Raw genomic sequence first — 112602 nt, 5'->3', positions numbered from 1 at the left:
CTTGTCTTCAATGCTTGCTTGAATCCGTTCCAATGGGTGGAGCCACCTGCGATACAGTAGGCGTCATCAGCCCGGCTGTACAAATGGTAACCGCTCACCAAGTAGCAGAAGCTCTAAAAATCCTTGTCGATGACAAAGAAGCTTTAATCGGCAAGTTCGTCATGTTTGATTTATGGAACCACCACTATACTACGATGAAGGTGGATCGTGCTAAACGTGAGACCTGCCCTTCATGTGGAGTACATGCTACCTATCCTTATTTATCACCGGAATACCAAACGAAAACGGCAGTATTATGTGGACGAGACACCGTTCAGATTCGCCCGCCGTCTAAAATGGTGAGAGATTTAGATGAGGTAAGGATGTCTTTAGTAGACGGCGAGGTCGAACAAAACCCGTTTTTATTATCTTATAAAAAAGGAGACCATCGAATGATTTTCTTTAAAGACGGACGAGTGCTGATTCATGGCACCAAAGATGTAACAGAAGCCAGGAACTTGTACCACAAAATTATCGGGTAATGGCAGGAGTGTTTTAGAAATGGGGGAGAAGGGAAACCTACCTTTAACAAACCATTTCGGGTAGGAGGTAACTACAATGGGAAGATTAATCAAACGTGCGATTAAATATGGACCTATGATCTATCCGGTGATTAGGAAGTTCATGAGAAGTCGCAAGTCTAAAAGATATTAAACGAAACGTGCCTTAAATCGGGCACGTTTTTTTTACGCTGTGGTAAAATGGAGAAATAAGTAGGGAGGGAAAGCTATGGATAAATGGGAATCTTCACCTTTGATTCGTTTTTTTGGAGGACGAAATTTACTTTACATATTAGCAATTCTTTTATTTATTGGATTGAATTTTCTTGTTTATACCCAAGTTTCATTTATATTTCATCCCATTGTTATTTTCCTTGAAACGATTGCTTTGCCCGTCCTGTTCACCGTGGTCGTCTATTATTTATTACGGCCATTTATTGGATTATTAGAACGGATTGGTATAAAAAGGGTATGGGGCATATTAATCACCATAGCTATTGTAGCTGGTTTAATTACATTGCTTGTATTTCTAATTATTCCTTTCTTAGAACGTCAGTTTATGAGTCTTGCCAAGGAACTGCCTGAATACTTAATGGAAATGGCGGGAGCGATCGATGACTGGTTAAGAAACTCGATGTTTGCCAATTACTATAATAACTTATTTGAAGACTTAGAAGGAACTCTTGGCCAAGTGTCAGATAACTTTTCATCGTATGCAGGAAATACAGTAGAAGGCATTACCAGCTTTATTTCTACAATAACGAATGTGATCATTGCCATTGTTACTTTGCCTTTTATTCTTTTCTATTTATTAAAGGATGGAGAGAAATTTCCGAATATGATTTTAAAGGTATTTCCTCCTAAAGTAAGACCTGAGCTATCTAGTGTATTTAAAGGAATTGATCACCAGCTGAGTGCTTATATTCAGGGACAGCTCCTAGTCAGCTTCTGCATAGGGGTCATGATGTACATTGGCTTTTTAATTATCGGATTAGATTATGCCCTGCTGCTTGCAGCCATTGCGAGTGTAACAAGTGTCGTTCCTTATCTTGGCCCTATGATTGCCATTATTCCAGCGCTTATCATTGCAATTGTAACTTCACCCTTTATGCTGCTTAAACTAGCTTTGGTATGGACAGTGGTTCAGTTATTAGAAGGAAAGTTTATTTCACCGCAAATTATGGGGAAAAGACTTCATGTTCATCCAGTGACAATTATCTTCGTCCTGTTAACAGCGGGGCATTTGTTTGGGGTTATCGGTGTTATTGTCGCCATTCCAGGCTATGCGATCATTAAAGTCATTGTGACGCATCTATTTTATTGGTTCCAACGCAGATTCAATAAATATGCAGATTCAGATAATCAATATGGAATTTCTAAATAGAAGCTTTAGACAGCAACAGATCAAGAGTATGAATCGAGGAGAGTCATACTCTTTTTTCATGGTAAATGACTTAAGACAAAAAGAGAGTATAAGGAAATTTATGTTAAAATAAATAAAGAGAATAGATTGAAAATTTATAACTTTACTTAAAGGAGGGAGGTAAATACATGATGGTTGGAGGACCGCTTCTTGTGGCAATGGTCCCTGGAGTGCTTGTAATAATTTTAACGTGGTGGCTAAGAAAATCAGCATTTCCTTTTATCGTACGTTTGATCCCTAGTCTATTAACTGCGGTTGCAGCTTTGATTTTGTTTTACATAGGATTCGTTCAAATAAGAGGTTTTGAAGGAGGCGCATATGCGCTATTAGCTTTTTTTCTTCTAGGATTTGCTTTCGTTTCGCTTATTATTGGAACCCAAAAAGCACGGTTACATGAATAGAGGTGGCTGATTGGAAACTTTTGATTGTCATATAGAAACAGAAAGGTTAATCATAAGGCCTTTACAAAAGTCAGATTACTCAAATTGGTTAAAAGAATTTAATAGACGCAATCCTTCCCGGCACAAATACGATAAAGGGAAAATAGATATGAGTGAATGCACGAACGAATGGTTCTGCCAACTCGTTGACAAGCATCAAGAATTAGCTTTTAACGATGAAGCTCATGTGTTCGGTGTCTTTAGAAAAATAGACGGCACACACTTAGGCATGGTAGATTTTTCGACGCTGGCAAGAAACACCTTCCAGTGGGGAAGGGTCGGTTATACGATACATAATCAATACTGGCAAAGAGGGTACGGGAAAGAAGCTGTGCAAGCCTCATTAACGATAGCTTTTAACGAACTACATTTTCATCGAATTGAGGCGCACATTAATGTTGATAATATTTCTTCTACTCGTTTAGCGGAAAAGGTTGGATTAAAGTATGAGTGTACAAGAAAAGAATTTATTTATGAAAACGAAAAATGGACAGATCAGCTCATTTATTATTGTAACTTTGAATGACGGGGTTTATTAAAAAAACTGACCAAGCCTAAAAAGCTAGCTCAGACAGCTGTATATCTTTAATCGTATCGTAAAGCCTTGGAATCTCTTTGGAATGAATGATTTCAGCTTCGATTTCATAAGCAGGTCTCTGAACAGAAAGAATAACTTGTGCTCTACGTGCGTCTTGATGGTTAAGTATCACAATCAAGGGACCACCTCTTTAGAAGTATGTCATTTTCAAATCATGAAAAATGTTACGATACTTAACAAGATCGACGTAACGATCACTGCTGCAATTGGTTTTAAGGCACGATCTCTTACATCACGCAGACTTACATTCAAGCCCAGACCAACCATAGCCATCGTAAGGATGAATGAGGTGGCAGTAGAAACGCCGTCTAAGAATTGTGTGGATACTTGGATATAAGAACCTAAAACGAAGCTTCCGATCACACTCGTGACTAGAAAGCCAACTAAAAACCAAGGGAATGGCAGGGATTGATTAGAGCTAGTTTGATATTTTCGCTTCATAGCCGCCATTAATATAAGGCAGAGCGGTACAAGTAGAAATACACGTCCAAGTTTACCGAGAAGGGCCATCGCTAATCCTTCTTCTCCTGCCGGTGCCCCTGCTAAGACAACGTGAGCGACTTCGTGCAAACTAAGTCCAGCCCACATCCCATAACTTTCAGCATCTATAGGTAGAAATGGACGAAGAATGACATAACTAATAGCAAACACGGTGCCGATTAAAGAAATAATGCCAGCACTGAGTGCCGTATCTTCTTCCTTCGCTTTTAATATAGGAGAAACAGCAGCGATGGCAGATGCTCCACAAACTCCAGTTCCTATTCCGAGCAGCAAAGAGAGAGAATGATCTGCTTTTATCATTTTCGCGAGAAGCATCATAAATCCGATGCTAAACAGGATCACTAACGAATCGCGAAGAAGTAAAGGAATGCCTTCTTCGATAATGACATGTATATTTAACTTTAAACCAAATAGTATGATCGCCAACCTTAATAATTGTTTTGCAGAAAATTGAATCCCTTTCTTTAAAGAAAGGGGAAAACCGAAAAAGTGACGATAGATCACTGCGAGTAAAATGGCCACGGATAAGGGTCCGATTTGCCGGAATACGGGTAGAAAAGCCAGTAAAAAACCAATCCCTGCAATTGAGAAAGTAAAGGCGATCCCAAATAATAAGGATTGGTGTGATTTATTTATAAAAGACATAACATCCTACCTTTTCGTTCTTGTATAAAAACCACTATACGAGCGGTGTGGTGATTAGTAAAATAAAACTTTATAATGGTAATCATTAATAATTTTAATGAATGGACTGAAACGATGGATATAGAGTCTTTGCAAACTTTCGTAAAGGTTATTGAACTAGAGAGTTTTACTAAGGCTTCACGACAGCTGAACCTGTCTCAGCCTACAGTAAGCTTTCATATTAAAAGTTTGGAAGAGCACTTTCAAACGACCTTAATTGATCGCACACCGAAACGATTTCAAATTACGTATACAGGAGATATTGTTTATCAGAGAGCCAAACAAATCCTTGGTCTGCTGGATAAAGCGCGCACCGAAGTTTATGAATTTCACCATCAGCTGAGAGGGGAAATTCGTATAGGGGCGAGCTATACAGTAGGAGAATATGTTTTACCTTCATTGCTGAAAACCTTTGATGATTTATACCCGGATGTAGAACTACGTGTAGCGATTAAAAACACGGAACACATCAATCAGGAAGTTCAGCTGCATGAATTAGATATTGGATTAGTAGAGGGACAAGTGAAGCAAAATGATTTATCCTCCCATCCTTTTATGGAAGATGAGATGGTGGTTGTTGTACCTGCAGACCATCCGTTACGTCATAGAAAAGATGGGAACTTTAAGGAGCTTCAAGATCAAACGTGGATATGTAGAGAGCATGGATCGGGTACGAGGGATGTCATGGAGTCTTTATGGGATAGCTACAATATCCGCCCGGGTAAATTAATTACGATTGGAAGCAATCACGGGGTGATTCAAGGAGTGAAGCAAGGACTGGGGCTATCTATTATTTCAAAGACAGTCGCTGAGCATTCTGATGCTAAAGAGCTTATCTATCCTCTGCCATTTATTAAGTCAGCAACCCGCTTCTTTTCGTATGTCATTCCTAGTGATGAGAAAGAAATCTCCAAAAATGTTTCTGTATTCATTGAGCTAGTAAAGGAACGATACCCTTTTAACGATAAAATGTAAAAAAACTGTGTAAATATGCTTGAAATTGAATACAAAAATGAAATCTGGGGTATGGTTAGATTAGAGAAAATGAAACAAAGTAAGTAAGTCATTCGTAGATAAGCCATAGCGAGTTTTTAAGTCATCCTAACATTACATTGAGGTGAAATTATGAAAAGCCTAGACCAGATCGTCGATTATCTGAAGACACTGGGAGTTGAGGTTGAAAAGGTTTATAAGACACCTAAGGAAGAAGCGAGATAAGATAGGAAAACGAGGCTTAGCGGTATCTTTATACATGAAAACAACAAGGTATGTTACAAACATACCTTGTTGTCATGCGGTTTTTGAAGTTATTTCAATGAACCGCGGGTGTTTAGATTGAAACCAGGACCATATCAGTCCGAACGCTACGGGAATCAGCAGGAGCAGAAAAACGAAGTTAGCACCATTTTCATTGGCTATCCATCCAAATAGAGGTCCAGTAATAACCACGGAAGTCTGATTACATAACATTCGAAAGCTTGCCATTCTTCCATGAAACTCACGGTCCGTAGCTATTTGCTGAACCGATTGTAATAGAGCTCGAACAATGGACGTCCCGGCACCGATTAAAAGAATGCCAGTAAACGCCACTCCTATGTTTTGAAAAAAACCCAACATCCCTAACCCCACTGCCATTGTGAGCAAGGCATAAATAGCGATATGATTTTGCATTCTTCTCCACCACCAGGCGCCAAGAATGCCTGCTGCTATTCCTCCAATAGAAAAAGTGACGTCTAATGAACCATAGACTAAAGCAGATTTCTGTAAATAATCACGCGTATAAACGGATAGAAATCCAAGAGTAGTATGAAAGGTTAACTGCCCGAGCATCATCATGACGAACAAACCGTAGAGCATGCGGTGCGCATGTAAATATTTAAAGCCTGACTGAATTTCTTTGAAAAAGTCCGAATGCTTCGTATCCTTCCGTTCAAAAAGAGGCTCATAATTTAGGAGATAAATCATTAGAGATGCTCCTTGATAGAAAATGATAACGATGAACAGGGCGAGAGAAATAGGGAGAAAGCTTGAAAAAACCCCACCCAGCCCCGCTCCTGCTAAACTGCCAGAGATAGTCGCTGATCCCGAAAGTGAAAAGATTCTTGGAAGGTCGTCTGGTTTGAATACTTCCCCCACGAACGCTTGTAATGATGGCCGGAAAAGTGAACCCGCAGTCTGCAGGACCATATGAGTAACGATTACACCCCACGGGTTTATCCAATCCATTAAAAAGGCTGCCCACAACATAATAAGAACGATGATACTGAGGACCCCTGCGAGACTAGCTAATGTTTTACGGTTATAACGATCAACTAGTACACCGAAAATGACATTTGAAAATAAACCGGGGATAAAACCAAAGCTGACAAACAGCCCCGTATACAGGGCGTTTTCTGTCCATTGAAATAGAAACCATGTCACGAGGACAAAATACATGGCCCTCCCACATTCATAAGCAAAGTACCCCACTAATAATTTACGAGTGTTGCTGTGATTCATAGGCTCACCTCAATCTCACGTTATCTTTATCATACTCTTCATCCTGTGATAAAAATAATATTGGTTTATAATTAGAATTGATAAGTAAATCTAATCGGAGGTAAGGTATGAAACTAGAAGACTACCAGCTGCTCGTTCACTTGCACCATTATAAAACCATTCGGGCGACGGCGAGAAATGTCTTAATTTCTCAGCCGGCCGTCACGCAGCGTTTAAAATATATAGAAGAATATTTAGGAGCGGAAGTTTTTATCCGTACCTCCAAAGGATTGGTCCTCACGCCAGAGGGGGAGGTTGTGCTGGAGCATGCCTGCGCTTTGCTCGCTTCTGAAACACAGTTATATAATCAATTGCTGCGCAAGAAAGAGACGGTGAGTGGTACGCTGTCTTTAGGTGTATCCTCACTCGTTAGTCAGCACTATTTGCCACACATCTTACAAAGGTACACGACCACTTATCCAGACGTTAAAATTGATCTTGTCACAGGAGCAAGTGCGGAGATTAAATATACAGCAAGGGACTATCACGTCACCATCGTTAGAGGGGAACCTTTGAAAGGATACAAATGCCATGGGTTGTTTGATGATCCTTTATATCTATTTGATACCGTAAAATTAGATGGAAGATCTGAGCGTCCCTTTATAGAATTTAAAACAGATGCCGATTATCAAAAGCTTGTAGAAGAGTGGATGCTGCAGCAAAATAAGATTAAATACCGACGTACGATGAAGGTTGATCAGTTTGAAACGGCTAAACAGTTAATGGTGACAGGCCTTGGCATGACTGTATTGCCAAAGAGTATCGTAGCAGACGAGCTATGGGATCTGCCCCATCTGCCCTTATACATAAATGGTCAGCCAATGAATCGAAAAACATGGGTATGTTTTTATGAAGAAACGAGCGATCTTCCACAAGTAAAAGCTTTTATTCATTTACTTACGAGTGATTCGTGGAGAGGAGGCAATGATGCTTAACTCAAGATTAGCAAACATAGTGAGACGTACTGACTTTCTACAAGAGGTTTTTCAGAAAGCTGAGGAAGAGTTTAGCCACTATTACATAGGCGCCGGTTGTATTACGCAAACGGTATGGAATGAATTAAGCGGGAGTCCTCAAGGATATGGAATTGGCGATATTGATATTGTCTATCATGACTCTTCCGATCTTAGTGGGGAAAAAGAGAAGGCTTGTGAGTTAAAGTTGAGAGAAGCTTTACACGACCTTCCTTTTTCTATAGATGTCACGAATGAAGCACGTGTCCACTTGTGGTATGAGGAGAAGTTTGGAAAAGAAATAAAACCTTATCAAACGGTAGAGCATGCCATTGATACGTGGCCTACTACGGCATCAGCTGTAGGGGTGAAAAGGATCAGCGGGCAGTATACCATATACGCTCCTTATGGATTACAAGATCTATTTGATATGGTGGTACAGCCTAATAAAAAACTGATTACTAGACAAGTCTACGAGAGTAAAGCTCTGAAGTGGAGGCAGCGCTGGCCGATGCTTACGATCGTCACTTGGTAAAGTGATTTATACGTTTGATTGGAAATTTTCGTTTGTTCATTTTATTATGATAGTAATTATATTTCTATAGAGGGGGTTGGACATATGCTTTATCATTCGCTAGATAAATTAGAAGACATTCAACAAAATGAATTTATAAAAGCGGCCATTGATCATGTGGGCGCGGGGGTCGTTATTTCTGATCCAGAGCAGGAAGATAACCCTATCATTTATGTGAATAGAGGGTTTGAAGAGCTTGCGGGGTACAAGAGTGAAGAAATATTAGGGCATAACTGTCGATTCTTGCAAGGAAAAGATACTGACCCTAAGTCTATAGACAAGATTCGTGAAGGCTTAGCAAATTCGCAATTTGTACAAGTCGAGATTTTAAACTATAAAAAAGACGGTACTCCTTTTTGGAATGAGCTACAAATTTACCCAGTACATATTAAACAAGTGGATCAAATATTTTTTGTTGGGGTTCAACAGGATGTTACCCAAAGGCGTGAGGCCGAAAATCTCGTTGATCACTATTTATCAGAAGTGAAACGATTATCGACTCCTATTGTTCCTATAGAAGACAGTATTTCTATACTGCCGTTAATAGGTACAGTGGATGAAGAGCGTTTACAACAAATGCTTGAAACAGTGAGTCATCATGTGCAAGAAATGAAGGAAGACTATTTGATTTTAGATCTGTCGGCTGTATTTACGTTCAATGAAGATATACATTTAGGCATCTATCAATTAAATCAGCTTCTTGACTTAATGGGGACCACCCTTTTACTTACAGGGGTGAAACCGAATTTTGCTATGCAAAGTGCTCCTTATGCTGACTTTAAAGAAATGTCTTTAAAAAGCTATGCTTCCGTTAAACAGGCATTAGAGGATATTAGGTAGCTGAAAAGGTGCAGTGATGCACCTTTTCAGCTTGTAGAGAAACTTTTTCTACAAACATGATTAAAGTTTGTAAAAATAAATTCCATTCCTTTAGGAATAGTAAAGGTTTTTTGGAAACGACTCCCTTTCCGTGGGCGAATGGTGTGCCTCCTCGGGCTGTCGCCCTCTGGGGTCACACCTTATTCGTATCTCCCACAGGAGTCTCGCCGTTTCCAAAAAAACCTTTTTCGATAAAGATCACTAAAAAAGCAAGGAAAAATCTTCACTTATAAAATTTAGGGATTTTAGCAAAGTATCTAAAAATACACCGGTTACGAGAGACTAGCTTTATAAAAAGGAACGGAAAAAGAGCAGGCTTTCCTTCATCCTCCACACAAAGCGACTCTTTTTCTCCAGACAAAAAAGTTCAGTACTGCACTTTTTTTGTTATCCGTTGCAGATCATGATGATGTTTCGATCGGGATCATATAAATTGAAAAAAGATAAATCTTCAAACTCAGTGACGGGGGCTGCTATGCGTAACCCCTTTTCACGTGCAAATGAATAAGCTCTTTTAACGTCTCTCGTGTAAATGTTAAAGAGAGGGTAAGGGAGCGGTTCGACAGTTTTTGGTTCAGTGTCAGAAGGTCCGGCATCCAGGGTTAAGCTTGTGTGTTGAGATAAAGAGAAGGTATAGACGGGGCTCCTTACGTCTTCATCTTTCACGCTGCGATCAAGCAATTGACTGTACCATCGAACGGAGCGGGACAAATCTGTCACATGAACAAAAACCGTGTTCATCTTCGGTTGGATCGGGTGGCTCATAAAGCGTTCCTCCTTTTATGAGTTCATCACCTTACTAGTTCTACTTCGGAAAGAGAATTCCTTTAATAAAATGGCTTTTAGTATTGAGGGTCACACAGTTCCGTTCTTCTTCTAATTATGAAAGGGTTAGGGAAACGAGGAGGCTCAACATATACCCACAGAAAGCGAGAAGTTTTCCCTACCCATATCTCTATCCAAGACAACGGAACCCTTTTATCAAAATTGAAATTTAACAAAGCCAATAGAATAAGGATAAAAGCCGCGCTTTTATGTAAATGATAATTCTAACGACCATAATAAGAATGAAAGGGGAAAGCATATACGAAAGACGGATGATTCGCATTATTACGATCGCTTTTGTATGATTTGGATAAAGTGTTCGAAAGGGAGTGAGAAGATGAGTGATCTTATACGTTCGTGGTTAAGAAACGAGAGGCACGAGCGTCTTTATGAAAAAGCAGCGAATATTGCTGAAGAAGCTCGTTCCCACTTAGAGGAAACGGATCTAGAGGCGAAGTTTTCTCATCAAACGTTAAAAGTAATTAAACAAGAAGGTTATCCTTCCTTAAGTTTACCTCTTCGCCTGGGAGGAGAGGGGATATCGTTATATGAATTCTTATTTTTACAAGAAAAAATTGCTGAAGGTGATGGATCGGTTGCTCTATCTATAGGGTGGCACGTCGGCGTGCTGATGGAGTTAAGCGAAGACAGAAATTGGTCGAAGGATCACTTTATGGAACTAGCCCGGCAAGTGATTGAAAATCAAGCGGTTGTTAATCGAGCAGCCACAGAGCCAGCGACGGGGAGTCCGACTAGAGGAGGGATCCCTGAGACAAAGGCTGTGAAACAAGCTGATCATTACATTTTAAATGGACGTAAGACGTTTACTTCAATGGCTGATCATCTTGATTATTACATTGTGTCTGCCTACGTAGAAGATTTGAAAGATATCGGCTGGTTTATCATTGATCGTCATCAGCCTGGGGTTAAGGTGGAGAAGACGTGGGATACGTTAGGGATGCGAGGGACAGCAAGTGATGATTTAGTCTTGGAGAATGTAGAACTAAACGTTGACCATTTGGTGGAAGTGAAAAGTAAGGGGAAGCCATCTCCCAAAGGCTGGCTGCTTCATATTCCTGCATGTTATTTAGGGATTGCCGTTGCTGCTCGTAATGATGCGATTACTTTTGCAAAAAATTTTCAGCCTAATAGTCTCGATACCCCGATCTCTGACGTCAGTCATATTCAGGATAAGATTGGTGAGATGGAATGGAAGCTTATGCAGGCCCACAGTTTTATGTATTCGACAGCTAGAAAGTGGGACGAAGAGCCTGAACAGCGTGAACACATGGGGCCGGAGTTGGCAGCAGTAAAATTGGCTGTTACGAATGCGGCAGTGGAAGTTGTTGACCTTGCGATGCGCATTGCAGGGGGGAGAGGATTATCGAAAGATCAGCCTTTTGAAAAATATTATCGTGACGTAAGAGCCGGCTTGCATAACCCGCCTATGGATGATGCCGTCCTTCGAATGCTGGCAGGTAAAGCATTAAACGAATAAACAAGTTTAAAAAATCACGCCTTCAAAAAGAAGGCGTGATTTTCAGCTTGTAGAGAAACCTTAAAGAGTGTAAAATTCCTTGCGTTAGAGAGTGTAAAGGGTTTGAGGAAACGACTCCCTTTCCGCGGGCGAATGGTGTGCCTCCTCGGGCTTTATCAGCCCTCCGGGGTCACACCTTATTCACATTTCCCACAGGAGTCTCGCCGTTTCCTCAAACCCTTTTTCGAAATAGATCACTGGCAAAATCATTTACTCAAGCTGTGCCCTTATGAAAACAGCGTTTGCAAAAGGGCATTCACATTACGAAGGTTTCAAGATCCCATTTTGGTTAAAGGAACGGAAAAAGTGCCGACTCCTGCGGGACGAGCAGACAGGAGAAGCCCCGCAGGTCGCAGACCGAGGAGATTTTCCGTCTTGCCCCGCGGAAAGCGGCGCTTTTTCCTGTTCCTTTCTCCATACTTATATGAAGTACATCTTAGCTTTTTCAACAGACTGAAAATCACGTCTTCTTTTTGAAGACGTGATTTTTTTATTTGGCTAATAAATCAGCAAAAGCTTTGGCGTAAGGCGGAAGGTCAGGTGGACGACGAGCTGAAACAATGTGTTCATCGACTACTACTGCTTCATCAAACCATTCAGCACCCGCATTTTTCATATCATCTTTAATACCAGGCGTGCTGGTTACTTTTCGACCTTCTAAAATATTGGCGGAGATCAGTACCCAGCCTGCATGGCAAATTTGGCCAATTGGTTTTTTGTTTTCATCCATATGACGAACCATTTCAAGCACATGGTCATAGCGGCGAAGCTTGTCCGGAGACCAGCCGCCTGGGACGAGAATGCCATCATAATCAGCAGGATTGATATCCTCAAAGGCATAATCAGCGGTAGCAGGAACGCCATATTTACCAGGATATTCAGCCCCTGCATTTTCACCTACAAGGTGAACGGTTGCTCCTTCTTCTTGCAAGCGAAGAACCGGATACCATAACTCTAAATCTTCAAAGTCTTTACTTACGAGTGCAATGACTTTCTTGTTTTCTAACCTCACGAATAAGCCTCCTTCATTTTCAATCTATTTGTAGTGTATCAAATAAAGGGTGATCCAGGATACTATTTCGAAGCAGCAAGCACCCACCAGATCAATAAAGGTTGAAAAAGGGGACGCAGCCATAACACAATAAGATTGGTATCTTCAGACCACGGAGCCGGGGCACCAATAATGGCTGCATAGATATTGGCAGGTAAGACAGCTATTAGAAAGATAGCTGTAGCAATACCGGCTGCTCGTCTTGTCTGAGGAAAGATGAGAAAAAGAGAGAGCATCCATTCCATGATTCCTGTTACGTACACCAGTTCAAGTTTATATGGGACAAAGTCTGGAATCATAACAGCAAAGCCTTCATCATATACAAAATGGGTGACCCCCGCTAAGAACAAACCAATAGCGAATATATATAGGGACAATGTCTTAAATATAGTCATCATGTCACTCCTTTTGAAACCTTATACACGGTCAAAACGTAAAAATAGAAGCGGGAAAATAATCCAAAAAAGTAGGTGCCAAATACAAGAAAATAAGTATAATAAAAGTTAAGTTTAGCATAATCGTAAATAAGTTTGAATCTATAAACTAAGGGGACGAACATAATGAAAAATCATATCGGCTTGTTTTTGTTGTCGTTCATATTGATGTTTACTTCTTTTCTTCCGCAAGGCGTACAAGCTTCCACAGGCAATGAAGGGATTAATGAGAAGTTAGGACTGCCTATCGTTGTTTATGGAGAAGCTTTATCCGATGCACAAAAAAGCGAAGTCACTGATTTACTGGAAGTGGATCAGCATGACGAAGTAGATGAATTCACTGTCACAGGTCAAGATATTGCAAATTACATCGGAGGTAATCCGAATTCCAATATGTATTCTTCGGTAAAAATTATCCATCAAGATAATGGAGAAGGAATCGATATTGAGATCGCTACGCCAGATAACATTACCGAAGTAACGAAAGAAATGTATCACAATGCTCTGTTAACGGCGGGAGTCGAAAATGCTGATGTGCTCGTAGCCTCTTCCGTTCAAGTAAGTGGTCACTCTGCTCTTACAGGCATCTATAAAGCTTATGATGCTAAGGGAGTGTCTTTAGATGAAGATCGAATGAAAGTGGCGAATGAAGAACTCGACGTAGCCACTTCTCTTGCGGACGAAGAGGGTGTTGATGAAGCTGAGGTTAGTGAGTTATTAACAGAAATTAAAAAAGCTATAGCTGAACAAAACCCAGCCACGAAGGAAGAAATTGAACAAATCGTAGAAGAACAGCTTAGTAATTTAAATATCGAACTCAGTGAAGAAGATCGTCAGCGCTTAATTGATTTATTCGATCAAATGCGCAACTTAAATATTAACTTTGATGATGTGAGAAATCAGCTCGATGAATTAACAGGCGGCCTCCAAGATATCATTAATGATGAAGGGTTTTGGGATAACTTATCAAATGCGATTCAAGAGTTTTTTGAAGCACTCACTGACTTTTTTCGGTCTGTTTTTAATTAAGGATGAACAGAAGTGATTAAGCATATCTGAAGCTTTGATAAAGTACGGGCATCCGGTGCGCCTTTAGAAATACAGTGACGGCAGAGTTCATAAACCACAATACACAAAAGTAACGGAACCGTGTGCCCTTGGTTCGCAAAATATCAACACTAACGTTTAACACGACCTAATCTCCCTTTCCGTCAACAATATCGTGTAAACAGAGCTTAATTAAAAGAACCGCCTCAGTACCTGTAGAGTGAAACAGGGACTGAGGTGTTTTTTTACAGCATGCAAATAATTTAGTAAGGTATGGCTGCTGAACTTTCTAACAAGACTGTGTCCGTTTAATATGTGAAAGGTAGCAGTCGGCCGCTCGTTTGTATTTGCCTGATTCATATAAATGATCACCAAGCTTTAAATACAAGGTTTCTAAAGGTTCATGATCCGCATCCTCTTCAAAGAAGTCAATGCACTCTTCTAAACTCTTTTGGTACATTTCACCTTGTTTTGTTTTTTTATAATATTCGAGAAAAGCTTCCAGAAGGTAATAGTAGTCCGATGTCTTACTCACTTCAGATTTAGCTTTTTCAAAAATCTCATAAGCGTCTTCTAATCGATCTAAATTAAGATAGGCTTTACACAATGAATGATAAGAAATTTGTTTATTAGCTTTCAGCCCTTCAGCTTCTTTTAATGCTAAAGCTTCCTCTAGAAATTCACACGCCTCATGATTAGCCCCATCTTTTCTCATAACTACCCCTTTATTATGAAGCACTTGGGTTAACAACCGTAAATTTTTGAAATCCTGAGCGAGTTGTTGAGCTTGAGATAGATACTCCATGGACTTATTAAATTCTTCTTTATTTAAGTAGATGACTCCAATTAAGTTATATACCATAGCCACTTGTTGGCGCTGCTCCAAGTTTTCGTAATAACGCAAAGCTTCATAACTAAAAGTGATCGCTTGACGATAATCCCCTACAGCATTTGATAAGACGGCTATGTTATAAGTAAGAGCTGCTTTTACACTTAGTGGCTGTTTCTCAAGTCGAAAGTTCTTGTAATGAGCAAGGCTTGATTGAAAATCGGACTTCTGGTAGTGACGAATGCCTTCACAATAATGATAAGCATTTTGCACGTATATAGGCGCTTTATCAATAATGTCTTCGTCAATAAAAGGTTGGACATATGTAACATATACTTCTTTAGCCTTCGTATAATCTTTCGTTTTACAGTAAAAAGCACATTTTAGCAGCAAGAAGTAGATTTCTTGATGAACATTCGATAGGTAGTCGTAATAGTTTTCAACGATTGTTTCTACAAGAGGCGTAGCTTTTTCAAATTGAGTAATAATAAATTGCTCCAGTTGAGTGAGAACATGATGGACTTCAGGATCTTCCTCCTCAAAGTTTTCAAAGAAGGCAAAGGGGAGGTTTAAGGAATTTGATATTTTTTGTAACGTTGATTCTCCAGGGCGTCGATATCCATTTTCAATCTTACTAAGGTGCGCTGTGGAAATCGTTTCCCCAGATAAATCATGTAATGTCATTTGGTTTAATTTGCGATAGATGTTTATCCGTCGTCCAATATTCATCAGTCTGCACTCCTCTCTTATCTGATTCCTATTTCATTGTAAAATAGGAGAAAGATTCTGTCGCTTTTTTATTAGGTATAAAGAGCTAGTAATATCGATTTCCTGTAAAAATAAAGAAAGAATGTAACGGTTTAAGCAACATTTATGGAAAAATTGCTAAATTGTTTAAGGATAATAGTACAAAAACAAGATTTCTATTTGATAGGAATATTGTACGATAAAAAAAGGAAATATTGAAATATTATTGGAGTGGACAAGGTGATGGGCATGAATCCAGAGCAGCATCTCAATGAAATCGTCGAAAATCATTATGGGGCCTTGCTGCGAACAGCAAGATGCTATGTAAAAGAACAGATGGCAGCTGAAGACATGGTTCAGGAAGCATTACTAAAGGCTTACGAAAGATTTGATCTGTTTAAGAAAGGCAATAATCTAAAAGCTTGGGTGTTCCGAATTATGATCAATCATTGCAAAGACTATCTGAGAAGCTACACAAAACGCAACGTAACTCCGTGGGAAGATCAATGGCTGTATTGTAAAGAAGCTGAGGAGAGTAACCCTTTAGATATAATCGTTGAAAGGGAAGAGTACCACCAAATTCACGAAGCTATTGACCATTTGAAGCCGGATTATCATAAAGCTGTTTACTTGTATTATTTTGGCGATTTATCTGTAAAACAAATGTCCCATGTTCTCCACTTAAATGAGAACACTTTAAAAACGCGAATGAAACGGGCAAGAGACCACTTAGGTGGAGAGATAAAAGAATTGGCAGCTGCCCATAGCTAAATTGGTATTAAAAGCTGCTCGTTTCAGGCTGTTGAAAAAGCTCAGACATATAATAGGGTGCGATCATTCCATTTAGCCTGAAGAAAAGGAACAAGAAAAAGTGCCGCTTTCCGCGGGGCAAGACAGAAAGTCTCCTCGGCCTGCGACTTCAGGGCCTCTCCCGTCTGCTCGTCCCGCCACGATGAGCGTTCGGGGGTGACGCCTGCGGGAACAGCGCGAGCCGAAGATCCACTTGGTCAAGTGATCTTCTTGACCAAGTTAGCTGAGGCCGTGCCCGCGGCAAGCAGCCACCGACAAGCGATTCGTTTCCTAGAACCCTTTATTCTATCGAACGATAGAAATTTTTCATGCATAAAAAAATGTAGAGAAAACCAAGGTTTCTCTACAAACTGAAACGAGCATAAGTTGCTCGTTTTTTTATTATTCAGCTAAGATTTCAGTATCTTCAATAATGTCTTCATAAGGGACATCTGTATCCCCTTTATAATGCTTCATCACTTGGTTGTTTTGATCGACCAGGAAAAAGGAAGACCCATGTGATACTTGCTCGGCTCCTTCTGGTTTTTGGGCAATTGTACGAAAGCTTTCTTGGGCAAATTCTTCAATTTCTTCCTGAGAGTAACCGGTAATAAAGGACCAGTTAGAGAAGTCAGCATCTTGTGCAGAGGCAAATTCCTCAAGCATTTCAGGGGTGTCGATTTCAGGGTCCACGCTAAACGAAACAATTTCTGCATCAATTCCTTCTTCTTCTAGCTGATCTTGAACCTTCGACATATTACGAGTCATGGGAGGGCAAACGGTATCACACGATGTAAAAATGAAGTTCGCGAGCCATACGTCACCTTCCATATCATCGATAGAAAAATCTTCACCAGATTGCGTCGTTCCACTTATGTTATCAATTTCCCACTCTAAAGGGTCCTCGAGTTCTTTTTCACCACATGCAGACAGCAGAATGGCCAGGGTTATAAAAAACAAAGGGATAAGAAAACGTTGATACTTCATAGGAAACTCCTCTCACTTCTATGTACCTTCTTATAGTTTACGACTGCTTGAATCAAGGTGTCAATTGACTAATCGAGAAGAGAAAGGGGTCGAGTAAATGTTCATTTAGTTTTCACATACGGTGAATGCCTTAAGGAGAAAAGGAAACACTAGACATCATGTAATTACGAAAAAGTAGGGGATGTCTATGGGATATTACATCAATGAAGACGGACAGCGTATTTTCTATGAAGATCAAGGGGTTGGCCATGCCATTATATGTATTCATCCACCGGGAATGGGAAGGAAAGTGTTTGCGTATCAACAAGAGCTCAGTATGCATTTTCGTTTGATTTTGCCTGATTTAAGCGGGCACGGGGAGTCAGATACATTCATTAGAGACCCTGGGATTGAGGATTATGCGAAAGAATTATTGGGATTAGTGAATCATTTGAAATTAGACCAAGTGTTTTTGTTTGGGTACTCCGCAGGGGGGTCTGTCGCACAGGAATTTGCGATTCAGTTTCCTGAGAGGGTGAAAGGATTAATTTTGTCCGGGGCTTTTCCGAAAGTGAATACGAGTCTTTTAAAACTTGAGTTTTTAGCTGGAATGAAATGGCTGAAGCGTAATCCGGTATCGCTGGCTAAACTATTGAGTCGATCTCATTTTAAAAATCATGAAACTAAAGTTGAGCAATTTTATCATATTCTAAAGTCTGATGTTGACGTATGGCATTCATTTTATCGCTGTTCTTTAACGTACGACTGCACTCGTCATCTATACAAACTTACTATGCCTTTATTATTATTGTACGGAACACGAGCAGAATGGATCAATCACCAAGCCCCGTTTTACAGATCATGTCCTAAAGCTAATTTAGTGGTGGTAGATAAAGCTTATCATCAGCTGCCAGCGACTCATAGCGAAGTTGTTAATCAAGCTGTCTTAGACTTCTTTAAGCGATCCTATGTACACAAAAACTAAGCAAGGGGAGAGAAAAGGTGTAAGACATCTGTGGAGAACGAGCCGTTTCCCTGATCCCTTCCTCCTTTTAACTTTGTGATTTGAGTCGCTTAGTCTATCTTGATTTCTTCTGAGAAATCGATCTTTTGAGAAATGGGTGATTTCTTAAAATGTAATCGTAACTTTTCGGATCCTTTGAGATAGTGACTATTCACGTCTAAGACTGAGTTCTGGCCGTCATATCCCATCCCTGGCTGGGGGTTAAGCTTTTCTCCGTCTATCGTTACGATAAAATCATCTTCATGATTAATAGATGAGCCAAAATGGGCAGGTTGCGAACTTAAATAAAAAGGCTCATTGGTTTCTTTCGGCTCAAATGAAAATCGAAATTGCGAGGTCATTGAGGTATCATAAATTTTCTCCTCTAAAATGATGTCAGTATTTAGATGTTCATCTATTTTTTCTTCTATTAGAATTGTTGCGCGATCATCTTCTTCGACGGTTTTGTCATAATCACTTACATCAATTTCTAGAGAGTACTCCTCGTCATGAACCATTGTCACTGTGTCTAAATCAAGCTCTAAGGATTCTGGAATATCTGATGCAGGGGGAACCCGGGATTCAAAGGTTTGAGAATTTTCGTCGGGCTTCCAAATATGACTTAATGAAAAACTTTGATCATCCATATGTAAGGTGCCGCCTAAGTTTGTAATTGGATAGTCTTTATGCTTAATATCAAACGTTATTTTGTTGCCCATAATACCAAACTCGATTTTCTTTGGCGTAACGGTTAAACCATCTTTTTTATACGTTTGGTGGAATTCTTCTGTATGTAAAATTTCTTGTCCTGGTTCATATGTATAGCTGATCGGCTGTTCTTCCGTTTTATGAAAGCCATCTTCCATTTCTAATCGAAACGTTGTAGGGGCGGCTTCATTTAAGGAAGCATCTTGGTCATTTTGAATAGAGTAATGTTCTAAACCTTCTTGTTCTAAACGATCTAAATGAGCTAAACCATACAATTTGCCCTCATAAATCTTATAGTGCGAATAATTTGAGTTGTTGTTAAAAATGGGTCGTGTTTGAGTGGGCAGGTCTCCTTCTTTTGCTATGTTAACTCTAGAGATGTCAAAGAAGGGGCCTGAAGGCGTATACTCTTTATCTTCAAAAACCTTCAAATCAACGCTGTAGTACATAAAAACTTGATGCTGGGTGTACCATAGCTCATCGATTGTGAGAGTGCCTTCGTGTTCGGGAATATCAAAAGATTGGTCAGGAAATTGAATGATATTAAGATCTTTTGCTTTTTTGTATCCCTGTATCTGATCCTCATAAAATTGATCAATGTCCTCGCGGTTCTCTACTTCTTCAATGGCATTTGGAAGATCGAGTTCATCCGGACTGGGATTTTGAAATACTTTTAGCTTTTCTGTGGCATTGTCCTCATCACTCATGCTCCATTGAACGGCTATAGCAAAACCAACTAGGAGCATAGCAAAAGTGATCCATTTCGCTTTGTGATTCATTTATCAACGTCCTTTCTAAGTAAATGGGTTTCTCTTCCATATATGATAGCAGATTTTGAAGGATTAAGAAGCAATAAAAAAACGCCCAGCCTAAATGCTGCGCGTTTACTTTTTCTCTTGATCGAGATAGTGGTCAAGTAAAGCATCTGATTCTGATTCTTCGTTGTCTTCTTTATATGGATGGGTGAAAGCTTGACTAAGTTTGGAGGGATGGGCAAAGAGTTCAGCTGCTTCGTTCGAAGTGTCTTCTTTATTTACACGATTATTTTTCTTGTTCATTTTCATAAGACCTCCTCTTTTTTTTAGTTTTCCTAAAGGGTAGAAATTTAAACGATTTTCCTCGCATTTTGTCGTTCTATGGTAGACTAATTAATATATATAAAATGGCGAGGAGAAATAGTGAACGTATGGGAGAAATTTTAAAAATTTTCAGCGATTGGTTAACGCCCATAGGTGAAAAAGATAGAGATGAAGTTCACCGCGACGGAGATTGGCATGAAAGCTTCCACTGCTGGTTTTATAGCCATGAAAAGAATCAGACGATGATCTATTTTCAAAAGCGATCGAGTGTAAAGAAGGATTTCCCCAATTTGTATGACATTACAGCCGCAGGCCATATTGGGATTGATGAAACTCGTATAGAAGGTGGGCTAAGGGAAATCCACGAAGAGTTAGGTTTGCAATTAGAAGAAGAAAAAATCAGCTACACCGGTTTTTATAAAGAAGAACTTAAGATGAAGAAGTTCAATGATCGAGAAATTTGTCACATTTACTTATTTCCTTTTGATGAAGCATTACCCCTCTTGATGAATGAAGAAGTAACCGATGTAGTGAAGATCGATCTTGAAGACTTCTTAAGTATGATTTCGAAAAATCGACCATTTTTGTTAGCAAAATCGGTTATGAATGGTGAAAATAAAACGTTGCTGCCTCACCATTTTTGTCCTCATGACTTTAATTATTATCAGCATGTTATTCAAGAAATTTTACAGACGCGAAAGATATAATTTTTTGACAATAGGTGATAGGAATAAGATATACTGTTGTGAAGAACCCAGTGAAGGAGATGGATCATATGGCGAATCAATTATTTAGTACACGTGTTGTACATAATAAATTGAATCAAAACACCGCATTGAACAGTAAAGCGACACCGATTTATCAGACGTCAGCTTTTACATTTCGTGATTTGGAGCACTTAGAAAGCTACTATTCTGGGGACACCCCTTATTTATATACAAGAGAAAATAATCCGAACACCGATGAATTAGGACAAGCTGTGGCCAACCTCGAAGAAGCAGAGGCAGGAGCTGCCGCTTCTTCTGGAATTTCGGCAATCATGGCTGGAATCCTTTCCATAGCTGAAGCTGGTGATCATATTGTGACAGCTGAAGACATCTACGGTGGTACACATCAATTGATTACGAAGCAGCTGGCAAGTTTTGGCATTGAATTTACGATGGTTTCTTTTGCAGATCCCGAGGCTATACGATCAGCCATTAAGCCGAATACGAAACTGCTTTATACGGAATCTATTACGAATCCTTTCTTACGCGTGGAAGATATCGAGCTCCTCGTAGAAATCGCCAAAGAGCATGATTTAAAAACGATGGTGGACAATACATTCGCTACACCATATTTACTACAGCCTTACACGCAAGGTGTAGATTTAGTAGCTCACAGTGCTACGAAATATATAGGCGGGCACAGTGATGTAACGTCAGGCATAGTGGTAGGGCACAGAGATCTAATTGCAAAAGCTAAGCAAAGAATTATTGGATTAGGAACGAGTCTGAGTCCATTTGAAGCTTGGCTGACTCAGCGTGGGTCCAAAACACTTGCTTTGCGTATGAAGCAGCAGTCTCAAAATGCGAAGCACGTCGCTCATGTGTTGAAAGAAGATCAAGGGGTGGCACGTGTTTATTATCCTGAGTATGTATCTGAGCGAGGCAATGGAGCGATTATTACGATTGAATTAGCTGAGCAAGTCGATTTTGAAGCCTTTTTTAAATCGCTGGGCTGGATCAAACTAGCCCCTACATTGGCAGGAGTAGAAACCACAGTTTCTTATCCAATCCGCACATCTCACCGGGCGTTGACGGGGGAAGAGCAAGAAAGATTAGGAATTTCTGATTATACAATCCGATTGTCAATTGGAATTGAAGAAGCAGAAGATATTGCTGCTCAATTTCAACAAGCTATTCGCGAGTCAATTAAATAAATATTCGAAAAATTATTGACTTTCCTTTGTGTAGTGCTTATAATTCATTAACATAACCAAGTTAACTAAATACACACTCTTATCAAGAGCGGCAGAGGGACTAGGCCCTGCGAAGCCCGGCAACCTTCAAACATCGGTTTGAAAAGGTGCCAATTCCTACAGATCATGGATCTGAGAGATAAGAGGAGGACCTGAATTTATAACCCCTCTTCTTATCGAAGAGGGGTTTTTGCAATTTCTAAAAAGAAAATTTCAAGGAGGAAGTAACAATGACAAACTCATTTGAAAGCTATGATTTAGATACAGTAGCTCTGCACGGAGGTCAATCACCAGATCCCACCACAGGTTCAAGAGCTGTTCCTATTTATCAAACGACATCTTACGTGTTCCACGATACCGACCATGCTCAAAGTTTATTTGCATTAGATGAGCCAGGTAACATCTATTCACGAATTATGAATCCGACGGTAGATGTTTTTGAAAAGAGAATGGCTCTACTTGAAAATGGAGTGGCTTCTGTAGCTACAGCTTCCGGAATGTCTGCAATTTCCTTAGCGATTTTAAACCTTGCGGGTTCAGGGGACGAAATTGTGGCAGCAGCAAACTTGTACGGTGGCACTTATAATTTATTTGCTAATACTTTGCCAAGATACGGCATTAAAGTGGTATTTGTTGATCCAGAAGATCCAGAGAATTTCCGTAAAGCGATTACCGATAAAACGAAAGCTGTATTTGCGGAAACGGTCGGAAACCCAAGCCTTCACGTGCTGGATTTTGAAAAAGTAGCTGAAGTTGCTCATGAAAATGATGTGCCGTTAATCGTAGATAACACGTTTGCTACACCATATTCTTGCAAGCCTATTGATTGGGGAGCAGACATTGTTGTTCACTCAGCAACAAAATGGATCGGCGGACATGGGACGACGATCGGCGGTGTTGTCGTAGACGGAGGGCGCTTTGATTGGAGTAACGGGAAGTTCCCGGTATTTACAGAGCCTGATGAAAGCTATAATGGCATCCGCTATGCAGCAGACTTCGGAACGCTTGCATTTAGCACAAAGCTGCGCGTTCAGTTACTTAGAGATTTAGGAGCATGCCTAAGTCCACAAAACGCTTTCCAGCTTCTCCAAGGCCTTGAAACGCTGCATTTAAGAGTTGAACGTCATAATGATAATGCGCTTGAACTAGCTCAATATTTAAAAGGCCATCCTGACGTGGAATGGGTTTCCTATCCTGGACTAAGCGACCACCCTGCCCATGACTTAGCTAAAAAATATCTGGAAGTAGGTTACGGCTCCATCGTCAACTTTGGTATTAAAGGCGGTCGAGAAGCTGGACGTCAAGTTATTAATAACATTTCTCTATGGTCACACGTTGCGAACGTAGGAGATGCGAAATCCCTAATTATCCACCCTGCTTCCACGACACACCAGCAGCTATCTGTAGAAGATTTAGCGGCGAGTGGTGTTACGGAGGAGTTAATTCGTTTATCTGTTGGTTTAGAATCAGCAAAAGATTTAATTAATGATTTAAATCGTGCGATCGGTAAAGCGACAGGACGTGAGGTCGCTTCAACGATTACAGAAAATGACGAAGGAGTTATTAAGTGGGCACTAAGTTCCCCGCAAGTGAAAGAAGAAGAAGACGGCAAAGAAGTCACCCGTCCGAAGCGCCTTGCGGTTGTAGGGTTAAGCGGGAAACCTTCAAGACCTAGTCACCGTCTGGCTCGCAAAATGCAGCGGCTGGGCTATCAAATCATCCCTGTTAACCCGCGTGAAGATGAAGTCCTAGGCGAAAAAGCGTATCCTGACTTGAGCTCAATCCCGTTTAAGGTGGATGTCGCTCAAATTTTCAGAAGTCCAGAAGCAGCAGTTGAAATTGCTAAAGAAGCTGCTAAGGTAAAACCTGAGGTCTTCTGGCTGCAGGAAGGCGTTATTGCCCCAGAAGCAGCAAAGATTGCCAGCGACGCAGGTTTGCAAGTGATCCATAACCGCTGCACTTACAAAGAAGCCCAACGTTTAAGAGGGAGCATTGACACATACGCGTGTGAAATTTAATCCTTAGGGTGAACCCTCTAATGGATCTGTCTGGGATAGTACACTGGCTTTTCCTCACTGACTTGAAGAGCTGCTAATGAAGCAACTCACAGGTAAGGTACTGAAAAAAGAATTTAAGAAGCGAGATACTGAAAAAGCAGGATAGCCATAGGGCTCCCTGCTTTTTTGGGTTTTTGCGCCTGTTTTTTGATTTTCGCTGGCATTTCAAAAAAACGCAGCTATTCTGTTCCGTACAGATCCAACCGTGTCCATTCGTTGATCCCGTTTTACGTGAAAATCCTATGTGTGCTTTCTCTTTTAATTGGGTATACCTGTAATAGACGTTAATTGTAGAGAGGTGATTTGGATGGCTTATTCTGTAACATTACAAAAGATTTTAATTTTTCTTGGGATAGGAGTCACGATAGGAGCGATCATCGGATTTAGTGCCGTTTATGGCTTTGATCAAGGCGGAGTTGTATTCATTCTGTCTATGTTTCTTAGCATTCTCACTGTATTTGCTACAGCTATGTATGCAGAACTCTATCATATTCGAGAAGCAGTAAATAAACAAAATAAAAGAGACGGTCTATAAGAAAATTGGTTAGTGGTCTCTTTTCATACCCCATCGAGAAGGGAAAAAGCGAGAAGAATCGCATAAAGTACACCTATAATAACGATGACAACATAGCTTGTTTTTGTTAGCTTTCTGAAAATAATCCAAAATGTGCTTAAAACGACGCTAATGATAAATATCCAATAAATTGTGTTCATAGGTTCTCCTCATCAAACTACTTTTCTACTCATGATACGCAAATGAAAAATCTCTTACAACCTATAAGTGTGCTGAGCGCCGTTTAGGGCTGGAAACATAGGGGAATATTTAAGTGTAGCAGCTATAGGTAGAATGGGGGGGGATGGCTTTAGTAGATTTCAGATCGGGGTGGACGGATGACGGTATTTGAAATTGTGTTTTTAGGTATAACGATGATTTGGCTTGTGGAATTTGCACTGTTCCGCAACCGAATGTCTTCCACTGACGAAGGAAAGCTAGAGCGAAAATCATTCCCCTATATTTTACTTGCCGTCGGTGTGACGATAGTTGGCACGTTGATGATGAGAGAAACTGAAATCGGTGTGATCCATCAACAAATTCTATGGTGGGCAGGTCTTGTCTTGTATGGATACGGGGTTTTTCTTCGGTATTATGGAATTCTTCATTTACGTGAACAGTTTACAAGGGACGTCTCCGTTAGAGAAGGCGACCGGCTTGTAAGTTCAGGCCCGTATCAAAGATTAAGACATCCTTTGTACACTGGATTGTTATTTATAGTGGTTGGTTTTTGCTTAGGTGTAGGAAATGTTTGGACCGCCGTAGTTGGGGGAGGATGGGTAGCACTTACATTGCTACATAGAATCCGGATTGAAGAAGCTATGTTAATAGATGCACATGGGAAGCAGTATCGAGAATGGTGTGAAGGTCGATATCGTTTAATTCCGTTTGTTTATTAATTTTGGAGGTGGAAGGTTTGGGGAAACGTCAAGCAATTGTAGTAGGAGCAGGTTTAGGTGGGATGTCAGCTGCGATTAGGCTGACAGCTGATGGATATGACGTAAAGGTTCTTGAGAAAAATAGTAACCTTGGAGGAAAGTTAAATCGCAGAGAAGGAAAAGGGTTCACCTTCGATACGGGTCCTTCAATCTTAACGATGCCCTGGGTACTGGAACAGCTATTTGAAAGTGTGCACCGCCGTTTAGATGATTACGTAACAGTAGAACGGGTAGAGCCGCAATGGCGTACCTTTTTTGAAGATGGAACACAGCTGGACGTTACGAGTGACTTACCTACGATGCTTGATGAGATGGCCAAGGTTACTGAACGACCGAACCGAAAATTAACCGATTTTCTATCTTACAGTCAAGACATGTATGAGCTTTGCATGAAGAGCTTCTATAAATATAGTATTCAAGATTTGCAAGACTTAAAGAGTCACCACAAGCTAAGTGATTTATTCAAAATGGATCCGATGAGTACGATTGCGAAATCTACTCATAAACATTTTGATAATAAATATTTAGAGCAACTGTTCAATTACTTTGTGATGTATGTAGGTTCTAACCCGTACTCTGCCCCAGCGATCCTGAATCAACTGGCTTACGTTCAGCTTGGGTTAGGGATTTACTATGTAAAAGGCGGGATGTACCAAATAGCTGAAGGTATGCGCAAGCTGATGGAAGAATTACGTGTGGATGTTCATCTTAATACTCCTGTTCAGCAATTGATTGTAGAGAATGAAGAAGTGGTCGGAGTAGAAACAGAAGATGGAGAAATTCATACGGCTGACGTAGTCGTATCCAACTTAGAAGCAATTCCTTCGTATCGTCGTCTGGCACCTAAGTCTTCAAAAGTGAAAAAGGAAACGAAGTCACTAGAGAAGAAATTTCAGCCTACCGTATCCGGTCTCGTGCTTTTACTTGGAACCGATAAGAAATTTGAACAGCTTCAACACCACAATTTCTTTTTCTCTGATGATCCTGAAAAAGAATTCAAAGAAATTTTCGATAAGGGTGTTCCTGCAGAAGACCCGACCATTTATATTGGAATTTCAGCTCGTTCCGATGAGACTCAGGCTCCTGCAGGCAAAGATAACCTCTTTGTACTGACTCATGTGCCTCCTCTCAAAAACGGAAAGCGAAAGCCAATCGATTGGGATCAATATCGTGAAACCGTCCTTAGTAAGCTGGAGCGTATGGGGATGGAAGGGGTTAGAGATTCGATTGAGTTCGAATATCGTTTCACCCCTGAAGATCTAGAGAGTTTATATGGACCAAACGGGGGTTCCATTTATGGAATTGCGGCTGATAAAAAGACAAATGGAGGCTTTAAGATTCCTTCAAAGAGTCAGGTCTTCGAAAACCTTTACTTTGTCGGCGGCTCTACTCACCCAGGCGGAGGCGTTCCAATGGTAACTTTATCAGGCCAGTTAACCGCTGATTTAATTAAGGAACATACGACTGAAAAAGTAACATGATAAAAAAGCTGGCCATTCGGTCAGCTTTTTTTATTTAGTTTTGTTGGTGGTGATTTGGGGAAACATTACGATATCCAAGATAGGAAGACTAGATTTGAGGAGATTATGTCATGGGAGATGTTTTAGTTTTTGTATTATTCATATCTGCAGCTGTGGCTACTTTTTTTGTAGCTTCACGCTTAACGATGTTTGGGGATGCAGTTAAAGAAAAAACGCGAGCCTCTTCATCGTTTATGGGAATTCTTATTGGAATAGCGATTTCGCTGCCTGAGTTAACCTCCAGTGTAACCGCCGTGGTTATTGACGCTCCTGATTTAGCGGTCGGTAATTTAATCGGCAGTAATTTATTTAATATAATGGGTCTGGCTATATTTGATATCGTGTATCGACGTCATCAAATTATGACGCATGCTACCGTGGAAAGTAAATTGTATGGTTGGTTAGTTATTTTCATGACGTTAATTATTCTTGTCGGATTATCATTAACCCTTCCGACTCATATTTTTCATATTAGTTATTCTACGATTGCAGTTATCATGCTATATTTTATAGGGTCTAAGTGGATCAATGACAGAACAGAATACAAAGGAAGAAAAATTAAAAGAGAAGTTAAGCGTTATAAAGAGTACACTTACAAGCAAGTGATGACCTACTTTGTCATGGCAGCAGTAGGGATTATGATTATCGGTAGTGTCCTGACTATAACAGCTGAGCGGATTGCCACGATCACAGGGTTAGGTACGTCGTTTGTAGGGGCATTCTTAGTTGCCATCAGTACGTCGCTTCCTGATGCGGTAAGTGTAGGGACAGCTTTAAAGCTTAGACGATTTAACTTAGGGATCAGTTCATTATTAGGAAGTAATGCGTTTAATATTATGGTGCTTGCGATTACAGATTTAATCTATCTTCGTGGCGGCTTACTTTCAGAGTCAAGCCCCTCGAATTTAATCACTGGTGGGGTGTCTATACTTTTTATTCTTCTCATCATTTACAGTATTTCTAGAAGAAAGAGCCAGCCTGCATGGAGTTATATTCTTCCGTCGGTTCTTATTATAGTCGGATATTTTGTAACGACGTACTTTGTTTTTCAAATGAGGTAACAAAAAGCGTCTGCTACTAAGGCAAACGCTTCAGGCTGTCGAAAAAGCTTGGACAGACATCGTATAATAGATGCCCTGCTGACATCGCTGATTTCATTAGGGAATGGCTTGTCCCTGCTTTTTTTTCAATGATCTCTTTTATCGAAAAAACTTTACACGCTATAAGCTGAGGTCGCGCCCAAGTAAAGCGAAGTATTTTGACGGAGCGAGGGGGAATTCGCTATAACATAAATAATCCGAACGATTTCTTTAAAATCGTTCGGATTATTTTATGCTTTATTCAGTTTTGTCCCAGCATGTATTTATCATGAACGGCGTTTTGAAAATGGAAGCCACCAATTCCAATCTCCTAACAGTTTCATTAAACTAGGAACTAATAATAGGCGGATGATGGTCGCATCAATTAAGATAGCAATAGCAATTCCGATGCCGATTTGTTTGACGGGGACAACTCCAGTAAAGGCGAAGGCTCCGGTGATTACAATCATAATTAACGCAGCAGAAGTAATGATTTTACTCGTACTAGCAAGTCCTTCGATGGTGGCTTTCGTATTATCGCCGGTTTGTAAGTAAAATTCGTGAATTCTTGAAATGAGAAAAACTTCATAGTCCATGCTCAGGCCAAATACTAAGCTAAATACGATCACAGGCAAAATGAGAGCTACATCGGCAGCTTCTAACCCGAAATGTCCACCTTGGAACAACCAAACAATCACACCGAATGTGGAAGCTAAACCAAGTACATTCATGATGATGGCCTTAAGAGGGATAATAATGGACCGGAAGGCGATCGTTAAAATAATAAAAGTTGATAGTAAGATGATCAGCAATGTGAGACCGATTTTTTCATAGATTTCAGTATAAATTTCCTCGTTAAACTTTGGCTGCCCTCCGAATTGGAGGTGCTGTTCCCAATTGCGTTCCGCCCAGTTAGATAGAAGCTCTTGGGCTTCAGAAGAGTTGGCGGCTACTGATAATTGAATGGGGATCAAGAGCTGCTCGTCTTTAATAAACTGTTCCAAGGCGGGTTGGAGCTGTTCACTCATTTGGTCATTATCTAAAGCAGCAGAAAAATCACTTGAGTTATCCACGTCCGTTGTTGTGTAAATCGTATCGACCGAACTCACAATGTCAGGCTGGCTTAATTCATTTTCCAGCGTTTTCAACTCTTCTAATCCCTCTTCATCTTCCCAACCGTTTTCACGTTCCGCTACAGCGTATAATGTGCTTTCGCTATCCCCCATAAACTCCTCGTCAATCGTTTCATAAGCGGCTCGTGATTCATAGCTCTCAGGTAACGAGCTGATGGTTGGAATGGTGAGATTCATATTAGAGATAGGCAAAATTCCTATCGATAACAGCACGAGCGCGGTTAAGGCAATTAGAATGGGCCGCTTCATAACGCTCTTGGCAAATGCCCTCCATCGACCTCTCACATCTTTTGGATTTGGAACTATTCTCCATCTGTTTAATGAATCACCTGCTACATATAAAAGCGCAGGAAGCAGCGTGAGTGAACTGAGCACAGCTATGACAATGACAACGGTTCCTCCCACTGCGATATTAGTAAAGATGTCTACACGAATGACACTCATAGCACCCAACCCGATGAATACGCATATTGCTGAAAACAAAATAGAGCGTCCTGCGGTTGTAATCGTTGTGATCAAGGCTTCTGATTTGCTGCTTTTATCCATTTCTTCACGATAGCGATTGATAAACAGCAGAGCAAAATCGATACTAAGAGCTAGACCGATCATAGGTGCAATATTTAGGATGAAAATAGACAGATCCATTTGCTGGCCAATTATAGCTAAAATTCCAAACCCTATAATAATGGTAATACCGCCAATTACCAAAGGTAATAAAGAGGCGATCACGGTTCCAAAAGCTAAAATTAGAATGACAAGTGCAACTGGAACTCCGATCAGTTCTGCCCGTTTTAAATCGTTTTGGCTTGCTTTATTAATGTCATCCGATATGACAGGTTCGCCAGTGAGTATAATGTTGTTTCCCTCAATAACGGATTCAATCGAACGAGTTACTTTGCTCGTATCAAACGGTTCTTCAAAATGAAGCGAGGCATAGGCATACGTTTCATTTATGAAGGAGTTATCCTCTAATGGATGCTGAATGGTGGCATTTAAGTCTAAAACTTCAACCTCCTGAAGGGTAGATTCAATCGTCTCTTCAAACTCTGCCTGCGTTTGTTGGTCTTTTTCAAATAAAAGCAGCAATGTAGAGTCTGGAAAACCAAAATCTTCTTCTAGGATATCCTGAACTTTTTCGTATTCGCCGTCTGTTCGAAACCCATCACCTTCTAATAAAGAAGGGAGCTGTAAAGCAAAGTATCCTAGGCTAAGAATGGCGATTATCCAGAACACAAGGATTACCTTATAAGATCGTACAAGAGAAGAAGCTAATTTTTTCATGGACCGATGAATCTCCTTTTTCTTTTATTATTACCAAATCATACCTCTAATCGATTGGGTTGAAAACATTATTGCTCTCTTTAAACAGGGTGTGAACAAGAGGAGGAAAGGGTAAACCACTTCTATGAAAAGGTTTGGAGGTATAAGTTATGCGAATACCTGAACAGATAATCGAAAAAGCGAATAAGAATATAAAAGATTGTGATGTGGAAGGTTTTGTGCTCGGAGGGGGCAGCTCAGACGCTGAAATTGTGATTGTGGGAGAAGCTCCTGGAGAACACGAAGCGGTGAAGGGTGTTCCTTTTATTGGGCGAGCGGGTGATGAATTAGACAAGCAATTCGAATATATTGGGATTAAAAGAGAAGAGGTTTATATTACGAGTGCTGTAAGAAGCCGCCCTTATAAATGGGTCAAAACAACTAAGAAGGGGTCGGGCGGTAGTAGAAAAGCGAATCGTAAACCTAATAAAAAAGAAATTTGGGCGCACGCCCCGATATTAGATTATCAATTGAATGAAATCGCACCGAAGTTAATTATTGCGTTAGGTGGTGTAGCTTTAGAGAGACTGCTGGGAAAAGGGTATAAGATTACCGATGTATTGGGAAAAGTTATTGAAAGCCCAATTTTAGAAGTGCAAGGGGAGGATTACGGATGGTCGGAGAAGCGCTATGCGATCTTTCCGCTCTACCATCCTGCAGCTGTATTTTATAATCCTCGTATTAAAGATGACATTTATCAATCATTGGATCGCTTAAAAGAGTATATGAATCACTTGGATTAAAAACCCGCATTCATTTAAGAATGCGGGTTTACACGTTATTGGGCCATTGGCAGTGCTTCTTCTTTTTCAAAGATAAAGTAACCGTGCTGGCTGACCGCGGTTGAACCAATCCCTTTGTTCCGCCGGCTTTTGATGGCGATCAGGTCATTGGGGTCTGTGCCTTTAACGCTAAAGATTTTTTCTTCTGATGTAACCGATGCCCCTCGCTGCTGTTCAGCGGGCGTTTCAGGTTTAACATGGCCAATCGGTTCTTCAAGAGCCGATTCATCAACTTGCTCATCTGTTTGCACATACATATTGTCATTGTAAATAATATAGGTGTGACGAACCATAGTGGAACTCTGGCTGTTCTCAGTGTTACTCGCTTGTTCGATGTTCTGCTGAGCTTCGTCGTTGATTATGAATTGTTGTGACTTCATCTCCGTATTCAAAGAACGTTGTGTCAAAAATGAAATTTCCTGTTCTGAAGAATTGGATGGCTGATAGTTGATTTGTAAAAACATAAAAGCCACCACTGCGACAGCAGGGACAGGGAAAATGTATTTTATCCACTTTCGAGATGGTTGATGAGTATGGTTTCTAACTTTAACGATGAGTGCGCTTGCATCGTGTTGATCCATAGGCACTTTATTATATTTGACTTTATGGTTCATCTTTTTCAAACGACGATCCATGAGTTCATTCATTTATAGTGCTCCCTTCTGAAGCGAGTTGCTCCTGTAAAAGCTGACGGCCTCTTCGTAGTCTTGTCTTTACAGTGTTAGGGCTGACATTTAACACTTCAGCAAGTTCCTTCACATCAAATTCTTCGAAATAATAGAGAACAATGACTTCTCTATATTTATCTTCCAGCGTTAAGATGTGTTCTAAGAGTTCCTCGTCTTCGCTTTTATTCAGCGTGTGTTGCTCTGGAGTCTCGGTTTGGGATGGGATGCTCTGGAAGGCTTCCGCCCCTTTTTTCAATACTCTCTTTATGTAAGAGCTTTTTAAGTGATCCTTACATAAATTAATGGTAATTTTATAGAGCCAAGTCTTTTCGCTGGATTGTTGTTTGAAGGTTATATATTTTTGATAGGCTTTAATAAATGCTTCTTGAGTTATATCTTCAGCCATCGCATGGTCTTTTACATAAGAATAGGCAAGCCATTTTAAATCATGGCTGTATAAGTGGATCCATTCCTCTACCTTCTCATTTACAGACAGGGAACGATTCGATTCTTCCACATTTTTCTCTGCGCGATCTTTTCCGATCAATTTGTCCCACCTCATAGAATAGACGACACTCCTTACATTGAGGTTTTATTTAAAAATAGGATCTACAGTGTGTATAATATTTCTAGCATAACATATGATTTCCTCTCAAGAAGTGACAGTTAGGAGAAATGCTTCATGAAAAAATCTGGAACACTATTATCGTTAGCCGGCACAATTGTATTGATTGCTTGGGTTGTTCTATTCGATATGAGTTTAATAGATATAGCTTTATCTTTTTCTTTTCTAATTCTCGTTCCTTTATTGTTAGAAGAAGTGGTGCGGGGGAATGAGAACAATCGTGCTGAACACTGGATTAATAATGTCATGGTTACGTCGCTGCCTTTTGCTGGAGCGGGGATGCTGTCTGTCGCGTTGCCTGTTGGACAAGAGGCAGGAGCGTGGGCAATTTTATGGTTATTTTTCACCATATTAATAGCTATCGGTGGGTTCATGCGTTTGCTGGGAAGAGGTTGGAACCCTGTTCAGGAAACAGTTATTGACCTTGGGTTAATTTATATTTCAGTCGGTGGAGGATGGCTTGTTCTCTCTAGCGGTGGAATGAGTCGTTACTTGCCTTATTCTGAAACGATTGTTCAACTTACAGCTGTGCACTTTCATTATGCTGCTTTTGTGCTGCCTATTGTTACTGGACTGTTTGGCCGCTGGCTTGTTTCCTATAAGAGGAAGCCTGCAGGTATACCTTATACTGTACTTGCATGCGGAATAGCCGCTGGCCCCGTGCTCGTTGCCTTTGGTCTTAATCAAGGGCCTCCCATAGAAACGCTAATGGTTATAATTTACGTTAGTTTTCTAATGTGGTTAGCTGTATGGTGGTTATGGTGCTCAGCAGAATTTAACATGTTGGCTAAGATTGCGATACGCTTATCTGCGTTATTACTCATCATAACGATGAGTTTATCCATGTTATATAGCTTTGGAATGATGGTGGAGGCTTACTGGCTAGGAATAGGTGATATGGTTCGCTGGCACGGAATTATGAATGCTTTTGGATTCTCGTTATTCTCTGTCCTAGCATGGAGGGATATTAAACCGGAGAGAGGCTATATTTATACAAGCTTTCCTATATCTAAACTTCGAACAAAGGGTCACGTTGGCAATGCTGCCATTTACAAAAAAGGGTGGGCTGCTCGTCATCTTTATGAAGGTGGACTGTTAGATCACCTTCATGCTTATCGTTCCGAGAACTTTGATCCAGCAGAGGTAAGCTCAACGATAAAGCGTTTTTATGAACGCACGGATCAATTTTCTTTAAGCGCTCACGTGCATTGGCAAAAGGGTTTTCGGAGGTTATCCTCTCTCATCAATCATTGGACGATGAGAATGGGGCAAATTAATGTTCCTCCATCAGGTGAAGTATCCATGGCTGGAGAAATTGTCTCGATTCATGATGATCAAGATGGAAGGGAAGATGTACGGGCCTGGATAAGAAAAAATGAACTGACAGGAGATCCCATTTTCACGGCTCTTTACTCTTCTCATAATAAAGAGGGAGAACGTTACATGAATATAGCTTTACCGTTGCCGTTAGGATTAATGACGGGTGTGCTGCGTTTTCTACATGATAGAGAACATGGATTAATTTTAACGAGCGAAAGAAGAAAAGGTGGTAAAGGCGATGAAGGCATTTATCTAACGCTCGGAAACTGGACAATTCGGCTGCCATTGCGTGAACATTTTTACGTAAAAGAGGTTTCAAAAGGGAAGCTTAAAGCTTCTCATGAAATGAAGGTATTTTCGATTACTTTTCTTAAAATAAAATACATGATTGAAGAGAAAAGAAAAACCACCTCAGCTTGAGGTGGTTTTTTAATGGCGATTTATTGAGCTGTACGTTCTTTAGTTTTTACTTTTTTATTTTCTAAACTATCGAGTCTATTTAGCAAGCCGACACCAAAATCTTTTCCTACGTCCGTAACATTTGGATTCTCATTGAAGATACTCTTAGAAGACTCGTAAGCACTTGAACCATGCTCAGCAAAATCCAATCCAGAGATTTCTTCTTCACGAGAAACGCGGATACCGAAAGCGGATTTAAGAACAAAGATGACAAGCGCAGAAGTTCCCATGGTCCATGCCATAACAGCCAGAATTCCAATCGCTTGAATAGAAAGAAGTTCAAACCCTCCCCCGTAGAATAAACCACCTTCTAGGGCGAAGAAACCTACTGCTAGTGTACCCCATACACCACAAATTCCGTGTACAGCTATTGCTCCGACTGGATCATCGATATGAAGCTTACGGTCTAGCAATTGAACACCTTCTACAAGAATTACCCCTGCAATTAAACCAGTAATGATGGCTCCAATTGGTGATAAGTCTCCTGTACCGGCTGTAATACCAACAAGACCAGCTAAAGCCCCATTCAATGTAAGTGAAGCATCAATACGCTTGTACTTTAATTGGGAATACATTCCGGAACCCACAACCCCTGCTGAGGCAGATAAAAGGGTAGTTGCTACTACGCCCGGAATTGCTGAAGGGTCAGCAGCCAGCGTACTACCGCCGTTAAATCCGAACCAGCCAAACCAAAGAATGAATACACCTAGCGCACCGATCGGAATGTTGTGACCTTGAATAACATTGACCTTACCACCACTGTATTTCCCTAAACGCGGTCCTAAGAACATGACAGCTACAATGGCGCCTAGAGCACCTGTTAAGTGAACAACGGTTGAACCAGCAAAGTCTACGAAACCTAACTCAGCCAACCATCCGCCTCCCCATACCCAGTGACCAACGACTGGGTAGATAAAAGCCGTCATGGCAACAGTAATCATTAAGTAAGAGCTTAATTTAATTCGTTCAGCTACAGCACCTGAGATGATCGTAGCACATGTAGCAGCGAAAACAGCCTGGAAGACAAAGAAACCAACTTGGTCTTCGTGACCGCTAAGCATAAATCCATCTAGACCTATAAAACCTCCCCCAGAGGTACCAAACATAATGCCGTATCCAACTATAAAATAGAGAATAGCAGCGATTGACATCGTCATAAAGTTTTTCATTAAGATGTTTAATGCGTTTTTAGATCGAGTGAATCCTGCCTCGACCATGGCAAATCCTGCGTGCATGAAAAAGACAAGAAAAGCAGCGATCATAATCCAAACCATATCGACAGATTCTAATACGGCTTCTGGTGTAGTGGACGTCTGAGCGCTTGCCACTACAGGAAAACTTAGAGATGTTAGCAATAATAATGGAATTACTTTTTTCATTAGTTCATGACATCCTTCCGAATAAAAATTAAATAAGTGCAGCTTTTCCTTTTTCACCGGTACGAATTCGATAGACTTCCTCAATCGTAGAAACGAAAATTTTACCGTCTCCCACTTGGTCTGTTGCGCATGTGTTTGTAATGACTTCGATAATATCTTCAATCTCTGTTTCATCGACAACCATTTCTACCTTAACCTTAGGGTATAATTTGACTTCATATCGGTTGCCGCGGAAGATTCCTTCCTGTCCCTTTTGCTGACCGCAGCCAGCTACTTCCGAAACGGTTAATCCCTTGACGCCCATAATATCAAGGTTTTCACGAAGCGATTGAAAAGCTTCAGGGCGTATAATGGCCTCCACTTTTTTCATGGATGACGTCCTCCTCTTTTTGTTTGTGTTAACTTTCCTAACACATTAAGTGATGATAAACCTTACTATAAATCAAATTTTCAGAAAAATCAACACCTATTTTAAATTTAATGTAAGGAAAGTTGACATAAAAAAACCGGACCGTTTTAAATAACGGTCCGGGAGGAGGAACAAGGCTTTAAAGGTCATCAAATCCATTATCTTCAGATACCTTCGTATATTGTCTGGATTTTTGTTCGAAGAAGTCTGACTTCCCTTCATCGACTTCTTGATAAGCGCGGATCCACTTTAACGGATTTTCTGCATACTCTGGATAAGGTTTGTCAGCGCCCATTAATTTGCAGCGTTTATTAGCTATAAAACGAATGTAGTCTTCTAAATCATCAATCGGAATTCCAGGGAATTCGTTTCCGATAATGTGATGGGCCCATTTAATTTCAAGATCAACAGCTTCTTTAAAGGTGGTGGTAACAAAATCCTCATACCATTCACGGTCGAGTTGAGGATTTTCATTTAATGTTTCTTTAAAGATATGGGCAAATAAGTTTACATGAATTTGCTCATCTCGATTAATATAGTTGATCATCGTACTTGTAGAGACCATCTTCTGGTTTCGAGCTAAATTATAGAAGAATGCAAAGCCGGCGTAGAAGAATAACCCTTCTAATACAACGTCATAAACCACAGATTTTAAGAATTTATCTATACTCGGCTCATTTGCAAACTCTTCATATCCATCGGTTATAAATTGATTTCTTTCCATGAGGATTTCATCGTGTTTCCAATATTCGAAGATTCGCTCTTGTTCACTTTGATCTACAAGAGTAGATAGAACATAAGAATAAGATTGATTATGGACGACTTCCTGAAAAGCGAGCACTTGCATGAGAGCTGAAACGCTTGAGTCGGTTAAATAGTCAGCTACTTTTCCGGAGTAATCGGTTTGGATCGAATCTAAGAACGCGAGCAAACCTATAATTTTTTTAAAAGAGGCTTGCTCTTGTGCAGATAGCTCAGGCCACTGTTTTAAATCATTGCTCATATTTATTTCACTGGGAATCCAAAAGTTTGCCAGCATCGTCTTATACATCGGATAGGCCCAAGAGTAGCGAGTATCATCCCAGTTAAGAACGTTTGAACTTCTGCCATTGACTATGCCTGTTGAAGCGTTAGGGGCATGATGATCCACGAGCTTTCGTTTTTGCAGTGTATGATCCATTATTATTCCTCCTTAAGATGAGCAGCTTTCGCACTCATCAAATTCTCCTTGGCTTGAAGTGGAACGGGTATAATAAGTAGTTTTCAATCCTGACTTCCAAGCGTCGATGTGTAAAGCGAGCAATTCTTTCGCTTGAATTGTGTTCTTGACGTATAGATTAAACGAGATGGATTGATCAATGTACTTTTGGCGTACGGCATTTTGTTTAATACTAGAATGCTGGTCCACATCATAAGCCGATTTATAGTACCAGTAAGTATCCGGACTCAAGTCAGGGGCAGTCACTGGAATTTTAAAGTCTTTTTTCTCTTCGGAATAGAACTTCTTAAAGATCGGATCAATACTTGCCGTACTTCCGGCAATTAAGGATGTACTGGAATTTGGTGCTACCGCCATTAAATATCCGTTTCTCATGCCATTGCGATGTACCTCCTGCTGAAGCCCTTTCCAGTCATGAGCATCGTCTTGGTCAAACGATCGTTTAACAAAGAATTCCCCGGTTTCCCAGTCAGATCCTTCAAAAAGAGGGTAACTCCCTTTTTCTTTTGCGAGTTCACTGCTTGCCTTAATCGTATAGTAGGAGATTTCCTCGTACACTTCATCAGCATAATCGACCGCTTGATCGGATTCCCAAGCGATTTTTTTCTGAGCGAGCAGGTGGGCCCAGCCGAACGTACCTAATCCGATTCCTCTATACGCTTGGTTCGTTAATTGCGCTTGCAGGACCGGAATCGTATTTTGGTCAATGACATTATCCAGCATTCTCACTTGAATAGGGATCAACCGTGGAAGGACATCGTTAGGAACGGCACGGCCTAAGTTAATGCTCGATAAGTTGCAGACAACAAAATCGCCAGGTGTTTGAACGGTTATAATCTTTCCATCTTCAACCCGTTGTTCTTCCTGAGTAGTCGGACTTTGGTTTTGAGTGATTTCCGTACAAAGGTTACTGCAGTAAATCATTCCTTTATGGCTGTTCGGGTTCATACGGTTGACTTCATCACGATAGAACATATAAGGGGTTCCCGTTTCTAGCTGTCCAATCATGATTCGCTTCATGATCTCAATAGCTGGGACCTTTTCTTTAGAAAGACGTTCGTTTTCAATGCAGGCTTGGTAACGTCCTCTAAAGGATCCGTTTCCACGCGTTTCATCATAGTAATCTTCTAACGAAAAGCCCATAACGTCTCGTACTTCGTGAGGATCAAACAAGTACCAGTCCTCGCGACGTTCAACAGCTTCCATAAAGAGATCAGGAATGGATACACCCGTAAACAAATCATGCGTACGCTGGCGTTCATCTCCGTTATTTAATCGACTATCAAGAAAAGGGAAGATATCTTTGTGCCAAATGTCTAAATAGACGGCCACAGCTCCTTGACGCTGGCCTAGCTGGTCTACGCTTACAGCTGTATTATTCAGTTGTTTCATCCAGGGAAGTACACCTGAGGAAACGCCTTTAAATCCTCGAATATCACTGCCTCGACTGCGGATTTTTCCTAAGTAAACGCCTATGCCGCCTCCGTGCTTACTTAAATTCGCAATATCCGTATTGCTGTCATAAATGGATTGCAGACTATCGTCTACTGTATCGATAAAGCATGAGCTCAATTGACCGTAACGCTTTCCGGCATTAGCAAGTGTAGGAGTGGCTACTGTCATGTATAGATGACTTAAAGCCCAATATGATTCTTTGACCAGCTCTAACCGACGGGCAGTATTTTCGTGTGCCATTAAAACCATTGCGATGACCATGAAACGTTCTTGAGGAAGTTCATAAACAAGTCCGGATTTCGAGCGAGCTAAGTAACGATCACCAAGTGTCTTAAGCCCGATATAAGTAAATAATCCATCACGCTCGGGAACGATTGCTTTTTCGAGCTCGTCCATTTCTTCTTTTGTATAAAGATTAAGTAAATTTGGGTCATATATATCCTCGTTAACTAACGTTTCAATTAAACGATGGAAGCCTTCGTATGACTTTGTTGTACCGCGATTAGAGATCGAAGCTTCATACATTTGCTGTAAATGAATTCTGCTGGCTAAGTACGTCCAGTTAGGAGCTGTTTCACTAATCTCAGCTAAACATTCCAAAATTAAAGCATTAGCCTGTTCACTTTGGTTTCCTTTAATCTCTTTTGATTTTTCGATGATGCGCTTCATTGGCAAAGCAGGAAAATTCTCCTCCTGTGCTTTTAACCATTCTTGCCAGTACGATGTCACAACTGTACTCAATACCTTCACTCCTCTATGAAAAATAGAAATTTCAGCCATAAAAAAATCCGCTCCTATGAATGAGCGGATGAAACCATGGGATGAAAGAGGACTCATATAGATTGAGGCTGCCTTCATTCCATCGTCTCATCTTCTCAATCCCCGAAGAAGTTGAAACTTCTGCGAATGAAGACAGGTCTCCTGACTTACGCTCGATTCTACTCCGGCCCCTTCCCGTGAAAAACACAGTGGGTGATTGCCGTTTTGAGAGCGATTACAGTTGCGGGGGCAGCTCTGGAATTTCACCAGATTCCCTATTAAGCCTAGTGGCATCTTTTGTTCGCGGATACTATATATGGTGTTTGTTTTAATTAATGTTAGCTTATATTGTGTTCTAAGCATAACGGAGATTAATGGAATGTGCAACCATTTTTGATCGATGACGGATTGTGGAAGGACAAAAATAAAGGAGAAACACTTAGTTTTATCGAATAAATGAGGGGTGAGAATTTTTTGAGATTGATAAACAGGAGGTAGACCAATGTCATTTAATTGGCATAAAGAAGCAGAAAAACAGTGGAATGAACGATCCACATTTTGGAACGCGAATAGTCAAAATATGTGGGATAGCGGAAGCAGGAAAACGATCATTCCTTTAGTAAAGCAACATGTGAAAAAAGGACATTCTATAGCCGATCTCGGGTGCGGGGACGGTTACGGTTCTTATAAATTAGCGCAAGCCGGCTATCAAGTAACAGGTTTAGATCTGTCAGAAGAAATGATTGAATTAGCTAAATCAAGGCTTGCGCACGAAACACTACATTTTGTACAGGGAGACTTAGTTCAGCTCCCATTTGAGGGTGAAAGCTTCGATGCAATTATGGCGATTAATTGCCTAGAGTGGGTAGAGGTTCCTTATCAAGGGTTAGAAGAGATGAAGCGGGTGCTTAAGCCGGGCGGAAAATTATGTATAGGAGTACTTGGTCCAACAGCTAAACCTAGAGTTAACAGTTACCCTCGTGTTTATGGGGAAGAGGTCATTTGTAACACGATGATGCCATGGGAGTTAGAACAGCTGGGGTTAGAAAACGGCTGGAAACTTAATGATGGACATGGTGTATTTAAAAGAGAAGCAGAAGGGATGGACATCTCTGCGCTTCCTAGAGAATTACAACAAGCGTTAACGTTCATGTGGGTATTTATTTTTGAAAAGGAGTAGTTATTTGTGGGATATGTCTTAGGTCTTCGAAAGCATATAGGAACCAAACCTTTAATCGTTCCTGGATCTAGTGTTCTGTGCTTTAACAATAAAGGAGAATTGCTGTTCATGAAGCGTAGTGATAATCATCAATGGGGACTGCCCGGCGGATCACTTGAGTTAGGGGAAAAGTTGGAGGAGACGGCTGTCCGAGAACTCTTTGAAGAGACGGGATTGCAAGCTCAGAATCTCACCTTTCAGCAAATATACTCGGGAAAAGAGCTCCATTATATTTATCCTAATGGAGATGAGGTTTACAATGTCATTGCTGCCTACACGTGTGAGTATGATGGAAGCGGGTGGAACAGCGATTCTGAAGAAACGTTAGCTATACAGTTTTGGCCTTTAGAGAATCTTCCTGCTCAAATGTGTTCACCTGATCGATTTGTTGTAGAAAAAGTGAAAGAGGGAGAAGAGGAAATTCGCCGGTGAACCTCCTTTTTCGCTGTAACAAAGAGGTTATCCATTTGATAAACCAAGAGAGACTGAAACGAAACATTACTCCCCACAGACTTGAACACAAGCCGCTAAAAAGAAATGAAGTGCAGTCAGAACAAAACCTGAGGGAAACGTTTAAGAACCATCGACTCAACTCTGGTGAAGGAGAAATTAAGGCTGAACAATATGTAAGGATTAATAATACGAACAAGAGCGCAGTTGAGACAGCAAAGCTCATTAAACGTACTTTTAACCTATAGGCGGCCTTCTGTGTGTATTTTCTAGTATAATAAATGGGGAGTATCATTCTGAGGAGTTGGTAAGAGGTGTATTCGGAAGAAGTGACGAAACGGGTTCAACAAGCTTTACGTTCCAATGATCAGGAGGCAGCTGAGCATGTTATAAAGTCTTTATCTAAGGTGGAGGTCATGGATCTCTATCTTCAAGACTACGGAGAGCAGATCTCTGCTAGTGAAATAAGAAGAATGATTTTAGACATCTTCGGGATTCATTTAGAAGGCATTTCTGCTCTTGAAAAACTTAGAATCTCCCTATTTTCAAAAGGGCAATGGATTGCACAAAAACCAAGTGACTTGTTTGTCGTTTACACAGGTGCTGGAGATGTCGATGTGAACATTTACCCTGCCCCTTACTTTATTGAAAAAATGGGGACAAGCCAGCTTCCTGAAGAGTTAACTTTTAAGTTGGAAGGCTTAGGTTATACACCAATAGAAAATGGTTATTACTATCGCAATCCTGATGGTAAAGGTGTGCCTTTATCTTTTAAAGATCAAACCATTGCTGCTATTGGAGAAGTGGTCATGACTACATATAAAAATTTTTAAAAGAAAACCGCAGATCAATACTGATTCTGCGGCTTTTTTCGTATTTAATGGATACTCCATAAGAACTCAGCTACCGATTCATCGACACCAGGATGTTCGTGTAGCCCGGAATGAGTGGAAAATTCATCGATAAACGTTTCCTGATGAAAGTTTCTTCTTGGAACAATATTTTGCAAACCGTGGGCACTTTGCTCTGTGACGAGTCCATCCCAGTGATCTTCCTCTGGATCTTCTTCATTGACGACTCCGGCTATAGATAAAGCTGGCACATCTTCATCAAAATTCTGCTTATTATTAATCATCGTCGTTAAAGCATTCGATTCCACTTGTAAATCCACAACTGCTTCTCCTGTATTCAACGAGAAATAGTCGCTTTGCCCAATACCCAGGAAAGGACTTCCAATGGCTACCAGTTTGTTAACGTCAGGGTAGTCGCCTTCCTGGTTGTTTAATAAAAAGTTTGTAGAAGCTAAGCCACCCATAGAGTGACCAACTAAATTTACTTGATCGATCGCATAGTCATGCTTAAGCTTGGTCATAATGTGCTGCATCCAATTTGTCTGGTCAGCTACACTCGCGCGGTTATTCTCAAAAATAACCTGGATGAATGGATTCATCGTGTGAGGAATGCCCCCGCGAACACGTATATCTCCTGAAGATTTAACGTAAATCATCATTCGCTTCGTTCCCCAATTATTATCTTCGAAACGTTTGAGCATTGTATTAAAGGAACCAGGTCCTCCTTTAAAGCCATGCACAAAAATCGTCGGTGTAATTTCCGTCGGCTTCTCAGAACGAGTGGGTGTAGAATTTATAAAAAAGAGCGAACCGCCCAAGACGAATGATAAGATCGTGATGAGTATGAACTTTTTTTTGTGATGAATCAGTTTGTCGAGCATAATGGTCCTCCCAGCATCTTCCCCCATTTTAATACAAATCCCAACATTTTTAAAGCTTATATTTCAATTATGTTACAAATGTTACGGAAATATGTTAAGGGGAAATCCCTGAGTTTTTATAGCAGTTAACGCCGAATTTTTCTTAACAGCCTGAGAATTTCAATATATAACCAGGCAAGAGTAATGATAAGGCCAAAAGCACCGTACCACTCCATGTATTTAGGAGCCCCGCGTTTCGCGCCTCGTTCAATAAAGTCAAAATCCAAAACAAGATTTAGAGCTGCGATCGCCACGATAAATATACTGACTCCAATCCCAATAGCTCCGCTTGAATGCAGGTAAGGGACTTCCGCTTGTAAGAAAATACGTAATAAAATGTTCACTGCATAAACGATAAAGATGCCGATCGTTGCCGAAATGACCATTAATCGAAACTTTTTCGTAACTTTAATGATGCGTGTTGAATAAAGGAAGAGAAGTCCTCCCATCACTGCAAACGTCAAGGCGGCCGCCTGAATCACAATACCTGGGTAGCTTGCTTCAATGTATGATGAAAGGCCTCCAAGGAAAAAGCCTTCAAGTGCCGCATAAATAGGTGCTGTAACAGGCGCTGCTTTTTTTATAAATACCGTAATTAAAGCAACAATAAAACTTCCCACTGCTCCGATGATCATCATCATCGTTATGTCCACACCTTGATAGTACTGATACCATGTGTAAACAGCTGTTCCTAGTAAGAACAATAACAAGATACTTGTCTTGAAAACAGTGCCTCCAAGCGTCATCGTACTGCTTGAGTTGCGAGAGCGGCTGAATACTTCATTCTTTAGTACAGGATTTCCAGTTCTCATCGTTTTCTACTCCTCTCCAATCAACTCTTTATTTTAAACTTTTTCTTTTCTAAGTCCTTCTCCGAAGTGTAACGCATTAAAACTCTTTCTTCATACTAACAGCTATTTTTATGAATGAATGCCCTACAAAATATCATATATATGGAAGGAATAGAAAAGGAGTGGGAGAGAAATGAATTCACCTATGTTTTTAAGTTTATATGATCCCTATGTGGTACAAACTTTACAATCGGTTTGTGGTCATCCAGTCACAGTCCAAACAACACAAGGCTCGATAAGAGGGATTCTTAGAAATGTTATGCCCGATCATATTGTTATTGAAAACAGCGGAGTTCCGTTCTTCGTTCGCACGCAGCAAATCGTTTGGGTCTTTCCGTCACACTAAAAGAAAGGAGGAGGTTCATTTATGTTTAAAAGAATCAATAAATTACAAATTGAATTGCCCATTCCTGAGTATGGAGATAAAAATGCGGCAGCTGCTGTACAGGAATTGCTAGGCGGAAAATTTGGCGAAATGTCGACGCTGAATAATTATATGTACCAGTCTTTTAATTTTCGTGGAAAAAGGAAGCTAAAACCCTTCTATGATTTGGTAGCGAGCATAACAGCAGAAGAATTTGGACATGTTGAGCTTGTTTCGACTTCTATAAACTTATTATCTAGAAATATTACGTTTCCTGGCCCTCCCGATATTACCCCATTGCAGGCTGGAAAGGACGCACGCAATACATATCAGTTTATTGCCACTGCACAGACGGCATTAGCTGGTGATTCGATGGGGCGAGCGTGGACAGGGGATAACGTCTTTAACAGCGGAAATTTAGTTCTTGATCTTCTGCATAACTTTTTCCTCGAGTTAGGGGCAAGAACTCATAAAATGCGGGTGTACGAAATGACGGATCATCCAACGGCCCGAGAAATGATTGGGTATCTTCTCGTTCGCGGCGGTGTTCATGTATTGGCCTATGCGAAAGCGATTGAAATGATTACAGGAGTCGATTTAAAGAGAATGCTTCCGGTCCCTGATCTCAGTAATGCAAAATTTGATTATGCCCGTAAATATGAAGAGCAGGGGTTAAATAATATTCTTTATACGTGGAGCGACCATGATTATCGTGATATTCGTCAAATTTGGAAAGGGGAAAACCCAGAAACCGGCCAAAAGTTACGAGTAATTGATGGAACGCCAAAAGGAGCGCCGATTCCTGACTTAGATGATCTTCCTGAAGAATTCGCTCCAGGTATAGATCCAGATGATTACCAAAGAATTGCCAGAATGCTGATGGAGAAAATGTAAAACAAATCCTACGCATTATGATGTTTATATTTTCCTTTCAACAGGAAAACTAAGAACAAGTTTTCATATTGAAAGGAGAATAGCATTGGACCAACAAGAACTAAAGAAGAAGATTTATAATATTATGGATCAACATAAAATTGGAACACTGGCTACTGTGAAGCAAGGGAAGCCTCATTCTCGTTACATGACATTTTCAAACGATGATGAGTTTACCTTTTACACCCCTACGAATAAAGAAACACACAAAGCGGAAGAGATTGAAGAAAACCCTAATGTTCATATCTTAATTGGATATGAAGGTGAAGGATTTGGAGATGCTTATTTAGAAGTAGAAGGTCAGGCTAAAATTCGGGATGATCAAAAGATAAAAGACTGGCTTTGGAGTGAAGAAATGGAGCGCTGGTTTACTAGCAAAGGTGATCCAGATTATATTGTTCTTGAAATTTATCCAGAAAGCATACGTTTAATGAATGCAGGAGAAAAAACTCCTGAAATATTAGAACTATAAGCAAAAAGACGTTGGGAGATAACTGAATAAGGCATAATATAATCCGAACGATTTCATTGAAATCAGTTCGGATTATTATGTGCCAAGAAAGGATTTTACCCTCGCTGCGTCAAAACACTTCGCTTTCCGTGGGCACGGCCTCAGCTTCCTCAGAAAGCAAAGAGCGCTTTCCTGCGGGATCTTCGACTCGCGCTGTTCCCACAGGAGTCTGCGTGTTTTGACTGCGCTAATGATCTGCGCTAACGGAAAAAGTGGAATCGTGGAACCAACCTAAATGAACACCTAAGTGCAAACTCTGTTTTCATGCGGACACAGCATGATTAAGATAAAGGAGGCCGCTGAAAAACTGAGGTCCATGAAAGGTAGAATTTTAAAAAGCGGTCTGTGCAATAATTAATTTCTACACAGACCGCTTTTCTTCTAACTTTAAGGAGATTTGCGCCTCCTCTTCCTTCATAAGTTTAACGATTCGTACTTAGTTGTAAAAATAGACATCGTACCTTGTAACATACGGAAGGGTTTTTCGATTGATCTCTGTTGATGCCACGATGAGCGTTCGGTGGTGACGCCTGCGGAAACAGCGCGAGCCGAAGATCCACTTGGTCAAGTGAACTTCTTGACCAAGTTAGCTGAGGCCGTGCCCGCGGCAAGCATCCACCGACAAGCGATTCGTGAGATACAAGCTGATGGCTGCCTCAAAAGTGGAGGCAGCTTTTTTAATGGTGAAGCGCGTGTTGAATCATTTGCTGAAGGACGTTGATCACGTGTTCGTCATCATGGGAATAATACATCGTCGTTCCTTCTCTGCGATATTTAACGAGGCGTAAGTTTTTTAAGAAACGGAGCTGGTGAGAGACCGTCGATTGACGGAGCTTTAAGCTTTCCGCAATTTCATTGACACTGTATTCTTTTTCAAAAAGTAGATTGAGGATCCTGACGCGAGTAGGATCGGAAAGCGCCTTAAAGGTTTGTGTCACGACGAACAACGTTTCTTCATCAAGGTCCTTTGTGTAAAAAGAATCATCCATGCTCGGTGCCTCCCTTATCTTGTTCTAGCATTGCACAATATTCGTCCTCATACTCGATTTCAATTGTAATATGATCCAGATGAATGGAATCAAGAACTTCTTTCACGCGCTCTTTAATCATACATACATCTTCTTTTGATGAAGCGGAGGGAACGACGACGTGTGTGGAGAAGGCATGATGCTCGCCATCCAATGACCACAAATGTGTATGATGGGTGGATTGAACGTTTGGCAGCTGATTCATTTTTTGTATAATTCGGTCGAGATCAATATTTTCTGGAACAGCCTCCAGGAATAAACGCATGGTCTTAATTAAGTTAATGATTACGTTGTAGAGAATGTATAACGTAATACCAATTGATGCAAGAGGGTCTAGAATAGGCAAATCCGCAAAGGTCATAATAACACTAACGATGAACACAGCGACCCATCCTAAAACGTCTTCTAGTAAATGCCATGTCATGACTTTTTGGTTCATGGATTCGCCGCCTCGAAGTCTAAAGACAGCTGCTCCATTTACGACGATACCGAGAACAGCAAGACCCATCATACCTAATGTATGAGGCTGTTCAGGATTCATCAGTCTCGGAATCGCTTCGGATAAAATAAAAATGGACCCTACGACTAAAACAATACTATTAATTAAAGCGGCAAGCAGCGAGAATCGTTTAAAGCCGAATGAGAACTGCTCCGTTTTTTCTTTCTTTGAGAACTTTTGCAAGAACCAAGCGAGACCTAAGGATAAAGAATCACCTAAATCATGAAGCGCATCGGAAATAATCGCCATACTATTGGTAAGTATTCCGCCGATTAATTCAATAATCGTAAATCCAAAGTTTAAAAAGAAGGCAATCTTAATGTTACCCGTCGTATGATCGTGATGGTGGTGATGATGCCCCATTAAAAAGCACCCCCTTATTTCAATATATGTGTATATGTACATATAATATTAATAGGAAGAAAAAAAAGTGTCAACGAAATATAAAAAGTCAGGGGTTAACCTGACTCAGGCTGTCGAAAAAGCTTAGACAGATGAAATATGGGATTATATGGTGATTCCTCCATTAGGGTCTAGAGAAAAGAAACAGGAAAAAGCGCCGCTTTCCGCGGCGCAAGACGAAAAGTCTTCTCGGTCTGCGACTTGTGGGGCCTCTCCTGTCTGCTCGTCCCGCAGGAGTCGTCACTTTTTCCGTTCCGGTTGATCAAAATAAGCTTTCGGAACACTTGAAGTATGGAGTCTTGTTGACATCTTTGTCTCTATAAGAGGAAAGCCTCTCCGCCATTAGTTCTAGTGCTCTTTTATCGAAAAAGGGTTTTAGGAAATGGCGACCCTCCTATGGGAAATACGAATAAGGTGTGACCCCGGAGGGCTGATAAAGCCCGAGGAGGCACACCATTCGCCCTAGGAAAGGGAGTCGTTTCCTAAAACCCTTTCCTCTTCCCGATGCAAGGAATGATTACACTTTCAAGGTAAAAGAGAAAACTAAAGTTTCTCTACAAGCAGTCAGGGGTTAACCTGACTTTTTACGTGTTTTTATTAGCATTTGGATAAAACTTTTCTTCTATCTCTGGATATTCATTCAAGTGATCCGTAACTTGGGCAAGGTTATGAACTTCACGTAATAAGAATGATTTATCGAGTTCATAGATAACTTCATGCTCAATATGATCCATCGTATTGCAAGCAAACTCCCATAATTTATCGTGCTTGCTGATGTCAATGGATTCGGCTACCTTAGCTAAGGAGGAGATAATGTCTGTAATGATTAAATGGTTATTTTTTGCATAATGACGGATAAATCCGAAACCACGGTACAAGTAATAATCAAATGTTTCTTCCTTAAGAATGACGCGTACTTGTTTTTGGTCATCGGCTAAATAAGGGCTGAAGGTAATGTAGCTGTCTACACTTAACATAAGTTCGGACATTTGATGAATCGTATTTGAAGCGGTTTTTGGATCGTTGTTTCCAATCGCTTTAATCGCGATTTCAGCTAACTTATGCATCCCCATTTGTAAGTCTTGAATCTCTGTTTCTTTATGCCCCATTTCAAACATCTCATAGTATTTTGAGTCCTCGATCTCGTTAGCTCCGGGCCCCCAAAAACTAAAGAATTCATTTCCGGCTAACACATAGTCGCCGACTTGGAAATGCAATTCAATAATAATATTGTCATTTCTAGCTTCAGTAATCATTTTGTTATAATCTACTACTTGTAAATAGCCTGAACCTCTAGCTAATACGGTGTGCTGTTTGTCTCGATCCTTTTCTTTAAGATCACCTGGTTCTTCTATTCGGTGATCATCAAGGTCTTTACGAAGCGAATGGTAAATAATATCTTTAGAGACATTTTTCATGGTGTACGTAATATTGTGAACTTGCATCCAAGTGGTGGCATGGTTAATAAAATAGATAAATACAACAGCCGTTACGAACGCTAAGGTAACAGTCATAACAGGTGTAGCTACGAAAGTATCGTTTGAAGCATTTCCGATAAATAGAAAGGTGAGCAATACATAAACAAAGCTACCATTAAAAATACCGAGAGCATGCTGAGTCTGTCGATCTGATACAAAGTTTAACAGCATACGAGGGGAAAACTGTCCGCTAAAAGTAGTAAGTACAACGAGTAAGGAGTTTAACGTGAATGCGCTCAGCGTTAAAATACCGCCAATGAGTGTACTAACTAAAGTTCTTGTAACGGAGGCTTCAATTTGCAGCATTTGAGGTGCTACTCCTTCTAAACCAATTTGGAGGTCTAGTACTAAAGTTATTGCAACTAAGAAAGCAGATATAAAAATGTAAATGGCTGGCATATACCATAAGGTCATTTGCATCTCATGTTTTCGCTGCCTTCTAGACATTCGAAAGTATTTTCGGACTTCAACCGGGAGCAAATTTAAAAACATATGGGGCGACCTCCTATTCTAATATAATAATTTTGCTAGACGTAATATTCCCTGCCTATACCTTTTTAAACAGAAAATTGAACTACCCGCCACTTAACACCCCGCAAGGTGCAGTCCGAGAAGACTTTCAGGCATGCCCCGCGTAAAGAGACGCTTTTTCCAGTGCCTTTTCTATAGACAAAAATGAAGGAGCCTTGTCATCTTATGTTTCATCTGTCCTAGCTTTTTCAACAGCCTGTAAAACAAAAATAGTTGGTTTTTTAATAAAATTTTGTATAGTTAGATTATCGATGTCTTTAGAGAAGAGGATGGTACACGATGTGGGTGAAGAAAACATTTGAAGAAATGACGAAACAAGAACTGTATTCAATTTTAGAATTGCGCGTGCGTATATTTGTCGTAGAGCAAGAGTGTCCTTACCAAGAAGTTGATGGAAGAGACGAGGAATGCCTGCATATATGGAAAGAGGAGGATGGAGCCATTCAAGCTTATTGCCGCATTGTGCCTCCTGATCATGAGCATGATCATTATTCAATCGGAAGAGTGCTTGTTACAAAAGAAGCGAGAGGTACAGGAGCTGGGAGAGAGCTTATGGATCGTGCAATCTCTCTTTTAAGAAATGAATGGGAAGTACCTTCGATTTGGCTGCATGGTCAAGAATACTTACGTAATTTTTATGGGTCATTTGGATTTCAAGAAGTATCGGAAGTCTATCTTGAAGATGATATTCCTCACGTCGATATGCTGATGATAAATAGAGTCCCTAAAGGTTTGAATTAAAGATGTGTGTGGAAGATAACCCTGTGACTACTTTACACATGGAGGGTACATGAATGAGTCCACAAACGTTTACGAAACAATATATAAATGGAGAATGGCGTCCAGGCTCCAGCGATAAAACGGTAGAAAATGTTAATCCTTATACGAGTCAGACGTTATCAACTATTCCATCTGCTAATGAAGATGACTTGAATGAAGCGTATCGTGCGGCAGAAGAGGCCCAAAAGGAATGGATGACCTACACACCTGATGAAGTTCAATCCTATTTTGAAGCACTGATTAAAGTGGTAGAGAAGCGTAAAGATGAGATTGTTGACTGGCTTGTGAAAGAGGCAGGAAGCACACTCGTAAAAGCAGAAGTGGAATACCAAGCAGCGCTTGGCATTATTAAAGAATCTTCTTCGTTTCCAACGCGAATGACGGGTCAAATTTTGCCTTCAAACACCAAAGGGAAGGAGAACCGTGTCTATCGGTCACCTAAAGGTGTCGTAGGAGTAATTGGACCATGGAACTTTCCGTTTCATTTAGCACTGCGTTCCATTGCGCCAGCTGTAGCAACTGGCAATACCGTAGTGGTTAAGCCAGCTTCCGATACACCAGTAACTTCTGGTTTGTTTATTGCCGAATTATTTGAAGAAGCTGGATTTCCTAAAGGTGTTTGTAACGTAGTAGTTGGGAGAGGTTCTGAAATTGGAGATGCCTTTGTGACTCACCCCACCGTTAAACTGCTATCATTTACAGGCTCAACTGAAGTAGGCAGTCATATTGGTGAACTAGCTGGCAAACACATTAAAGATACAGCTTTAGAGCTCGGTGGAAACAATGCTATGATTGTGCTTGACGATGCCAATATCGAAAAAGCCGTTCAGGCTGCAGCTTTTGGTAAGTACTTGCACCAGGGTCAAATTTGTATGTCACTTAACCGAATCATTGTTCATGAAACGATTCATGACGAATTTGTTGAAGTCTTTAAAGAGAAAGTAGAAAGGTTAAAAGCTGGGGATCCATCTGAAAAAGATACCGTTGTTGGACCTTTAATTAATCATGAGGCTGTAGAACGTATTCAAGATGAGATAGCTTCAAGTGTAGAGCAGGGAGCATCCATTCTTACGGGTGGAGACGCAGAAGGTAATATTATGCAGCCCACGGTCCTTACTGGCGTAACGAATGAAATGCCGGTAGCGGAGCATGAAATGTTTGGTCCCGTGGCGTCCATTATTAAAGTAAGCAGTGAAGAAGAAGCAATTGCTGTAGCGAATCATTCTCTTTATGGATTAAGCGGCGCTGTATTTACAGAAGACATTCACCGTGGCGTGGAAGTAGCTAAAAGAGTAGAGACGGGTATGATTCACGTGAATGATCAATCCGTTAACGATGAAGCACATGTTGCTTTTGGCGGTGAAAAGGAATCTGGTATTGGAAGATTCGGCGGAGAATGGGCGCTTGATAAATTTACAACCGTAAAATGGATAGGCGTCATGAATGGATATCGAGAATTTCCATTTTAATAACAGAAAACCGGAGCTGAGACGGCTCCGGTTTTTTACTGCTCTTCTTTAAATTTTTTAAAGCGATGCACAGCTTCTCGAAGGTGTTCTTCAGAGTTGTTAAGACCAATGCGGACATAGAATTCGCCGTATTCTCCAAAGCCAACGCCAGGAGCGACAAACAATCCGACTTTATCTAGAAGTTCATCTGCAAAAGATTCGGACGTGTACCCTTCAGGAACCTTAAGCCACATAAAGAAAGACCCTTTGCACGGTGTAATTTCGTATCCAGCTTCTTGTAAACCAGTGACTAATAAGTTTCTTCTTTTTTCGTACGTCTCTTTAAGGTCTTCCACGCATTGTTGAGAATCGAGCAATGCGGTAGCAGCTGCATCTTGTACCGCCCCAAACAAACTGACATAGTAATGGTCTTGAATGAGTTCTAAGGCTTGTACGACACTCGGATTACCAACCGCAAAAGCGATACGCCAGCCTGCCATGTTATAGGTTTTAGACATGGTGTAAATTTCAACTCCAACGTTTTTAGCTCCAGGGACTTGCAGAAAGCTTAATGGTTTATCCCCATCAAAACCGATGGCTCCATAAGCAAAGTCGTGGACGACGCAAATGTCCTGCTGATCAGCCAAGGCAATCGTTTCTTCAAAAAATGCTTCATTGGCAACGGCTGACGTTGGGTTGTTCGGGTAATTTAAAAACATAAGTTTCGCTTTTTGTAAGGTCTCTTGATCAATCTTATCGTAATTAGGAAGAAACCCATTTTCCTCAAGTAAAGGGAGCGGCTCCATAACACCATTGGCGAGGGCCACACCTGACCAGTAATCTGGGTATCCAGGGTCTGGCACGAGGGCCACGTCTCCCTCGTTTAAAAAGCATTGACTCAATTCGACTAATCCGGCTTTGCTGCCGAATAAGACGGCAACTTCGTTGGAAGGATCCACGTCAACGTCGTATTCCCTTTTATAATAAGTAGCTACAGCTTCTTTTAAATGATCAAACCCTTGAAAAGGAGAATATTTGTGATTAACCGGGTTTTCAGCTGCTTTCTGTAAGGATTTCACAATATGGTCAGGGGTAGGCTGGTCTGGGTTTCCTTGACCTAGGTTGATTAAATCATGCCCCTGTTGCTGATATGTATAAAGTTTTTTGACGAGCTTGGCAAAAAACTGTTCAGGCAAGCGAGCTAAAGCATCAGATTGCTGGAATTCTTTCATAAGATCCTCCCTTTATTCATTTTTTGAAAAGTTTAATAATTTATACTAACGTGCTCAATGTTATTTGTAAAGAGGACGTTTTTGCCGCATGGGATTTTGGGGTATAACTAAAGAGAAAGGTGTGATGAATTTGAAGATTGTTATTATTGGAGGCGATGCTGCAGGAATGAGTGCAGCGATGCAAATGGTGAGAAATAGTGAGGGGAATGAAGTGGTTACTTTAGAACGTGGCGAAATTTATTCTTACGGGCAGTGTGGACTGCCGTACGTTATCGGAGGAGAAGTCGATTCTACAGACGATTTAATTGCAAGAACTCCTGAAACCTTTCGCGAAAAGTACGGAATTGATGCCCGAGTCCTTCATGAAGTAACACGTGTCGATTGTGATCATAAAATCGTTCATGGCATTGATCATGCCAGTGGAGAGGAATTCGAAGAGCGATATGACCGATTGCTTGTAGCCACAGGTGCCGATCCAATTATGCCACCGTGGGAAGGAAAGCATCTCGATGGTATCTTTCCATTAAAGACGATCCCTGATGCAGAAACGATCATAGAGGATCTAAATAAGGATGTACAAGATGTTGCTATAATTGGCGGAGGTTATATTGGGCTAGAGATGGCTGAGAACCTTGTAAATATTGGGAAGAATGTCCGCATCATAGACCGCGGAGCTCAGCTTGCGAAGATTTTTGATGAAGAAATGGGGGAACTCGTTCACCAAGAAGCAAAAAGAAATGGAATGGAGCTGTCCCTTGGCGACTCTGTAGAAGGATTCGAGGGAGAAGGTCGAGTGGAATGTGTAGTGACGGATAAAGGACGTTATCCGGCGGACCAGGTGTTAGTAGCCGTTGGCGTGACGCCAAACACATCATTTCTAGAAGATACAGGTATATATAAGAGTTATAACGACGCGATTCAAGTCAACGGATTTATGGAAACAAGTATTATGGATATATATGCTGCTGGCGACTGTGCTACCCAATATCACCGAATTAAAGAGCGGCACGATTACATACCGCTTGGCACCCACGCGAATAAACAAGGACAGATTGCGGGGTTAAATATCGTCAATGAGCATAAAAGTTTTCAGGGCATAGTAGGAACTTCCATTTTGAAGTTTTTTGATTTAACGTTAGGTCGTACAGGCATTTCGTCTCGTGAAGCGGAACAAGAAGGCATTCCATATAAGACAGTTGCTATTAAATCCACCCATGCTGCTGGTTATTATTCAAAAGAAGGAACGATGAACGTTAAGCTGATCTATCATGAAAAAACGCGAACGTTATTAGGTGGTCAGATTATTGGAAAAGAAGGCGTAGATAAACGGATCGATGTATTAGCCACAGCGCTCTATCATCAAATGTCTGTGGATCAATTAATCGAACTGGATCTAGCCTATGCACCTCCATATAATAGCGTATGGGACCCGATTCAACAGGCGGCAAGGAAAGCAAAGTGAAACCAAAGCCCATCTTATTCGTATGAATTAGTTAAGAAGAAATAAGGAGGGTCATTGATGAGTGAACAAGGATGTATCAAATGTGGAAGTACGGATGCGGATTCGAAAGATGTCGCGATGACTGGAACGGGACTATCCAAAATGTTTGATGTACAGAACAATCAATTTACAGTCGTCTTTTGTAAGAACTGCGGCTATTCGGAATTCTATAATAAGCAGGCATCTCAGGCGAGTAACATATTTGACTTTTTCTTTGGTGGTTAGCGAGATTGACAGCCTTCAACGGGCTGTCTCCTTTTTTATGTGTCTTCATTCAGTGTGATAATATATAGGGATAACGTTAGGGATGAGGGGATTGAAGAGGTCATGTGGCAAAAGGCAGAATCCTTTATACGTCAATGTTATACAGAGTTGGATCAATCTTCTTTGATAGAGGAACGATTGGCGGAGGTGAAAGATTCTATTGATCAGACGGGGACGTACCAGCATACATATGAAGAGCTGGAGTATGGTGCAAAGGTGGCTTGGCGCAACAGCAACCGTTGTATTGGCCGGCTTTTTTGGGATACTTTGCAGGTATTTGATCATCGGAGTCTAAAGACGGAAGGGGAAGTAAGAGACGCGTTGTTTGATCATATTGATTATGCTACGAATAAAGGCAGAATTCGTTCCACCATATCGATTATGCCTCCTGCTATAGATGGAAAACCTCTGCGTATTTGGAATCATCAGCTTATTCGGTATGCAGGATATGAGGGAGCGACAGGGGTTGTTGGGGATCCTGCATCAATTGAGTTTACGAACGCATGTCGACGCTTAGGGTGGGGAGGGGACGGAAGTGCTTTTGACGTTCTCCCACTCGTTATACAAATAGGCGACAGTGCACCAAAATGGTATGACATACCTTCAGAAAAAGTACTTGAAGTACCGCTTCGACATCCGGAGTTTGAATGGTTTAAAGACCTGCAGTTGAAGTGGTACGCAGTTCCTATTATATCCGATATGTGTTTAGAAATTGGCGGGATTCACTATACCGCCGCTCCGTTTAATGGCTGGTACATGGAAACGGAAATCGGGGCCAGAAATTTAGCTGACGACTTTCGTTACAATTTACTTCCTGTTGTAGCCGAAGGAATGGGATTGAATACACGCAGAAATACTACGTTGTGGAAGGATCGGGCGTTAATTGAATTGAATCAAGCCGTCCTTCACTCTTATAAAACGGATAAGGTAAGTATTGTAGATCATCATAGTGCTGCTCAGCAATTCCAATTATTCTTATCAAAAGAGCAGAAATGCGGGCGTGAAGCTAAAGGGGATTGGACGTGGCTCATACCGCCACTCTCCCCGGCTTCCACAAAAATTTTTCACCAATCGTTTGAAGACCGTATGGATACACCTAATTATTTCTATCAGGATAAAGTTTATTAATTAAAAAGGGATTTTCAGCTTGTAGATAAACTCAAGGTTTTTCTACAAGTTTTTTATTCTTGCCCCGAAGTCGATTCTTCCATTTGCCTTCATGGTGGAGGCAGTTTAACCGAACCTGTTCGATCTCTAGGATAAAGGAGAGGATAAAAAAAAGCTGTCGAAAACTTTCTCGACAGCCTGAAAAGCCTAAAGCAGGGCTTTTTTTATTCGTATAAGTCAGGACGTCTGTCTTGAAAAATAGGGATTTGTTCACGAATAGCTTCTACTCTTGAAAAATCTACCTCGCACAGTAAGATTTCTTCTTGTTCTCCAGCTTCAGCCACAACATTTCCCCACGGGTCGATCACAATTGAATGACCGCCAAATTCATTGTTTTCATCAGCGCCTACTCGGTTACAAGCGATGACGAAGCTTTGATTTTCAATGGCACGGCTGATCAGAATGTTTCTCCAATGTTCGACTCTTGGTTTTGGCCACTCTGCGACAACAAACAGCGCTCTGGCGCCATTGAGCATGTGCGTCCTAATCCATTCAGGGAAACGGATATCATAACAAATGACGCCTGCAACAAGGGTGTCGTTCAACGTGAAATTTCCTTTTTGGTTACCGGAATTCAAATATTTCTCTTCATCCATTAAACGGAATAAATGAGCTTTACGATAATTTAAAATACGATTACCGTCAGGGTCATAAGCGACTAGTGTATTATAAAAATGACCGTTATCTTTTTCTGCAACTGAACCGGTAATCGTGACACTGTGCTGTTTGGCGAGTTCGATCATCATTTGGTGGGTAGGGCCGTCAAGGGGTTCTGCAATCTCGTCAAAACGGCTCAGGTCATAGCCTGTCGTCCATAATTCAGGAAGGACGATTACTTCCGCTCCTTCTAAGACGGCGTCCTTGATTCGCGGGAGAGCTTGTTGGCGATTCGTTTCAGGCTTCCCAAGTTCGATATGCATTTGAATAATAGCTATAGTAGTTGTCATCGTTTCACCTCTTTACCTTTTATTTTAACAAAAGAAATTAGTTAAATCATGGCATAGCTTTCTAAAGTTAAGGGTATATAAGGGAGGGAAAGGATGATAGCAATGTCACATATTCAAGAAGATAAAGGACGTTTTTATATAAATGAAGAAAATCAAACGATAGCAGAATTAGCTTTTGAGGAAGAAGGGTCACTCATTATTATTACTCACACCCATGTTAATCCGCAGGAGCAAGGTGAAGGCCTGGCTACAGAGCTTGTGGAACATGCAGTTCACTATGCGAGGGAAAACGATAAAAAAATTAAGCCTGTGTGTTCCTTTGCAGAAAAAGTGCTTAGTGATGAACAAAAATATCAAGATGTATTAAAAGGATAATCTTTGAAAGGATGGTTTAGGTATGGCTATTGTTAGGAAACCAGTCGAAAAAGATTTAATGCATGTAACTAAGTATGCAGTGGATTATACGTGGACCAAACTAAATAAAGATGATACTCAAAGTGCCAAGAGACTGAAGAATAAAAAAGACTGGGCGGCGGACCATTTATTTAACGAAAACCCTAATTGCCGGCTTCTTGTAGCAGAAGAAAACGGAAATGTAGTTGGGTATGGCTTTGGGGAAGCTTCTCAAGATAATGAAGATACCATAGGGAAAATAGAAGAAGTATTCGTCGATGAATTTTATCGTCGAGAGGGGATAGGCTCAGAATTAGTTCAGTCCTTATTAAAATGGTTGAGAGATAGACAAGTCGACCGAATAGAAATAGGACATTCATCAGAAGATACGATGACGCAGGGATTTATCAACTCTATAGGTTTTTCACCGGATGGGATTTTTTCACCAGATGGAAAAATAGATAAGAAAAACAGATAAGCTGTGTGGCTTTTGAAGAGGAAGGAGAGGGTCTCGTGAAGCAGGCAATGATTATCGTAAATCCTTCTTCAGGTAAAGAAGAAGCTGTAGATTACGTGGAACAAATTGAAGAGATTCTGGAAGCGAAAGAATATAAGGTAAATACGGTTCAAACAGAAAAGGAATTAGATGCAACTCAGTATTGTTCAGATGCATGTAAAGATGAATACGATCTAGTTGTCTCACTGGGAGGAGATGGAACCCTTAACGAAACAATTAATGGAATGGTCGATCAAAAGCACCGTCCTAAGCTTGGCATTGTGCCACTAGGTACAGTGAATGATTTTGCTCGAGCATTAAACATATCGTTAGACCCCAAAGAGGCGATAGAAACATTAAAATCTGACCTTACAAAAAAGGTGGATATAGGTAGTTTTAATGAGAGGTACTTCGTGAATATTGTAGCTGTAGGATCAATTGCTGAAGCAACATCAGAAGTTTCACCAGAGCAAAAGACAAAATTCGGTCCCCTGGCTTATTTAATGGAAGGGGCGAAAACATTAGCTTCAACCAATGCTTATCCTTTACGTATCGAATATGACGATAAAGTATGGGAAGGAGAATCCTTCTTATTCCTTGCGGCACTTACGAAATCAACGGCCGGTTTTGAAAAGCTTTCTCCTGAAGCAAAAGTAAATGATGGAGTATTGCACTGCTATGTCGTAAAGAATGTGAACATGATCAGAATGGCTTCTATCGTGACATCGGTTTTAAGAGGAACTCTTAAAGAAGATAAAGATGTTGAATATTTTAAAGCTAAGAAGCTGCACGTTACTTCTTCAGAAAAACTCCACACCAATGTTGATGGGGAAGAAGGAGACCTTTTACCTGTAACGATGGAAGTGAAGCCCCAGCATATAGAAGTGATTATTGATTAAAAGCTCGCTGATTAAGCGAGCTTAGTTTGTAGAGAAACCTTAGTTTTCTCTACATTTTTTAATGCATGAGAAAGTTTCGTATGTTGGCACACCTGAACTACTTCGTTGGTTTTACATCGCAGAAAGAGATTGAGGACGTGCCTAATGTCGTTTCCTAAACCCTTTGATAATAGTCAATAAAAAATCACTTGCCTAAGCTGTGCCCTTATGGAAACAGCGTTTGCAGGAGGGCATCTATCGATAGTTCCAAAAGCTTATTTTGATAAAGGAACGGAAAAAGTGACGACTCCTGCGGGACGAGCAGACAGGAGAGGTCCCGCAGGTCGCAGACCGAGGAGACTTTCCGTCATGCCCCGCGGAAAGCGGCACTTCTTTCCTGTTCCTTTTTCTCCAGACAAAAATGAAGGAACTACCATATAATCCCTAAATTATATTCTTCTAACCTTTTTCAACAGCCTGAGCTCGCTGATAAAACGAGGTTTTTATACAAAAAAAGCCCCCTTCTTTGAATCGCTCACGGAAGGGGGATGGCAGAAAGCCTTCTCAATGTTAGAGTAAGCCTGCCATGAAATCTACAGGTCTATTCTTCCGACAAAGAATAGAAAGGGTGATACGACATTAGAGACAAAAGAGAGTCTTGCTATGTTTGAGAACATATGACCAGACGCCTTGAATACAACTATTCAAGATAAGAGGTATCTCTTTTGCTAATTGTCATTATATCATCGATAGAAGCTTTTTTGTTTTGGGAAAAATCTTTCGAAAAGAGTCGATTAACGACTGTATAGTATAAAAACTTTCTCAAGTTTTGGGTGATTATGGGAGTTGTTATCTTACAAACAAAGATTGTGTCCTTTTAGGTTTTACTGTAAAATTAAGTTAATCATAACGATTGAGGTGAACCGATGGACTTTCATGCAATTCGTCATTTTATGCATATGCAAGCGATGTCTTTAGTGAGTGGAGATCATAAATCTCAATCTTCATCCTCAAGCAATGGAGATGCTTCTTTTCAGGACATGCTGGACATTTTTTTAGCTCCGTCTGCAGAGTCTTACAGCTCTCACTCGAGCAAGCCGAATTTAACTAGTTTTAATGCTTTTCAGCCACCTCCTGCTATACATATGTCTAATCGTTCCTCTTCTGAAGCAGCTTCGAGCCCAAGCCCGAGTACCAGAGAGGTTAATGTGGAAAATCAGGATGTGGATCAATTAATTAAAGAAGCTTCATCAGTAAATGAGATAGATGAATCGCTGGTCCGTGCGGTTGTAAAAGCTGAATCGAATTTTGATCCTAATGTGGTGAGTCCAGTTGGAGCCCAGGGTCTCATGCAGTTGATGCCAGCCACAGCTAAAGGGTTAGGGGTAACGAATGCGTTTGATCCAAAGGAGAACGTCATGGGTGGCACCAAGTATTTAAAGCAGATGTTGGACCGTTATGACGGGGATGCAAAGCTTGCTTTGGCTGCCTATAATGCAGGCCCGGGGAACGTTGATAAATACGGAGGAGTGCCTCCTTTTAAAGAAACTCAGAATTATATAGGTAAAATTTTAGGATAAAAAATCCTCATGGACTGAACGACCATGAGGATTTTTTATATATCTTTGCTCATTTGGATGTATTGGTGGAAAACGCGTGTCATTTCATTGAGGCGATTATGAACATCTTCATCAATTAATTCGCCTTGTGTGGAAAAGTGATTCGTGTGAGTATAGACATAGTTTGGTGTCACAAGACAACGGAAATAATTTAAAATAGGCTTTAGCTGGTTTTCGATCACGAGGTGGTGCTGCAAGGTTCCTCCATTGGCAACAATAGAAACTGGTTTGTGACGCATGGCCAGAGGGGAAACAGCATCGAATAAATTTTTTAATGTACCGGGAATTGAACCTTGAAAAATAGGAGTGGAAATGACGTAAGCATCAGCTTGTTCCATTTCTTCAATCAAATACTTCATGTCTTCGTTGTACTGGTCGAAAGGACGGCCATCGACAAATTGAAGTTCGTAATCTTCAAGATTGATGAGTTTCGTATCATAATTCTCTTGAAGCTTTTTGATATATTTTTCAATTTCAATTAATAAGGTTTTGGTTTTAGTACCAACAATGGTTCCGTTTAGAAGAAGAATTTTCATCAGTGGACTCCCCTTTAGCAGGTTCAAGTATCAATGGAATTTCTAACGTTTCATATCATTCATTATGTTAAATCATACGTGCAAAATTAGCAATTGTGACTAAGAGGAGGTGCAAGTGCCTATGTTGAGAATGTGGCGAAGAATTAAGTTTTTAGCTAATTTGAAGAAGTCGATTCCCTTTTTAATTCGATTCTTTCGATCGGAAGAAGTGGGTACAGATAAAAAAGTAATATCGGTAGCTCTGATGGCGGGGTATATTGTTTTTCCATGGGATCTAATCCCTGATTTCTTTATATTTATTGGGCTCGTGGATGATGCCGCCGTCCTTGCCTTTATATTGCAGCAGATCGTAAAAATGGCTCCACCGTCATTAAAGGAAGAATTTCAATTGGATGAAAAGCGATGAGGTTTAGTGGAACCCAATTTGAGGTACATACTAGTTGTGAAACGATTTAACAAACTCAAGGAGTGATTATAGTGAGTAATGTAATGTTTACTTCACACGCAACAGCTAGTGGAGGTCGCGAAGGTCATGTAAAATCAGATGACGGCATCATTGATGTAAATCTTGTTATGCCGGGAAGCGGCAACGAGGAAGGCTCAAACCCTGAGCAGCTATTTGCGGCCGGTTATTCCGCTTGCTTTGATGGCGCATTAAATCTTATTGCCAGTAAACAGGACAAAGATATTGAATCCGAAACGAAGGCGGATGTCAGCCTTATTAAAGATGAATCTGACGATGGGTTTAAAATTGGTGTCATCTTAAATGTAAGTGTAAAAGGTGTTTCTCAAGATGAAGCAGAAAAACTTGTGAAAGACGCACACGATTTCTGCCCTTATTCTAAAGCAACAAGAGGAAACATTGACGTGGAGCTAAATGCGAAAGCCGTATAATCCTTCTTAAATAAACGACAAGCCTCCATTTTAGGGGGCTTGTTTCTTTTAGCGGATTTTCCTCCTCGAGCGTAGTGAGCATATTTTTACTAGAAATGCACATAAACCCTCATAATAAAAGTATACAGCAGGGGTAAGGGGAGGATTCTTCAAATGAAAATTACAGATGAAGCCCGTGACTTATTGAACCAGATTTTAGAGGACGTCGGAGAAGGGGTATTGCGCTTATATTTCGCTGGTTATGGCTGTGGTGAGCCGGATATAGGCTTGACGATAGCAGACCCGGAAGCGGATGATGAATTGGAGCGTATTAACTCTATTCCCGTTGCGATCGACCGAAGAATTCTTCACTTAACGGAGGAACTAACGGTTGATGGCAAGCAAACGATGGAAGGACCCAAGTTTCAAATGCTTGGTCTGCCTGAAAAAGATTGTTAAAAGAAAGAGCTGCTCTTTGTTGGCAGCTCTTTTTATTTTGGAGTGTCGAAGCGAATGGATGTTCTCTATTTGGTTTACGCCAGAAATGGATTCAGATAATATAGAAGAAGCCCTCATTATTACGTTTAGGGCGTAAATTATCTGGAGGAGAAAACCGCCATCATGTTAGCACCCGGACATCAAGCTCTAGGCTTAAGCAGTGGTCTTATCGTTATGACCATCCTGCCTCAAATGGGTCTAGTTCCTGACACCCCATTTGAAGCTGTATTATTTATGATATTTGTATTATTTGGTTCGCTTTTACCTGATATTGATACGCCGCGATCTAAGCTTGGGTATCATTTTTGGCGAATCCTTATCTTCATCTTATTACTCGCTTTTGGATTCTACTTGTTTGCACCTGAATATCTCGACCAATATCGAGAAGAATTGAAGGTTTTTGTCATGCTGATGGCTCCTTTACTTGTTATGGTGAAAAGTCATCGGAAAATGACACATTCCGTCTTATTTATTGGAATTCTCACCATTTATCACGTAATCATTACTCATTTTTTCGACGTGCCTTCTTTTTATTTCTTCGGTTTCATAACTGGAGTGGTTTCGCACTTACTTGGTGATTATATGACGAAAAGAGGCATTCCATTATTTTATCCTATTTATAGAAAGCACTTTCGGTTTTTATTTACGTTTAAAACTGGGTCATCTATAGAGAAAGGACTCGTTTGGTTTCTCTCGGTTTGGAACATTTGGTTTCTTGTTACGCAAGTTTTTTAACTATAATAGGCTAATTAAGGATTAGTCATGGTTTTGTGTGGTACATATAAGGATATTATCTGTTACTGAAAGGGGCGTAGACATCATGCTAATTACAGGGGTAACAGGTTATGTTGGGAGAGAACTCGCCAGCTGGCTGCTCGATAAGGAAGTATCGTTTCGTGGAGCTTCTCGAAATCCTTTAGCAGCAGAGAAAATTTTTAATGATCCAAAAATAGAATGCGTCCATTTTGATTTTCATGATCCTTCTACCCATGCTCCTGCTTTTAAAGGAGTAAAGAGCATGTTTCTAACCTGCCCTTCTAGCGTGAACGAATATAAGCCGGTCGAGCAGGCTCTAAAGACAGCCAAACGCTGTGGAGTCAGTCGAATTGTGTTTTTATCGGTTTTAGGTTGTGAGAAGATGCCTTTTCTTCCTCATCGTGAACTTGAAAAGTTGATCGTTCAAATGGGGTTTAATTATACTTTTTTACGAGCCAGCTCCTATATGCAGGAATTATTAAAGACTCCTTTAAAAAAGATAAAAGAATACCGGCAGTTAAGCCTTCCAGCGGGGGAAGCTCAAATAAGTTTTGTGGATAGCCGAGACGTGGGCCAGGCTGCCTTTTCAATGTTATTAGGAAAATCCTATTCCAAAGATGCCTATAAGATCACGGGAAAAGAAGCCCTTACGTTTTATAAGGTTGCTGATATTCTGTCAAAAGAATTAGGAGTGGACATTCAATATATGAACCCTTCTAAGCATGATTTTATCAATGAAGCCCACCTTTGCGGTTATTCTAAAAGTTACGTAGAAAAGCTGGCCAATTATTATATAACAGCAAAGAATGGGGTTTCAAAGCGAATCAGTTTAGACGCGGAAAAAATTCTTCAACGAGAACCGATAGGTATGAAAGAATTTGTCAGGGATTATCGAATTGCTTTTCTATAAAAGCAAAATAGTTTAAAAAAGAATCTCAGAGTTTATGGCTCTGAGATTCTTTTTTTTGAGGTTTAAATAGATGTGAGAACAAAAGGTGATACAGGCTTAAAATCATGACTATCATAACTGGACCCTTGGAAAGAGTCTTTTTGGTTCTACTTTTGCTATTCTTTTTTCTCCTCATTATGAGAACGATTTGCTAGTATAGGAACCCCTTGTTTTATACCCTTTTTTTAGGGATGGGTTTGCGTTCAGGTAAAGGCTCACGCCGGATCATAATAAAGAAGGCGTAGGCGAAAATGAAAATAATAATCGTAAAGGGAAGGGCAGCCACTAGTGAAGCAGTTTGAAGAGCGTTCAACCCTCCAGCTGCGAGAAGAACGCCGGCAATCGCAGCCATTAAAACGCCCCATACCATCTTTATCGCAAGTGGAGGAGTTAAACTGCCGTTTGTGGTCATACTCCCTAAAATATAAGTTGCTGAGTCAGCCGACGTAATTAAGAAAGTAGCGATGAGCAATAGGGAAAGGACGGATAAAAGCGAAGACAGAGGGAGATGATTGTACATTTCAAACAACGCTAACGTTTCATCTTCAATGACCACTTCAGCAATTTGAGTTCCATTCATCAAATCACTGTGAAGTCCAGTTCCGCCAAATGCTGCAATCCAGAAACAAGCAATAAGCGGAGGGACAATCAGCACACCTCCAATAAACTCCCGAATCGTTCTTCCTCTAGATACTCGAGCTACAAAAGATCCGACAAAAGGTGACCAGGCAATCACCCAGGCCCAGTAAAAAATCGTCCATTCTTGAAGCCATGCGGATTCTCCTTCTTCCCCGTAAGGAGAAATCCGTAAGCTATACGAAATAAAGTTCGTGAGGTAATCGCCGATCCCTAAGGTGAAGCTGTTTAAAATAAAGACCGTAGGGCCTGTAATAAATACAAACACGAGCAAAACAAGGCACAGGCCTAGATTCACGTTGCTCAGCCATTTGATTCCTTTATTTATCCCTGTACTCGATGAGAAAAGGTAAATGATTAAAAGCACCCCTGTAATAACAAGCTGAATCCAGAGGGAATTTGGCACATTAAAGACGGCCTGTAATCCACCATTCATTTGTAAAATACCTAGACCCAGAGAAGTGGCAATCCCCATTACGGTAGCAATTACGGCTAGCGAGTCGATCGTATAAGCGACGGTTTTGTTTTTACCTAATACCGTCTCAGTAGCTGTAGAAATGAGACCCTGCTTGTTTTTGCGAAATTGCAGAAAGCCTATAAGCAATCCTACTATGGCGAAGACAGACCATTGACTTACGCCCCAGTGAAAGAATGAATAACCCATAGCGATTCGAGCAGCCTCTTCCGTATTACCATCCACATTATGAAAAGGAGTTTCCAGCAAGTGGCTCATTGGCTCAGCTACTCCCCAAAAGACAAGGCCAGCCCCAAATCCAGCTGAAAACAGCATACCGATCCAAGTGAAAAAGGAATACTCAGGCTTTGAGTTTGGGGGTCCTAATTTTATTTTTCCATACTTACTGAGAGCTAAGGTGGTTAAGAATACGACAAACATAAATACAGAAAGTAAATAGAACCACCCGAAGTTGGTGGTGGTAAATTCAAATAACATCTCTGATACGTTTCCAAAACGTTCAGAGTCTGTTGCACCTATGATGACAAGTATGGAAATGATGAGCGCTGAGATTAAAAAGACAGGATTTCTCACGTGTATTTTCATATAGGACCTTCCTATCGAGAATTTTGGAATGAGGGGGCTTTGTGAAGGGGATGGTGGGTAGTATTGTATTTCCTATACCCTGAAGGAACGGGGGTAAACTTGACGTGCTGCAGGCCAATCCTTAATCCATTGACCCTTTCACATGGTAAAACCTCTTGTTGAAACATTTTATCAGATTAGTCAGAAAACGAAAGGGTGTTGTAGAATTCTTTTTTTAGGGAAAGGTAGATTACAAAGAAAGGAGCGATATGTATGTTTGAGCCTTGTTTACAAGTAAAAGAATTCATGGAAGATTTTGAAGGGAAGTGGCTGATAGCTGGCGGCTGGGCGATTGATTTACATATTGGAGAAGAAACGAGAGAGCATGAGGATATTGAAGCCGCTGTTTTTCGAGAAGACTTATTGCCCTTATCAGAATGGCTCCAGAATTGGAGAACCTTTGTCGTCGATCGCTCTCGAATGATAGAAGAGAATGTAGATGAATCATTGGAAGAACATATTCACGAGATTCACGCTCATCGCGAAGAGGCGAAGCTGGAAATTCTCCTGAATCTGAAATCTAAGGAAAAATGGAAATTCCGCAGAGACCCTCAAATCACGTTTCCGCTGAATCGAATGAATTTACAGTCAGAGCATGGCATCCCTTATCTAAATCCAGAAATTGTACTTTTATATAAAGCTAAAAATACACAGGATAAAGACGAGCAGGATTTTCAGTCTGTGTTCCCTTATTTAAATGAGCAGCAGAAGGAATGGTTGAAGCAGGCGCTAATTATTCACCAGCCCAAGCACCATTGGCTGGAAAGTCTTTTGTATTAGTACAAAGCACCGTTGCTTGTTTATTTTTCTAGCAATGGGGTAATTTGTAGTCATACCCCTCTGTTCGACAATCCTCTACTTATTTCTGCAAACAACAATTAAATGAAGCGTGAAAGGAGAAATCAATGAACAAAATCACTTCTGTATTTTGGGCTACTTTATCTATTGCTGTATTTGCGGTAGTATGGGGCGCTATAGCACCGTCAAATTTAGAAAGCATTACGGGTTCGATCCAGGCCTATCTTTCCGTTCATTTCGGCTGGTATTATTTATTAATTGTTACGGGATTTGTCGTCTTTTGTTTGTATATGATTATTAGTCCCTATGGAAAGATCAAGCTTGGTAAGAAATCAGACACCCCTGACTATAGCTATCCTACTTGGTTTGCGATGCTCTTCAGTGCTGGGATGGGAATTGGCCTTGTGTTCTGGGGTGCGGCAGAACCTGTTTATTTCTTTGGCACCGACCCTCCGACGGAAGAGGCCGGGACTCCTGAAGCTATGGGAGAAGCGATGCAGTTTGTATATTTTCACTGGGGGGTTCATGCCTGGGGAATCTATGCCATTGTAGCGCTTGTCTTAGCTTACTTTAAGTTTAGACGAGGAGCACCTGCCTTAATCAGTGCTACTTTAGAGCCGCTCTTTGGTCAAAGTATGAAGGGACCATGGGGAAAAGTAGTAGATGTCATTGCTGTTTTTGCAACAATCGTCGGGGTAGCCACGACCCTTGGATTTGGAGCTGCACAAATAAATGGAGGACTTACTTATTTAACGGGTATGGAAGAATCGTTTACTCTCCAATTGATTATTATTGGAGTTGTTACCGTATTATTTATGATTTCCGCATATACAGGACTAAGTAAGGGGATTAAATATTTAAGTAATACGAACATGGTGCTCGCCCTTACTCTTTTAGTACTTATGCTGATCATTGGTCCTACTTTAATGATTATGAATATCTTTACGGATACCATTGGGGCTTATTTGAAAAACTTGCCATCGATGAGTTTCCGTTTAGCCCCGGAAAGTGAGGACGCAAGAACATGGATTAATGATTGGACCGTCTTCTATTGGGCTTGGTGGATCGCCTGGTCACCATTTGTAGGGATATTTATTGCTCGTGTTTCAAAAGGAAGAACGATTCGAGAGTTTTTATCCGGCGTCTTACTTGTCCCATCCATTGTAGGTTTCCTTTGGTTCTCTGCATTTGGATCGTCAGCCATTGATCTTCAGCAAAATGAAGTAGCTGATATTGCTGGACTGGCTACTGAGCAAGCCTTGTTTGGTGTTTTTGATCAATATCCATTGGGACTTATTATGTCAATTATCGCCATGACGCTCATCGGTACATTTTTCATTACGTCAGCTGATTCGGCTACATTTGTTTTAGGGATGCAGACGACCAATGGATCGCTTACGCCGCCAACGATGGTTAAATTCGTTTGGGGGCTTGCCCAATCCTCTATGGCAGCTGTCCTTCTTTATACAGGTGGATTGCAAGCTTTACAAAACGCTCTTATTTCAGCCGCTTTTCCTTTTTCGTTTATTATGATTTTAATGGTTGTATCGTTGTATAAAGCTTTACGAGCAGACCGTGCTAGTTTAGAAAAAGACAACATATAATCAAGTGTACAAAATAAGACTGTAGATGATCCGTCTGCAGTCTTATTTTGTGGAGTTAAGCTATGAATCTGGTAAAACTTTGATAAAATAAATAAAGTGACGATTACGCAGGAGAAGGAGAACAAAGTTATGAAGTGGAAGAATATTTATCGTGGAATGCTTATGGGTGCTAGTGATGTAGTTCCTGGTGTAAGCGGCGGCACAATTGCAGTAGTGTTAGGCATTTATGATCAACTAATTGAGTCGGTAAATGGCTTTTTCAGCAGGGAGTGGAAGAAACACCTTAAATTTCTTCTTCCGTTAGGGATCGGTATAGGAACGTCCATTTTGTTATTGGCCAACCTAATTGAGTGGTTGTTTGAACACTATCCAGGTCCGACTCAATTCTTTTTCTTAGGGTTAATTATTGGAGTCATTCCATACTTAACGCACAAAGCGGATATGAAGCATCAGTTTGAAGGAAAGCACTATGGCATTTTATTAATCGGTGCTTTGCTTGTCGCATCAATGGCCATTTTTCAAACATCCGAAGGAGACCCAATGACGAATCTTTCTTTGGCTTCGTATATTGGATTGTTCTTTTCTGGTTGGTTAGCGAGCAGCGCAATGATTCTGCCGGGGATAAGCGGGTCCTTCCTATTGCTTATTATTGGGATGTACAGCACGATCATTTCAGGTATTTCTAACCTTCGACTGGACATTATTCTTGTCGTAGGGCTTGGAATTTTAATCGGAATTATGGTGATGAGTAAAATCATTAAGTTCTTCCTTGAAAACTATACTTCAGCAACCTTTGGTTTAATCATTGGACTAGTCGTCGGCTCGGTCTTTGTAATTTTTCCTGGAGTTCCTGAAAGCGGGTTAATGTGGGGAGTAAGTATTGTGACCTTTGTTAGTGGATTATCAGCAGCATGGTTATTGGGAAGAGTAGAGTATAAGTGAGCCAATCATAAGACACCTGCCTCATTTTCATTTATGATAGGAATAGATTAAGTTGGCAAAGGAGAATTTGGTAAGATGAAATCCATTCATACGCAAGATGAGTTTCAAAACGTTATTCAAAGCAGCCAGCCTGTGATGGTTAAATTTCAGGCGGATTGGTGCCCGGATTGTCGCCGGATGGATATGTTTATCGGTGATATTTTAGAGGAATATAAGAACTACAACTGGTACGACGTGAATAGAGATGAAGTTCCTGCTATTGCAGAGGAGTACGAAGTTATGGGCATTCCAAGTATTTTAATTTTCCAAAACGGAGAAAAGATCGGGCATTTGCACAGTGCCTATGCTAAGACTCCAGAAGAAGTGGAAGAGTTCTTACAAGGGCATTTGTAAGTAAAGAAGCACCCGCATGGTTACAACCATGTGGGTGTTTTTACCATAATGAACGGGAAGGCAGCGGAGGGGATCGTTAAATGAAAAAACGCTTATTGTTAGTGGGAGCGGGGCATGCCCATTTGGAAGTGATCCGTCAGTATGACGATGACCCCATTGAAAATTTAGAAATATGCTTAATTTCTCCCTCTGAATATCAATATTATTCGGGTATGTTTTCTGGCTATACCGAAGGACTTTACACAGAGGAGCAAATCCGCGTGAATCTTCGTGAACTTACCAAAAAATATGGAGTGAATTTCGTGCGAAAACAAGCAACGCACATTATTCCTGAGCGTAAAAAGCTCTTTTGTGAGGGAGGCGCGGTTTACCCTTTCGATGTCATCAGCTTTGATATTGGTTCGAGAAGCCTTCCACCTGATTTCACCACTTCTATTGCACGCTCGGTGAAGCCAAATTATCAATTTATCGATCGAATAAATGAGCTTAGAGAAACGACAACACCAATTGTTGTGGGAGGAGGGGCCGCTGGGTGCGAGCTTGCCATATCCATTCAAATGTATAAGAATAAGAACAACATTGATGGCCACGTAAAGCTCGTTTCATCTAGTGAGGTCTTATCTGCATTTCCCAGACGCTCGTCGCGCAAGGTAAAGTCGTTATTAGAAGAAACGGGCGTTCAATTGTGGGAAAAGGAAGAAGTCATCCATATCCATGATGATTATATTATAACGAGTGCAAACAATCGTGTTCGGCATACAGGAGTATTGTGGCTTGGAGGACCGATCGGTGATCCGGTATTTGAGGCAACCTCGATTAAACTTGATGATAAAGGATTTGCTTATGTTCGGCCCACGCTCCAGTTTGAAGATTATAATTTCATCTTTGGGGCTGGCGATTGTGTGACGCTGCGCTCCAACCCTCATATAGATAAAAGCGGTGTTCATGCTGTGAAGCAGGGACCTATCCTATACAATAACCTCAAGGCTTACTTCGAAGGAGAGGCGCTTCAAAAGTATGAGCCGCAAAAAAACGTGCTTTACATTTTATCTGTTGGAGATAAGAAAGGGTTTCTGCTATATGGAAGTTTTTCTTTATATGGGCGTCAAGCCTGGAAGTTGAAACACAAAATTGACACGGATTTTATGGAAAAATATAAGTAAGGCGTTCCTGGGCAATGGTCTAAAGGAACGCCTTTTTAGCGTGTGAGCCACGCTCGCACTCTTTTTCTTAGTAGAAAAGTAATGAGAAGAAGTGAAAATGTAATGCTGAAGGCAAGGATGAGTAAGGTGCGGTCACCGCTTGCCAGACTTGAGCCAACAAGGCTGTATACAAAAGTTCCGGGAAGCATGCCAATGACTGTCGCCGGCACGAAAGAACGAATTTTAACTCTCGTCATGCCTGCCGCATAGCTTAAAAGATCGAACCCTATGAGAGGGATCAGCCTTAAAATAAGAACATATAAAAATCCGTTTTCGCTCATTCGGGTGTATAAAGCATCAGCCCATTTGATGTGCTGCAGGCGAATGATAGAATCTCCAAAAAAACGTCCCATCACATAGCCGACAAGGGATGCTCCTGTGGCGCCAATAACGATGTACAACATACCGGGCCAAACGCCATAAGCAAAAGCTGCCGCTAACGATAAAACCGACGTGGGGAAAGTGACGATCGGTCCAATCGTATAAAGTCCCATAAACAGTAAAGGACCAAGGATCCCAAACGAGAGAATATAAGTCCTTATCTCTTGAGGGGACGTATTTACCTGGTTTCTTACAAACCAAGCAATCATAATAAATCCTACTAGAAAAAGCGCCGTTCGAAGGATCGCTTTTTTATTCATAGCGGCCAGCCCCTCTTGAGGAATCAAATGAATAAATATGGTTAGCTGGTATAAAGATGTCTAAGCTTCCGCCATCATGGGGGAATGGAAGACGCAGGGATAAGCGTTTATCTAGTTCTTCCACGTAGACATGAGCCACTCTCTCCCCGTTAGCAACAGAAGTCTGTAAAAGCACGGCCTTCATAACGCGAGCCCCTGTCGCTTGTGAACTGAACGAGATTTTGTTTAAAGGTACGTAATGGTCCTGATCGATGAGCAAATGATTGTCAAAGAATTGAACGACAAAAGGATTAGCAGGGGATTGTAAAATGGTTTCTGCACTGGCTAATTGCTGAAAGCCCCCGTTATAAAATACGCCGATCGTGTCCCCCATGAGCATCGCTTCTTCGCGATCGTGTGTAACAAAGATAGAGGTGATCCCTCGTTCATCTAATAAGTCTCTTACCCAGTACCTTAACTCTTGACGCATCCCGGGATCGAGACTGCTGAAAGGTTCATCGAGTAATAAAATTTCTGGTTCAGTCGCTAACGCCCTGGCTAATGCCACGCGCTGCTGCTGTCCGCCTGAGAGTTCAGAAGGAAACTGAGTCCGGGTTTCTGTGAGATTAATAGCGGTTAGCAAGTCGCTTGTTTTTTCCCTGGAAAAGGTGCCTGTTAATCTTGCTCCATAATCGATATTTTCTTCCACAGTCATGTGAGGAAACAGCAATGGTTGTTGAAACACAAGTCCGACTTTCCGTGTGCGAGCATCGAGATGAGTTACATCTTTTTCACCTAGTTTAATGGTGCCGCTCGATGGGTGATCGAGTCCTGCCAGAATGCGGAGCAGCGTTGTTTTGCCGCTTCCCGAAGGACCGACTATGCTTAACTTATCTCCTGGATTCAGCTGGAAGTTCAATTGATCTAAGATCACATTCGATCCAAATGCTTTAGAGATGTTATTTACTTCGATTGCTTTACTCATGCTCGATTCCTCCAAGGTGTCTGTGAATAGGGAAGTAAAGATAACAGCCCCTCGATCAGGATATACATAAGAAGAGGGGGGGCAGCGAACCAAACGGAAAACGCAGCCATAATTGATGGATTAGCTGTATCTAAAAATGGAAAGAAAACCATAGGAAGTGTAACGACGCTTCCGCCTCCAATGATAGCCGTGATCGCATATTGGCTTAAGCTGATGACAATCGTTAAGAACGTCACGCTTCGTATCGCGTTTTTTAATAATGGCAGTTCGACGGTGAGAAATTGTTTCCGTTCGGATGCGCCGAGAATCTGAGCCTGCTCAATCATAGGTTTTCCCAGTTGACTGTAAGCGTGGTGGAAGATTTTTATGCTGTAAGGTACCGTGGGAACTAAGTGGACGAGTGTAACGCCTATCCAAGTATCAGCTAACCCTATTCTGATCATCAAGAGGTGTAACCCCATTGCTACAGCTAGAACGGGAATAAGCAGCGGGGCTAGCAGCAAAGCTTCCATCAGTGTTCTTCCTTTAAATGAATATAAGGCTAACGCTTTCCCGGCAGTAATTCCGATAAGGAAATTGAATAATAGAACAAATGCGCCGATGACGATCGACCCTATCGTAGCCGTCCAAAGGTTTGGGTCTGACCAAAGAACGGCGAAACTTTTGAGTTGAACGTTCATCTCCTGAGCCGTTTGGAAACGCCACGGGGTAGTAATACTTTGCAGGAGAAGCACAAAGACAGGGGAGACGAACAAAAGTCCGGCAATGATATAGAAGAGAATTTTGTACTTCATTACAATCGTCCTCTCAAAGCCCGCATTCTTTTACGGTTGACGTACATATAACCAATGAAGGCCATCAAGGTAATAAGGAGACTGATCGTCACCATTGCAGCAAATGCTAAAGGACGGTCTTCCCAGCTTCCACTATAAAACCAATCATAGCTTAAGACAGATACCATTTCAGGAAAGTTCGTCCCTAGAATAGCAGGCACTTCATAGGCCGTAAGTGTAAAAGCGAATAGGATAAAAAAGATTTCCATGACTACGGTGGAGATTTGCGGCCATTCGACCGTTTTAAATTGTTCCATACGACTCCCTCCAAGTGTCTTGACCACATCATAATAAGCGGGAGGGATGGCGTTATAAACAGGAAACAGCATAAGGATGACGAACGGAACCTCTTTCGCGATATAAGCGAGAATAATGCCAATGCCATAATTGTCTCTCGTAAGTATAGGAAACTCTCCTGGACTTTCCAGTACTCCGATCATCGTTAACATTTGGGCAAGCCATCCAGTTTCTGAAAAAATTAAAATGATTACATAAGCAAAAACCAGGTGTGGGAATAGCATGGGAAGCCACACCGAAAGACGCGGAAGGCTGTCCGTTAAAAAATGAGCAAAACTGCGGGTGATAAAAATTCCTATGATCATCGACGCTAGCGTAGCCGTTAATGAAGTATACAGGCTGAACCACAGGGAGCTGAGAAAGCGTTCAGATGTAAAAAGCTGATGATAATACGTTAAAGTCACGTCACTGCCATCTTTTATACTTTCTGAGAAAGCGGCCCATAGCCCATAAGCAGGTAAAATAAGAAAGAGCAGAGCGGGCAAAATCAAGAGCCAAGGTTTAATTTTGTACAAGTTCATTCATCCATTCTTCCTCAATCCAATCCACATATTCGGCTTCCGCTTCAGGCAGGAACGTTTCTTCAAGTTCCTGCTGATCTAAGACACTATTTCCGCGATCCACGCTTTCAAATTGCTCTTTCTGTGATTTGCTTAACTCATCAAAGTTGATGGGTGAACTCTCGCCCCACACCTCCGGTTTAAGCTTTTCTAATTGAGCTTCAGGAGAAAGCATGTCGTTAATAGCGACGAGAGCTCCCGCTTTGTTAGGGCTGTTATAAGGAATGGAAAGGAAATGAGTATTCCCGATGGAACCGGGTTCCATGACGAACGATTCTGTCGTCTCTGGAAACACACCTTCTTCGATTAGAGACTCCGCACGAGCTTCGTTGTAGCCCATTGTCATCGATACTTCCCCTTCACCATAAAGCTGATCCAGCTCTTCTAAACGATTAGGATAGTGCTCCCCTGAACGCCATAAATCCGACTGAATCGACTGTAAATACGTCCACATCGGATCTCCCGCTTCACTGACTTGCTTTTGGTCGAAAGGCTGTGCATAGATAGCAGAAGGCTTCTCGGCTTTCGCATAAAGCAAATGTCTTAAAAATGCATTTCCTGTAAAGTCATTGGCTGCTGGATAAGTAAACTCTTGCGGGTTATTTTCTATCCATTGCTGCAGCTCATCAAATGACTGTGGAGGATGGTCAATTTTCGCTCGGTCATAATGAAAGACAAATTGCACCTTACCCCAGGGCGCTTCCATTCCTTCTACCTCTGTTCCAAAATCAGTCGTAATGGCGGGGTCTTCATTATCGTAATATTTATTAAAATTTGGAAGTTGATCGGTAAACGAACCAGCTAATAGTTCGTGATCCTTGGCATTTTTAAAATTTTCACCATTTAGCCAAATGATGTCAATCGTGCCTGTTTGTTTGTCGGCTTGTTTTTCAGTCTGAAGCTTTTGCAAAATTTCTTCGGTGTTCATAGGAACGCGTTCAAGGGTCATGTTGAATTCTTCCTGTAAACGAGGCTGAAGCCAATCGTCTATGTACTCGTTAATTCCCTCATCTCCGCCCCACATATATAATCGTACTTCTGATCCATTGGCTTCTTCTACGATCGTGGACCAATCGCGGTCTTTTAATTCCTGTAAATTAGTAGAGGAGCCGGTTTGATTACAGGCGGTTAATAAAGCAAAGCAAAAGAAAAGGAGCATCGAATATAACTTTTTCATCATTCACCTGACCTCCTTTCGTTTCATTCATCATAGCTCATTGTAGGAAACGGTGCTGTTATCTATCTTACAAACAATTTGTTCGGAATGGAAACGATAAAACCGCGTGAATCGGTTATGAAAAGGGTAGATTAGTAGAGGGAGGTGGCGGTATGTTAGAAGATCAATTTGCAAAACCGAAAGGATGGATGGGTAAGGCAGTCGGAAGGTTTATGGAATTTGAGAATGACGATCTGGCTGATTGGACACAGTCCTTTTTACAAATAAACGAGAACGATACGATCCTTGAGATCGGTTTTGGAGCAGGAGGAGGATTAGCCAGCCTGGCTAAAGCGTATCCTTCGGCAGAATTAATAGGAGTCGATCCATCAGAAGCTATGGTAGAGATGGCGGTGAGCAAACTGCAAAAAATACGTCAGCACCAGCAAGTCCTGCTTACTCATGGACCGGCCCAAGTTATTAAAAACTTTAACCTGACGTTTGATAAGGTATATGCGATTAATAACATTACATTTTGGGAAGATCCCGTGGGCACGTTAAGGCATATTCATGAGTACATGAATAAAGGAGGAAAAATTGCGTTAACTTTATGTCCTCACGAAGAGGGAGCTACAGACGATACGACGGAGGTATTAGGGGGACAGCTGACCTCGTTATTGACGGACTCAGGCTTCTCGCAAATCGAAGTGTTTATTAAACCGACGAAGCCTAATAACACGGTATGCGCAGTTGCGATGCGTTAGTACAACCGTTTCGTGCGCCTCTTACGTGGTGTCCTCCTTTTGAGTTAGGAATGTGCTACGATAATGAAAGAAAAAAGGAGGGACGTCTCGTGCGTGCATCATTAACGAAAGAACAAAGAGAGTATATGATTGATCGTGTGCAAGCATATTTTGAACTCGAGAGGGATGAGCAGCTCGGTGATTTGGCTGCCGATCAACTGCTCGAATTTATGGTGAAAGAATTAGGTCCTTTTATGTACAATAAAGGCATCTATGATGCAAGACAAATGGTAGAGCAGAAAGTGTTAAACTTAGATGAAGATTTATTGTCACTTGAACGTCCGGCGGGTCGTCCGCAACGGAATTAACAAAAAATGAAAGGAGCCTCCTAAAGTTCCTGAGCTTCTTGCATAAGGGAGAGGAAAGGGTTGTAGGAAACGACTCCCTTTCCAGGGGCGAATGGTGTGCCTCCTCAGGCTTTGGCAGCCTGCCGGGGTCACACCTTATTCTTATCTCCCCTAGAAGTCTCGCCGTTTCCTACAACCCTTATTTAAAATAGATCACTGGAAAACCATTTCCTCAAGCTTGACCTTATGAAAGCAGCGCTTTTTCTTGTTCCTTCCATACACATAGGAATTAGCCACCCTAAAAACTCATATTAAATTCTTCTAAGCTTTTTTGACATTCTGAAGTCTGGACACAAGTAAAGCAATGAGGTCATAAAACAACCCTTTGAATAAACGCAGCTCATAGTCAACATACGCAAACTCCTGTTGAAACAGCGCGAGCTGAAAATCCCGCAGGAAAGTGAAGGATTTCACAAAGCGATGGGGTGATTTTATGTATTATTCGGTTTTGTCCCGTCCTCGGTTTCTCTACTTGCATGTTCATTCGGTCGATAGAATAATAGGTTCTAGAAAAGGACTATTAACTTGCCGCATATGGAAGGTCTTCATCATCGTTTGGAGAATGTACAGTTTTTAGAAAATCTTCTGTTGAAGCATCCTGCTCCCATTGGAAATGAGACAATTGATCGTTTAAATCAGAAACCATCTCCTCCAAATGATTAGCCTCCTTTTGCAGCTGGTTAAAGGCATATTGCTGTTCTTCTGTAGAAGCAGAAATTTCTTCTGTCCCTGCTGCTGTTTCTTCTGTTACCGCACTGACATTTTCTACAGAGGACGTCACTTGAGAACTTTGTTCCTTCGACTGAACCATTCCATCTACTAGATCATTTAACTGTTGATAAATGGAGTCAACTTGCGTGTGAATGACGCTAAACGCACCCTCTGAAGCATTTAAGGATTGGTGCTGCTGCTCGGTAAGCTCCATTGTTTCCTGCATTTCTTTTTCAATGGTCGTCACACCGGACTTAATTTGCTGCACCATGCTGGAGATCTCACCTGTTGCTTTCGTGGATTGATCAGCCAGTTTTCGCACTTCCTCCGCAACGACAGCAAATCCTTTGCCATGCTCGCCTGCTCGAGCCGCTTCAATGGCGGCGTTTAAAGCGAGTAAATTCGTTTGCTCTGCAATTTCATTGACGAGTTTAACCGTAACTTCAATTTGATCCGTATAGCGAATAAACTCGGTGACGGACCCTTCCACATTCGAAATGGCATGGTTATTTCTTTCCATCACTTGACGTTGATCGTGAATAGCTTCTTGTCCTTCTTGAGCTGATTGTAACGCTTGTGTGCTTTTTTCAGAAGCTAATTGACTTTCTTCTGTATTTTGTTCAAAATTTCGGTTCATCTGCTCCATTAATGAAGCGATATCTTGAATATCATTAGAGATTGATTGGCTTCCTTGAGCCAACTCTTCTGTTGAACTCGATACTTGATCGGTGACTTCAGAGAGCCCCGACATTTCTTTGTTTAATTTCGAGCTGAATTCTTCGACGTTACCGCCAATTCGATGGACGGATTGCAGTGTATTCGTTAAATTCTCCACCATCATCTGAAAAGCTCGTTTTAACTGCCCAACTTCATCTTTTTCCTTATCAGATGTCTCGATCCGAGTCGTTAAATCTCCGTCTGCAACTTGTGAAGCCTGCTTAGCCAGCTCTCTTATTGGTTTGGCAATACGGGAGGTCAGACGAGAAGTGGCAAAAACAGATAAAGCAATGAGCACGGCTGCTGAGGCAAGAGCGAAAATAATTAGGTTGCGAATCGCATCAGCCTGAGCGGCTGCTTTTTCGTCATACCACGCTTGAGCCTCCTCTTGCAGCATAAATATATCATTTAAAATACCAGCCGTACGGGAAGCCTGCCGCTGCACTTCGTTATTGTCTTCCTCCTGTAACGCCTCAACTGCTGTCTGCTGCCAGTCTTCGTATTTCGTCTGAGCCTGCTCATACCATTGCTGTTGAGCTTCTGTCTCCATCATAGGTGCTAAATTCTCAAACGATTCACCAGTGGTTTCAATCTGCGTCAGCGCCTCTTGGCGTGTAGCTTCAGATGGGCTGTAGCCATATGTATCTAATGCCTGTTCGACGGAAATAAGCTGGCTGTTTACTTCTTTCCCCTCTAATAAAAAGGCAACATCTTCATTTGAGGAGCTTTCAAAGCTGATCATCTGAAAGACAATGTAGGAAATCAGCAATAGACTTAACAATAAAGGGATCAGGGTCATCGTGTATAAACGTTTGCCTATCGTCATTAGTTAACCTCCTCGTCTATGCGGTCCTGTTCTTCATCAGACAATTGAATCAAACGGATCGGTGCAAGTCCTACGCCTTCTTCTTCAATGCCAAGCTCTTGTAAGCCGCCCTTTAAAGGTTCGCCTTCGGTAAGCTGAGCCATTACATCATAAAGAGCCACATTTACATTTTTCATCATGGATGAGACGACAGCATCTTCAGCCACATAATACTGATCACTGTCGGCACCAAATGCATAGATTCCTAGATTTTCCGCTTCTTTCATCACGCCTACCCCAGTAAAACCTGCTGCGTGAAACACATAATCGGCTTTATCCTCAGTTAACTCGCGCGTCAGGTCCGCACCTTTCGCATCATCATCAAACGTACCTGCATATTCAACAAGCACTTCAGCATTATCATTCACTTCTTGAACACCATCACGAAATCCGTTCTCAAACCGTTCCACCACCTCGATCTGTTCACCGCCGATAAATCCAACGACATCAGATTCCGTTTTCATCCCAGCCAGCAAACCAATTAAGTAACTTCCTTCATCCTCACGAAACGTAATTGACGTTACATTATCGAACTCAGAAACCGCATCAATTAACACAAACTGCTGATCAGGATACTTCTCAGCAAGAGCATCAATCGATGCTTGAGAATCATATCCAAGCCCCATAATCACATCGTGTCCCTGCTCAATTAAATCCTCCATATGCCCCTCAAAGTCTCCATTAAAAGGTTCACGATAATCGAACGTTATACCGAGTTCGTCCCTAGCTTGCTCCAGTCCTTGAAACGCAGAGTCGCTAAACGAATCGTCACCAAGCCCACTCTCCGTAACAAGCAGGCCGGCGCTAATTCCTTTCTCCGCGCTGGCAGAATCAGCTTCCTCGCTGCTGCATCCAGCGACGACGAAACATAGGAAAAGTAATCCGAACCATCGACATGCACTCATACACTCACTCCTCTTGTAAGATGTCTAACAACATGTAATATCGGTTATATTTGTAAATTTTTAATAGCTCGGACAAAAAAAGAACGTTGACTGTAGTGTCAACGCAATGGAACATTTCATTTTTAAGATAAAAAAACTTGTAGAGAAAACGAGGTTTTCCCTACAAGCTGCTTTGACTGCAACGTCATTATTTCGTAATCGAGAAGTGATCGAATTGGGTGAGGAGGTGATCTCCATTTTCTAAAATCAGCTGACCATTTTCCAGGGGATAGCTGGCTGTTGTCGCTTCGGTCGTTGTTTTAGGAAGCCTATAAATGGTTTCAAACAGTCTTTTGGTGGCTTCAAAGTCGGATATTCCTAAAGAAAGGTGAAGAAAGCGAGACGAATTGATGTCTGCTTTACTGGAGGGCTCATTTTTACCTGTCCATTCAATTAGGAAGGGGAGGGGAGCCTTCACGTGATCAAGAGCTTCTGGAAATAGCATTCTCCACTTTAATAAGGAGCCATCAGGGCGTCTGCGTTCTCCTGGAAAAGGACCATGATAAGAGATGCCTTTTTCCTCATAATAGGTGATGTACTCATCCATAGAGGTCGTACGAAGGGCGAACTGAAACGGACCGAATTCACCTTGGTCAAACGTTTGTTTAAACTGCTGAATGAGCGGATTGTCTGAGTTAGATGCCGTTTCATGATCGCTTAAACCGAGCCATTCAATATAATTATCATTGGTGAAGTAACAAAGTTCATTAAAGGTGCCCCAAATTTTATGATGGCCGCCAGGCACTCCCTTTAATCCGTGGGTGCTGGTAAACTCCTCTTGGTCTTGCTTTGGCTGTTTCGAGGCAATGACAAGGTGATCAAAAGCTAACATGGCGTTTCGCTCCTTTTAACTGAAAAGCTTCAGCGATTAATTGATACGATTTCACTCGGTCCTCAAAAGGAGAGACAATGGTGTTAATAATGACTTCGTCCACATTGTAATAGTGAGCAAGATCTTCAATCTCTTGTTTTACTTTCTCTGGTGAGCCGACGACCATTCGGTTTCGGTTATCTTGGATTTGCTGTTCCTCAAACATCGTATACGAATAGTGCAGCGCATCTTCTGGGGTCGGAAAGTTTTGCTGTAAGCCGCCTTGTTCAATTTTTAATATAGCTAAGTCCAGACTCGAGGCCAAAAACTCAGCATGTTCATCCGTTTCAGCACAAACAGCAAAAATAGAAACATTGCCGCAAGGTGCCTCTTGCTGGACAGAAGGTTGAAAATAGTCGTGATAACGGCGCATGGCTCTAGCTCCTCCATGTCCATTGATGAAATGGGCAAAGGAATAAGAAACGCCTAGTTCAGACGCGACGCGGGCACTCGTTCCACTGGACCCTAACATCCAGATCGGCGGACTATGTTCCCCCTTAGGCGAGGCGTAAATCCCCATCTCATGCGGGTCCTCTCCGTAAAGGTAAGAGAGAAGCTCACTCAATTGAGCGGGATAATCCTCGATAGAAGGGAGTTGACCGCGATTTAAAGCTAAATTAACGTTAGGTACGCCGCCAGGAGCTCGGCCGACTCCTAAGTCAATCCTGCCGGGATACAAGGTTTCCAGTACACGAAACACTTCTGCAATTTTATAAGGGCTGTAATGAGGAAGAAGGATGCCTCCAGTTCCAATACGTATTTGCTCCGTCTGGCTGGCCAGGTGAGTAGCTAAGATCTCAGGAGAAGACCCCGCTAAACTTTTCGTGCTATGGTGTTCAGCTACCCAAAAACGGTGAAAGCCCAGCTGGTCTGCCACCTTGGCAAGCTCGGTCGTTTGTTGAAAGGCATCTGCCGGCGTCATTCCTGATAGAATGGGAGATTGATCAAGTACACTTATCTTCATAGGACTAGCCCCTTTTCTCACGATGTTCTACAAAAACTACTATATATCGTGTCATGAGACTAGTATTTTTGCAAAACCTTTCTCTTACCGATTAAATACACCGAGCAGGAAGTTTTCTTTCATCACTGCTTTTGACCCTTGAAAAAGTTCGTCTTCTTTCACGTGATGATAGTCGATCGGCGTGACAATTGGAGTAAGGTTCCGGAAGCGGTCTTTGGGCTCATGAGCCAGTTTGACTTGATCTTCGAGGCCGTTCTGTACTTCAACTACACCATCCTTTTCTAACCCTGTTTCAATTTCCTTTTTTTCAAGCAGGCCTTGATCATTCATTTCCCAGGCATACAAATGTTCCTCAGTAATAAGAACTTCATCAAAAGCGGCTACTGTCTCAGAGGCTTCATCTGTAATCACTTTAATATCTGTATGATACCCTGGCCGCAGGGCTTCGTTTTCTTCTGAAAGTGAAATCTCAAAAGGATACTTACTCGCTTTATGGACGTCGGTCTCTTTTGAAAAGGTATCGAGCTTCTCCATTGTTCCCTCAAGCGTGACTTCTTCGTCTTCTATATCTGTTACGGATAACTCTGTTCGCATCCCTTCTTCAAGCTGCTTTCTGTCTTCTTCATTCACTTCTCCCTCTACAATAAGCTGAGTAGAAGCGATCGTAAGAAGGGGAGATGAAAGGTCAGCTGAACGATCACGCACGACACCTTCAAATGTGCTTCGAACGGTAATGGTCTGCCCAGTAGTTGTCAACTGATCAAGCTGGTCATTAACCATGGCTAGTTCCGCTTCTTTTTGAGCACGTTCTTTTTCTTTATCGTTAATGGCTTCCTCTTGAATGAGCTCGGCTTCAGCTGTAGACTCTTCGCCCGTATCTTCAAGGTCTTCATCTTCGTCTTCATTATTTGAGAAAGGGGAGTCAAACCCGCCAAACGAATCCTCTGATCCGTCATCAATAGTGTAGCTTTCTAACGTGGTTATATATGTATCGATAGCCGCTATTTCTTCTTCTATTTTTGCAGATTCTAACTCCAGGTCATTTACTTGATCTTCATAATGAAGGACTTCATAGGCATATAACTCATCGCCTTCACTTACTTCATCTCCAATTTCGACAAAGAATTCCTGAAAAGCACCCGTGTTCTCATCAAAATAAACAGGAGTGTCCTCCTCCGAAGTGAACACACCACGTACATCCAGGGATTCCACCACATCGGCAGTGAATGTTCCAGACCACTCTCGAACAAATGATTTGCGCTCGATTAAATGGTTTTTATCAAAGTAGAGTAATAGACTATTGCAAAGAATAAAAAGGAAGACACCAATGGTGATTCCTTTCTTTTTACGAGAGGTTTTCATTAGGATCATCCTTCAAGAGAGTAGTAGTTGAACGATAGTTTCATCAAAAAATAAAAGCGCTGCTGTAGCGGCCCATAAGATAAGGTTCCATAGAAGAACACCTGTGATGACCCACCACTTCCTTGAATTTGAAAGTGTAGAGAGGGATTTGATTTGAAACCATACAACAAAAAGCTGAAATAAAGAAATCGATCCAAAGAAATAGACGACCCATTCCAAGTATGTAAAATAGGAAGCAATGATACCGAACGATAAAGGGGATACATACCAATCAAGCCCTAAATAAATCATAAAAGGAATCCAAGTGAGGCGTTCGAAAAGCATGACAGCCCAAACGGTTAATTGAATGTTAACGGCTTTTTTATAAGAAACGTCAAAAAGCAGCCAGTATATAAAGGGTGTAAATAGAATAACACCGAGAAATAAGAGAACGGCTATAGATAAACGGCCAAACAAGAACCAAATTTTCTGAAATTCAAAGTCAATTCGGCTGAGAGTGGTGATTTTATAGGAGAGCGGGTCCGTTCCTAACCCTGACCACGTAGCAGCTGAGTATGTAAGGATCGTTAGAAAGAACAATAGAAAAAAAGCTTTCCAAAAGTTTCGAATGCGTTCTGATTTACGAAGCACGATTAATTGATCATGAGGCTGGAAAAATAGTCGAACGAAATTAGTTGAGTAAGTCATCGGACGTCACCTTCCTGAATCATCTATTCATAAGTGTAACTGAAAATTCTTAATCTTTCTATCGATTTTTATCAATTATTGGAAAACGCCGCTTCATACAAAAGCGGCGTTTGCTAAGAAGTATTTGGTTAGTGATCCGTCTGATCAGAACCTTCTGTTAAGTTACGCTGGATTTTATTCAGCCAGGAAACAATGACGCGCTGCTCTTCTTCGGAAAAGTCCTTTGTAATCTCTGCTTCAATCTCCTGGATAATCGTCCAAATCGTCTGATCCAGCTCTTCCCCTTTTTCTGTCAGCTGAATCACCTTTGTGCGTTTATCCTTTCTACTTGAATCTTTCGTAATGCACTCATTTTTTAATAGAGATTCAATAATGCCATTCATGGAAGAAGCTTTAATATACAATCGATTTTGCAAATCTGACTGGCTCTGCTCTCCATGTTTGGCTAAAAAGTAAATGACCTTGGCTTGAGCATTCGTCAAACCATATTCACTTAACTTTTCGTTATACATATTTTTTAGAAAATGAGAAATCACATTAATGTTATAGCCTAATAAAGGTTCAATTTGTCGATTCATGCTTTAGTTAGCCTCCTAAACATTTAATAGTATATAAGTTTTAAATGAATAGGTAAACCTCTTTGTTTATAAGCAGACAGACGTTTGATGGCTCTTAAAACAGGCAATTATAGTAACACGGATAGGGTAAAGGAGGAGAACGATGCCTCGTTATGAACGTGGATTATTTATATATAATGGAAATGCAGGCAATGGAGAATTGGAACAGAATTTATCAGAAACGATCCCCGTTATTACCCAGCAGGTGAAAGAGCTGCAAGTCATTCAAACCGAAAGCCTGGAGGATTTTAAAGAGACGTGCTGCAGCTACGGACCTTATGTAGACGTGCTCTTTATTTTAGGCGGAGACGGGACGTTACACGAATGCATCAATTGTATGGCTGAGCTAACTCCTAAACCGGTCATCAGCATCCTTCCTGGCGGGACGTGCAACGATTTTAGTCGCGTACTTGGCACCCCGCAGGCTCTTCGACAAGCTGCTGAAGCTGCCATTAAGGGAGAGGAAGTAAGTGTAGACATTGGAAAATCTAACGATGACTTTTTCATAAATTTTTGGGGGATTGGTTTAATTACCGAAACTTCAACGAATATTGATAAAGGACAAAAAGATCGTTTTGGCGTGCTCAGTTATTTTATTAGTGCTTTTAAAACGATGAATCAAGCCGACTCTTTTCACTTTACAGCTGAAGTAGATGGAGAGAAAATCCGGGATGAAGCCGTTATGGTATTAGTCATGAACGGACGATTTGTAGGGACGAGAGAAGTGCCCATTCCTGATACGCGTCCGGAAGATGGGAAGCTCGACGTCCTCATCATTAAAAATTCAAATTTGACGTTATTTAGAGAATTACTCTCTATGAACAAGCCCTGGTCTGATCCGGAAAATTTTCAAGAGTTGACTTATCTTCAAGGAGAAGATATTAAAATCAACGTAGAGACCGCCCAAAAAATTGACATGGACGGTGAGATCAAAGGTGAAACACCAACCCATATACAAGTACTTTCGAATCATTTTACATTCCTGGCCCCTGATCCCGCAGTTGTTAAGAATATCCAAAGGTTTGCTAATGGAAATGATCGGTAAAAGGTAACTATATCTAAATAAAGTAAGGAGGATGTAGGATGTCGAAAAAAATACTTATGGCGTTAATGTTTAGTCTTATTGTAGTTTTAGCAGCTTGTGGCGGCTCAGAAGAAGAGGATACGGGGTCAGATGAAGGGTCAGAAGAAATGGAAGATGGAAGCGGTGAAGAGGCTTCTGGAAATACGCTTGATATATCAGCCACTAACTTTGAATTTGATCAGGAAGAATATACAGTACAGTCTGGGGAAGAAGTGACGGTTAACCTTTCGAATGAAGAAGGCGCACACGGGATTGCGATAGAAGATCTCGATGTCAGTATGGATTCAGAAGGCTCTACTACTTTTACTCCTGAAGAACCAGGTGAGTATACGATTGAATGTAGTGTTCCTTGCGGTGAAGGACATGAAGATATGCAGTCCACGTTAGTTGTAGAATAATGGGCTAGGTTAAAACGATAATTGTCAGACGGATAATTAACGCTCATTCAAAGATTAACACTATGTAGCGTAGTCAACATGCGAAGACTCCTGCGGGTACAGCAAGAGCCCGAAGACCCCGCAGGAAAGCAAAGGATGTTGACGAAGCGGTGACTGCTAAATACAGAAAGACCCGAGCAAATTCGAATGAATGGTCCGGGTCTTTCTTGGTTGAATAAAAAAGTCTTTAGTTTTTCTTTAGAAAGGCCCTATTCTTTGATATATTAAACGTAACGAGAGGGTAGGATGAGAGGAAGAGGACTATGGACGAATCTTATAAAAGAAAAAAACAAGATCCATCGCTTAAGCTTTTTGTTGTATTAGCGAAAGCCCAGCGTTCCATTGCTGATTTAGTGAAAGATGATATTCAAAGATATGGTTTGAATCCAACTGAGTTTGGCGTACTAGAGCTGCTTTATCATGAAGGAGAACAGCCGCTGCAAAAAATTGGAGAAAAGATTTTATTAGCCAGCGGAAGTATTACGTACGTGGTTGATAAGCTCGAGCAGAAAGGGTTTATCGAACGTGTTCCTTGTCCAAGTGATCGCAGAATCACGTATGCGTCTATTAATGATCAAGGAAAAGAACTATTACATGGTATTTTCCCTGACCACTGGAAACAGATTGAGAAAATTACAGGTGGACTATCTGAAGATGAGAAGAAGCAGGCGATTGAATTGTTGAAAAAGCTTGGCACTTATGCCGATCAGCAAATCGACTAGACGCACGCTTATTTTAAGGTATAATGGAAGTAACTAAGGACAAAGGAGGGATGAAGATGTTATCGAAGCACGTGATTGATCGCGAATTGCTATATATCAACCGTGCGCTTTTTCATGATTTAACTGACCAAGGGACAAGTGTGTCTAAATGTGAAGTTAAATAATGGAAAAAGATAGCGTCTCATACCTGATCGATCATTATTGAAAAGTCAGAGGTCACGAGACCTCTGGCTTTTTTTGTCTTTAGGAGGAAATGAAAAATGAATATTACATTAAAAGATGCGTATAAAATCATTGGCGGTAAAGTGTTATTCGAAGCCCTTACCTTCGAATTAAATGAAGGGGAAAAAGCAGGGCTTGTGGGCCGGAATGGAAGCGGTAAATCAACGCTTTTTCGTTTGATTACAAAAGAAGAAGGCCTGGATGGAGGCGACCTTTTTATTAAAAAAGGGTTATCCATCGGCTATTTGAAGCAAATTCCTGAGAACTATGATGGCACTGGACGGGATTACTTGAGGGCAGCATTTGAAGATCTTAATCAAATGTTACTCACCATGAAGCAATTGGAAAGCGAGATGCAGGATCCAGAAAAGATGGAGAAGGCCCTGGTGCAATATGGAGAGCTGCAAGAGCGCTTTACAGAACGTGGAGGGTATGAAGTAGAAGCTTCTATCAATCAAGTGGCTAACGGACTTCAGGTGGCTTCCCTGCTTGACCAGCCCTTCAGTCATTTAAGCGGTGGAGAAATAACAAAGCTGTCTTTAGCTAAGATCTTACTTGAAGACCCTGATGTTCTCTTATTGGATGAACCGACGAACCACCTTGATCTTCATGCCATTGAATGGCTGGAACAATATTTGCAGCGCTATGAAGGGGCTGTCTGTATCATATCTCATGACCGGGCCTTTCTTGATCATGTCGTAACATCGATTGTTGATTTAGAAGATGGGGACACCCATTTTTATAAAGGGAATTACAGTTCGTTTGAAAAGCAAAAGGAAGAAAAACTGCTCATTGAATTCCATCAATATCAGGAGCAGCAGAAGAAGATTAAAAAGATGAAAGAAGCGATACGCCGACTAAGACAATGGGCAAATGAAGCGAACCCGCCGAATCCAAAGCTTTTTAAAAAAGCAAAAAGTATGGAACGAGCGTTAGAACGGATGGAGAAACTTAACCGGCCGGTAATAGATGCTAAGAAAATGGCTCTTTCTTTAAAGGCTGAAGGGAGAAGCGGCAAGGATGTCATCGTTCTTGAGAAAATTAGTAAAGCTTATAAAGAGCGTCAAGTGTTAAAAGACATCAACCTTCACTTGCGTTATCAGGAAAGGTTGGCCATTGTAGGAACGAATGGGAGTGGGAAATCGACGCTGCTTAAAATTATCTTAAACAAGGAAGAGGCGGATGAAGGAAAAGTGACCTTAGGAGAGTCGGTGAAGGTAGGTTATTTGCCGCAGAATCCACTTCAAGGTGTAGATGAACAGCAGCGCATGATTGATCATTTTCGAGACCATATTATCGTAACAGAAGGGCAAGCGAGACATATGCTGGCGGCCTTTATGTTTTACGGATATGATGTGTTTCAAAAAATCTCTCAGCTTAGCGGCGGGGAACGAATGAGGTTGAAACTGGCCATTTTTATGCACCAAGGAGTGAACCTGCTAGTACTTGATGAACCGACGAATCACTTAGACATTGAGTCACAAGAAGTGTTAGAGGAAGCTCTCCAGCGGTTTGAGGGCACGGTCATTGGTGTCTCTCACGACCGCCACTTTCTTAATGCTTGTTTTCTTGAAACGGCTTATTTAGTGGATGGGCAGCTCCATCGTTTTATTGGAAATTATGAAGACACACGTAGTCATTGGCGCAGTTTGTTAGAGCTTGAAGCGTCTCATTCGAAAGAAAACGTGAAAACGCCGAAAGAGAAGACCAGTTCTTCTCTAAGTTATGAAAAACAAATTGAGCGATTGGAAGCGCAGGTCTTCAAGACAAACGATCCAGCAGGCAAAGCTGAGCTGCAAGAGCAAATCGATGATTTATATACAAAGTGGATGGACGAATAGGGTGCCGGGTACCAGGTGCCTAAATTCACACTTGGCACTTCGCTCTTTTATAGATTTTCGGTACCTGGTACCCTTATGTTCTTCATCCTTTTTATAGAAGCGCGAGGTGCTTTTCTTCGTTTTTTCGATGGGCCCGGTAATAATCAATTAACTTCGGGAGATAGCTCGTTAAATTGGGACAAGTAATCTGAGCTTCTCTTAAATCAGCGAGAGCATGGTCCTGGTGATATCTGCTTTCACAAGTAAAATAGGCCAATGCTTGTTTTTGAATACCAGTTAAGCGTCGTGTTGTTTTAAAAGATAGAGCGGTTTTAGCTATCGGCATAGGCAAGGTAAAGTTTGGTGCACGACCGAGGTAGTGCTTCGTAAATAAGCGGTAGATGTCTGACGCCGTATGAGGATTTGGATCTGTCAGATGATACGTTTTTCCAATGCTTTGCGGCTGATGAGCTAAGGAAGTTACGGCGCTTGTCACATAATCTTGAGGAACTATATTAATATAGGCCTTTCCGTTTCCAAACGAAGGAAGGAGAGGCAGGTGCTTCAATTGATGCAAAAGATTTAATATGAAATAAGGACCGTCAAACTTCATTGTCTCTCCAGTTTGTGAGTGTCCGACAACAATTCCAGGGCGGATCACTGTGGCAGGGAGGGAGGAGAGTTGCTGTTGAACGAGGCGTTCTGCTTCATATTTTGTATATTCATAGTGATTTTTAAAGCCGGCGTTATGAGTAAGCTCATGTTCATAGATGTTTCCTTCTCGCTTTCCTGACACAAATGCACTGCTAAAGTAAATAAAGTGTTGCAGCGTGGTCGATGCTTGAAGCCAATCAAGTACATTTCGTGTACCGTCTACGTTAATTTTCCAAGATGGCAGGAGCGGGGCAGCTAAATCATATAAAGCAGCTAAATGGAAGAAATGCGTCACTTCATTTAAAAGGGAGGCGGATACAGAGGAGACCAGTCCCATATGCGGCAGCGTAATATCCCCTTCAATAAGCTGGATGTCGTGAGCGTTTACTTTGCCTTCCTCTATTAACCGGCGAAGGTCAGCTTCGGCCGTTTTTTTTACCGATGAATGATGCAGGAGATAAAGTCGCTCAATGGGATGCTTTTGATTTGAGATCTCTTGAATTAAATGAGTGGCAAGGTAGCCAGGAAACCCTGTAAACATGTAAATGGACATGGTAAACTCTCCTTTCTCTCTATAAATAGTAAATTCGCTGTCTTTGGAAATATTTCCTGCATGTAAGAGAGACAGGCTGTTTATTTTTTGAAGGAAAAGGGAACTTTACAGGAAGAGATCATTACATTTAAAAGGGAGGCTGGCACGTGCGCGTTTTAGTCATCGGAGCCAACGGTAAAGTAGGAAAACACATTGTATTTAAGCTAAAAAAATTCGATCATGAGCCCGTGGCCATGGTTAGGTCCACAGAGCAAATTCCACAGTTTGAAGAAGAAGGGGTTGCAACGGTACTAGGAAATTTAGAGAAGGATTTTGAATCTGCTTTTTATAATGTTGATGCGGTTATTTTCGCGGCTGGATCTGGTCCTGATACGGGAGCAGATAAGACGATTCTTATTGATCAGGAGGGGGCTATTAAATCGGTTGAACGTGCAAAGCATTTTGGGGTTCAGCGGTTTGTTATGTTAAGCTCGATGGCAGCGGATCGTCCAGAATCTGGCCCCAGCGGAATGAAGCACTATCTTTATGCGAAGCACCGAGCTGATGAATACTTAAAGCAATCTGGATTAAATTATACAATTGTGCGACCAGGCGGTCTGACGAATAATGAAGGGACAGGCCGGGTGAAACTGCAGGAGCACATGAATAATTTTGGTGAAATTCCAAGAGAAGACGTAGCAGAAACGCTCGTTTATTTGTTGTCAGTTCCTAAAGCAGAAAATAAAAGCTATGACTTAATCAGTGGAGATCAGCCTATTAGAGAATTGCTTGTATAAGGTAGGGTTTCTTTCTAGTAAATTTTAGGTTTACGATCCTGGACACCGGGTATTAAGTAAGTAATGATCCATTAGAACTAGGTGAAGGTTAGAAAGAGGAGGGCCCCAATGAGTCAACAAAGAGTAGTTGTTTATACAAGCGATCATTGCACCCATTGTAAAAAAGTTCTCTCCAAATTAACGGAGTGGGAAATTGATTATAAAGAGAAAAATATTACACAAGATAAATCCTATTTTAAAGAACTTCAAAAACAGAAGGTGTATGGCACACCTGCTACGTTTATTGATGATGATAAAGTGTTAGGCTATCAAGAGAGAAGTTTAAAGCGCGCATTAGGAATTCAAGATGCCGGACGCTTCCAAAATGCAGATACGATTCATTTCTCATAACAGCTTCAAGTGATGTGCCATCACTTGTTTTTTTTTTACACTTTTTTAGTGGGGCACTCATAGCCTATAGTATTAAACGTAAAGGGGGTCCTTCTATGTATCCACCATACAATCCATACTATTGGCAGCCACCTTATTCACCTTATGGAAATGCGGACATCGACCGAAGCTATAATGAATTATACAATCAACAAGTGCCGTATGGATGGGATCCGTCCATGTATCAAGCGCAGGCTCACGTCCAAGGTCAAGCACCTTTCATGCAAGGATATGGGTATCCAGGTTATTATGAGAATGGATATGAAAACGGAGCATTCGGCCTACAGAAGAAAAAAATGATGGCGTATTTTCAAGATGAGCAAGGCCAATTAGATCTGGATAAAATGTTTAATACGACGGGCCAAGTCGTTCAGACGATCCAGCAAGTATCGCCTATGGTTAAAGGGATCGGCTCATTTGTAAAAGGGCTGCGCTAATTCCGCAGTCTCTTTTTACATAAAAGGATATAGAATCGTAGGTCATTTGCACCACACCCGCGGAAAACGGATGGGCAAGATCTCACAGCGAGTGCTTGTCCGTATGTCGGATGTTCGATTAAGTGCGGCACGTTGAGTGGGGTGCGCGAAAAAGGGAGGAAATGACCTCGTCTACATAATAGAAAGAGTGGATGGTGAGAGAAGTGAGTACAGGTTGTTTATGTATCCATGGCTATACAGGTAGTCCTGAAGAGGTGCAGCCACTTGTGGACTATTTGCAATCACGAACGAATTGGGAGTTTAGCGTACCGACATTGCCTGGGCATGGGGTTGAGCTTAATTTACGAGGCCATTATTACCAGGAATGGATTGCCGCAGCGGAGCTCGCGTTACTAGATCTCAAGAAGCGTCATGATACGATTTTAATTATAGGGTTTTCAATGGGTGGTATGATTGCTTCCTACTTAGCTGCGAAGCATGAAGTGGATCGGCTAGTTTTATTGTCAGCTGCTTTAAAATACATCAGTTTCCCTCAAATGATAAAGGACACGTTTGAAATTGTTACCGATGCATGGAAAGGTTCACTCTTTGAAAATCCGCTTTTTATCCGATATCAAACGAAGGTGACGCAGACTCACTTTCTTTCGAGTTTGGAATTTATGAGGTGTGTCGAATTCACAAAGCCTTATCTGCAGCATGTCCGCTGTCCCACGCTCATCATGCAAGGCAAGCTCGATGGGTTGGTGCCGAGTAAAGCGGCTAACTTTTTAGAACAAGAATTATCAGCCCCTCATAAAGAAGTCGTTTTCCTCCCTAAATCAAAGCATTTAGTGTGTCACGACCAAGATCGCGATACACTTTGCGAGAAAGTATTACATTTTTTACGGGAAGTTTCTTATGAAAGAAGGTAAGGTAAGAAAAATAGTAAAGGAAGTCCACCTGTAAATCCTCCGTTTTATTAAGGGTGGATTATTGTTTTTGTAGCGGGGTTGGGTGTGTTTTTCTCAGGTCCGGGACAAACCTACTCAATCTCTATATTTATTGATTATTACATAGAAGACTTTGGCTATTCGAGGTCTGCCGTTTCTGGCTTATATTCTACAGCTCCCTTATGTGCAGGCTTTACGTTATTTCTTATGGGACGAGTGGTCGATCGATTTGGACAGCGCACGATGATGGTGGTTGTTGGAACCCTGCTTGCTCTTGCCTTGTTTTGGAATGCTTTGATGGTCGGAGCGGTCATGATGTTCATTGGCTTTTTACTCATTCGTCTACTGGGGCAAGGCTCGTATTGGCGATAAGCTTCCTCTTATAGTGTTGTACTTTACGAACACGTGGTGGATGGCTATTAGCTTCGGAGTAGTTTGGGGAGCTGTCAATGGGTTTGAACGAATCGTAATGAATATCGTGTGGCCGAATTATTTTGGAAGAGAATACTTAGGAAGCATTAAAGGATTAGCGCAGACCGTAATGGTTACAGGGTCGGCTTTAGGTCCGCTTCCTTTTGGTATCTTTTACGACTGGTTAGGAGGATATCAAGAGATCATCTTACTTTCTCTGCTTTTTCCAATTACAGCGGGAATCTTAGCATTGTTATCTCCAAAACCACGCTATGAAGATTATCACGGAACCTAAAAAAGCAAGCGACATCGTCGCTTGCTCATATCAATAGTGGTACCAGGTACCGGAAAACTAAATGTGCATCAAAAAAGCAAAATTGTTATTCCGGTACCTGGTACCTCGTTATGACTAATCTTTAAAAAAAGCGATAACGAGACCGCCTTCTCCAGCGTACGTAGAGATGAGCGGACCTGTTTCGGTAAAGATGGAATCTTTGAAGCGGTACTTATCCTTTATGCTCTCTAGGACCGAGCGTCCGCGTTCCTCATCATTACTATGAGACATGGCGATCACTTTGTCTTCAAAATGATGAGCATATTCTCCGATTTGTTCAACGAAGCGGCGAAGCGACTTCTTATCTCCTCGTACTTTTTCTGTCACATCGATCGAGCCTTCATCTTCTGTGGCTTTCATGAGAAGTTTAATGTTAAGCGTTTTGGCAATCGTGCCTTTAACTTTATCTAATCGTCCACCTTTGATGACGTTTTCTAACGTTTTTAAAATGAACAATGTAGTCGTCTGCTCAATTTTCTTTTCCATATGCTGGACGACTTCTTCAAATGGTAGATTTTCTTCGATTTTTTGAGCAGCTTCGTGAACGAGAAGGGCAATTCCGCAAGAAGCTGTTTTCGTATTAAGTACAGCAATTTTTCGACCGGGTTCTTCTTCTAACAACATGTCCTTACCCATAACGGCACTATCGTACGTGCTGCTCAACCCTTGAGTCAGCGCTAATACAAGGATAGGGGTATGAGGATCTACTTGTTTGTATTTTTCATAAAAGTCATAGGGACTTGGGGAAGAAGAGGTTGGTAACTCTTCAGCTTCTTTTAATTTAGTATAAAACGTGGCCAAGTCGATCGTTTCGCCCGTTTTATACTGTTCCTCGCCGAAGTGAATGTTTAATGGTACGACTTTGAGATTGTGTTCTTCGATCATCGTTTGTGGAAGGTCGGCCCCTCCATCAATAATCATTTGAATGGTCATCTCTTCACCTGCTCTCCGTTAGTGATGATTTTCTCTATCTTTTTTCTTAGTATAACAGACATCTTTTCATTACGAGTCCGTGGGATGATGAGTGAGTTTCGGTTTCATCATTTTCTTCGTACTGATAATAAAAAGCATAAGTCCAAATATGACAATGGATCCGCCTAGCCACTGGGCCCAGGATACGCCTTCTCCTAAAATGATAAAGGCTAAAATAGCTGCACCAATGGGTTCTAATAATATGCTCATTGAGATTTTAGATGCGCTGACCCATCGCAGCGACCAATTGAATAACGAATGGCCGAAGAAAGTTGGAATAATTGCAAGCGCCACATAAATCAGCCATTGATTTCCTGAGTAACCACCGAACGGTACTTGCAAAACCAGGTTGTATCCAAGCAAGGTAACTGAAGCAACAAGATAGACAATAAAGGTATACGACGTCATCGATAACCGCTTGCGCAAGCTCTGACCAACGAGAAAATAACCTGTCACCATAATCGCTCCGCCTATCGCAAGAAGATCGCCGTATAAGGCCACGCCACTTACTTGGAAATCGCCCCAGCTAATAATGACGCTTCCGGTTATGGCGATAATCATACTTAAGACAGCTCCCGCTGAGAAACGTTCTTTAAAGAAAAGAAACGTTCCAATAAAAGCGAAGATCGGCTGCATGGAAACGAGCACAACAGAACTAGCTACCGAGGTATAATTTAAAGATTCAAACCACAAGATAAAGTGTAGAGCTAAGAAGATCCCAGATACGGAAGCCCACACCCAATCCTTGCTGGAAATGTGCTTAAGGTCTGGAGCATGTTTGAGAAAAACATAAGGTGCCATAATAATGACCGCCAACGCTAATCGATAAAAAGCAATAATAGAAGAAGGAGCATCTCCGGCCAGTTTTACAAATATGGCCGATGTTGAGATAGAGATGACCCCAACGATTAATAAGAGTAATGGATGAAATGGAGGCTTATCCATAGGAGCCCTCCTTATATAAAGCAGTTTTCCTTAATTTTATCACTGTTACGTTTGAAAAGCATAATAAAAATGTGTAGAATTAATACAGTTATGTGTGTTATGATGGATGAATCGTTCAGGCAGGTACCTCACAGCCTCTCCGTACTTTCAGGATAAGAGGCTTTTTTTACTTGTTAAAACATGTATATTTATTTCGGGTCTAACAGCATAGAGGCTTATCATACTTCTATTAGTGCAATCAAGTAGAGTGGAAAGCGAGCCTCAAACGGTTAGACGCGTAAATCTCAACTGACCATTCCGTAAAGCGGATGGAGGTTTCACTTTATATAAAAGAAGGAGTATGAAAGTTAGTGACAACATTTAATTCATTAGGTTTATCAGAACCAGTACTAAAAGCATTAGATTTTATGGGTTTTGAAGAAACTACACCGATTCAAGAGCAAACCATTCCATTAGGATTAGAAGGTAAAGACGTTATTGGGCAGGCACAAACCGGAACAGGTAAAACTGCAGCGTTTGGTATCCCGATGATCGAAAAAATTGATAAAAATGTTCGTTCTGTTCAAGGCCTAGTCATTGCCCCTACTCGTGAATTAGCTATTCAGGTGGCAGAAGAAGTCAACCGCCTTGGTAAAAATAAAGGCGTTCGTGCGCTGCCGATCTACGGTGGATCGAACATGGACCGCCAAATCCGTGCGTTAAAAGATAACCATATTGTAGTAGCTACACCTGGTCGTCTTCTTGACCACATTCGTCGTAAAACGATTAAGCTTCAGAACGTGCACACAGCCGTTTTAGATGAAGCAGATGAAATGCTGAATATGGGATTCATCGATGATATTCGTGACATCCTTAAATCACTTCCTGAAGAGCGCCAGACATTGCTTTTCTCGGCTACTATGCCTAAAGAAATTCGCGATATTGCGACAAAGCTTATGAAACAGCCTGAAGAGGTTAAAGTAAAAGCGAAGGAAATGACTGTAGAGAACATTGAACAATATTACATCGAGATTCCTGAGAAGCATAAATTTGACACATTAACTCGACTGATGGATATTGATGCACCAGCGTTAGCGATTGTTTTCGGTCGTACGAAGCGCCGTGTTGATGAAGTATCTGACGGTCTGCAGGCTCGCGGTTTCCGTGCGGAAGGCATTCACGGTGACTTAACGCAAGGTAAACGTATGTCTGTTCTTAATAAGTTCAAAAAAGGCCGCATCGAAATCTTAGTAGCGACTGACGTTGCTGCCCGTGGTCTGGATATTTCTGAAGTATCACACGTGTATAACTTCGATATTCCACAAGACCCTGAAAGCTACGTTCACCGTATTGGACGTACAGGACGTGCGGGACGTAAAGGGAAGTCCATTTCCTTTGTAACGCCACGTGAAAAAGCACAGCTGAACTTAATTGAAAAGCTGACGAAGAAAGAAGTAGAGCGCCTAAGCGTCCCATCTTCTGATGAAGCTCGCCGCGGACAACAGCAAATTGCTGTAGAGAAGCTAATCGAGACAACTGGTCATCAAGGACTGGAGAAATATCAGCAATCAGCCAGCGAATTGTTAGAGCAGTATGATGCTTCTGATTTAATCGCAGCTGCATTAAAAATGATGACGAAGGAACGCAACGAAGTGCCTGTACGTCTATCATCTGTGCAGCCAATTAGCGTGAAAGGTGCTCAGCGTAACAAAGGGAAAGGTGGCGGCGGTAAAAAGCCATACCGTAAAGACGGCAAACGCCCTTACAACAAGCACGGAAACAAATCACGCAATTATAAAGGAAAAGGCAATCGCAGTTTCCAGAACAAAGGACGTAACAACTCCAAATAATTAAAAAAGTCCGATCCCTCAAGGGATCGGACTTTTTTTGGTGGGTTATTAGACGGGTTTCTATCTAATGTACTATCCATTATCGAACAAAGGCGAGCGCGATTAAGAAGATAATAATCCCCCAAAAGACGTATTTCCCATATTTTTTTAAAGGACTGGGTCCTTTACTCCATCGGTTTGGATTAAATGCAATGTCTTTGCTTTCCCGATTGGCAAATTTCGCGCGATTTTGCCAAACCGAAAACGGACGAACATTTCTCAATAGTGGAGGCGCAACGGCGAATCCTCCGATCAGACCAAAGAGATGGGCCCAAACGTTAATGCCGGGACGTGAAAAGGTCATGAATAAACCGAGTACGAAGATAACCATAACGATTTGAGTGTTCGCTGAACCAATGAGTGATTTACGGTTAAGGACTATAAACAGATACACACCGAAAATTCCAAAGATCGCTCCAGAAGCACCAAGGTGTTGGTAAAACGCGTTTGGAGCCATTAAGTAAGTTCCCACATTACCGGCGATTCCAGCGGCAATGTACATTAAAATAAATTTCGTTTTTCCAAGCATTTGCTCAAGTGCAGGGCCGAAAAGCACAAGAGAGAAGGAGTTGAATAAGGCATGAGCGAAGCCGCCGTGCAAAAAGATGGGGGTAACAAGGCGCCAGTATTCCCCTTGGCCGACTAAATAGTTATTGCCGATTCCTTCGCGAAGGATTTGCATGGCGATAGGGAGCTGGATAATATCAATAAAGAGCCATAGAAGAAAATGAATGGCAACAAGACCTGAAACAATCGGATAAAATTTCAAAAATTCTTGGAAGCTTTCCGTTCGGACAAACATAGCGTGTGCTCCTTTATATAAAGGGTTATAAATCAATATAAGCAAAGATGAAGTCTGGTATTCTTTTTGATCCAAGATAGGATCGGGTATACTACACATAAACAATGGCAAAGGAAGATAAAGATGATAAAAGGGATTGGAATTGATCTAATCGAACTGGATCGTATTAAACAAAGTATAAAGCGTAATCCTCGTTTTGTTCAACGAATATTAACTAGAGGAGAACAGAATTGTTACGACCGTATGAACAACCGTAGGAAAATTGAATTTCTAGCAGGGAGATTTGCTGCGAAAGAGGCGTTTGCTAAAGCGGCGGGAACGGGTATAGGTACCTTAAGTTTTCAGGATATCGAAGTTTTACCTAATGAATATGGAGCGCCAGAAATTACAGTGGAGTCTTATGCTTCCTTGTCGATTTGGGTGGCTATTACCCATAGTGAACAGTATGCAGTGGCTCAAGTCATTTTAGAAGAACGGTAAGTGGACATATTTACATAGATTTAGTCATACCATGGTAATGCGGGTAGGAGGGAACGAATTGGAGATAGTTACCGCACAAGAAATGTATGAAAGAGATCAAGTGGCTATTCAAACGGTTGGAGTAAGCGGCGTCATGCTTATGGAGAATGCTGGACGAGCGATTTGTGATGATGTGGCAAAGAAGATAACGACCGACCAGCGGATCGCCGTGCTGATTGGAGGTGGGAATAACGGGGGAGACGGATTCGTCATTGCACGTACTTTACGAACCAGGGGGTTTCAAGTAGAGGCGTGGCAAGTTGTCTCAGATGAAAAGATTACAGGGGATGCACACGCGCACAAAGAAATGTATATGAATTCAGGATTTTATTTGCATCATATGGAGGACCTTACCTCTTTTCAAAAAGCTTTGCAGCAAGCTGACGTCATCATCGATGCGATTCTCGGAATTGGGGTGCGCGGACCGTTACGGCCTCCATTAGATCAAGTGGTTTCTATCCTTAATGATCTTCCCGCTTACACCATTTCTGTGGACATCCCAAGTGGTGTTCCGGCTGATGAAGGTGCTGAAGATTTTGAGAGAGTACAAGCGGATTATACGTGCATCATTGAAGCTCCGAAAATGAGTGCTTTTCTTCAATCGACAAGCCCTTATTATGGGGAGTGGAATGTGGTGGAAATCGGCCTGCCGAACCACCTTATGGATCAGGCGAATCGAGAAGTGTGGAATGTGCAAGAGGCGCTGCGTTCCTTTCCAGTGCGCGCCCCTCATTCCCATAAAGGAAGTCATGGGAAGGGGGTCGTCATCGGCGGCTCTTATCACATGCCGGGTTCCATTGCTATGACGGCAAAAGCGGCCTTGCGAAGCGGGATAGGGTTATTGGCAATCGCCACTTCAAAAAGCTCCATACCTATGATTGCACCATACCTTCAAGAGGCGACCTTTCAGTCTTTACAAGAAGAGGATGGATGGATCCGGAATCTGAAAAATGTGGACTGGTCCGCTTTTGATGGAGTGGCTATCGGGATGGGGATCAGGAGAAGTACTTCATTAACTGCTCAAATGGATGAGCTTTTTACCCATGCGAACGGTCCAATGATCATTGATGCAGACGGGATCTATCATATAAAAGAAAAATTAGACAAGTGTGCGGGCTATCCGCACCCCGTTATTCTAACGCCCCACCCAGGAGAGTTCGCTTATTTAACGGATTGTTCAATTGCTGAAGTGATGCAGTTTCCATTTTCAATGACCCGTAATTTTGCAAAAGCAAACGGGGTGTATGTTGTCCTAAAGGGACCTTCTACCATTATTACGACGCCTGAAGGTCAGCAGCGAGTGGAAACCTCGGGAAATGAGGGACTAGCTAAAGGCGGAAGTGGTGATGTGCTATCTGGCATCCTGCTCGCGCTGACCTTACAATCGAGCTCCGTGTTCGATGCACTGGCCAATGGCTGTTTGGTTCATGGCAAGACAGCAGAACGTTTGACAAAGACGACTCACTCAACGTTTGATTTATTAGCCACGGATCTCATAGACGGTTTATCAGAAACCTTTCGTACATTTTCTTCTTCCACGTAATTCACGTTCCCTTTGTCCTTCAGGAAGAGACAAAGGAGTTGAAACTAAATGAAACGTTTTCCAATCCTTTTCTTTATGGCTATGGCACTTACCCTTGTTCTTACGGCCTGTGGAGAGCAGTCAAAAGAAGATGTCGTGAAGAAGCTTGAAGAGCAGGAAAGCGAAATGAAAGGGTATAAAACAGACGCCAGCATGACGATGAAGACAGGGAAAGAAGAACAAAAGTACCATATTCAAATTTCACACAAGAAAAAAGATTTTTATAAAGTGGAACTTGAGAATGATCAAGATGAGAAGGGAAGCCAAATCATCTTAAAGAATGACAGTGGTGTGTATGTTTTGACCCCAGCCTTAAACAAGAGCTTTAAGTTTCAAAGCGACTGGCCGGAAAATACGAGTCAGCCTTATCTGTTTAATTCGCTTATTAAAGACATAAAAGCTGATGCAGAGACCGAGTTTAACGCAACGGATAATCATTACGTCTTTAAAACAAAAACCAACTATCAAAACAATCAATCACTGCCTTATCAAGAAATCTATTTTGATAAAAAGTCCTACACTCCTGTAATGGTCAAAGTCTTCGACCAAGACATGACAGCGCTGGTAGAAGTGCAATTCTCTAATTTCTCTAAAGACGATTCATTTAAAGAAACAGACTTTGATGTCGATCAAAACATGGCAATGAGTTCTTCAGACGTTCCAGTCACGGCTTCCGAAGAGCAGACAGAGGCAGAGGTGCTGTACCCTGAAGAAACACTTGGAGCCAGTTTATGGGACAAGCAAGAAGTCGAAACAGAGAATGGCAAGCGCGTGATTATGACGTATAAAGGTGAAAAAGATTTTACCATTATTCAAGAAACAGCAGCGACTCAGCCTGCAAGTGCACGACAGTCTGTAGAAGTAAACGGTGAACCTGTCCAGCTTTCAGGTGGATTAGTCGGCGCACTCTCTGAGCAAAAACTAGAATGGAATGATGACGCTACGACTTATCATTTAGCGAGTAATGAGTTAACGCAAGATGAAATGGTCGCCGTAGCCAATTCGATTCACGGTTACTCTGAGAAATAAGTATCAACTCGGGCAGGCTTAACGGTCTGCTTTTATTTTAGTCTGGGAAGCTGTACGGGAACGATCCTCAATTTCAGTATTTCAGAAGAATATTGGCGTTTTTCTCTTTTTATCAGCGATTCCACGATCAGCCCCAATAAAAATCGAGCAGCATAGATAAACTTTTCTGTAGCCATTTGACACACTTCATCCCTCGTTCAATAATAGAAAGATATTGAATCGGAAGGAGTGCTCGTAGTGTCGCAGGAACCGTATTATCGAGATACGTGGGCAGAAATCAATTTGTCGAACATCGACTTTAATATAAAACAATTAAGAAAGCACTTAAAGGAAGAAACAGGAATTTATGCCGTTGTGAAAGCAAATGGATATGGTCATGGGGATATTCAAGTTGCGGAACAAGCGCTGGAATCAGGGGCGGATCGTCTGGCGGTAAGTCTATTGGATGAAGCGATTAAATTGAGAAGAGCGGGAATGACTTGTCCGATTCTAGTCATGGGGTGGATTCGGCCGGAAGATGCTGTTGTTGCTTCAGAGTATGATGTGGCGATTACGGTTTTTCAAAAAGAATGGTTTGAGCAAGTGGAAACAGAGAAGTTAAAGAACCCGCTCAATATTCATATGAAGTGGGATACAGGAATGGGGCGCATCGGTATTCGTACGACTGAAGAAATGGATGCGATTTTAAATGAAATCAAGAAACACCCTTTCTTTAAGCTGGATGCCATCTTTACTCATTTCGCTACCGCGGATGAAGAAGATACTTCTTACTATGAAGAACAGGAACGACGGCTTGAAGAATTGGTGAATCACTTACAAAAGGTGTGGCCTGAGGATGTCGACATCCACTCTGGTAACAGTGCAGCGAGTATGCGATTTCCTGATCGCATGAAGCAGTTCATTCGTTTTGGGATCAGTATGTATGGGCTTTATCCTTCGGGAGACGTGAAAAAAGAAAGGCCCATTGAATTACAGCCTGCTTTTTCCTTAAACAGTCGACTTATACATGTGAAGAAAGTAGGGCCAGGTGAATCGCTCAGTTATGGGGCGACTTACACGACAAGTGAAACGGAATGGATCGGAACCGTCCCTGTCGGTTATGCTGACGGGTGGATCCGGAAACTTCAAGGGTTCGAAGTACTCGTCGATGGAAAAAGACATCCGATTGTCGGACGAATTTGCATGGACCAATTCATGATTCGGTTAGATCAGGAATATTCTTTAGGAAGTAAGGTTACATTAATTGGCAAGCAGAACCAAGAAGAAGTGCACATGGACGATGTAGCTGAGCATTTAGAGACTATCAATTATGAAATTCCGTGTACAATAAGTTATCGAGTTCCACGCATGTATATAAAACACGGGCATATCGTAGAAGTAGAGAATTCTTTATAATTTTTCTTGAAATAAGAATTCCTTCTGAAATCGTACGTCATGCTACATCTTTCACGAAAAAAACCGAAGACTCCTTTGCAATAGACACGAGCGAATGATAAGATTAAATTGGAATTTATACGACTGGTTTCTTTTGGGTAAAAGATGGTGGAGGTGTATGGATGTGTCCGACAGCATGCGAGAGATTGTCATTCGGATTCCGGATAACCTACTAGTTGAAGTAGATGGACAGGTTCAACTCGAAAACAGTGATCGGAGCGATTTTATGTGTAAAGCTACGAAAATGTATTTGCGTGAAGAAAAGCAACGGCTTGTTAGAGAATCAATGCGTCGTGGCTATATGGAAATGGCAAAAATTAATTTAAATATCGCTTCAGAAGCGTTTCAGGCCGAAGAGGAGGCAGATCACACCCTGGAGCAACTAGTGAGCGGGGTGTGAAGTCGGTGATAGTCAAACGAGGAGATGTTTATTTCGCTGATTTGTCCCCAGTTGTAGGATCAGAGCAAGGTGGAGTGCGCCCTGTGCTCATTCTGCAAAACGATATAGGGAATCGTTTCAGCCCCACAGTAATTATCGCCGCGATTACCGCGCAAATACAAAAAGCCAAACTTCCTACTCATGTTGAAATTGATGCTGAAAAATATGGTTTCGAACGAAATTCTGTTATTCTGTTGGAACAAATCAGAACGATTGATAAACAGCGTTTGACCGACAAAATCACTCAACTAGATGACCCGATGATGAAGCAAGTGAACGAAGCGTTGCAAATTAGTTTAGGTCTCATTGATTTTTAAAATAAAGTTGTCTGTTACAGGCAACTTTATTTTTTTGTGTCAAAACGTAAAAAAAACGAATAACGATGGCGTCTTCACTAAAAAAAGTATAAAATAATGTTAATTAGTATATTTAGGTCGACTTTTTTGTTAACATTATTTTTATATAACGAATAGAGCGTGCGAGCGGCTTTTGAAAATGATGATAGTTTAATTCGGAGGTTTTGTAATGGATCAGAAGTTAAAAGATATAGTAATTGAGCATAGCGACGACATTGTAAAGATGTGGTTAGAGGAAGTGAATAAAAAGAAATCAAGTGACTATACGGCAGCGATATCGGACGAGCTTTTTGACAGCACAAACCGCGAATTCGTAAATGTTATTTTCACGAGTATTGAGAAATCAGGGTTGGCTAATGATATCAATGATTTCTCTGAACGACTAATTAACTTAGGGTGGCCGCTAAGTTATTTAACGGACGGCATGCAAGTCTTCCGTCGTGTTACTTCTGAATACATCCTTAGACAATCAGACAAAATTGACTCGGATTATTTTGCAGAGGTACTTAGAAAAGTGGATGGATGGGTTGACCCCGTAATCAACCAGCTTGTTAACGAGTACTCTGGCAGCTGGGAGCACATCGTTTCTCTGCAGAGAGTCGCTCTTCAAGAGTTATCTGCTCCTTTGATCCCTGTTATGGATAACATTACGATTATGCCGCTCATCGGAACCATTGATACGGAAAGAGCCAAGCTGATCATGGAAAACCTTCTAGACGGAGTGATCAAGCATAATGCGGAGGTCGTTTTAATTGATATTACGGGGGTACCGGTCGTTGATACGATGGTGGCTCACCATATTATCCAGGCAGCCGAAGCTGTGCGTCTCATTGGATCCCGCTGCATTTTAGTGGGAATTCGTCCAGAAATCGCTCAAACGATCGTGAACCTGGGAATTGACTTAAGTAAATTCCCTACGAAGAGCTCACTTAGAAAAGGTTTCCAATCAGCATTAGAACTAACAAATCGCACAATAGAAGATGTACAATCAAAAGATGAAGATATAGAAAAACTAATTGATTCTCTAAACAGGGAGTGATCGTAATGAGAATACCTATTTTAAAGCTTCATAACTATTTGCTGATCTCGATCCAAATTGATTTAGATGATCAAACAGCGATTCAATTTCAAGAAGATCTATTAAGTAAAATTCATGAAAGTGGAGCGACAGGTGTGGTAATTGACCTTACGTCTGTCGACATCATCGATTCTTTTATTGCAAAAGTACTAGGAGACGTAGTGACAATGTCTGATCTCATGGGGGCAAAGGTTGTCCTAACAGGTATTCAGCCAGCAGTAGCTATGACACTTATCGACTTAGGCATTCATATGCAGGAAGTTCCGACTGCGCTAGATTTAGAACAAGGATTGATTAAACTTCGCCAGGAATTGGAGGAGTGATTATGGAATTCCAATCCTGTGTCAATATAAAAAAAGAATGGGATATTGTGGGAGCTCGTCAGCTTGGCCGTGATGTAGCTAGAAAAATCGGCTTCGGAACAGTGGACCAGGCTCGTATAGCTACTGCGATCTCCGAATTAGCTCGAAACATTTATTTGTATGCTGGGACAGGTAAGATTTGCTTTGAAGCCATAGATGACATCAACCATAAAGGTCTTAGTATTGTAGCGATGGATGATGGTCCAGGAATTGAAGAGCTTAGTCAGGTGATGGAAGACGGTTTCTCAACGTCTGGGGGGCTTGGAGCAGGTTTGCCAGGTGTTCAAAGGCTGATGGACGAGTTTGACATTCAGTCAAATGTAGGTCAAGGTACTGAAATTAAGGTGGTCAAATGGCTCCGTTAAAGGAGGTTTAACATGAGTACATTAAAACTCGATCTCGAAAATTATAAAGAGTTAATGCGACAATATATAGAAACTAAAGATGAACAAGCTCTCTATCAGGCAGAGCAATTCAGTAAGTATTCCATGCAGCAAAATATTTCGCCCGAAGAAATTATTAACGTGCATATAGAATCGTTACAGGATATATACCCCGATATGCCCGACTATATTCAATCTTCGCTCGATTTTTTATTAGAAACCATGATTTCTTATGGACTGGCCTATCAAGAATACCAGTCTTTAAGGGAAAAGCAGCTGGAGTTAAAATCTGAAATTTCTGTTGCAGCTAATATGCAAAAAACCCTTTTAGCTACAGAAAAACCTGAGATCGATGGTTTAGAAATCGGAGCCATCAGTATACCTGCTAAGCAAATGAACGGGGACTACTATCACTTTGTAAAAGATGAGAGTGGTTCTCTTGGTGTTGCTGTGGCGGATGTGGTGGGGAAAGGCGTACCTGCCGCTTTGTGTATGTCCATGATTAAGTATTCAATGGACAGTTTTCCTGAAAACAGAATGGATCCGGATGTCATATTAGCCAGCTTGAACCGGGTGGTGGAACGAAACGTTGATTCTAGTATGTTTATTACCATGTTTTATGGGTTGTATAACATTCATAATCATACGTTTCGTTTTGCGTCCGCAGGACATGAACCCGGTTATTATTATGATAGCAATCAAAAAGAATTTGAAGAGATCGATGCTTCAGGTCTTGTCCTCGGTGTATCTCCGGAAGCTACGTATGAACAGTGCACAAAGAAAGTGAATGTCGGTGACATGATTATTATGCTCACTGATGGTGTAACAGAATGCCGTCAGGGGGATCGTTTTATTGAGGAAGATGAGGTCCTCGAAATTATTGAACAGTATGCCCACCTGCCTGCTCAAGAGACTGTGGAACAGGTATATAAACACTTTGAACGATTACAAGATTTTCACTTAAGGGATGATTTTACCCTTATCATTTTAAAAAGAAGGGTTTAATGATGTTTAGGGGAGGGAATACTCCCTCTACTGGGCTATTTTAAGGAATAACGGGAGGCGAAATAAATGAATTTAACGATAGATGTTACAAATAAAGATAAAGTCACAACGGTATCTTTAGCTGGTGAAGTAGATGCGTTTACAGCCCCTAAATTAAAAGATACTTTGTTACCTTTAACAAAAGAAGATGGACAGACGATCGAAGTCGATCTTCAAGAAGTAAACTATATGGACTCAACTGGGTTGGGTGTATTTATAAGTGCTTTGAAATCAACGAAAGAGCACGATACTAATTTGAAACTCGTGCAAATGCAAGATCGTGTGCACCGTTTGTTCAAGATTACTGGCTTAACCGAGATTATGGATATTGACAATACTGTACGAGGTGGAATGTAATCATGGAACCATTTGACTTTGTCGAGGTTAAAGTCCCTGCAAAAGCGGAATACGTGGGTGTTGTACGATTAAGCACTTCTGGCATAGCTAATCGAATGGGGTTTGCTTACGAAGAAATTGAAGATCTTAAGGTCGCAATTTCCGAAGCAATTACGAATGCTGTAAAGCACGCCTATAACGATTCAGGTGAAGGTGAAATCACAATTGGTTTTGGTGTATATGAAGACCGATTAGAAGTGATGGTTGCTGATCATGGCGGAAGTTTTAATTTAGGTGAAATCAAAGAAGACATTGGACCTTACCAGCACAAAGATGATATTGGCGAACTGCGGGAAGGTGGTTTTGGTCTATTCTTGATTGATGCATTAATGGATAAAGTCGAAATTAATAGTAAATATGGAGTTATTGTCCTAATGACAAAATACCTTCATGAAAATGAGGTGGGTCAAGATGGCGACCAGATCTCAACATCATAATGATGAGGTTTATGAGTGGATCGCATTTTTACAAGAAAATCCGCGAGATGAAGAAGTTCAAGAAAAGATTGTACTCGTTTATAATGATTTAGTAGAATCCATTGCCAGAAAATATTCTAAAAATAGTACGATTCATGAAGATCTAGTACAAGTAGGAATGCTAGGCTTATTAGCAGCTATTCGAAGATACGATCCTTCATTTGGAAAATCATTCGAGTCGTTTGCTATTCCAACCATCATTGGTGAGATCAAGCGCTTCATTCGTGATAAAACATGGAGCGTCCACGTGCCGAGAAGAATTAAAGAGCTTGGACCTAAAATTAAAAAAGCTGCTGAAGAGCTGACCAGCGACCTTCAGCGCTCCCCTTCTGTTATTGAGATTGCAGACTATCTGGGAGTTTCCGAAGAAGACGTTTTAGAGACAATGGAGATGGGCAAAAGCTACAAAGCTCTCTCTGTTGATCGCAAAATTGAAGCTGATTCGGACGGCAGTACAGTAACCATTTTAGATTTAATAGGGAATTCAGAAGGAGGCTACGATCAAATTGATCAGAAAATGCTCCTTCAAAAGGTCTTGCCTATTTTAAGTGAACGTGAACAAGAAATTCTGCAGTGCACTTACTTTGAGAATTTAAGTCAAAAGGATACTGGTGAACGCTTAGGAATTTCCCAAATGCACGTTTCTCGCCTTCAACGTCGAGCGTTGAGAAAACTGAAAGAAGCTTTACAAGCTGAATCAATTGAGGCGTTCTAGTGGAAGCTGATTTATCAAAGGTTGCTGTCTCCATCTACCAGAAGGCGAAAAAAGGAAATTACTATTGTGGAGATAGTTACTATTATAAAGAGACGGACAAGGAATTCGTGTGTGCATTAGCAGATGGTTTGGGCAGCGGTGAACTGGCCAGGGATTCTTCCCAGGCTGTCATGGATGTGATTGAAAAGTATCCGGACCTGTCTATTGAATCGATAATTAAAAAATGCAATGATGCTTTACTCGGTAAACGCGGGGTAGTGCTAGGCATACTTAAGATCGATTTTCACCAAAACACATATTCTTACTCTTCAATTGGAAATATCGGTGTTATTACGATTGATCGTGAAGGTCACAGAAGTCGAAATATTCCTTTAGCAGGTTATCTAGCCGGCTATCCCAGGAAACTGAGAGTCAGCCGCGGAAAAGCTGAAGAAGGAATGGTCTTTCTGATGTTCTCCGACGGAGTGCAAGACAGAAAGTTATCGGCTAAGCATACGTCTACTCGTAATGTGAAGTTAATTACAGAACAATATAAAGAATTTTATGGGCACTCACGCGACGACGATACGACGTTGATTGCTTTAAAGTATAAATAGAAGGGACCTTATTCTGAAAATCAGAAATAGGGTCCCTTATTAAATGGAATAAGAATTTGGTACAATAGATAGGTGAAGTATCGTGAGGAGGCTTTTTTAGTGAGTGAGAAACAGAATTTAACGAAAATCGTAGCCGAGCAAACGGGAATTGCGGCTAAGCCAATTGAACAAGTCATTCAATTATTAGGAGAAGGGAATACGGTTCCTTTTATCGCCCGTTATCGAAAAGAATTAACGGGTGGACTAGATGAAGTTCAAATTAAAGCCATTGAAGATCAGTGGAATTACGCACAGAACCTTGCTCAGCGTAAAGAAGAAGTCATTCGCTTGATTGAAGAGCAGGACAAGTTAACGGATGAGTTGAAAAAAGAAATTGAACAAGCCACACAACTGCAAAAAGTAGAAGACCTATATCGTCCATATAAACAAAAACGTCGTACTCGCGCGACGGTAGCGAAAGAGAAGGGGCTTGAACCTTTAGCTCAACTGTTATGGAAACAAGCTGAATTTAATTTTAACGAAAAAGCCGAGGAGTTTTTCTCGGAAGAACATGATCTACATACGGTAGAGGACGTAAAAGCAGGAGTAAGTGATATTGTAGCTGAGTGGATTTCAGATGACCCAAGTTATAGGGAGAACATTCGTCAGCAAACCTTCCGCTCAGGTACGATTGAATCAAAAGGCAAAAAAACCGAGCAGGACGAAAAGGGTATTTTTGAAATGTATTATGAATACCAGGAGCCTGTCCGTGCGATCGCATCGCACCGAGTGTTAGCATTAAATCGCGGGGAGAAGGAAGGTGTGCTGAAAGTAGCGGTGCACCCTCCAGAAGAGAAAATTGTAAAATACCTAGAGGATCATGTGATTCAGCACTCTACATCTCAGCATCTTCGTGAAATCTTACAAGAGGCCATCGAGGATAGCTACAAGCGCTTAATCCAGCCTTCAGTCGAACGAGAAATCCGTAATTCATTATCGGAAACAGCTGAGGAAAAAGCGATCGAAGTGTTCTCAAGCAACTTAAAAAGCTTGCTGCTTCAACCGCCTCTTAAAGGGAAAGTTGTGCTTGGGGTAGACCCGGCTTATCGTACAGGCTGTAAACTGGCGGTGATTGATGAAACGGGTAAGGTGCTAGACATATCTGTTATTTACCCAACTCCGCCGAAGAGTGACGTCAAAGGGTCGGAAAAGAAAATCATGGAGTATTTTAACCAGTACCCAATTGAACTGATTGCTATAGGCAACGGAACCGCTTCACGAGAAACAGAACAATTTATTGCGAATATGATACAAAATCAGTCATTAGAGGCTGCTTATATGATTGTCAATGAAGCTGGCGCCAGTGTTTATTCTGCCTCAAAACTAGCAAGAGAAGAGTTTCCTGACCTGCAAGTAGAAGAGCGAAGTGCCGTTTCTATTGCGAGGCGTGTCCAGGATCCTCTCGCCGAACTAGTAAAAATTGATCCGAAATCCATAGGGGTCGGTCAGTATCAGCACGATGTCGGTCAAAAAAAATTAAACAACTCACTGACCTTCGTAGTAGAAACGACCGTTAACCAAGTAGGAGTTAACGTGAACACCGCTTCTCCCTCACTGCTGCAATATGTGTCAGGTCTTAGTAAATCAGTCGCCAACAATGTGGTGAAAAAGAGAGATGAGATCGGGAAGTTTACGAATCGCAAGCAGCTAAAAGACATTCCGCGTTTAGGAGCTAAAACATTTGAACAAAGTATCGGGTTTTTAAGAGTCCTTGAAGGAGAAGAACCATTAGATAAAACGTCAGTTCACCCGGAAAGCTATCGAGCAGCAAGAGCATTATTAAACACGGTAAATGCAGAACCTGCAAACATTGGTGAAAAAGAAGTAGGAGAACAATTAGCACAAATTGATGTGGCTTCTACAGCTGAACAGCTCGATATTGGCGAACCAACACTTAAAGATATTATTAAAGCGTTAAGAGAACCCGGAAGAGATCCGAGGGACGACCTGCCTAAACCATTGCTGAAAACAAACGTTTTATCAATGGAAGATTTAGAACAGGGAATGGAGCTTGAAGGCACGGTTCGAAACGTAGTCGATTTTGGGGTATTTGTTGATATTGGAGTTAAACAAGATGGACTAGTACACATCTCAAAGCTATCCAATAAATTTGTAAAGCATCCGATGGACGTGGTATCCGTGGGGGATGTTGTCACCGTATGGGTAGACAGTGTAGACACGAAAAAGCAGCGAATTGCATTAACGATGTTGAAGAAGTAAAACACAAGTAACCTGGGGGATTCATATCTTCCGGGTTATTTTTCATATTTGTGCCGATAAAAATACCAGCATTGATTAAGCATTTTGATTTGGTATTTATCCTTATTGAAAAAGGCGTCCGATATTTGTTTCTGTAACCAACGGGGCACAGAAATCTCCTCCCTTTGAAATTAGGATGGAACCCATTTATAATAAACTATGCAAAAGAGGGAGAGGGTGTGCCATTTTGAATGAAACGGAAGTCGATTTACAACAATGGACAGACCAGCTGTCCAAAGAATACTTTGGAAAGCCATTCACTGATCAAGTCATCTTTAATACAAGACTTCGAACGACAGGGGGGCGGTATATCCCTTCTAAGCGAGTTATTGAACTAAACCCGAAGTATTTAAAAGAGTTAGGAAAAGAAGAGGTAGAGGGAATTATTAAGCATGAGCTCTGTCACTACCACTTACATATTGAAGGTAAAGGCTACAAGCATGGAGACCGCACATTTAAAGACCTGCTTGTAAAAACAGGGTCCCCGAGACATTGCAAACCACTCCCGTCAGAGACCGAAAAGTTTCACCGGTATGTGTGCACGAAGTGTAACCAATCCTACAGGCGAAAGAAAAGGATGAACGTCTCTCGCTACGTTTGCGGCAAATGTAAAGGGAAGTTAAGAAAACTTTAACAAACCCATTGACGAAAATTTGCGTCCGTGTTAAATTAAATAAGCCCTGAAGGAAAGGGCATTTGGTTTTTGAGACAAGTCATTTGGTTTTCAAAAATAATAGAGAATATTATTGACAATCGACAGCGATTGTTATAATATATAAAACGTCGCTGACATTACTTACATAAATTCTTTTAAGGAATTTATCCGACATTATTCCACAGTAGCTCAGTGGTAGAGCAATCGGCTGTTAACCGATCGGTCGTAGGTTCGAATCCTACCTGTGGAGCCATTACGGAGAAGTACTCAAGTGGCTGAAGAGGCGCCCCTGCTAAGGGTGTAGGTCGCGCAAGCGGCGCGAGGGTTCAAATCCCTCCTTCTCCGCCATTTTTTATTGTCTAAAATGGCCCGTTGGTCAAGTGGTTAAGACACCGCCCTTTCACGGCGGTATCACGGGTTCGAATCCCGTACGGGTCACTTCCTACTTACATATTTGGGGTCCGGTAGTTCAGTTGGTTAGAATGCCTGCCTGTCACGCAGGAGGTCGCGGGTTCGAGTCCCGTCCGGACCGCCATTTAGTTGGGCTATAGCCAAGCGGTAAGGCAACGGTTTTTGGTACCGTCATGCGCTGGTTCGAATCCAGCTAGCCCAGCCATTTTCTTATGAAAAAAAGCTTGACTTTTCTTTTTGAAAATTATATGATGTTTCTTGTGCTCAAAAGCAGAACAGCTTACAGCGCAGACAAACATTAAGAACAATCTTTACATTAAGAGCCATTAGCTCAGTTGGTAGAGCAAGCCAACCTCAATGAATAATCTTCTTCGCAGGCTTGCGAGGAGTGAGACTTCACTGAATATGCTTGCAACACGACGAGCATCACAACCAAACTTACGAGAACATCTTATTTATTAAGAGCCATTAGCTCAGCTGGTAGAGCATCTGACTTTTAATCAGAGGGTCGGAGGTTCGAGCCCTCCATGGCTCACCATTTATTTTGCGGGTGTGGTGGAATTGGCAGACACGCTAGATTTAGGATCTAGTGCTTCACGGCGTGGGGGTTCAAGTCCCTCCACCCGCACTTAGTAAGTTAGCTCAGCTGCTTACCCAACTTTTTTCAATTAGCGGTCGTGGCGGAATCGGCAGACGCGCTAGGTTGAGGGCCTAGTGGGGGCAACCCCGTGGAGGTTCAAGTCCTCTCGGCCGCACTAAGGTTTTCAAAAATACTATTGCATTACAAGCTGAAACGTGATATATTAGATATTGTCGCTTCAAAAGGCGCCCGTAGCTCAATTGGATAGAGCGTCTGACTACGGATCAGAAGGTTAGGGGTTCGACTCCTCTCGGGCGCGCCATTTACTTACGGGAAGTAGCTCAGCTTGGTAGAGCACTTGGTTTGGGACCAAGGGGTCGCAGGTTCGAATCCTGTCTTCCCGACCATGGATGCTCATTAATTTAAAACTATGAAACTTTATATATGCGGGTGTAGTTTAGTGGTAAAACCTCAGCCTTCCAAGCTGATGATGAGGGTTCGATTCCCTTCACCCGCTCCATTAAATCTTTACTACCATTGGGGCCTGTAGCTCAGCTGGTTAGAGCGCACGCCTGATAAGCGTGAGGTCGGTGGTTCGAGTCCACTCAGGCCCACCATTAAGACTATTTGATCTTTGAAAACTGAACGAACCAACCAGTACGTCAAGATTTCTTTCTATAGTATAGAA

121 protein-coding genes, 12 tRNA genes and 2 riboswitches (1 of these 135 only partly in view) are annotated in these 112602 nt (G+C 41.4%); of the genes, 89 read left to right on the top strand and 44 right to left on the bottom strand.

What is annotated here, in order from left to right; translation table 11 throughout:
* From IEV27_RS18335 to IEV27_RS18320, 5 genes are all read left to right on the top strand, one after another.
* A protein-coding gene (locus IEV27_RS18335) for a thiazole biosynthesis adenylyltransferase ThiF (RefSeq protein WP_188378973.1) crosses the window boundary here: on the top strand, positions 1 to 521 show its 3' portion. 496 nt of this gene lie to the left of the window's left edge; the window shows 521 of its 1017 coding nt (coding positions 497-1017); its start codon lies off the left edge, out of view; it ends in the stop codon at positions 519 to 521.
* 76 nt (positions 522 to 597) lie between these two features.
* Complete coding sequence (gene yxzF / locus IEV27_RS20195; protein ID WP_507762591.1) at positions 598 to 693, top strand: small protein YxzF; 96 nt, start codon at positions 598 to 600, stop codon at positions 691 to 693.
* A gap of 75 nt (positions 694 to 768) precedes the next feature.
* Positions 769 to 1923: an AI-2E family transporter gene (locus tag IEV27_RS18330; protein WP_188378972.1), complete on the top strand. Its 1155-nt coding sequence runs from the start codon at positions 769 to 771 to the stop codon at positions 1921 to 1923.
* 167 nt (positions 1924 to 2090) lie between these two features.
* The gene (locus IEV27_RS18325; RefSeq protein ID WP_188378971.1) at positions 2091 to 2363 is read left to right on the top strand and encodes a YesK family protein; all 273 of its coding nucleotides are present in this window, start codon (positions 2091 to 2093) and stop codon (positions 2361 to 2363) included.
* 10 nt (positions 2364 to 2373) lie between these two features.
* On the top strand, positions 2374 to 2928 hold the full coding sequence (locus IEV27_RS18320; protein WP_188378970.1) for a GNAT family N-acetyltransferase: 555 nt from the start codon (positions 2374 to 2376) through the stop codon (positions 2926 to 2928).
* A gap of 28 nt (positions 2929 to 2956) precedes the next feature.
* On the opposite strand, the gene IEV27_RS18315 is transcribed toward IEV27_RS18320, so the two are convergent.
* Together IEV27_RS18315 and IEV27_RS18310 are read right to left on the bottom strand one after the other, a co-directional pair.
* The gene (locus IEV27_RS18315; RefSeq protein ID WP_188378969.1) at positions 2957 to 3118 is read right to left on the bottom strand and encodes a hypothetical protein; all 162 of its coding nucleotides are present in this window, start codon (positions 3116 to 3118) and stop codon (positions 2957 to 2959) included.
* Positions 3119 to 3147: 29 nt separating this feature from the next.
* Complete coding sequence (locus IEV27_RS18310) at positions 3148 to 4146, bottom strand: YeiH family protein (RefSeq protein WP_188378968.1); 999 nt, start codon at positions 4144 to 4146, stop codon at positions 3148 to 3150.
* Positions 4147 to 4275: 129 nt separating this feature from the next.
* On the opposite strand from IEV27_RS18310, the gene IEV27_RS18305 reads away from it, so the two are divergent.
* Positions 4276 to 5160 carry a LysR substrate-binding domain-containing protein gene (locus IEV27_RS18305; protein ID WP_229735419.1) on the top strand — a complete coding sequence of 295 codons (885 nt, stop codon included), beginning with the start codon at positions 4276 to 4278 and terminating at the stop codon, positions 5158 to 5160.
* Between the two features lie 315 nt (positions 5161 to 5475).
* Here the strand turns inward: IEV27_RS18305 and IEV27_RS18300 are convergent, their stop codons facing one another.
* Positions 5476 to 6684: an MFS transporter gene (locus tag IEV27_RS18300; protein ID WP_188378966.1), complete on the bottom strand. Its 1209-nt coding sequence runs from the start codon at positions 6682 to 6684 to the stop codon at positions 5476 to 5478.
* Between the two features lie 107 nt (positions 6685 to 6791).
* Here IEV27_RS18300 and IEV27_RS18295 point away from each other — a divergent pair, with 107 nt between their 5' ends.
* From IEV27_RS18295 to ytvA, 3 genes are all read left to right on the top strand, one after another.
* The gene (locus IEV27_RS18295) at positions 6792 to 7658 is read left to right on the top strand and encodes a LysR family transcriptional regulator (protein ID WP_188378965.1); all 867 of its coding nucleotides are present in this window, start codon (positions 6792 to 6794) and stop codon (positions 7656 to 7658) included.
* Positions 7651 to 8211 (top strand): nucleotidyltransferase family protein, encoded by a 561-nt coding sequence (locus IEV27_RS18290; RefSeq protein ID WP_188378964.1) that lies wholly within the window; start codon positions 7651 to 7653, stop codon positions 8209 to 8211. Before IEV27_RS18295 ends, IEV27_RS18290 begins: the two co-directional genes overlap by 8 nt.
* Positions 8212 to 8295: 84 nt before the next feature.
* Complete coding sequence (ytvA, locus tag IEV27_RS18285) at positions 8296 to 9090, top strand: YtvA family blue-light photoreceptor (protein ID WP_188378963.1); 795 nt, start codon at positions 8296 to 8298, stop codon at positions 9088 to 9090.
* Between the two features lie 426 nt (positions 9091 to 9516).
* Here the strand turns inward: ytvA and IEV27_RS18280 are convergent, their stop codons facing one another.
* Positions 9517 to 9894 carry a VOC family protein gene (locus IEV27_RS18280; protein WP_188378962.1) on the bottom strand — a complete coding sequence of 126 codons (378 nt, stop codon included), beginning with the start codon at positions 9892 to 9894 and terminating at the stop codon, positions 9517 to 9519.
* A gap of 397 nt (positions 9895 to 10291) precedes the next feature.
* Here IEV27_RS18280 and IEV27_RS18275 point away from each other — a divergent pair, with 397 nt between their 5' ends.
* Positions 10292 to 11452, top strand: a complete 1161-nt coding sequence (locus IEV27_RS18275; RefSeq protein ID WP_188378961.1) for an acyl-CoA dehydrogenase family protein — start codon at positions 10292 to 10294, stop codon at positions 11450 to 11452.
* Positions 11453 to 11981: 529 nt separating this feature from the next.
* Here the strand turns inward: IEV27_RS18275 and IEV27_RS18270 are convergent.
* Together IEV27_RS18270 and IEV27_RS18265 are read right to left on the bottom strand one after the other, a co-directional pair.
* Positions 11982 to 12503 (bottom strand): type 1 glutamine amidotransferase domain-containing protein, encoded by a 522-nt coding sequence (locus IEV27_RS18270; RefSeq protein WP_188378960.1) that lies wholly within the window; start codon positions 12501 to 12503, stop codon positions 11982 to 11984.
* 62 nt (positions 12504 to 12565) lie between these two features.
* Positions 12566 to 12937 carry a DoxX family protein gene (locus tag IEV27_RS18265; protein ID WP_188378959.1) on the bottom strand — a complete coding sequence of 124 codons (372 nt, stop codon included), beginning with the start codon at positions 12935 to 12937 and terminating at the stop codon, positions 12566 to 12568.
* Positions 12938 to 13102: 165 nt separating this feature from the next.
* Here IEV27_RS18265 and IEV27_RS18260 point away from each other — a divergent pair, with 165 nt between their 5' ends.
* On the top strand, positions 13103 to 14005 hold the full coding sequence (locus IEV27_RS18260; protein WP_373868125.1) for a DUF1002 domain-containing protein: 903 nt from the start codon (positions 13103 to 13105) through the stop codon (positions 14003 to 14005).
* Between the two features lie 307 nt (positions 14006 to 14312).
* Here IEV27_RS18260 and IEV27_RS18255 read toward each other — a convergent pair whose 3' ends face one another.
* Positions 14313 to 15581: a helix-turn-helix domain-containing protein gene (locus tag IEV27_RS18255; RefSeq protein ID WP_188378958.1), complete on the bottom strand. Its 1269-nt coding sequence runs from the start codon at positions 15579 to 15581 to the stop codon at positions 14313 to 14315.
* Positions 15582 to 15842: 261 nt separating this feature from the next.
* On the opposite strand from IEV27_RS18255, the gene IEV27_RS18250 reads away from it, so the two are divergent.
* Entirely contained in the window at positions 15843 to 16370 is a 528-nt protein-coding gene (locus IEV27_RS18250; RefSeq protein ID WP_229735428.1) for a sigma-70 family RNA polymerase sigma factor, read from the top strand.
* Positions 16371 to 16790: 420 nt separating this feature from the next.
* Here IEV27_RS18250 and IEV27_RS18245 read toward each other — a convergent pair whose 3' ends face one another.
* Positions 16791 to 17375 (bottom strand): SCO family protein, encoded by a 585-nt coding sequence (locus tag IEV27_RS18245; RefSeq protein WP_188378956.1) that lies wholly within the window; start codon positions 17373 to 17375, stop codon positions 16791 to 16793.
* 187 nt (positions 17376 to 17562) lie between these two features.
* On the opposite strand from IEV27_RS18245, the gene IEV27_RS18240 reads away from it, so the two are divergent.
* Positions 17563 to 18339 carry an alpha/beta fold hydrolase gene (locus tag IEV27_RS18240; RefSeq protein WP_188378955.1) on the top strand — a complete coding sequence of 259 codons (777 nt, stop codon included), beginning with the start codon at positions 17563 to 17565 and terminating at the stop codon, positions 18337 to 18339.
* A gap of 89 nt (positions 18340 to 18428) precedes the next feature.
* On the opposite strand, the gene IEV27_RS18235 is transcribed toward IEV27_RS18240, so the two are convergent.
* A complete protein-coding gene (locus IEV27_RS18235) occupies positions 18429 to 19844 on the bottom strand; it encodes a hypothetical protein (protein ID WP_188378954.1) in 1416 nt (471 codons plus the stop codon).
* A gap of 105 nt (positions 19845 to 19949) precedes the next feature.
* The gene (locus IEV27_RS18230; RefSeq protein WP_188378953.1) at positions 19950 to 20123 is read right to left on the bottom strand and encodes a hypothetical protein; all 174 of its coding nucleotides are present in this window, start codon (positions 20121 to 20123) and stop codon (positions 19950 to 19952) included.
* A gap of 128 nt (positions 20124 to 20251) precedes the next feature.
* Between IEV27_RS18230 and IEV27_RS18225 the strand changes: the two genes are divergently transcribed.
* The 4 genes from IEV27_RS18225 (at position 20252) to IEV27_RS18210 (ending at position 24696) form a co-directional block, all read left to right on the top strand.
* Positions 20252 to 20851, top strand: a complete 600-nt coding sequence (locus tag IEV27_RS18225) for an NUDIX hydrolase (protein WP_188378952.1) — start codon at positions 20252 to 20254, stop codon at positions 20849 to 20851.
* Positions 20852 to 20919: 68 nt separating this feature from the next.
* Positions 20920 to 22065, top strand: coding sequence for a trans-sulfuration enzyme family protein (locus IEV27_RS18220; protein ID WP_188378951.1), 1146 nt, complete (start codon positions 20920 to 20922; stop codon positions 22063 to 22065).
* A 76-nt stretch (positions 22066 to 22141) separates the two neighbouring features.
* Positions 22142 to 22250: riboswitch (SAM riboswitch) on the top strand.
* 84 nt (positions 22251 to 22334) lie between these two features.
* A complete protein-coding gene (locus IEV27_RS18215; RefSeq protein WP_188378950.1) occupies positions 22335 to 24122 on the top strand; it encodes a PLP-dependent aspartate aminotransferase family protein in 1788 nt (595 codons plus the stop codon).
* A 346-nt stretch (positions 24123 to 24468) separates the two neighbouring features.
* On the top strand, positions 24469 to 24696 hold the full coding sequence (locus tag IEV27_RS18210) for a hypothetical protein (protein ID WP_188378949.1): 228 nt from the start codon (positions 24469 to 24471) through the stop codon (positions 24694 to 24696).
* 23 nt (positions 24697 to 24719) lie between these two features.
* Here IEV27_RS18210 and IEV27_RS18205 read toward each other — a convergent pair whose 3' ends face one another.
* Positions 24720 to 24875 carry a hypothetical protein gene (locus tag IEV27_RS18205; protein WP_188378948.1) on the bottom strand — a complete coding sequence of 52 codons (156 nt, stop codon included), beginning with the start codon at positions 24873 to 24875 and terminating at the stop codon, positions 24720 to 24722.
* A gap of 177 nt (positions 24876 to 25052) precedes the next feature.
* Here IEV27_RS18205 and IEV27_RS18200 point away from each other — a divergent pair, with 177 nt between their 5' ends.
* From IEV27_RS18200 to IEV27_RS18190, 3 genes are all read left to right on the top strand, one after another.
* A complete protein-coding gene (locus IEV27_RS18200; protein ID WP_188378947.1) occupies positions 25053 to 25613 on the top strand; it encodes a methyltransferase family protein in 561 nt (186 codons plus the stop codon).
* A gap of 17 nt (positions 25614 to 25630) precedes the next feature.
* Positions 25631 to 27133: a phytoene desaturase family protein gene (locus tag IEV27_RS18195; RefSeq protein WP_188378946.1), complete on the top strand. Its 1503-nt coding sequence runs from the start codon at positions 25631 to 25633 to the stop codon at positions 27131 to 27133.
* Between the two features lie 110 nt (positions 27134 to 27243).
* Entirely contained in the window at positions 27244 to 28233 is a 990-nt protein-coding gene (locus tag IEV27_RS18190) for a sodium:calcium antiporter (RefSeq protein WP_188378945.1), read from the top strand.
* Positions 28234 to 28538: 305 nt separating this feature from the next.
* On the opposite strand, the gene IEV27_RS18185 is transcribed toward IEV27_RS18190, so the two are convergent.
* Positions 28539 to 30665 carry an MMPL family transporter gene (locus IEV27_RS18185; protein ID WP_188378944.1) on the bottom strand — a complete coding sequence of 709 codons (2127 nt, stop codon included), beginning with the start codon at positions 30663 to 30665 and terminating at the stop codon, positions 28539 to 28541.
* A 149-nt stretch (positions 30666 to 30814) separates the two neighbouring features.
* Between IEV27_RS18185 and IEV27_RS18180 the strand changes: the two genes are divergently transcribed.
* Complete coding sequence (locus tag IEV27_RS18180) at positions 30815 to 31447, top strand: uracil-DNA glycosylase (protein WP_188378943.1); 633 nt, start codon at positions 30815 to 30817, stop codon at positions 31445 to 31447.
* Between the two features lie 35 nt (positions 31448 to 31482).
* Here the strand turns inward: IEV27_RS18180 and IEV27_RS18175 are convergent, their stop codons facing one another.
* Both IEV27_RS18175 and IEV27_RS18170 read right to left on the bottom strand, forming a co-directional pair.
* Complete coding sequence (locus tag IEV27_RS18175) at positions 31483 to 32133, bottom strand: hypothetical protein (RefSeq protein WP_188378942.1); 651 nt, start codon at positions 32131 to 32133, stop codon at positions 31483 to 31485.
* Positions 32126 to 32716, bottom strand: coding sequence for a sigma-70 family RNA polymerase sigma factor (locus IEV27_RS18170; RefSeq protein WP_188378941.1), 591 nt, complete (start codon positions 32714 to 32716; stop codon positions 32126 to 32128). Before IEV27_RS18170 ends, IEV27_RS18175 begins: the two co-directional genes overlap by 8 nt.
* Before the next feature lie 120 nt (positions 32717 to 32836).
* On the opposite strand from IEV27_RS18170, the gene IEV27_RS18165 reads away from it, so the two are divergent.
* Complete coding sequence (locus IEV27_RS18165) at positions 32837 to 34519, top strand: YndJ family protein (protein ID WP_188378940.1); 1683 nt, start codon at positions 32837 to 32839, stop codon at positions 34517 to 34519.
* Between the two features lie 20 nt (positions 34520 to 34539).
* On the opposite strand, the gene IEV27_RS18160 is transcribed toward IEV27_RS18165, so the two are convergent.
* The 4 genes from IEV27_RS18160 to IEV27_RS18145 all read right to left on the bottom strand — a co-directional run bounded on the left by IEV27_RS18160 (position 34540) and on the right by IEV27_RS18145 (position 39800).
* Complete coding sequence (locus IEV27_RS18160) at positions 34540 to 35937, bottom strand: ammonium transporter (protein ID WP_188378939.1); 1398 nt, start codon at positions 35935 to 35937, stop codon at positions 34540 to 34542.
* A gap of 28 nt (positions 35938 to 35965) precedes the next feature.
* Entirely contained in the window at positions 35966 to 36307 is a 342-nt protein-coding gene (locus tag IEV27_RS18155; protein WP_188378938.1) for a P-II family nitrogen regulator, read from the bottom strand.
* 178 nt (positions 36308 to 36485) lie between these two features.
* Positions 36486 to 37526: a ribonucleotide-diphosphate reductase subunit beta gene (locus IEV27_RS18150; RefSeq protein ID WP_188378937.1), complete on the bottom strand. Its 1041-nt coding sequence runs from the start codon at positions 37524 to 37526 to the stop codon at positions 36486 to 36488.
* Positions 37527 to 37538: 12 nt separating this feature from the next.
* A complete protein-coding gene (locus IEV27_RS18145; protein ID WP_188378936.1) occupies positions 37539 to 39800 on the bottom strand; it encodes a ribonucleoside-diphosphate reductase subunit alpha in 2262 nt (753 codons plus the stop codon).
* Positions 39801 to 39914: 114 nt separating this feature from the next.
* A riboswitch (cobalamin riboswitch) is annotated at positions 39915 to 40093 on the bottom strand.
* A gap of 188 nt (positions 40094 to 40281) precedes the next feature.
* On the opposite strand from IEV27_RS18145, the gene IEV27_RS18140 reads away from it, so the two are divergent.
* The 3 genes from IEV27_RS18140 (at position 40282) to IEV27_RS18130 (ending at position 42281) form a co-directional block, all read left to right on the top strand.
* A complete protein-coding gene (locus IEV27_RS18140; RefSeq protein WP_188378935.1) occupies positions 40282 to 40959 on the top strand; it encodes a class I SAM-dependent methyltransferase in 678 nt (225 codons plus the stop codon).
* Between the two features lie 108 nt (positions 40960 to 41067).
* On the top strand, positions 41068 to 41430 hold the full coding sequence (locus IEV27_RS18135) for an NUDIX hydrolase (RefSeq protein ID WP_245345468.1): 363 nt from the start codon (positions 41068 to 41070) through the stop codon (positions 41428 to 41430).
* Positions 41431 to 41762: 332 nt separating this feature from the next.
* Entirely contained in the window at positions 41763 to 42281 is a 519-nt protein-coding gene (locus IEV27_RS18130; RefSeq protein WP_188378933.1) for a hypothetical protein, read from the top strand.
* Positions 42282 to 42325: 44 nt separating this feature from the next.
* On the opposite strand, the gene IEV27_RS18125 is transcribed toward IEV27_RS18130, so the two are convergent.
* Both IEV27_RS18125 and IEV27_RS18120 read right to left on the bottom strand, forming a co-directional pair.
* Complete coding sequence (locus IEV27_RS18125; RefSeq protein ID WP_188378932.1) at positions 42326 to 43180, bottom strand: alpha/beta fold hydrolase; 855 nt, start codon at positions 43178 to 43180, stop codon at positions 42326 to 42328.
* 125 nt (positions 43181 to 43305) lie between these two features.
* A complete protein-coding gene (locus IEV27_RS18120; protein ID WP_188378931.1) occupies positions 43306 to 44031 on the bottom strand; it encodes a Bax inhibitor-1/YccA family protein in 726 nt (241 codons plus the stop codon).
* Between the two features lie 172 nt (positions 44032 to 44203).
* Here IEV27_RS18120 and IEV27_RS18115 point away from each other — a divergent pair, with 172 nt between their 5' ends.
* From IEV27_RS18115 to IEV27_RS18105, 3 genes are all read left to right on the top strand, one after another.
* Positions 44204 to 44416 (top strand): YuzF family protein, encoded by a 213-nt coding sequence (locus tag IEV27_RS18115; protein ID WP_188378930.1) that lies wholly within the window; start codon positions 44204 to 44206, stop codon positions 44414 to 44416.
* Positions 44417 to 44437: 21 nt separating this feature from the next.
* On the top strand, positions 44438 to 45328 hold the full coding sequence (locus IEV27_RS18110) for a manganese catalase family protein (protein WP_188378929.1): 891 nt from the start codon (positions 44438 to 44440) through the stop codon (positions 45326 to 45328).
* An 85-nt stretch (positions 45329 to 45413) separates the two neighbouring features.
* Positions 45414 to 45839, top strand: coding sequence for a pyridoxamine 5'-phosphate oxidase family protein (locus IEV27_RS18105; protein ID WP_188378928.1), 426 nt, complete (start codon positions 45414 to 45416; stop codon positions 45837 to 45839).
* A gap of 716 nt (positions 45840 to 46555) precedes the next feature.
* Here the strand turns inward: IEV27_RS18105 and IEV27_RS18100 are convergent.
* The 3 genes from IEV27_RS18100 to IEV27_RS18090 form a co-directional block, all read right to left on the bottom strand.
* Positions 46556 to 46867, bottom strand: coding sequence for an ArsR/SmtB family transcription factor (locus tag IEV27_RS18100; protein WP_188378927.1), 312 nt, complete (start codon positions 46865 to 46867; stop codon positions 46556 to 46558).
* Positions 46860 to 47768 (bottom strand): cation diffusion facilitator family transporter, encoded by a 909-nt coding sequence (locus tag IEV27_RS18095; protein WP_188378926.1) that lies wholly within the window; start codon positions 47766 to 47768, stop codon positions 46860 to 46862. Before IEV27_RS18095 ends, IEV27_RS18100 begins: the two co-directional genes overlap by 8 nt.
* A 623-nt stretch (positions 47769 to 48391) precedes the next feature.
* Entirely contained in the window at positions 48392 to 49777 is a 1386-nt protein-coding gene (locus IEV27_RS18090; protein ID WP_188378925.1) for a DUF2254 domain-containing protein, read from the bottom strand.
* A gap of 318 nt (positions 49778 to 50095) precedes the next feature.
* Between IEV27_RS18090 and IEV27_RS18085 the strand changes: the two genes are divergently transcribed.
* Positions 50096 to 50557: a GNAT family N-acetyltransferase gene (locus IEV27_RS18085; RefSeq protein WP_188378924.1), complete on the top strand. Its 462-nt coding sequence runs from the start codon at positions 50096 to 50098 to the stop codon at positions 50555 to 50557.
* 53 nt (positions 50558 to 50610) lie between these two features.
* Positions 50611 to 52065, top strand: coding sequence for an aldehyde dehydrogenase family protein (locus tag IEV27_RS18080; RefSeq protein WP_188378923.1), 1455 nt, complete (start codon positions 50611 to 50613; stop codon positions 52063 to 52065).
* A 35-nt stretch (positions 52066 to 52100) separates the two neighbouring features.
* On the opposite strand, the gene IEV27_RS18075 is transcribed toward IEV27_RS18080, so the two are convergent.
* Entirely contained in the window at positions 52101 to 53276 is a 1176-nt protein-coding gene (locus tag IEV27_RS18075) for a pyridoxal phosphate-dependent aminotransferase (RefSeq protein ID WP_188378922.1), read from the bottom strand.
* 130 nt (positions 53277 to 53406) lie between these two features.
* On the opposite strand from IEV27_RS18075, the gene IEV27_RS18070 reads away from it, so the two are divergent.
* The 3 genes from IEV27_RS18070 (at position 53407) to IEV27_RS18060 (ending at position 56169) form a co-directional block, all read left to right on the top strand.
* The gene (locus tag IEV27_RS18070) at positions 53407 to 54738 is read left to right on the top strand and encodes a CoA-disulfide reductase (RefSeq protein WP_188379067.1); all 1332 of its coding nucleotides are present in this window, start codon (positions 53407 to 53409) and stop codon (positions 54736 to 54738) included.
* A gap of 57 nt (positions 54739 to 54795) precedes the next feature.
* Entirely contained in the window at positions 54796 to 55002 is a 207-nt protein-coding gene (locus IEV27_RS18065; protein WP_188378921.1) for a zinc ribbon domain-containing protein, read from the top strand.
* Between the two features lie 102 nt (positions 55003 to 55104).
* On the top strand, positions 55105 to 56169 hold the full coding sequence (locus IEV27_RS18060) for a nitric oxide synthase oxygenase (RefSeq protein ID WP_188378920.1): 1065 nt from the start codon (positions 55105 to 55107) through the stop codon (positions 56167 to 56169).
* A gap of 203 nt (positions 56170 to 56372) precedes the next feature.
* Here IEV27_RS18060 and IEV27_RS18055 read toward each other — a convergent pair whose 3' ends face one another.
* Entirely contained in the window at positions 56373 to 57155 is a 783-nt protein-coding gene (locus IEV27_RS18055) for a carbon-nitrogen family hydrolase (protein WP_188378919.1), read from the bottom strand.
* 93 nt (positions 57156 to 57248) lie between these two features.
* On the opposite strand from IEV27_RS18055, the gene IEV27_RS18050 reads away from it, so the two are divergent.
* The 4 genes from IEV27_RS18050 to IEV27_RS20035 all read left to right on the top strand — a co-directional run bounded on the left by IEV27_RS18050 (position 57249) and on the right by IEV27_RS20035 (position 60502).
* Complete coding sequence (locus IEV27_RS18050) at positions 57249 to 57530, top strand: GNAT family N-acetyltransferase (RefSeq protein WP_229735418.1); 282 nt, start codon at positions 57249 to 57251, stop codon at positions 57528 to 57530.
* Positions 57531 to 57552: 22 nt separating this feature from the next.
* Positions 57553 to 58026: a GNAT family N-acetyltransferase gene (locus IEV27_RS18045; RefSeq protein WP_188378918.1), complete on the top strand. Its 474-nt coding sequence runs from the start codon at positions 57553 to 57555 to the stop codon at positions 58024 to 58026.
* A 35-nt stretch (positions 58027 to 58061) separates the two neighbouring features.
* Complete coding sequence (locus IEV27_RS18040) at positions 58062 to 58943, top strand: diacylglycerol/lipid kinase family protein (RefSeq protein ID WP_188378917.1); 882 nt, start codon at positions 58062 to 58064, stop codon at positions 58941 to 58943.
* 905 nt (positions 58944 to 59848) lie between these two features.
* The gene (locus IEV27_RS20035) at positions 59849 to 60502 is read left to right on the top strand and encodes a lytic transglycosylase domain-containing protein (protein ID WP_281063603.1); all 654 of its coding nucleotides are present in this window, start codon (positions 59849 to 59851) and stop codon (positions 60500 to 60502) included.
* A gap of 35 nt (positions 60503 to 60537) precedes the next feature.
* On the opposite strand, the gene IEV27_RS18030 is transcribed toward IEV27_RS20035, so the two are convergent.
* Positions 60538 to 61077 (bottom strand): NADPH-dependent FMN reductase, encoded by a 540-nt coding sequence (locus tag IEV27_RS18030; protein WP_188378916.1) that lies wholly within the window; start codon positions 61075 to 61077, stop codon positions 60538 to 60540.
* Positions 61078 to 61198: 121 nt separating this feature from the next.
* On the opposite strand from IEV27_RS18030, the gene IEV27_RS18025 reads away from it, so the two are divergent.
* From IEV27_RS18025 to IEV27_RS18005, 5 genes are all read left to right on the top strand, one after another.
* Entirely contained in the window at positions 61199 to 61483 is a 285-nt protein-coding gene (locus IEV27_RS18025; RefSeq protein ID WP_188378915.1) for a YkvA family protein, read from the top strand.
* 71 nt (positions 61484 to 61554) lie between these two features.
* Positions 61555 to 61971: an organic hydroperoxide resistance protein gene (locus IEV27_RS18020; RefSeq protein WP_188378914.1), complete on the top strand. Its 417-nt coding sequence runs from the start codon at positions 61555 to 61557 to the stop codon at positions 61969 to 61971.
* Between the two features lie 153 nt (positions 61972 to 62124).
* Positions 62125 to 62409: an iron-sulfur cluster assembly accessory protein gene (locus IEV27_RS18015; protein ID WP_188378913.1), complete on the top strand. Its 285-nt coding sequence runs from the start codon at positions 62125 to 62127 to the stop codon at positions 62407 to 62409.
* Positions 62410 to 62571: 162 nt separating this feature from the next.
* On the top strand, positions 62572 to 63183 hold the full coding sequence (locus tag IEV27_RS18010) for a metal-dependent hydrolase (protein WP_188378912.1): 612 nt from the start codon (positions 62572 to 62574) through the stop codon (positions 63181 to 63183).
* An 85-nt stretch (positions 63184 to 63268) separates the two neighbouring features.
* On the top strand, positions 63269 to 64114 hold the full coding sequence (locus IEV27_RS18005) for an NmrA family NAD(P)-binding protein (protein ID WP_188378911.1): 846 nt from the start codon (positions 63269 to 63271) through the stop codon (positions 64112 to 64114).
* A 211-nt stretch (positions 64115 to 64325) separates the two neighbouring features.
* On the opposite strand, the gene IEV27_RS18000 is transcribed toward IEV27_RS18005, so the two are convergent.
* On the bottom strand, positions 64326 to 65849 hold the full coding sequence (locus IEV27_RS18000) for a BCCT family transporter (RefSeq protein WP_188378910.1): 1524 nt from the start codon (positions 65847 to 65849) through the stop codon (positions 64326 to 64328).
* Positions 65850 to 66101: 252 nt separating this feature from the next.
* Here IEV27_RS18000 and IEV27_RS17995 point away from each other — a divergent pair, with 252 nt between their 5' ends.
* The 5 genes from IEV27_RS17995 (at position 66102) to IEV27_RS17975 (ending at position 70788) form a co-directional block, all read left to right on the top strand.
* Positions 66102 to 66668, top strand: coding sequence for a nucleotidyltransferase domain-containing protein (locus IEV27_RS17995; RefSeq protein ID WP_229735417.1), 567 nt, complete (start codon positions 66102 to 66104; stop codon positions 66666 to 66668).
* Between the two features lie 125 nt (positions 66669 to 66793).
* Entirely contained in the window at positions 66794 to 68290 is a 1497-nt protein-coding gene (locus IEV27_RS17990) for a glycine betaine uptake BCCT transporter (protein WP_188378909.1), read from the top strand.
* A 129-nt stretch (positions 68291 to 68419) separates the two neighbouring features.
* Positions 68420 to 69232 (top strand): DUF368 domain-containing protein, encoded by an 813-nt coding sequence (locus IEV27_RS17985; protein ID WP_188378908.1) that lies wholly within the window; start codon positions 68420 to 68422, stop codon positions 69230 to 69232.
* Positions 69233 to 69307: 75 nt separating this feature from the next.
* Positions 69308 to 69625, top strand: a complete 318-nt coding sequence (locus tag IEV27_RS17980) for a thioredoxin family protein (protein WP_188378907.1) — start codon at positions 69308 to 69310, stop codon at positions 69623 to 69625.
* An 80-nt stretch (positions 69626 to 69705) separates the two neighbouring features.
* Entirely contained in the window at positions 69706 to 70788 is a 1083-nt protein-coding gene (locus IEV27_RS17975; protein ID WP_188378906.1) for an FAD-dependent oxidoreductase, read from the top strand.
* A 35-nt stretch (positions 70789 to 70823) separates the two neighbouring features.
* Here IEV27_RS17975 and IEV27_RS17970 read toward each other — a convergent pair whose 3' ends face one another.
* From IEV27_RS17970 to IEV27_RS17950, 5 genes are read right to left on the bottom strand one after another with little or no spacing between them, the layout of a single operon-like run.
* Positions 70824 to 71468, bottom strand: coding sequence for a TVP38/TMEM64 family protein (locus IEV27_RS17970; RefSeq protein ID WP_188378905.1), 645 nt, complete (start codon positions 71466 to 71468; stop codon positions 70824 to 70826).
* Positions 71461 to 72432 carry an ABC transporter ATP-binding protein gene (locus IEV27_RS17965; RefSeq protein WP_188378904.1) on the bottom strand — a complete coding sequence of 324 codons (972 nt, stop codon included), beginning with the start codon at positions 72430 to 72432 and terminating at the stop codon, positions 71461 to 71463. Before IEV27_RS17965 ends, IEV27_RS17970 begins: the two co-directional genes overlap by 8 nt.
* A complete protein-coding gene (locus IEV27_RS17960) occupies positions 72429 to 73226 on the bottom strand; it encodes an ABC transporter permease (RefSeq protein WP_188378903.1) in 798 nt (265 codons plus the stop codon). Before IEV27_RS17960 ends, IEV27_RS17965 begins: the two co-directional genes overlap by 4 nt.
* Positions 73226 to 74083 (bottom strand): ABC transporter permease subunit, encoded by an 858-nt coding sequence (locus IEV27_RS17955; RefSeq protein ID WP_188378902.1) that lies wholly within the window; start codon positions 74081 to 74083, stop codon positions 73226 to 73228. The genes IEV27_RS17960 and IEV27_RS17955 overlap by 1 nt, the downstream gene beginning before the upstream one ends.
* On the bottom strand, positions 74064 to 75302 hold the full coding sequence (locus IEV27_RS17950) for an ABC transporter substrate-binding protein (protein WP_229735416.1): 1239 nt from the start codon (positions 75300 to 75302) through the stop codon (positions 74064 to 74066). Before IEV27_RS17950 ends, IEV27_RS17955 begins: the two co-directional genes overlap by 20 nt.
* Positions 75303 to 75451: 149 nt before the next feature.
* On the opposite strand from IEV27_RS17950, the gene IEV27_RS17945 reads away from it, so the two are divergent.
* Together IEV27_RS17945 and IEV27_RS17940 are read left to right on the top strand one after the other, a co-directional pair.
* Positions 75452 to 76042 (top strand): class I SAM-dependent methyltransferase, encoded by a 591-nt coding sequence (locus IEV27_RS17945; protein WP_188378901.1) that lies wholly within the window; start codon positions 75452 to 75454, stop codon positions 76040 to 76042.
* Between the two features lie 89 nt (positions 76043 to 76131).
* Positions 76132 to 76389, top strand: a complete 258-nt coding sequence (locus IEV27_RS17940) for a DUF2164 domain-containing protein (RefSeq protein WP_229735415.1) — start codon at positions 76132 to 76134, stop codon at positions 76387 to 76389.
* Positions 76390 to 76948: 559 nt separating this feature from the next.
* Here the strand turns inward: IEV27_RS17940 and IEV27_RS17935 are convergent.
* The 7 genes from IEV27_RS17935 to IEV27_RS17905 form a co-directional block, all read right to left on the bottom strand.
* A complete protein-coding gene (locus tag IEV27_RS17935; RefSeq protein WP_188378899.1) occupies positions 76949 to 78682 on the bottom strand; it encodes a methyl-accepting chemotaxis protein in 1734 nt (577 codons plus the stop codon).
* Positions 78682 to 79626, bottom strand: coding sequence for a BMP family lipoprotein (locus IEV27_RS17930; protein WP_188378898.1), 945 nt, complete (start codon positions 79624 to 79626; stop codon positions 78682 to 78684). Before IEV27_RS17930 ends, IEV27_RS17935 begins: the two co-directional genes overlap by 1 nt.
* A 187-nt stretch (positions 79627 to 79813) precedes the next feature.
* Positions 79814 to 80497 carry a VOC family protein gene (locus IEV27_RS17925; protein WP_188378897.1) on the bottom strand — a complete coding sequence of 228 codons (684 nt, stop codon included), beginning with the start codon at positions 80495 to 80497 and terminating at the stop codon, positions 79814 to 79816.
* Positions 80484 to 81500 carry an LLM class flavin-dependent oxidoreductase gene (locus IEV27_RS17920; RefSeq protein WP_188378896.1) on the bottom strand — a complete coding sequence of 339 codons (1017 nt, stop codon included), beginning with the start codon at positions 81498 to 81500 and terminating at the stop codon, positions 80484 to 80486. Before IEV27_RS17920 ends, IEV27_RS17925 begins: the two co-directional genes overlap by 14 nt.
* A gap of 84 nt (positions 81501 to 81584) precedes the next feature.
* Positions 81585 to 82862 carry an efflux RND transporter periplasmic adaptor subunit gene (locus IEV27_RS17915; protein ID WP_188378895.1) on the bottom strand — a complete coding sequence of 426 codons (1278 nt, stop codon included), beginning with the start codon at positions 82860 to 82862 and terminating at the stop codon, positions 81585 to 81587.
* Between the two features lie 12 nt (positions 82863 to 82874).
* Positions 82875 to 83549, bottom strand: a complete 675-nt coding sequence (locus IEV27_RS17910) for a hypothetical protein (RefSeq protein WP_188378894.1) — start codon at positions 83547 to 83549, stop codon at positions 82875 to 82877.
* Between the two features lie 128 nt (positions 83550 to 83677).
* Entirely contained in the window at positions 83678 to 84127 is a 450-nt protein-coding gene (locus IEV27_RS17905; RefSeq protein WP_188378893.1) for a MarR family winged helix-turn-helix transcriptional regulator, read from the bottom strand.
* Between the two features lie 142 nt (positions 84128 to 84269).
* On the opposite strand from IEV27_RS17905, the gene IEV27_RS17900 reads away from it, so the two are divergent.
* The 5 genes from IEV27_RS17900 to abc-f all read left to right on the top strand — a co-directional run bounded on the left by IEV27_RS17900 (position 84270) and on the right by abc-f (position 88472).
* Positions 84270 to 85211, top strand: a complete 942-nt coding sequence (locus IEV27_RS17900; RefSeq protein ID WP_188378892.1) for a YegS/Rv2252/BmrU family lipid kinase — start codon at positions 84270 to 84272, stop codon at positions 85209 to 85211.
* A gap of 38 nt (positions 85212 to 85249) precedes the next feature.
* Positions 85250 to 85648 (top strand): cupredoxin domain-containing protein, encoded by a 399-nt coding sequence (locus tag IEV27_RS17895; RefSeq protein ID WP_188378891.1) that lies wholly within the window; start codon positions 85250 to 85252, stop codon positions 85646 to 85648.
* A gap of 302 nt (positions 85649 to 85950) precedes the next feature.
* Positions 85951 to 86409 (top strand): MarR family winged helix-turn-helix transcriptional regulator, encoded by a 459-nt coding sequence (locus IEV27_RS17890; protein ID WP_188378890.1) that lies wholly within the window; start codon positions 85951 to 85953, stop codon positions 86407 to 86409.
* A gap of 56 nt (positions 86410 to 86465) precedes the next feature.
* A complete protein-coding gene (locus IEV27_RS20030; protein ID WP_281063602.1) occupies positions 86466 to 86573 on the top strand; it encodes an RAxF-45 family protein in 108 nt (35 codons plus the stop codon).
* 96 nt (positions 86574 to 86669) lie between these two features.
* Positions 86670 to 88472, top strand: coding sequence for a ribosomal protection-like ABC-F family protein (gene abc-f / locus IEV27_RS17885; protein WP_188378889.1), 1803 nt, complete (start codon positions 86670 to 86672; stop codon positions 88470 to 88472).
* A 91-nt stretch (positions 88473 to 88563) separates the two neighbouring features.
* On the opposite strand, the gene IEV27_RS17880 is transcribed toward abc-f, so the two are convergent.
* Complete coding sequence (locus IEV27_RS17880) at positions 88564 to 89658, bottom strand: SDR family oxidoreductase (RefSeq protein WP_188378888.1); 1095 nt, start codon at positions 89656 to 89658, stop codon at positions 88564 to 88566.
* A 146-nt stretch (positions 89659 to 89804) separates the two neighbouring features.
* Here IEV27_RS17880 and IEV27_RS17875 point away from each other — a divergent pair, with 146 nt between their 5' ends.
* The 6 genes from IEV27_RS17875 (at position 89805) to IEV27_RS20020 (ending at position 92935) form a co-directional block, all read left to right on the top strand.
* Complete coding sequence (locus IEV27_RS17875; RefSeq protein WP_188378887.1) at positions 89805 to 90434, top strand: SDR family oxidoreductase; 630 nt, start codon at positions 89805 to 89807, stop codon at positions 90432 to 90434.
* A gap of 108 nt (positions 90435 to 90542) precedes the next feature.
* Positions 90543 to 90824 (top strand): glutaredoxin family protein, encoded by a 282-nt coding sequence (locus IEV27_RS17870; RefSeq protein ID WP_188378886.1) that lies wholly within the window; start codon positions 90543 to 90545, stop codon positions 90822 to 90824.
* Between the two features lie 95 nt (positions 90825 to 90919).
* Positions 90920 to 91300, top strand: coding sequence for a YppG family protein (locus IEV27_RS17865; protein WP_188378885.1), 381 nt, complete (start codon positions 90920 to 90922; stop codon positions 91298 to 91300).
* Between the two features lie 203 nt (positions 91301 to 91503).
* Positions 91504 to 92211 carry an alpha/beta hydrolase gene (locus IEV27_RS17860; RefSeq protein ID WP_229735414.1) on the top strand — a complete coding sequence of 236 codons (708 nt, stop codon included), beginning with the start codon at positions 91504 to 91506 and terminating at the stop codon, positions 92209 to 92211.
* 84 nt (positions 92212 to 92295) lie between these two features.
* On the top strand, positions 92296 to 92601 hold the full coding sequence (locus tag IEV27_RS20025) for an MFS transporter (protein ID WP_308808352.1): 306 nt from the start codon (positions 92296 to 92298) through the stop codon (positions 92599 to 92601).
* Positions 92552 to 92935, top strand: a complete 384-nt coding sequence (locus IEV27_RS20020) for an MFS transporter (RefSeq protein WP_308808351.1) — start codon at positions 92552 to 92554, stop codon at positions 92933 to 92935. The genes IEV27_RS20025 and IEV27_RS20020 overlap by 50 nt, the downstream gene beginning before the upstream one ends.
* A 114-nt stretch (positions 92936 to 93049) precedes the next feature.
* On the opposite strand, the gene IEV27_RS17850 is transcribed toward IEV27_RS20020, so the two are convergent.
* Both IEV27_RS17850 and IEV27_RS17845 read right to left on the bottom strand, forming a co-directional pair.
* Positions 93050 to 93907 (bottom strand): DegV family protein, encoded by an 858-nt coding sequence (locus IEV27_RS17850; protein WP_188378883.1) that lies wholly within the window; start codon positions 93905 to 93907, stop codon positions 93050 to 93052.
* A 69-nt stretch (positions 93908 to 93976) separates the two neighbouring features.
* Positions 93977 to 94891 carry a DMT family transporter gene (locus IEV27_RS17845; protein ID WP_188378882.1) on the bottom strand — a complete coding sequence of 305 codons (915 nt, stop codon included), beginning with the start codon at positions 94889 to 94891 and terminating at the stop codon, positions 93977 to 93979.
* A gap of 350 nt (positions 94892 to 95241) precedes the next feature.
* On the opposite strand from IEV27_RS17845, the gene cshA reads away from it, so the two are divergent.
* Positions 95242 to 96720: a degradosome RNA helicase CshA gene (gene cshA / locus IEV27_RS17840; protein WP_188378881.1), complete on the top strand. Its 1479-nt coding sequence runs from the start codon at positions 95242 to 95244 to the stop codon at positions 96718 to 96720.
* Positions 96721 to 96799: 79 nt separating this feature from the next.
* Here cshA and IEV27_RS17835 read toward each other — a convergent pair whose 3' ends face one another.
* Positions 96800 to 97561 carry a rhomboid family intramembrane serine protease gene (locus IEV27_RS17835; RefSeq protein ID WP_188378880.1) on the bottom strand — a complete coding sequence of 254 codons (762 nt, stop codon included), beginning with the start codon at positions 97559 to 97561 and terminating at the stop codon, positions 96800 to 96802.
* Positions 97562 to 97684: 123 nt separating this feature from the next.
* On the opposite strand from IEV27_RS17835, the gene acpS reads away from it, so the two are divergent.
* From acpS to IEV27_RS17760, 15 genes are all read left to right on the top strand, one after another.
* Positions 97685 to 98041, top strand: a complete 357-nt coding sequence (acpS, locus tag IEV27_RS17830; protein ID WP_188378879.1) for a holo-ACP synthase — start codon at positions 97685 to 97687, stop codon at positions 98039 to 98041.
* A gap of 58 nt (positions 98042 to 98099) precedes the next feature.
* Positions 98100 to 99623, top strand: a complete 1524-nt coding sequence (locus IEV27_RS17825) for an NAD(P)H-hydrate dehydratase (protein ID WP_188378878.1) — start codon at positions 98100 to 98102, stop codon at positions 99621 to 99623.
* A gap of 48 nt (positions 99624 to 99671) precedes the next feature.
* Positions 99672 to 100691, top strand: a complete 1020-nt coding sequence (locus IEV27_RS17820; protein WP_188378877.1) for a LolA family protein — start codon at positions 99672 to 99674, stop codon at positions 100689 to 100691.
* Positions 100692 to 100928: 237 nt separating this feature from the next.
* Complete coding sequence (gene alr / locus IEV27_RS17815; protein ID WP_188378876.1) at positions 100929 to 102086, top strand: alanine racemase; 1158 nt, start codon at positions 100929 to 100931, stop codon at positions 102084 to 102086.
* A gap of 157 nt (positions 102087 to 102243) precedes the next feature.
* Positions 102244 to 102525, top strand: a complete 282-nt coding sequence (locus tag IEV27_RS17810; RefSeq protein ID WP_188378875.1) for a CopG family ribbon-helix-helix protein — start codon at positions 102244 to 102246, stop codon at positions 102523 to 102525.
* 5 nt (positions 102526 to 102530) lie between these two features.
* A complete protein-coding gene (locus tag IEV27_RS17805) occupies positions 102531 to 102881 on the top strand; it encodes a type II toxin-antitoxin system PemK/MazF family toxin (RefSeq protein ID WP_188378874.1) in 351 nt (116 codons plus the stop codon).
* Between the two features lie 208 nt (positions 102882 to 103089).
* The gene (gene rsbRA / locus IEV27_RS17800; RefSeq protein WP_188378873.1) at positions 103090 to 103959 is read left to right on the top strand and encodes an RsbT co-antagonist protein RsbRA; all 870 of its coding nucleotides are present in this window, start codon (positions 103090 to 103092) and stop codon (positions 103957 to 103959) included.
* 5 nt (positions 103960 to 103964) lie between these two features.
* Entirely contained in the window at positions 103965 to 104321 is a 357-nt protein-coding gene (locus tag IEV27_RS17795; RefSeq protein ID WP_188378872.1) for an STAS domain-containing protein, read from the top strand.
* A gap of 2 nt (positions 104322 to 104323) precedes the next feature.
* The gene (locus tag IEV27_RS17790) at positions 104324 to 104725 is read left to right on the top strand and encodes an anti-sigma regulatory factor (RefSeq protein ID WP_188378871.1); all 402 of its coding nucleotides are present in this window, start codon (positions 104324 to 104326) and stop codon (positions 104723 to 104725) included.
* A 12-nt stretch (positions 104726 to 104737) separates the two neighbouring features.
* The gene (locus tag IEV27_RS17785; RefSeq protein WP_188378870.1) at positions 104738 to 105748 is read left to right on the top strand and encodes a PP2C family protein-serine/threonine phosphatase; all 1011 of its coding nucleotides are present in this window, start codon (positions 104738 to 104740) and stop codon (positions 105746 to 105748) included.
* 66 nt (positions 105749 to 105814) lie between these two features.
* Complete coding sequence (locus IEV27_RS17780) at positions 105815 to 106144, top strand: STAS domain-containing protein (RefSeq protein WP_188378869.1); 330 nt, start codon at positions 105815 to 105817, stop codon at positions 106142 to 106144.
* A gap of 2 nt (positions 106145 to 106146) precedes the next feature.
* Complete coding sequence (gene rsbW / locus IEV27_RS17775; protein ID WP_188378868.1) at positions 106147 to 106620, top strand: anti-sigma B factor RsbW; 474 nt, start codon at positions 106147 to 106149, stop codon at positions 106618 to 106620.
* Entirely contained in the window at positions 106595 to 107374 is a 780-nt protein-coding gene (gene sigB, locus IEV27_RS17770; protein ID WP_188378867.1) for an RNA polymerase sigma factor SigB, read from the top strand. The genes rsbW and sigB overlap by 26 nt, the downstream gene beginning before the upstream one ends.
* Complete coding sequence (locus tag IEV27_RS17765; protein WP_188378866.1) at positions 107374 to 107970, top strand: SpoIIE family protein phosphatase; 597 nt, start codon at positions 107374 to 107376, stop codon at positions 107968 to 107970. Before sigB ends, IEV27_RS17765 begins: the two co-directional genes overlap by 1 nt.
* Before the next feature lie 99 nt (positions 107971 to 108069).
* Entirely contained in the window at positions 108070 to 110229 is a 2160-nt protein-coding gene (locus IEV27_RS17760; protein ID WP_188378865.1) for a Tex family protein, read from the top strand.
* Positions 110230 to 110264: 35 nt separating this feature from the next.
* Here IEV27_RS17760 and cmpA read toward each other — a convergent pair whose 3' ends face one another.
* Entirely contained in the window at positions 110265 to 110378 is a 114-nt protein-coding gene (cmpA, locus tag IEV27_RS17755) for a cortex morphogenetic protein CmpA (protein ID WP_188378864.1), read from the bottom strand.
* 77 nt (positions 110379 to 110455) lie between these two features.
* Between cmpA and IEV27_RS17750 the strand changes: the two genes are divergently transcribed.
* The 13 genes from IEV27_RS17750 to IEV27_RS17690 all read left to right on the top strand — a co-directional run bounded on the left by IEV27_RS17750 (position 110456) and on the right by IEV27_RS17690 (position 112531).
* Positions 110456 to 110902 (top strand): SprT family protein, encoded by a 447-nt coding sequence (locus IEV27_RS17750; RefSeq protein WP_373868124.1) that lies wholly within the window; start codon positions 110456 to 110458, stop codon positions 110900 to 110902.
* Positions 110903 to 111101: 199 nt separating this feature from the next.
* Positions 111102 to 111176, top strand: a tRNA-Asn gene (locus IEV27_RS17745).
* A 4-nt stretch (positions 111177 to 111180) separates the two neighbouring features.
* A tRNA-Ser gene (locus tag IEV27_RS17740) sits at positions 111181 to 111271 on the top strand.
* 18 nt (positions 111272 to 111289) lie between these two features.
* Positions 111290 to 111361: transfer RNA gene (locus tag IEV27_RS17735), tRNA-Glu, on the top strand.
* Positions 111362 to 111381: 20 nt separating this feature from the next.
* Positions 111382 to 111458: transfer RNA gene (locus tag IEV27_RS17730), tRNA-Asp, on the top strand.
* 6 nt (positions 111459 to 111464) lie between these two features.
* Positions 111465 to 111539: transfer RNA gene (locus tag IEV27_RS17725), tRNA-Gln, on the top strand.
* A 257-nt stretch (positions 111540 to 111796) separates the two neighbouring features.
* Positions 111797 to 111872: transfer RNA gene (locus tag IEV27_RS17720), tRNA-Lys, on the top strand.
* Positions 111873 to 111880: 8 nt separating this feature from the next.
* Positions 111881 to 111962, top strand: a tRNA-Leu gene (locus IEV27_RS17715).
* 43 nt (positions 111963 to 112005) lie between these two features.
* Positions 112006 to 112089: transfer RNA gene (locus IEV27_RS17710), tRNA-Leu, on the top strand.
* A gap of 70 nt (positions 112090 to 112159) precedes the next feature.
* Positions 112160 to 112236: transfer RNA gene (locus IEV27_RS17705), tRNA-Arg, on the top strand.
* 8 nt (positions 112237 to 112244) lie between these two features.
* Positions 112245 to 112321: transfer RNA gene (locus tag IEV27_RS17700), tRNA-Pro, on the top strand.
* A gap of 39 nt (positions 112322 to 112360) precedes the next feature.
* Positions 112361 to 112434: transfer RNA gene (locus IEV27_RS17695), tRNA-Gly, on the top strand.
* A 20-nt stretch (positions 112435 to 112454) separates the two neighbouring features.
* Positions 112455 to 112531: transfer RNA gene (locus IEV27_RS17690), tRNA-Ile, on the top strand.
* Positions 112532 to 112602 lie beyond the last annotated feature (71 nt).

The sequence above is a fragment of the Halobacillus andaensis genome (assembly GCF_014636475.1).
In the GTDB taxonomy this organism is placed as follows: Bacteria; Bacillota; Bacilli; order Bacillales; family Halobacillaceae; genus Halobacillus_A; species Halobacillus_A andaensis.
Note: the sequence above shows the minus strand (reverse complement) of the source record. Positions and strands in the feature narration are given on the sequence as shown.

Excerpts from the sequence above, each read along its gene's own strand:
- yxzF (WP_507762591.1), top strand. The coding sequence starts at position 598 with ATGGGAAGATTAATCAAACGTGCGATTAAATATGGACCTATGATCTAT.
- IEV27_RS18330 (WP_188378972.1), top strand. The coding sequence starts at position 769 with ATGGATAAATGGGAATCTTCACCTTTGATTCGTTTTTTTGGAGGACGA.
- IEV27_RS18325 (WP_188378971.1), top strand. The coding sequence starts at position 2,091 with ATGATGGTTGGAGGACCGCTTCTTGTGGCAATGGTCCCTGGAGTGCTT.
- IEV27_RS18310 (WP_188378968.1), bottom strand. The coding sequence starts at position 4,146 with ATGTCTTTTATAAATAAATCACACCAATCCTTATTATTTGGGATCGCC.
- IEV27_RS18300 (WP_188378966.1), bottom strand. The coding sequence starts at position 6,684 with ATGAATCACAGCAACACTCGTAAATTATTAGTGGGGTACTTTGCTTAT.
- IEV27_RS18295 (WP_188378965.1), top strand. The coding sequence starts at position 6,792 with ATGAAACTAGAAGACTACCAGCTGCTCGTTCACTTGCACCATTATAAA.
- IEV27_RS18290 (WP_188378964.1), top strand. The coding sequence starts at position 7,651 with ATGCTTAACTCAAGATTAGCAAACATAGTGAGACGTACTGACTTTCTA.
- ytvA (WP_188378963.1), top strand. The coding sequence starts at position 8,296 with ATGCTTTATCATTCGCTAGATAAATTAGAAGACATTCAACAAAATGAA.
- IEV27_RS18280 (WP_188378962.1), bottom strand. The coding sequence starts at position 9,894 with ATGAGCCACCCGATCCAACCGAAGATGAACACGGTTTTTGTTCATGTG.
- IEV27_RS18275 (WP_188378961.1), top strand. The coding sequence starts at position 10,292 with ATGAGTGATCTTATACGTTCGTGGTTAAGAAACGAGAGGCACGAGCGT.
- IEV27_RS18265 (WP_188378959.1), bottom strand. The coding sequence starts at position 12,937 with ATGACTATATTTAAGACATTGTCCCTATATATATTCGCTATTGGTTTG.
- IEV27_RS18260 (WP_373868125.1), top strand. The coding sequence starts at position 13,103 with ATGAAAAATCATATCGGCTTGTTTTTGTTGTCGTTCATATTGATGTTT.
- IEV27_RS18255 (WP_188378958.1), bottom strand. The coding sequence starts at position 15,581 with ATGAATATTGGACGACGGATAAACATCTATCGCAAATTAAACCAAATG.
- IEV27_RS18250 (WP_229735428.1), top strand. The coding sequence starts at position 15,843 with ATGGGCATGAATCCAGAGCAGCATCTCAATGAAATCGTCGAAAATCAT.
- IEV27_RS18245 (WP_188378956.1), bottom strand. The coding sequence starts at position 17,375 with ATGAAGTATCAACGTTTTCTTATCCCTTTGTTTTTTATAACCCTGGCC.
- IEV27_RS18240 (WP_188378955.1), top strand. The coding sequence starts at position 17,563 with ATGGGATATTACATCAATGAAGACGGACAGCGTATTTTCTATGAAGAT.
- IEV27_RS18235 (WP_188378954.1), bottom strand. The coding sequence starts at position 19,844 with ATGAATCACAAAGCGAAATGGATCACTTTTGCTATGCTCCTAGTTGGT.
- IEV27_RS18230 (WP_188378953.1), bottom strand. The coding sequence starts at position 20,123 with ATGAACAAGAAAAATAATCGTGTAAATAAAGAAGACACTTCGAACGAA.
- IEV27_RS18225 (WP_188378952.1), top strand. The coding sequence starts at position 20,252 with ATGGGAGAAATTTTAAAAATTTTCAGCGATTGGTTAACGCCCATAGGT.
- IEV27_RS18220 (WP_188378951.1), top strand. The coding sequence starts at position 20,920 with ATGGCGAATCAATTATTTAGTACACGTGTTGTACATAATAAATTGAAT.
- IEV27_RS18215 (WP_188378950.1), top strand. The coding sequence starts at position 22,335 with ATGACAAACTCATTTGAAAGCTATGATTTAGATACAGTAGCTCTGCAC.
- IEV27_RS18210 (WP_188378949.1), top strand. The coding sequence starts at position 24,469 with ATGGCTTATTCTGTAACATTACAAAAGATTTTAATTTTTCTTGGGATA.
- IEV27_RS18205 (WP_188378948.1), bottom strand. The coding sequence starts at position 24,875 with ATGAACACAATTTATTGGATATTTATCATTAGCGTCGTTTTAAGCACA.
- IEV27_RS18200 (WP_188378947.1), top strand. The coding sequence starts at position 25,053 with ATGACGGTATTTGAAATTGTGTTTTTAGGTATAACGATGATTTGGCTT.
- IEV27_RS18190 (WP_188378945.1), top strand. The coding sequence starts at position 27,244 with ATGGGAGATGTTTTAGTTTTTGTATTATTCATATCTGCAGCTGTGGCT.
- IEV27_RS18185 (WP_188378944.1), bottom strand. The coding sequence starts at position 30,665 with ATGAAAAAATTAGCTTCTTCTCTTGTACGATCTTATAAGGTAATCCTT.
- IEV27_RS18180 (WP_188378943.1), top strand. The coding sequence starts at position 30,815 with ATGCGAATACCTGAACAGATAATCGAAAAAGCGAATAAGAATATAAAA.
- IEV27_RS18175 (WP_188378942.1), bottom strand. The coding sequence starts at position 32,133 with ATGAATGAACTCATGGATCGTCGTTTGAAAAAGATGAACCATAAAGTC.
- IEV27_RS18170 (WP_188378941.1), bottom strand. The coding sequence starts at position 32,716 with ATGAGGTGGGACAAATTGATCGGAAAAGATCGCGCAGAGAAAAATGTG.
- IEV27_RS18165 (WP_188378940.1), top strand. The coding sequence starts at position 32,837 with ATGAAAAAATCTGGAACACTATTATCGTTAGCCGGCACAATTGTATTG.
- IEV27_RS18160 (WP_188378939.1), bottom strand. The coding sequence starts at position 35,937 with ATGAAAAAAGTAATTCCATTATTATTGCTAACATCTCTAAGTTTTCCT.
- IEV27_RS18155 (WP_188378938.1), bottom strand. The coding sequence starts at position 36,307 with ATGAAAAAAGTGGAGGCCATTATACGCCCTGAAGCTTTTCAATCGCTT.
- IEV27_RS18150 (WP_188378937.1), bottom strand. The coding sequence starts at position 37,526 with ATGGATCATACACTGCAAAAACGAAAGCTCGTGGATCATCATGCCCCT.
- IEV27_RS18145 (WP_188378936.1), bottom strand. The coding sequence starts at position 39,800 with ATGGCTGAAATTTCTATTTTTCATAGAGGAGTGAAGGTATTGAGTACA.
- IEV27_RS18140 (WP_188378935.1), top strand. The coding sequence starts at position 40,282 with ATGTCATTTAATTGGCATAAAGAAGCAGAAAAACAGTGGAATGAACGA.
- IEV27_RS18135 (WP_245345468.1), top strand. The coding sequence starts at position 41,068 with ATGAAGCGTAGTGATAATCATCAATGGGGACTGCCCGGCGGATCACTT.
- IEV27_RS18125 (WP_188378932.1), bottom strand. The coding sequence starts at position 43,180 with ATGCTCGACAAACTGATTCATCACAAAAAAAAGTTCATACTCATCACG.
- IEV27_RS18120 (WP_188378931.1), bottom strand. The coding sequence starts at position 44,031 with ATGAGAACTGGAAATCCTGTACTAAAGAATGAAGTATTCAGCCGCTCT.
- IEV27_RS18115 (WP_188378930.1), top strand. The coding sequence starts at position 44,204 with ATGAATTCACCTATGTTTTTAAGTTTATATGATCCCTATGTGGTACAA.
- IEV27_RS18110 (WP_188378929.1), top strand. The coding sequence starts at position 44,438 with ATGTTTAAAAGAATCAATAAATTACAAATTGAATTGCCCATTCCTGAG.
- IEV27_RS18100 (WP_188378927.1), bottom strand. The coding sequence starts at position 46,867 with ATGGATGATTCTTTTTACACAAAGGACCTTGATGAAGAAACGTTGTTC.
- IEV27_RS18095 (WP_188378926.1), bottom strand. The coding sequence starts at position 47,768 with ATGGGGCATCATCACCACCATCACGATCATACGACGGGTAACATTAAG.
- IEV27_RS18090 (WP_188378925.1), bottom strand. The coding sequence starts at position 49,777 with ATGTTTTTAAATTTGCTCCCGGTTGAAGTCCGAAAATACTTTCGAATG.
- IEV27_RS18085 (WP_188378924.1), top strand. The coding sequence starts at position 50,096 with ATGTGGGTGAAGAAAACATTTGAAGAAATGACGAAACAAGAACTGTAT.
- IEV27_RS18080 (WP_188378923.1), top strand. The coding sequence starts at position 50,611 with ATGAGTCCACAAACGTTTACGAAACAATATATAAATGGAGAATGGCGT.
- IEV27_RS18075 (WP_188378922.1), bottom strand. The coding sequence starts at position 53,276 with ATGAAAGAATTCCAGCAATCTGATGCTTTAGCTCGCTTGCCTGAACAG.
- IEV27_RS18065 (WP_188378921.1), top strand. The coding sequence starts at position 54,796 with ATGAGTGAACAAGGATGTATCAAATGTGGAAGTACGGATGCGGATTCG.
- IEV27_RS18060 (WP_188378920.1), top strand. The coding sequence starts at position 55,105 with ATGTGGCAAAAGGCAGAATCCTTTATACGTCAATGTTATACAGAGTTG.
- IEV27_RS18055 (WP_188378919.1), bottom strand. The coding sequence starts at position 57,155 with ATGACAACTACTATAGCTATTATTCAAATGCATATCGAACTTGGGAAG.
- IEV27_RS18050 (WP_229735418.1), top strand. The coding sequence starts at position 57,249 with ATGATAGCAATGTCACATATTCAAGAAGATAAAGGACGTTTTTATATA.
- IEV27_RS18045 (WP_188378918.1), top strand. The coding sequence starts at position 57,553 with ATGGCTATTGTTAGGAAACCAGTCGAAAAAGATTTAATGCATGTAACT.
- IEV27_RS20035 (WP_281063603.1), top strand. The coding sequence starts at position 59,849 with ATGGACTTTCATGCAATTCGTCATTTTATGCATATGCAAGCGATGTCT.
- IEV27_RS18030 (WP_188378916.1), bottom strand. The coding sequence starts at position 61,077 with ATGAAAATTCTTCTTCTAAACGGAACCATTGTTGGTACTAAAACCAAA.
- IEV27_RS18025 (WP_188378915.1), top strand. The coding sequence starts at position 61,199 with ATGTTGAGAATGTGGCGAAGAATTAAGTTTTTAGCTAATTTGAAGAAG.
- IEV27_RS18015 (WP_188378913.1), top strand. The coding sequence starts at position 62,125 with ATGAAAATTACAGATGAAGCCCGTGACTTATTGAACCAGATTTTAGAG.
- IEV27_RS18010 (WP_188378912.1), top strand. The coding sequence starts at position 62,572 with ATGTTAGCACCCGGACATCAAGCTCTAGGCTTAAGCAGTGGTCTTATC.
- IEV27_RS18005 (WP_188378911.1), top strand. The coding sequence starts at position 63,269 with ATGCTAATTACAGGGGTAACAGGTTATGTTGGGAGAGAACTCGCCAGC.
- IEV27_RS18000 (WP_188378910.1), bottom strand. The coding sequence starts at position 65,849 with ATGAAAATACACGTGAGAAATCCTGTCTTTTTAATCTCAGCGCTCATC.
- IEV27_RS17995 (WP_229735417.1), top strand. The coding sequence starts at position 66,102 with ATGTTTGAGCCTTGTTTACAAGTAAAAGAATTCATGGAAGATTTTGAA.
- IEV27_RS17990 (WP_188378909.1), top strand. The coding sequence starts at position 66,794 with ATGAACAAAATCACTTCTGTATTTTGGGCTACTTTATCTATTGCTGTA.
- IEV27_RS17985 (WP_188378908.1), top strand. The coding sequence starts at position 68,420 with ATGAAGTGGAAGAATATTTATCGTGGAATGCTTATGGGTGCTAGTGAT.
- IEV27_RS17980 (WP_188378907.1), top strand. The coding sequence starts at position 69,308 with ATGAAATCCATTCATACGCAAGATGAGTTTCAAAACGTTATTCAAAGC.
- IEV27_RS17975 (WP_188378906.1), top strand. The coding sequence starts at position 69,706 with ATGAAAAAACGCTTATTGTTAGTGGGAGCGGGGCATGCCCATTTGGAA.
- IEV27_RS17970 (WP_188378905.1), bottom strand. The coding sequence starts at position 71,468 with ATGAATAAAAAAGCGATCCTTCGAACGGCGCTTTTTCTAGTAGGATTT.
- IEV27_RS17965 (WP_188378904.1), bottom strand. The coding sequence starts at position 72,432 with ATGAGTAAAGCAATCGAAGTAAATAACATCTCTAAAGCATTTGGATCG.
- IEV27_RS17960 (WP_188378903.1), bottom strand. The coding sequence starts at position 73,226 with ATGAAGTACAAAATTCTCTTCTATATCATTGCCGGACTTTTGTTCGTC.
- IEV27_RS17955 (WP_188378902.1), bottom strand. The coding sequence starts at position 74,083 with ATGAACTTGTACAAAATTAAACCTTGGCTCTTGATTTTGCCCGCTCTG.
- IEV27_RS17950 (WP_229735416.1), bottom strand. The coding sequence starts at position 75,302 with ATGATGAAAAAGTTATATTCGATGCTCCTTTTCTTTTGCTTTGCTTTA.
- IEV27_RS17945 (WP_188378901.1), top strand. The coding sequence starts at position 75,452 with ATGTTAGAAGATCAATTTGCAAAACCGAAAGGATGGATGGGTAAGGCA.
- IEV27_RS17935 (WP_188378899.1), bottom strand. The coding sequence starts at position 78,682 with ATGACGATAGGCAAACGTTTATACACGATGACCCTGATCCCTTTATTG.
- IEV27_RS17930 (WP_188378898.1), bottom strand. The coding sequence starts at position 79,626 with ATGAGTGCATGTCGATGGTTCGGATTACTTTTCCTATGTTTCGTCGTC.
- IEV27_RS17925 (WP_188378897.1), bottom strand. The coding sequence starts at position 80,497 with ATGTTAGCTTTTGATCACCTTGTCATTGCCTCGAAACAGCCAAAGCAA.
- IEV27_RS17920 (WP_188378896.1), bottom strand. The coding sequence starts at position 81,500 with ATGAAGATAAGTGTACTTGATCAATCTCCCATTCTATCAGGAATGACG.
- IEV27_RS17915 (WP_188378895.1), bottom strand. The coding sequence starts at position 82,862 with ATGAAAACCTCTCGTAAAAAGAAAGGAATCACCATTGGTGTCTTCCTT.
- IEV27_RS17910 (WP_188378894.1), bottom strand. The coding sequence starts at position 83,549 with ATGACTTACTCAACTAATTTCGTTCGACTATTTTTCCAGCCTCATGAT.
- IEV27_RS17905 (WP_188378893.1), bottom strand. The coding sequence starts at position 84,127 with ATGAATCGACAAATTGAACCTTTATTAGGCTATAACATTAATGTGATT.
- IEV27_RS17900 (WP_188378892.1), top strand. The coding sequence starts at position 84,270 with ATGCCTCGTTATGAACGTGGATTATTTATATATAATGGAAATGCAGGC.
- IEV27_RS17895 (WP_188378891.1), top strand. The coding sequence starts at position 85,250 with ATGTCGAAAAAAATACTTATGGCGTTAATGTTTAGTCTTATTGTAGTT.
- IEV27_RS17890 (WP_188378890.1), top strand. The coding sequence starts at position 85,951 with ATGGACGAATCTTATAAAAGAAAAAAACAAGATCCATCGCTTAAGCTT.
- IEV27_RS20030 (WP_281063602.1), top strand. The coding sequence starts at position 86,466 with ATGTTATCGAAGCACGTGATTGATCGCGAATTGCTATATATCAACCGT.
- abc-f (WP_188378889.1), top strand. The coding sequence starts at position 86,670 with ATGAATATTACATTAAAAGATGCGTATAAAATCATTGGCGGTAAAGTG.
- IEV27_RS17880 (WP_188378888.1), bottom strand. The coding sequence starts at position 89,658 with ATGTCCATTTACATGTTTACAGGGTTTCCTGGCTACCTTGCCACTCAT.
- IEV27_RS17870 (WP_188378886.1), top strand. The coding sequence starts at position 90,543 with ATGAGTCAACAAAGAGTAGTTGTTTATACAAGCGATCATTGCACCCAT.
- IEV27_RS17865 (WP_188378885.1), top strand. The coding sequence starts at position 90,920 with ATGTATCCACCATACAATCCATACTATTGGCAGCCACCTTATTCACCT.
- IEV27_RS17850 (WP_188378883.1), bottom strand. The coding sequence starts at position 93,907 with ATGACCATTCAAATGATTATTGATGGAGGGGCCGACCTTCCACAAACG.
- IEV27_RS17845 (WP_188378882.1), bottom strand. The coding sequence starts at position 94,891 with ATGGATAAGCCTCCATTTCATCCATTACTCTTATTAATCGTTGGGGTC.
- IEV27_RS17835 (WP_188378880.1), bottom strand. The coding sequence starts at position 97,561 with ATGTTTGTCCGAACGGAAAGCTTCCAAGAATTTTTGAAATTTTATCCG.
- acpS (WP_188378879.1), top strand. The coding sequence starts at position 97,685 with ATGATAAAAGGGATTGGAATTGATCTAATCGAACTGGATCGTATTAAA.
- IEV27_RS17820 (WP_188378877.1), top strand. The coding sequence starts at position 99,672 with ATGAAACGTTTTCCAATCCTTTTCTTTATGGCTATGGCACTTACCCTT.
- IEV27_RS17810 (WP_188378875.1), top strand. The coding sequence starts at position 102,244 with ATGGATGTGTCCGACAGCATGCGAGAGATTGTCATTCGGATTCCGGAT.
- rsbRA (WP_188378873.1), top strand. The coding sequence starts at position 103,090 with ATGGATCAGAAGTTAAAAGATATAGTAATTGAGCATAGCGACGACATT.
- IEV27_RS17795 (WP_188378872.1), top strand. The coding sequence starts at position 103,965 with ATGAGAATACCTATTTTAAAGCTTCATAACTATTTGCTGATCTCGATC.
- IEV27_RS17790 (WP_188378871.1), top strand. The coding sequence starts at position 104,324 with ATGGAATTCCAATCCTGTGTCAATATAAAAAAAGAATGGGATATTGTG.
- IEV27_RS17785 (WP_188378870.1), top strand. The coding sequence starts at position 104,738 with ATGAGTACATTAAAACTCGATCTCGAAAATTATAAAGAGTTAATGCGA.
- IEV27_RS17780 (WP_188378869.1), top strand. The coding sequence starts at position 105,815 with ATGAATTTAACGATAGATGTTACAAATAAAGATAAAGTCACAACGGTA.
- rsbW (WP_188378868.1), top strand. The coding sequence starts at position 106,147 with ATGGAACCATTTGACTTTGTCGAGGTTAAAGTCCCTGCAAAAGCGGAA.
- sigB (WP_188378867.1), top strand. The coding sequence starts at position 106,595 with ATGGCGACCAGATCTCAACATCATAATGATGAGGTTTATGAGTGGATC.